Annotated in this window: 87 protein-coding genes and 2 tRNA genes (1 of these 89 cut by a window edge); 40 read left to right on the forward strand and 49 right to left on the reverse strand. The window is 45.7% G+C overall.

Translation table 11 applies throughout. The features are described from left to right. From FHW36_RS21045 to FHW36_RS21070, 6 genes are all read right to left on the reverse strand, one after another. A protein-coding gene (locus FHW36_RS21045; protein ID WP_145671553.1) for a LytR/AlgR family response regulator transcription factor crosses the window boundary here: on the reverse strand, positions 1 to 124 show its 5' portion. Its footprint begins 614 nt before the window's first position; the window shows 124 of its 738 coding nt (coding positions 1-124); its start codon is at positions 122 to 124; its stop codon lies off the left edge, out of view. Then, the gene (locus FHW36_RS21050) at positions 102 to 1166 is read right to left on the reverse strand and encodes a sensor histidine kinase (protein ID WP_222429138.1); all 1065 of its coding nucleotides are present in this window, start codon (positions 1164 to 1166) and stop codon (positions 102 to 104) included. Before FHW36_RS21050 ends, FHW36_RS21045 begins: the two co-directional genes overlap by 23 nt. 10 nt (positions 1167 to 1176) lie before the next feature. Then, the gene (locus tag FHW36_RS21055) at positions 1177 to 1530 is read right to left on the reverse strand and encodes a DUF4288 domain-containing protein (protein ID WP_079469030.1); all 354 of its coding nucleotides are present in this window, start codon (positions 1528 to 1530) and stop codon (positions 1177 to 1179) included. 65 nt (positions 1531 to 1595) lie between these two features. Then, complete coding sequence (locus FHW36_RS21060; protein WP_145671554.1) at positions 1596 to 2360, reverse strand: LiaF transmembrane domain-containing protein; 765 nt, start codon at positions 2358 to 2360, stop codon at positions 1596 to 1598. Between the two features lie 150 nt (positions 2361 to 2510). Further along, positions 2511 to 3179, reverse strand: coding sequence for an FAD-binding oxidoreductase (locus FHW36_RS21065; RefSeq protein ID WP_145671555.1), 669 nt, complete (start codon positions 3177 to 3179; stop codon positions 2511 to 2513). Between the two features lie 41 nt (positions 3180 to 3220). Then, on the reverse strand, positions 3221 to 3826 hold the full coding sequence (locus tag FHW36_RS21070) for an SGNH/GDSL hydrolase family protein (protein ID WP_246121205.1): 606 nt from the start codon (positions 3824 to 3826) through the stop codon (positions 3221 to 3223). A 191-nt stretch (positions 3827 to 4017) separates the two neighbouring features. Between FHW36_RS21070 and icd the strand changes: the two genes are divergently transcribed. Then, positions 4018 to 5289, forward strand: coding sequence for an NADP-dependent isocitrate dehydrogenase (gene icd / locus FHW36_RS21075; protein ID WP_145671557.1), 1272 nt, complete (start codon positions 4018 to 4020; stop codon positions 5287 to 5289). 239 nt (positions 5290 to 5528) lie between these two features. Next, complete coding sequence (locus FHW36_RS21080; RefSeq protein WP_145671558.1) at positions 5529 to 6758, forward strand: NADP-dependent isocitrate dehydrogenase; 1230 nt, start codon at positions 5529 to 5531, stop codon at positions 6756 to 6758. 79 nt (positions 6759 to 6837) lie between these two features. Here the strand turns inward: FHW36_RS21080 and FHW36_RS21085 are convergent, their stop codons facing one another. The 7 genes from FHW36_RS21085 to FHW36_RS21115 all read right to left on the reverse strand — a co-directional run bounded on the left by FHW36_RS21085 (position 6838) and on the right by FHW36_RS21115 (position 14158). Continuing rightward, positions 6838 to 8442 (reverse strand): L,D-transpeptidase family protein, encoded by a 1605-nt coding sequence (locus FHW36_RS21085; RefSeq protein ID WP_186452549.1) that lies wholly within the window; start codon positions 8440 to 8442, stop codon positions 6838 to 6840. A 384-nt stretch (positions 8443 to 8826) separates the two neighbouring features. Further along, positions 8827 to 9399: a helix-turn-helix domain-containing protein gene (locus FHW36_RS21090; protein ID WP_222429139.1), complete on the reverse strand. Its 573-nt coding sequence runs from the start codon at positions 9397 to 9399 to the stop codon at positions 8827 to 8829. Between the two features lie 3 nt (positions 9400 to 9402). After that, positions 9403 to 10266: a hypothetical protein gene (locus FHW36_RS21095; protein ID WP_145671560.1), complete on the reverse strand. Its 864-nt coding sequence runs from the start codon at positions 10264 to 10266 to the stop codon at positions 9403 to 9405. A gap of 13 nt (positions 10267 to 10279) precedes the next feature. Then, positions 10280 to 10828: a heavy-metal-associated domain-containing protein gene (locus tag FHW36_RS21100; protein WP_145671561.1), complete on the reverse strand. Its 549-nt coding sequence runs from the start codon at positions 10826 to 10828 to the stop codon at positions 10280 to 10282. Positions 10829 to 10910: 82 nt separating this feature from the next. Then, a complete protein-coding gene (locus FHW36_RS21105; RefSeq protein ID WP_145671562.1) occupies positions 10911 to 11303 on the reverse strand; it encodes an HYC_CC_PP family protein in 393 nt (130 codons plus the stop codon). Positions 11304 to 11331: 28 nt separating this feature from the next. Then, entirely contained in the window at positions 11332 to 13263 is a 1932-nt protein-coding gene (locus FHW36_RS21110; protein WP_186452550.1) for a putative porin, read from the reverse strand. A 73-nt stretch (positions 13264 to 13336) separates the two neighbouring features. Next, the gene (locus FHW36_RS21115) at positions 13337 to 14158 is read right to left on the reverse strand and encodes a purine-nucleoside phosphorylase (protein WP_145671564.1); all 822 of its coding nucleotides are present in this window, start codon (positions 14156 to 14158) and stop codon (positions 13337 to 13339) included. Positions 14159 to 14285: 127 nt separating this feature from the next. Here FHW36_RS21115 and sucC point away from each other — a divergent pair, with 127 nt between their 5' ends. Continuing rightward, the gene (gene sucC, locus FHW36_RS21120) at positions 14286 to 15497 is read left to right on the forward strand and encodes an ADP-forming succinate--CoA ligase subunit beta (protein WP_145671565.1); all 1212 of its coding nucleotides are present in this window, start codon (positions 14286 to 14288) and stop codon (positions 15495 to 15497) included. 81 nt (positions 15498 to 15578) lie between these two features. Here sucC and FHW36_RS21125 read toward each other — a convergent pair whose 3' ends face one another. Together FHW36_RS21125 and porW are read right to left on the reverse strand one after the other, a co-directional pair. Beyond that, on the reverse strand, positions 15579 to 17960 hold the full coding sequence (locus FHW36_RS21125) for a transglycosylase domain-containing protein (protein ID WP_145671566.1): 2382 nt from the start codon (positions 17958 to 17960) through the stop codon (positions 15579 to 15581). 170 nt (positions 17961 to 18130) lie between these two features. Next, the gene (gene porW / locus FHW36_RS21130; protein WP_186452551.1) at positions 18131 to 21022 is read right to left on the reverse strand and encodes a type IX secretion system periplasmic lipoprotein PorW/SprE; all 2892 of its coding nucleotides are present in this window, start codon (positions 21020 to 21022) and stop codon (positions 18131 to 18133) included. 462 nt (positions 21023 to 21484) lie between these two features. Between porW and FHW36_RS21135 the strand changes: the two genes are divergently transcribed. From FHW36_RS21135 to FHW36_RS21155, 5 genes are all read left to right on the forward strand, one after another. Then, positions 21485 to 21889 carry a hypothetical protein gene (locus tag FHW36_RS21135; protein ID WP_145671568.1) on the forward strand — a complete coding sequence of 135 codons (405 nt, stop codon included), beginning with the start codon at positions 21485 to 21487 and terminating at the stop codon, positions 21887 to 21889. 141 nt (positions 21890 to 22030) lie between these two features. Continuing rightward, positions 22031 to 22453 (forward strand): bactofilin family protein, encoded by a 423-nt coding sequence (locus FHW36_RS21140; RefSeq protein ID WP_211092314.1) that lies wholly within the window; start codon positions 22031 to 22033, stop codon positions 22451 to 22453. Then, positions 22422 to 22658: an AtpZ/AtpI family protein gene (locus tag FHW36_RS21145; protein WP_145671569.1), complete on the forward strand. Its 237-nt coding sequence runs from the start codon at positions 22422 to 22424 to the stop codon at positions 22656 to 22658. Before FHW36_RS21140 ends, FHW36_RS21145 begins: the two co-directional genes overlap by 32 nt. Positions 22659 to 22761: 103 nt before the next feature. Beyond that, positions 22762 to 23037 carry a hypothetical protein gene (locus tag FHW36_RS21150; RefSeq protein WP_145671570.1) on the forward strand — a complete coding sequence of 92 codons (276 nt, stop codon included), beginning with the start codon at positions 22762 to 22764 and terminating at the stop codon, positions 23035 to 23037. 5 nt (positions 23038 to 23042) lie between these two features. Beyond that, a complete protein-coding gene (locus FHW36_RS21155; RefSeq protein WP_145671571.1) occupies positions 23043 to 23669 on the forward strand; it encodes a SprT-like domain-containing protein in 627 nt (208 codons plus the stop codon). Here the strand turns inward: FHW36_RS21155 and FHW36_RS21160 are convergent. From FHW36_RS21160 to FHW36_RS21170, 3 genes are all read right to left on the reverse strand, one after another. Next, positions 23664 to 24599 carry a M20/M25/M40 family metallo-hydrolase gene (locus FHW36_RS21160; RefSeq protein WP_145671572.1) on the reverse strand — a complete coding sequence of 312 codons (936 nt, stop codon included), beginning with the start codon at positions 24597 to 24599 and terminating at the stop codon, positions 23664 to 23666. The genes FHW36_RS21155 and FHW36_RS21160 overlap by 6 nt on opposite strands. An 83-nt stretch (positions 24600 to 24682) precedes the next feature. Then, complete coding sequence (yidC, locus tag FHW36_RS21165) at positions 24683 to 26536, reverse strand: membrane protein insertase YidC (protein WP_145671573.1); 1854 nt, start codon at positions 26534 to 26536, stop codon at positions 24683 to 24685. Between the two features lie 306 nt (positions 26537 to 26842). After that, positions 26843 to 28486 carry a CTP synthase gene (locus tag FHW36_RS21170; RefSeq protein WP_145671574.1) on the reverse strand — a complete coding sequence of 548 codons (1644 nt, stop codon included), beginning with the start codon at positions 28484 to 28486 and terminating at the stop codon, positions 26843 to 26845. A 334-nt stretch (positions 28487 to 28820) separates the two neighbouring features. Between FHW36_RS21170 and FHW36_RS21175 the strand changes: the two genes are divergently transcribed. Further along, positions 28821 to 29339 carry an acyl-CoA thioesterase gene (locus FHW36_RS21175; RefSeq protein WP_145671575.1) on the forward strand — a complete coding sequence of 173 codons (519 nt, stop codon included), beginning with the start codon at positions 28821 to 28823 and terminating at the stop codon, positions 29337 to 29339. 98 nt (positions 29340 to 29437) lie between these two features. Here the strand turns inward: FHW36_RS21175 and FHW36_RS21180 are convergent, their stop codons facing one another. Next, complete coding sequence (locus FHW36_RS21180; protein ID WP_145671576.1) at positions 29438 to 30094, reverse strand: HD domain-containing protein; 657 nt, start codon at positions 30092 to 30094, stop codon at positions 29438 to 29440. A 72-nt stretch (positions 30095 to 30166) separates the two neighbouring features. Here FHW36_RS21180 and FHW36_RS21185 point away from each other — a divergent pair, with 72 nt between their 5' ends. Then, entirely contained in the window at positions 30167 to 30508 is a 342-nt protein-coding gene (locus tag FHW36_RS21185) for a DUF488 domain-containing protein (protein WP_145671577.1), read from the forward strand. A 3-nt stretch (positions 30509 to 30511) separates the two neighbouring features. On the opposite strand, the gene FHW36_RS21190 is transcribed toward FHW36_RS21185, so the two are convergent. Genes FHW36_RS21190 through FHW36_RS21200 form a run of 3 tightly spaced genes read right to left on the reverse strand, consistent with a single transcriptional unit; the run spans position 30512 to position 34020 of the window. Continuing rightward, the gene (locus FHW36_RS21190; protein WP_145671578.1) at positions 30512 to 31105 is read right to left on the reverse strand and encodes a precorrin-2 dehydrogenase/sirohydrochlorin ferrochelatase family protein; all 594 of its coding nucleotides are present in this window, start codon (positions 31103 to 31105) and stop codon (positions 30512 to 30514) included. Next, positions 31105 to 31881: a uroporphyrinogen-III C-methyltransferase gene (cobA, locus tag FHW36_RS21195; protein ID WP_145671579.1), complete on the reverse strand. Its 777-nt coding sequence runs from the start codon at positions 31879 to 31881 to the stop codon at positions 31105 to 31107. The genes FHW36_RS21190 and cobA overlap by 1 nt, the downstream gene beginning before the upstream one ends. Positions 31882 to 31908: 27 nt before the next feature. Continuing rightward, complete coding sequence (locus tag FHW36_RS21200; protein WP_145671580.1) at positions 31909 to 34020, reverse strand: nitrite/sulfite reductase; 2112 nt, start codon at positions 34018 to 34020, stop codon at positions 31909 to 31911. 538 nt (positions 34021 to 34558) lie between these two features. Here FHW36_RS21200 and hxpB point away from each other — a divergent pair. Further along, entirely contained in the window at positions 34559 to 35218 is a 660-nt protein-coding gene (gene hxpB, locus FHW36_RS21205) for a hexitol phosphatase HxpB (protein WP_145671581.1), read from the forward strand. A gap of 61 nt (positions 35219 to 35279) precedes the next feature. Further along, positions 35280 to 36044, forward strand: coding sequence for a cyclase family protein (locus FHW36_RS21210; protein WP_145671582.1), 765 nt, complete (start codon positions 35280 to 35282; stop codon positions 36042 to 36044). Positions 36045 to 36393: 349 nt separating this feature from the next. Here FHW36_RS21210 and rpsA read toward each other — a convergent pair whose 3' ends face one another. Then, on the reverse strand, positions 36394 to 38292 hold the full coding sequence (gene rpsA, locus FHW36_RS21215; protein WP_145671583.1) for a 30S ribosomal protein S1: 1899 nt from the start codon (positions 38290 to 38292) through the stop codon (positions 36394 to 36396). A gap of 355 nt (positions 38293 to 38647) precedes the next feature. Between rpsA and FHW36_RS21220 the strand changes: the two genes are divergently transcribed. Further along, a complete protein-coding gene (locus FHW36_RS21220; protein WP_145671584.1) occupies positions 38648 to 39526 on the forward strand; it encodes a rhomboid family intramembrane serine protease in 879 nt (292 codons plus the stop codon). 35 nt (positions 39527 to 39561) lie between these two features. Next, a complete protein-coding gene (locus FHW36_RS21225; RefSeq protein WP_145671585.1) occupies positions 39562 to 40791 on the forward strand; it encodes a 4-hydroxy-3-methylbut-2-enyl diphosphate reductase in 1230 nt (409 codons plus the stop codon). Positions 40792 to 41053: 262 nt separating this feature from the next. On the opposite strand, the gene FHW36_RS21230 is transcribed toward FHW36_RS21225, so the two are convergent. From FHW36_RS21230 to FHW36_RS21260, 7 genes are all read right to left on the reverse strand, one after another. Beyond that, the gene (locus tag FHW36_RS21230) at positions 41054 to 41824 is read right to left on the reverse strand and encodes a LytR/AlgR family response regulator transcription factor (protein ID WP_145671586.1); all 771 of its coding nucleotides are present in this window, start codon (positions 41822 to 41824) and stop codon (positions 41054 to 41056) included. A 57-nt stretch (positions 41825 to 41881) separates the two neighbouring features. Further along, positions 41882 to 43834, reverse strand: coding sequence for a tetratricopeptide repeat-containing sensor histidine kinase (locus FHW36_RS21235; RefSeq protein ID WP_145671587.1), 1953 nt, complete (start codon positions 43832 to 43834; stop codon positions 41882 to 41884). A gap of 641 nt (positions 43835 to 44475) precedes the next feature. Next, positions 44476 to 45162 carry a (d)CMP kinase gene (gene cmk / locus FHW36_RS21240; protein WP_145671588.1) on the reverse strand — a complete coding sequence of 229 codons (687 nt, stop codon included), beginning with the start codon at positions 45160 to 45162 and terminating at the stop codon, positions 44476 to 44478. Between the two features lie 139 nt (positions 45163 to 45301). Then, a complete protein-coding gene (locus FHW36_RS21245; protein WP_186452552.1) occupies positions 45302 to 46867 on the reverse strand; it encodes a T9SS type A sorting domain-containing protein in 1566 nt (521 codons plus the stop codon). Between the two features lie 9 nt (positions 46868 to 46876). Beyond that, positions 46877 to 48916, reverse strand: coding sequence for an autotransporter outer membrane beta-barrel domain-containing protein (locus tag FHW36_RS21250; RefSeq protein WP_145671591.1), 2040 nt, complete (start codon positions 48914 to 48916; stop codon positions 46877 to 46879). Positions 48917 to 48996: 80 nt separating this feature from the next. Then, positions 48997 to 50847 carry a hypothetical protein gene (locus FHW36_RS21255; RefSeq protein ID WP_145671594.1) on the reverse strand — a complete coding sequence of 617 codons (1851 nt, stop codon included), beginning with the start codon at positions 50845 to 50847 and terminating at the stop codon, positions 48997 to 48999. A gap of 482 nt (positions 50848 to 51329) precedes the next feature. Then, positions 51330 to 53864, reverse strand: coding sequence for an ATP-dependent Clp protease ATP-binding subunit (locus tag FHW36_RS21260; RefSeq protein ID WP_145671596.1), 2535 nt, complete (start codon positions 53862 to 53864; stop codon positions 51330 to 51332). 295 nt (positions 53865 to 54159) lie between these two features. On the opposite strand from FHW36_RS21260, the gene FHW36_RS21265 reads away from it, so the two are divergent. Both FHW36_RS21265 and FHW36_RS21270 read left to right on the forward strand, forming a co-directional pair. Further along, a complete protein-coding gene (locus FHW36_RS21265) occupies positions 54160 to 54534 on the forward strand; it encodes an anti-anti-sigma factor (protein WP_145671600.1) in 375 nt (124 codons plus the stop codon). A 72-nt stretch (positions 54535 to 54606) separates the two neighbouring features. After that, the gene (locus tag FHW36_RS21270) at positions 54607 to 55515 is read left to right on the forward strand and encodes a ribonuclease Z (protein WP_145671606.1); all 909 of its coding nucleotides are present in this window, start codon (positions 54607 to 54609) and stop codon (positions 55513 to 55515) included. An 85-nt stretch (positions 55516 to 55600) separates the two neighbouring features. Here the strand turns inward: FHW36_RS21270 and dapA are convergent, their stop codons facing one another. Both dapA and FHW36_RS21280 read right to left on the reverse strand, forming a co-directional pair. After that, complete coding sequence (gene dapA / locus FHW36_RS21275) at positions 55601 to 56479, reverse strand: 4-hydroxy-tetrahydrodipicolinate synthase (protein ID WP_145671608.1); 879 nt, start codon at positions 56477 to 56479, stop codon at positions 55601 to 55603. Positions 56480 to 56558: 79 nt separating this feature from the next. After that, the gene (locus FHW36_RS21280; RefSeq protein ID WP_186452553.1) at positions 56559 to 57512 is read right to left on the reverse strand and encodes an acetyl-CoA carboxylase carboxyltransferase subunit alpha; all 954 of its coding nucleotides are present in this window, start codon (positions 57510 to 57512) and stop codon (positions 56559 to 56561) included. A 172-nt stretch (positions 57513 to 57684) separates the two neighbouring features. On the opposite strand from FHW36_RS21280, the gene FHW36_RS21285 reads away from it, so the two are divergent. Next, positions 57685 to 57758: transfer RNA gene (locus FHW36_RS21285), tRNA-Asp, on the forward strand. A gap of 497 nt (positions 57759 to 58255) precedes the next feature. On the opposite strand, the gene FHW36_RS21290 is transcribed toward FHW36_RS21285, so the two are convergent. Together FHW36_RS21290 and FHW36_RS21295 are read right to left on the reverse strand one after the other, a co-directional pair. Beyond that, positions 58256 to 58783 carry a hypothetical protein gene (locus tag FHW36_RS21290; RefSeq protein ID WP_145671613.1) on the reverse strand — a complete coding sequence of 176 codons (528 nt, stop codon included), beginning with the start codon at positions 58781 to 58783 and terminating at the stop codon, positions 58256 to 58258. Between the two features lie 177 nt (positions 58784 to 58960). Beyond that, complete coding sequence (locus FHW36_RS21295) at positions 58961 to 60328, reverse strand: DUF4236 domain-containing protein (protein WP_145671614.1); 1368 nt, start codon at positions 60326 to 60328, stop codon at positions 58961 to 58963. Positions 60329 to 60582: 254 nt separating this feature from the next. Here FHW36_RS21295 and FHW36_RS21300 point away from each other — a divergent pair, with 254 nt between their 5' ends. From FHW36_RS21300 to FHW36_RS21320, 5 genes are all read left to right on the forward strand, one after another. Continuing rightward, positions 60583 to 60963, forward strand: coding sequence for a DoxX family membrane protein (locus tag FHW36_RS21300; RefSeq protein WP_145671616.1), 381 nt, complete (start codon positions 60583 to 60585; stop codon positions 60961 to 60963). Positions 60964 to 61020: 57 nt separating this feature from the next. Next, entirely contained in the window at positions 61021 to 61338 is a 318-nt protein-coding gene (locus FHW36_RS21305; RefSeq protein ID WP_145671618.1) for an ArsR/SmtB family transcription factor, read from the forward strand. Then, on the forward strand, positions 61338 to 61841 hold the full coding sequence (locus tag FHW36_RS21310) for an SRPBCC family protein (RefSeq protein WP_145671620.1): 504 nt from the start codon (positions 61338 to 61340) through the stop codon (positions 61839 to 61841). The genes FHW36_RS21305 and FHW36_RS21310 overlap by 1 nt, the downstream gene beginning before the upstream one ends. Positions 61842 to 61844: 3 nt before the next feature. Next, entirely contained in the window at positions 61845 to 62258 is a 414-nt protein-coding gene (locus FHW36_RS21315) for an SRPBCC family protein (protein ID WP_145671622.1), read from the forward strand. A 103-nt stretch (positions 62259 to 62361) separates the two neighbouring features. After that, positions 62362 to 62988: an alpha-ketoglutarate-dependent dioxygenase AlkB family protein gene (locus FHW36_RS21320; protein ID WP_145671624.1), complete on the forward strand. Its 627-nt coding sequence runs from the start codon at positions 62362 to 62364 to the stop codon at positions 62986 to 62988. Here the strand turns inward: FHW36_RS21320 and FHW36_RS21325 are convergent. The 6 genes from FHW36_RS21325 to FHW36_RS21350 all read right to left on the reverse strand — a co-directional run bounded on the left by FHW36_RS21325 (position 62978) and on the right by FHW36_RS21350 (position 67329). Beyond that, on the reverse strand, positions 62978 to 63385 hold the full coding sequence (locus FHW36_RS21325; protein ID WP_145671626.1) for a hypothetical protein: 408 nt from the start codon (positions 63383 to 63385) through the stop codon (positions 62978 to 62980). The two genes, FHW36_RS21320 and FHW36_RS21325, sit on opposite strands and share 11 nt — an antisense overlap. After that, positions 63369 to 64118 carry a class I SAM-dependent methyltransferase gene (locus FHW36_RS21330; RefSeq protein WP_145671628.1) on the reverse strand — a complete coding sequence of 250 codons (750 nt, stop codon included), beginning with the start codon at positions 64116 to 64118 and terminating at the stop codon, positions 63369 to 63371. Before FHW36_RS21330 ends, FHW36_RS21325 begins: the two co-directional genes overlap by 17 nt. Beyond that, positions 64106 to 64846 (reverse strand): DUF2071 domain-containing protein, encoded by a 741-nt coding sequence (locus FHW36_RS21335; protein ID WP_145671630.1) that lies wholly within the window; start codon positions 64844 to 64846, stop codon positions 64106 to 64108. Before FHW36_RS21335 ends, FHW36_RS21330 begins: the two co-directional genes overlap by 13 nt. Before the next feature lie 7 nt (positions 64847 to 64853). Beyond that, complete coding sequence (locus FHW36_RS21340; protein ID WP_145671631.1) at positions 64854 to 65228, reverse strand: DoxX-like family protein; 375 nt, start codon at positions 65226 to 65228, stop codon at positions 64854 to 64856. Positions 65229 to 65388: 160 nt separating this feature from the next. After that, positions 65389 to 66888: a glycoside hydrolase family 32 protein gene (locus tag FHW36_RS21345; RefSeq protein ID WP_145671633.1), complete on the reverse strand. Its 1500-nt coding sequence runs from the start codon at positions 66886 to 66888 to the stop codon at positions 65389 to 65391. A 36-nt stretch (positions 66889 to 66924) separates the two neighbouring features. Beyond that, complete coding sequence (locus FHW36_RS21350; protein WP_145671635.1) at positions 66925 to 67329, reverse strand: RagB/SusD family nutrient uptake outer membrane protein; 405 nt, start codon at positions 67327 to 67329, stop codon at positions 66925 to 66927. A gap of 90 nt (positions 67330 to 67419) precedes the next feature. Between FHW36_RS21350 and FHW36_RS21355 the strand changes: the two genes are divergently transcribed. Further along, positions 67420 to 67701, forward strand: coding sequence for a T9SS type A sorting domain-containing protein (locus FHW36_RS21355; RefSeq protein ID WP_145671639.1), 282 nt, complete (start codon positions 67420 to 67422; stop codon positions 67699 to 67701). 127 nt (positions 67702 to 67828) lie between these two features. On the opposite strand, the gene FHW36_RS21360 is transcribed toward FHW36_RS21355, so the two are convergent. Beyond that, positions 67829 to 69022 (reverse strand): ROK family protein, encoded by a 1194-nt coding sequence (locus tag FHW36_RS21360; RefSeq protein WP_145671647.1) that lies wholly within the window; start codon positions 69020 to 69022, stop codon positions 67829 to 67831. 237 nt (positions 69023 to 69259) lie between these two features. On the opposite strand from FHW36_RS21360, the gene FHW36_RS21365 reads away from it, so the two are divergent. Further along, positions 69260 to 69457 (forward strand): KTSC domain-containing protein, encoded by a 198-nt coding sequence (locus FHW36_RS21365; RefSeq protein ID WP_145671649.1) that lies wholly within the window; start codon positions 69260 to 69262, stop codon positions 69455 to 69457. A gap of 18 nt (positions 69458 to 69475) precedes the next feature. Here FHW36_RS21365 and FHW36_RS21370 read toward each other — a convergent pair whose 3' ends face one another. Both FHW36_RS21370 and FHW36_RS21375 read right to left on the reverse strand, forming a co-directional pair. Beyond that, positions 69476 to 72379, reverse strand: coding sequence for a triple tyrosine motif-containing protein (locus tag FHW36_RS21370; protein WP_145671651.1), 2904 nt, complete (start codon positions 72377 to 72379; stop codon positions 69476 to 69478). Between the two features lie 282 nt (positions 72380 to 72661). After that, the gene (locus FHW36_RS21375; RefSeq protein ID WP_145671653.1) at positions 72662 to 73504 is read right to left on the reverse strand and encodes a rhomboid family protein; all 843 of its coding nucleotides are present in this window, start codon (positions 73502 to 73504) and stop codon (positions 72662 to 72664) included. 255 nt (positions 73505 to 73759) lie between these two features. Here FHW36_RS21375 and FHW36_RS21380 point away from each other — a divergent pair, with 255 nt between their 5' ends. The 3 genes from FHW36_RS21380 to FHW36_RS21390 all read left to right on the forward strand — a co-directional run bounded on the left by FHW36_RS21380 (position 73760) and on the right by FHW36_RS21390 (position 77199). Continuing rightward, positions 73760 to 74671, forward strand: a complete 912-nt coding sequence (locus FHW36_RS21380; protein WP_186452554.1) for a hypothetical protein — start codon at positions 73760 to 73762, stop codon at positions 74669 to 74671. Beyond that, on the forward strand, positions 74631 to 77027 hold the full coding sequence (locus FHW36_RS21385; protein WP_145671665.1) for a hypothetical protein: 2397 nt from the start codon (positions 74631 to 74633) through the stop codon (positions 77025 to 77027). Before FHW36_RS21380 ends, FHW36_RS21385 begins: the two co-directional genes overlap by 41 nt. Positions 77028 to 77125: 98 nt before the next feature. Next, positions 77126 to 77199: transfer RNA gene (locus tag FHW36_RS21390), tRNA-Asp, on the forward strand. A 546-nt stretch (positions 77200 to 77745) separates the two neighbouring features. On the opposite strand, the gene FHW36_RS21395 is transcribed toward FHW36_RS21390, so the two are convergent. Both FHW36_RS21395 and FHW36_RS21400 read right to left on the reverse strand, forming a co-directional pair. Next, positions 77746 to 79185, reverse strand: coding sequence for an RICIN domain-containing protein (locus FHW36_RS21395; protein ID WP_145671670.1), 1440 nt, complete (start codon positions 79183 to 79185; stop codon positions 77746 to 77748). Continuing rightward, the gene (locus FHW36_RS21400) at positions 79172 to 79453 is read right to left on the reverse strand and encodes a hypothetical protein (RefSeq protein ID WP_145671672.1); all 282 of its coding nucleotides are present in this window, start codon (positions 79451 to 79453) and stop codon (positions 79172 to 79174) included. Before FHW36_RS21400 ends, FHW36_RS21395 begins: the two co-directional genes overlap by 14 nt. A 961-nt stretch (positions 79454 to 80414) precedes the next feature. Between FHW36_RS21400 and FHW36_RS21405 the strand changes: the two genes are divergently transcribed. Beyond that, positions 80415 to 80693 carry a hypothetical protein gene (locus tag FHW36_RS21405; RefSeq protein WP_145671674.1) on the forward strand — a complete coding sequence of 93 codons (279 nt, stop codon included), beginning with the start codon at positions 80415 to 80417 and terminating at the stop codon, positions 80691 to 80693. A gap of 31 nt (positions 80694 to 80724) precedes the next feature. Here the strand turns inward: FHW36_RS21405 and FHW36_RS21410 are convergent, their stop codons facing one another. Then, a complete protein-coding gene (locus FHW36_RS21410) occupies positions 80725 to 81921 on the reverse strand; it encodes an MFS transporter (RefSeq protein WP_145671676.1) in 1197 nt (398 codons plus the stop codon). 230 nt (positions 81922 to 82151) lie between these two features. Here FHW36_RS21410 and FHW36_RS21415 point away from each other — a divergent pair, with 230 nt between their 5' ends. The 5 genes from FHW36_RS21415 (at position 82152) to FHW36_RS21435 (ending at position 93799) form a co-directional block, all read left to right on the forward strand. Beyond that, positions 82152 to 83921: a DOMON domain-containing protein gene (locus tag FHW36_RS21415; protein ID WP_222429140.1), complete on the forward strand. Its 1770-nt coding sequence runs from the start codon at positions 82152 to 82154 to the stop codon at positions 83919 to 83921. 86 nt (positions 83922 to 84007) lie between these two features. Beyond that, complete coding sequence (locus FHW36_RS21420) at positions 84008 to 87178, forward strand: SusC/RagA family TonB-linked outer membrane protein (RefSeq protein WP_145671678.1); 3171 nt, start codon at positions 84008 to 84010, stop codon at positions 87176 to 87178. 18 nt (positions 87179 to 87196) lie between these two features. Further along, complete coding sequence (locus FHW36_RS21425; RefSeq protein WP_145671680.1) at positions 87197 to 89092, forward strand: RagB/SusD family nutrient uptake outer membrane protein; 1896 nt, start codon at positions 87197 to 87199, stop codon at positions 89090 to 89092. A gap of 35 nt (positions 89093 to 89127) precedes the next feature. Further along, complete coding sequence (locus FHW36_RS21430; protein ID WP_145671682.1) at positions 89128 to 92019, forward strand: SusC/RagA family TonB-linked outer membrane protein; 2892 nt, start codon at positions 89128 to 89130, stop codon at positions 92017 to 92019. Between the two features lie 19 nt (positions 92020 to 92038). Then, positions 92039 to 93799, forward strand: coding sequence for a RagB/SusD family nutrient uptake outer membrane protein (locus FHW36_RS21435; protein WP_145671684.1), 1761 nt, complete (start codon positions 92039 to 92041; stop codon positions 93797 to 93799). 102 nt (positions 93800 to 93901) lie between these two features. Here the strand turns inward: FHW36_RS21435 and FHW36_RS21440 are convergent, their stop codons facing one another. The 3 genes from FHW36_RS21440 to FHW36_RS21450 form a co-directional block, all read right to left on the reverse strand. Continuing rightward, positions 93902 to 95959 carry a hypothetical protein gene (locus tag FHW36_RS21440; protein WP_186452555.1) on the reverse strand — a complete coding sequence of 686 codons (2058 nt, stop codon included), beginning with the start codon at positions 95957 to 95959 and terminating at the stop codon, positions 93902 to 93904. A 200-nt stretch (positions 95960 to 96159) separates the two neighbouring features. Continuing rightward, positions 96160 to 97872 (reverse strand): glycoside hydrolase family protein, encoded by a 1713-nt coding sequence (locus FHW36_RS21445; protein ID WP_145671686.1) that lies wholly within the window; start codon positions 97870 to 97872, stop codon positions 96160 to 96162. A 184-nt stretch (positions 97873 to 98056) separates the two neighbouring features. Continuing rightward, positions 98057 to 98932: a DMT family transporter gene (locus FHW36_RS21450; protein ID WP_145671687.1), complete on the reverse strand. Its 876-nt coding sequence runs from the start codon at positions 98930 to 98932 to the stop codon at positions 98057 to 98059. 196 nt (positions 98933 to 99128) lie between these two features. Here FHW36_RS21450 and FHW36_RS21455 point away from each other — a divergent pair, with 196 nt between their 5' ends. The 7 genes from FHW36_RS21455 (at position 99129) to FHW36_RS21485 (ending at position 111608) form a co-directional block, all read left to right on the forward strand. Further along, positions 99129 to 101210: a tetratricopeptide repeat-containing sensor histidine kinase gene (locus FHW36_RS21455; RefSeq protein WP_186452556.1), complete on the forward strand. Its 2082-nt coding sequence runs from the start codon at positions 99129 to 99131 to the stop codon at positions 101208 to 101210. A 531-nt stretch (positions 101211 to 101741) separates the two neighbouring features. Continuing rightward, on the forward strand, positions 101742 to 104063 hold the full coding sequence (locus FHW36_RS21460) for a TonB-dependent receptor (RefSeq protein ID WP_145671691.1): 2322 nt from the start codon (positions 101742 to 101744) through the stop codon (positions 104061 to 104063). Between the two features lie 2 nt (positions 104064 to 104065). Next, complete coding sequence (locus FHW36_RS21465; RefSeq protein WP_145671692.1) at positions 104066 to 104935, forward strand: heme/hemin ABC transporter substrate-binding protein; 870 nt, start codon at positions 104066 to 104068, stop codon at positions 104933 to 104935. Beyond that, positions 104922 to 105953, forward strand: a complete 1032-nt coding sequence (locus FHW36_RS21470) for a FecCD family ABC transporter permease (protein WP_145671694.1) — start codon at positions 104922 to 104924, stop codon at positions 105951 to 105953. The genes FHW36_RS21465 and FHW36_RS21470 overlap by 14 nt, the downstream gene beginning before the upstream one ends. Continuing rightward, entirely contained in the window at positions 105953 to 106726 is a 774-nt protein-coding gene (locus tag FHW36_RS21475) for a heme ABC transporter ATP-binding protein (protein WP_145671696.1), read from the forward strand. Before FHW36_RS21470 ends, FHW36_RS21475 begins: the two co-directional genes overlap by 1 nt. 35 nt (positions 106727 to 106761) lie before the next feature. Further along, entirely contained in the window at positions 106762 to 107283 is a 522-nt protein-coding gene (locus FHW36_RS21480) for a hypothetical protein (RefSeq protein WP_145671698.1), read from the forward strand. Between the two features lie 50 nt (positions 107284 to 107333). Further along, positions 107334 to 111608 (forward strand): discoidin domain-containing protein, encoded by a 4275-nt coding sequence (locus FHW36_RS21485; RefSeq protein WP_145671700.1) that lies wholly within the window; start codon positions 107334 to 107336, stop codon positions 111606 to 111608. Positions 111609 to 111731: the final 123 nt, after the last annotated feature.

The following is a 111731-nucleotide window of genomic DNA, read 5'->3' on the forward strand; positions in this document are numbered from 1 at the left end:
CTTTCAACCCTTCAAATCCATCATTGCATTCCTGTACTACCTGTATTTGCGGAAAGTTCAACAGGTATTCCTTTACTACTTCACGGGCCAATGGTTCATCATCAATTATTACTGCTTTTATCATGGGTTTGTGGTACTTTAATGATTGTCGTAAAAATGTGTTCAACGGCGGTTGTTTCCAGCAGATCCTGTCGTGCAAACAACAGGTAAAGCCTTCGCCGTATGGAATTCAGGCCAAATCCGGTGCCTTTATTGGGCTGTTGTAATTCGTTATCAAATGGGTTTTGTATGGATATATACAGCATATTGTCGGCTATCCATGATCGTATGCTGATGGTAATTTCGCCGGTTGTATCATACAGTCCATACTTAATGGCGTTTTCCACTACTGGTTGCAACAACATGGGTGGCATCCGCATCTTCTCTGTATTTTCATCGGAAACAACCTCAGTGCTTAAGCGGTGCCCAAAACGAACCTTCTCAATATCGAGATACAATTGCAGATAGTTCAGCTCTTCCGCTAAAGTAATCCATTCCTCATCTTCCCGCTTGATGGAGCCCCGTAAAAAATCAGAAAGCTTCAGTACCATTTCCCGGGCTTCTTTCGGGCGAAGCATAATCAATGCATTGATAGAGTTGAGACTATTAAACAGGAAGTGTGGTTGCAATTGCTGGCGCAGCTTAAACAACTCCGCCTCCCTCACTATTTTTTCGTTGGCCTCTTTCCGTTGCAACATTTCCTGCGCGTCTTCTGCATCGTACCACATCTGGCTTCTCAACCCAATACCGGTAATGATCATCCAACCCACCAATCCATGAATGGGGATAGCGTTGTTAAGCCAGTGCAGGTAAACCGTATCTGCCACAAACACTGATTTAAGTATCCATCTGCTTAAACATACCCATAATACCGACAGTGAAAAACTTACCACATTTACATATCCAAACTTCATGCTCTGCACGGTTGGCCGGTAATAAGCCACGTTCTGGCTGATAATGATCCCGGCAGCTCCCAGTAATATCACGTGCACAGAGCTATCGGTAACTGCCTGCCATAGAGGAATATCAAACCAGAAGTAGAGTAATCCTCCATATAATAACAGCCATACGCCGAAAGACATGATAAACATCCACCATGCCTTGCCTTTCATGATTTGTTTTGCCAATAGCGCGGTTTTATACGTTAAGCTCAAAATATTGCTGGCCCTGCAGTTGTGCAGATTTCATCTGCAACCAGGCGATATAGGAATTAGGGTCCCCCGGCTCTTCAATACGGGAATACAATTCCATACCATCTGTTAACTGATCCAGTGTATACACTTCCGGTACATTAATGAATTTCCATTGTACCAGCTCCTGCTGTTGATTTTTAAATGCATATTGTTCCTGCATACCAATTTCACGGGCTTTGTCACATGCATCTTTCTTGGTAACAGCGCTGATTAATCTTAATTGTTCATCGAATTGCGGGGTATGATTCCCCTCACCGCAAATAATCTGATATACTACTTTCGCAACAAACCAATGCATAAGAAAAGATTTTAAAGTTGGAATGAGATAGAGTTTAATAATAGGAAGCCAGGGCCTGGTAATGATCAGGAGTAGCTCTTGATTTCAAGTCCCCCGAAAATGCAGGAGCCTTTCAGGATCAGCATTTTTTCAGGACCGTTATTGGTTAGCAATTCAGGATAGCGTTTATCGTCTACACCGCCCATTATACTGGTTACATCTACTTTCAATTTCCAGTTGGAAGGCACGATAATTTCACAGCCACCAAATATGGCGGTAACATCCAGTACAGCGGTTCCTTGTATATCGGCTTTCATGAAGTTGAGTACAGTGCCGCCAAAGATGGAAGTTACGTCTCCTCCTTTGAAGTTTTTAGACATCACCACTTTATCCACACTACCGAAAATAGCAGTAGCGTTCAAAACATCGTCACTATCAGCGCCGCTGGCGGATACTTCACCCAGGTTACTGGCAAAATCGGTAGCAAAATTTGCTTTTTTATCTTTCCATTGTTTAGTAGAATAGCTCCGTTTTGCGATGACCGACACCCCCACTGCAATCAGCACCACTGGCCAGATAAACTCTGCGCTGCTATAGGGCCAGTCAAAAATATCTCCTGCGAGGAAAATACCGCCTACCAATATCATGATAAACCATCCTATCCCTCTGAAATTATGGCTAACGCCAATAGCAATACCAACAACCATCAGGATAGTTTGCCAGGAAAACAACCAGTACGGCAAGTTCAGGTTCAAGCGTTGTAACAGCAGGCATACACCCACAATGATCAAAATAACGCCACCCATGCCGCGGCTTTTCCTTCTTGATGCTTCGATATCTTCGTTTTTCATTTGTTTAATGTTTATGATACAAATGTAGAACGGCCCTCCCGCTTTTAAAACAGCGTTTAGGCTAATAAAGCACCGCTACCGGTAAACGGCAGGAAATTACCGGTGAAAATGCCAGGTCTGACTTCCCCTGCTGGGGAGATACCGGTGAAACTAGATCTCCACTGTTACCAGCGCCTCATCACCGGCTAATTTTACCAGGATGGCCTTTAGTTGCTGTACCATGGGATCGGGGCCGCAGATGTAGAAATGCTGGTTGAAATCACTGACTTTCTCCCTCAGATAAGCTTCGTCGATGGTCCGGTGGTCGTATCCAGGTGCATTATCGGCGGTAAGGGTATTGATAAACCGGTTGCCCAGCATGTGTTCAAATTCATCTTTCAGGATAATGTCTTCCCGGGTTTTATTGGAGAAAATGAGCTGATTATGTCCCAGCTGTCCCTTGTGCTGTAAATCGCGTAAAATGGCGATGAAAGGCGTTACACCGGCGCCTCCGGCTATAAAAACGCCTTCTCCTTTGTAGTGAATGGTTCCCCATACATCGTGCAGAATCAGTTCATCGCCGGCTTTGAGCTGGCCCAGCTCGTGGGTAACGCTGTTGTGGTCATCATATATTTTAATGGTAAACTCCAGGTTTTCCCAGGAAGTGAGGCTGGTAAAAGTGAAAGGGCGTCTTTCTTCCTCCCATCCGGGCTTATTCACGGATACTTCCGTAGCCTGGCCAGGTACATAGTTATATCCATGGGGCTTTTCCACAGTAAACCTGCGGACGTTATGTGTTACAGGGGTAACAGCGAGAATTTTTACGATATGGCTTTCCATTGGTTTAGGTTTACTATGATGAATGTAGCGTACGTCCGTATTTACCGCAAAGCCTGTTCCAGCCGTGGTGCCAGGGCGAGGGCCCAGCGATGGTAATCTTTTCCTGATGGATGCAGGCCATCTGTGGCCACCAGGGAAAGGTCCTTTGATGCCTCCCGGGTGAACGGGGTAATATCTACGTATTGTACCTGCTGCTCCACGGCAATGGCTTTATTCACGGCGTTGTAAGCGTCTATCTCCTTTGCGATCTGCTCCCGGTCGCGATTGGCCGCAAAGGGCGTAACGCCCCAATCGGGAATAGACAGCACCACCACATGAGCCGGGCGATTACCTGCAAAGGCGATAGCCTGTTGTAGCAGGGCGGCAAACTCCTGCCGGTACTCTTCTACAGAACGGCCACGGTATTGATTATTCACCCCTATGAGCAATGTTACTATATCATAAGTATGCGTAATATGTGCTGCCGCAATACCGGCCAACAGTTCATCGGTAGTCCAGCCGGTAGTAGCAATAATTACAGGTTTGTCCACCTGGTATCCTTTTTCGCGAAGCAGGGCGGCGGCTTGTACAGGAAAACATTCCGGGTAGGCAACTTGTTCACCAATAGTATAACTATCGCCCAGGGCGAGATATGTGATGGGAGTCATGCGGGTGTCTGCGATTTTGTTGTTGCAAAAAAATGTGCAGCAAAATAACATTAATACTAACATAAGCAAAAAGTTATATACCGGTGGAAAATTTGCCCGATGACGATAGAAACTTGACCGGGCTTTAAGTGGAAAAGCGTTACCTTTGCACCCGATTACAACAATTACGTAACGCATAAAGAAACCGTTTTATGCCGGCAGAAAAAATATCGATGAACAATGGCCTGTTACAGGTCCCTGCAAATCCCATCATCCCATTTATAGAAGGCGACGGAATAGGTCCCGACATCTGGAAAGCCAGTGTTCGTGTATTCGACGCAGCTGTGGAAAAAGCCTATGGTGGTGATCGGAAAATTGAATGGAAAGAAGTACTGGCAGGTGAAAAAGCCTTCCAGCAAACAGGAGAATGGCTGCCAAAGGCAACATTAGACGCGCTGAAAGAATACCTCGTGTCTATTAAAGGTCCACTTTCTACTCCGGTAGGTGGTGGGATCCGTTCCCTGAACGTGGCTATGCGCCAGGAACTGGATCTGTACGCCTGTGTAAGGCCAGTACGTTGGTTCAACAAAGTACCCTCTCCGGTTAAACACCCGGAGAAAGTTGACATGGTGATCTTCCGTGAAAACACCGAAGACATCTATGCCGGCATAGAATACATGACAGGTACGCCTGAAGCAAAAAAACTGCTCGATTTCCTGCAAAATGAAATGGGCGTTAAAAAAATCAGGTTCCCGGAAACATCTTCTCTCGGTATCAAACCGGTATCTATTGAAGGTACAGACAGGCTGGTAAGGGCGGCTATTATCTATGCACTGGAACACAAACGTCCTTCTGTGACCCTCGTTCACAAGGGCAACATCATGAAATTCACCGAAGGCGGTTTCAAAAACTGGGGTTATGCACTGGCAGAAAGAGAATTCGGCGATAAAGTGTATACCTGGGAACATTGGGAAAAAACCAAGAAAGATCTCGGTGAGGAAGAAGCCAACAAAGAGCTGAAAGTGGCCATGGCAAAAGGTAAACTGTTGATTAAAGACGTTATTGCAGATAACTTCCTCCAGCAGATCCTGCTGGCGCCGCAAGACTACTCTGTGGTAGCTACCCTGAACCTGAATGGCGACTATATCTCTGATGCGCTGGCTGCAGCGGTAGGTGGTATCGGTATCGCTCCGGGCGCCAATATCAACTACAACACCGGCTACGCCGTATTTGAAGCTACACACGGTACTGCACCCCGCTTTGCCAACACCAACACCATGAACCCATCCTCCGTGATCCTGAGCGGTGTAATGATGCTGGAATACATGGGCTGGAAAGAAGCAGCAGAAACCATTGTACACGGCCTCAGCACCGCTATCATGCGCAAACGCGTAACCATCGACTTCTACAACCTGATGGACGATGCTACCCTGGTTAAAACCAGCGAGTTTGCCGATGAAGTTATCAAACAAATGCACCTGTAATAAGCATAACGCTTACAGCATATAGCAAAAAGCTATTGTAGCGAATGAGAAGGGCGAAATATGATACAATATTCGCTTTGACCATTCGCTACAATAGCTTTTTGCTTTACACCTTATGCTTTATGCTTTCTTAATTTTGTTTTTTTCCCAGCTATTTGTATTTTTCGTGATTATCCCGCAAGGGATCGCTTGAATAATTGTTGAGAATTGCTTTTAATCTAATTTTTAAAAAACCCGAAATGGCAGAAAAAATTAAAGTTGCTAATCCGGTGGTAGAACTGGACGGTGATGAAATGACACGCATCATCTGGAAATTCATCAAGGACAAACTGATACTTCCATACCTGGACGTTGAAATTAAATATTATGACCTGGGCATGGAGCATCGCGATGCTACCAACGACCAGGTAACCATTGATGCTGCCAACGCCATCAGAGAAGTAGGCGTAGGTATCAAATGTGCCACCATTACTCCGGATGAAGCCCGCGTAAAGGAATTCGGCCTGAAACAAATGTGGAAATCACCTAACGGAACTATCCGTAACATCCTGGATGGTACCGTATTCCGTGAGCCTATCGTTATGAAAAATGTACCACGCCTGGTGCCTAACTGGACAGCGCCGATCTGTATTGGTCGTCATGCTTTCGGTGACCAGTACCGTGCTACCGATTTCGTGACCAAAGGAAAAGGTAAACTCACCATCAAATTTGAAGGTGAAAACGGTGAAGTCATCGAACATGAAGTATATAACTTCAAAGGTGATGGCGTAGCACTGGCTATGTACAATACCGACGAATCTATCAAAGGCTTTGCACGTGCATGTTTCAACCAGGCGCTGATGAAAAAATGGCCTTTATACCTGAGTACTAAAAATACCATCCTGAAAAAATATGATGGCCGCTTCAAAGATATCTTCGAAGACATCTATCAACAGGAATTCAAAGCTCAATTCGATGCTGCCGGCTTAACTTATGAGCACCGCCTCATCGATGACATGGTAGCCAGCGCGCTGAAATGGCACGGTAACTTTGTATGGGCTTGTAAAAACTATGATGGCGACGTACAATCTGATACAGTAGCACAAGGTTTTGGTTCCCTCGGCCTGATGACATCTACCCTCATCACCCCTGATGGTAAAACCATGGAAGCGGAAGCAGCACACGGTACTGTAACCCGCCACTACCGCGATCACCAGGCTGGTAAACCAACTTCTACCAACCCTATCGCTTCCATCTTCGCATGGACACGCGGCCTGGAATTCCGTGGTAAACTGGACAACAACCAACCACTGATCAACTTCTGTCATGCACTGGAACAGGTTTGTATCGAAACTGTAGAAAGTGGTAAAATGACGAAAGACCTGGCTGTTTGTATCCATGGCAATAAAGTAGAACATGGTAAACACTACCTGTATACAGAAGAATTCCTGGATGCGCTGGACACTGCGCTGAAAGCGAAACTGGCTTAAGTGATACTTCACATTTCCAATAAAAAAGCAGCGAAAATTTCGCTGCTTTTTTTATTTAGACTTCATCGCTGAAACGCTATTATAACTTCATTTTCTTTCTCATGACTTTATCTTCTCCATAGATATCATCATAGAAAACCAACTCCCTATTCTGCCCTTCTGCAGTGAAATAGCGCAGGTAAATAGGAATATGTTTAGGCAAATCTACCTGCTTCTTTTCTTCCCTGGCCAACCATACGCGTACACTGTCTCCACTATGCCTGATGCTGTCGGCCCGTACCAGGAACTGCGCGAGGCTATCCCATTGCTGTACCCTTACGCAACCATGGCTCATGGCGCGCATAGAATTCTTGAATAACCCGCGGTTGTTGGTATCATGCAGGTATACGCTGTACTTATTACGGAAGTTAAACTTCATAATGCCCAGAGAGTTGTCGATACCATCCATTTGCCGCAATACATAAGGGAAATGTCCTTTGCTTAGCTTCGACCAATCGATAGAAGCCGGATCTACGGCATTGCCATCTTTATCTATTACCTCCAGGTTTTTAGACGCCAGGTAGTTGATATTTTTCTTGATAGCCGGCAACATCTCCTTAAACACAATGCTGTAAGGCACGCGCCAGTATGGATACATCATGAAATTGGTCATATAGGAGTTCAGCAACGGCGTACGGGTACGCGGCGCACCCACAATTACACGCGATTCCAGCTTCACTTCCCCGCTGTCTACTACCCGCAGCAAATAGCCGGGCACATTTACCATAATATATTGTGCAGGCAGGGTATCCGGCAACTTCCGCCACCGGTCCATGTTTACAGCTGCCTGCATCACCCAGTCATGCATAGAACGGTTCAGCGCAACAACTGTGCGCCTGCCGGGTACGCCATCGGGATAGATGTTAAACTCCTTCTGGAAAGCTTTTACACCGGTTTTTAACAATGAGGTGTCTGCCCCCCGGCCGGTAGTATCCAGGTGACCGCTTTGTACGAGGCGGTTAATTACCAGCTGTTTGAATGCCAGCGTATCGGTATAATTAAGCGGTAAGGTATCCCAGTGGTAATGTTCATACTTCGACTTGAATGACTGTATGCCTTCTTTCAATGCCAGGTAGCCGGCATGCGTAGGTTCCAGCGCATGAAGGGAGCTGGTAATACTGTTGTCGCTTAATGCCTGCTTTAACCTGGAGATCAGCTGCGCATCCGTAAAGGTGGAGTCTTTTCGAAGGGTAATACTATCCCTCGGCGCTACGCCAAACTTCAGGTCGGACGCCATTCGCATAAAAGCGTCCGTCATCAACACGTCTACCTTTGCCCACAACGCAGCATCCTTTTGGGCCGCTGCATCATTGTGCAATTGCGCCCAGGCAGCAATGAGCGCTGGCTCATGGTACTGGGCCGGCAAAAGTCCTGCATCCTCTGCCTGTTGAATCATCATCAACATAGAATCGGCAGCAGGGCTGGCCACTCCATTCTTCGACCATTGGCCTGAAGGTTTGTCTTGTCCGTAAAATTCCTGAATAGCAGCGGGGCGGAAAGCCTGTAAACTGTCTTCCAGCTCTCCATCATTGTCTTTCAGGGCTGACAACCGTTCTGTGATATTATCACTGATCACTTCGTCGAGTTGTCTGATGTTTGCTACAATCTGTTTTTGTTTTGGGGCAGTATGCTTTTTTTTATTCACACAAGAGGCTAACAACAAGCACACTCCAGATCCGCACAACAAACCAATAATTAAATTTTTGTTCTTCATCTGCAGTAAATCGCTATGGTAAAGGTAAGGGGTTTTACAAATACTGTGCTGAAAATTTTTGTACCTGCCGTGCATTTCCCAGGATGGGCCTGATAAAAAAGAACGGGAAACAAATGTAAAATATTCACATTCGTTTCCCGTTCGCTACTGGCTATACGATTACTCCGATTATTTACAGCAGTCCTTCTTCATAAACAAGGACTGTAAAATCCGAAGTAAACCGGTTAATACTTTTTTCATGTCAGATTTTTTTAAAAAGAGGCTGCGGTGTGCAGCAGCCTCTTTTACACTAAAACTAAAACAACTAACTTCTCACTATATCTTGTCTAACGGTATACGCCCCGGCGCTTTTAACTGCTTAAACTGGCTGGGCGTGAGACCTGTAACTTTCTTGAATTGGGCCGAAAGATGCGCTACACTGCTATATCCCAGCTTATAACTGATTTCACTTAAACTTAACTCATTATATACCAGCAGTTCTTTAACCCGTTCTATCTTCTGTTGAATAATATACTGCTCAATCGTAGTGCCCTCTGTTTCAGAAAAGAGATTGCTGAGATAATGATAATCCTTTTGCAACTTCCCTGCCAGTAAAGTAGAAAAATTTTCTCTCATTTCATCCAATTCAGAATGATGCACTGCCTGCACAATAATGCTCCTTATACCGGCTATCAATTGCTGCTTCCTGTCGTCGATCAGTACAAATCCTTCCTGTTGTAATAAACCCGATAGCTTTTCCTGCTGCGGCGCTGTTACCATTCCCTTCACCGTTACCTTTCCCAACTGAATATCCAGGATATCCAGCTGCTGTTCCGTGAATATATTCGTAACCACCTTGATACAACGTGGGCAAACCATATTTTTTATATACAGATCTGTTGTAGGCATCGACTACTTTTTGATATTAAAGATGTTGTGTTCCACCCGGATTAAAAAAGAGTTGAACGTATTTCTTGGCATGTCGCCGGCTACCTGCGCCCGGTACGACAAATCCAGCCGCGTGGTGCTGTTGAAAATAAACTGTACGGCAGGGGCAATATCCAGGTAAGAACCACGGCCTACCCCATCAGTATTCGTTTTTCCCAACAGCTCCAGGTACAGGTTTAGGTTGGTTTGCTGGAAGCTTTTATACTTCACCGGTAATACCAGGTACCCTGCCGAAAGACTGTAGTTGATGGCATTCCGGGAGAAATCGTCCGGGATGTTATCTTTCACATTATTCATATAACGGGAATATCCCAACGTGGTAGACAATGCCAGCTTATGCAGCAACTGGGTAGCAATAATCCCCCCGTTGACCCCCGAGGTAGCGCCTTCCAGGTCGAGTTCCTTGTTATTATAAGGCCGCATGGGGTGAGTACCGGCAGCCATCACCGGGTAGTAAGGGTTGTCGATCACAGCGCCCCGTACATAAGCCGCCATGCGGAAATGCGCATGCTGCTGGTCCAGCGACAGGAAGCGATACTTTGCATAAACGCTTCCTCCTTCCGCCCGAACCGACGATTGCATCATATTAGACGCATATCCCTGCAGGTGTAACATCAGCTTCTTGTTGACGCCCCACATGATCTCAGGCTCAAAACGCATCCCGTTTTCCCGGGAATGCTCCATATTAAAAAACTTATTGGTGAGTCGTATGCCAAGAGAGTGTGCGGGCATATTGCTCGCCGGCTCTGTATTTACGTATAATTCCTGGGCAGATAGGATGCCGTTGCCAGTCATGATCGCCACTGCTATCATCAAAAATTTCTTCATATGCCGGCAAGTATTAAATGGTAACGTGATATACCCGTTTAGAAGCAACCGTTGCATCTGTTCTGCAGCAATCGCCTGTCATCATTCCTGTCTTATAGCAAGGCATACTTGTTTCGGTACTGAATTTTTTGAATTGTTTGGCAGACACAAAGTCTTTATCGATCACCGTAATATCTTTATCGCCTGTTAATACCTGGTTTTTCACATCCATGAAATGCAGTGTATTACCTGCAAAAGCCACATGAGCATCGTTTTTAATGCTTACTCCTTCAAAATTTGCGGTCATCACCAGTTTACCCACAGAAAAGCCGGCATCTTCCACTTTTGCCTTGATGGCATCAATATTCACCGGTACATTAGATTTGAAAGTGAGTATGAACGTGGTATTATCCAGGTCGGTATCTATCTTATCCACAAAGGGCAGTGATTCCAGGGCTTCATAGGTTGCTTTTGAACACATGGCACAGGTAAGGCCGGTAGCATGTACACTGGCTTTTTTAAATTGGGCATTGGCGCCAAAAGTCAGGCCCAGTGCGAGCAGTATAATGGATATTGTTTTCATGATAAATGATCTGATTAAATAAATAAAATGAATAGAAACGTCATAACTGTACAGTTCCGCAGTAAGCGGAAAACAGTAGGTATCAGATCAGGAAAGTGCAGTTGCGGAGGAAAATAGGGTTGGTAACGAGATCCGGCGGATCATGCCGATCACCGCTGATCCAGGTGGCAGCAACAGATAATGCAGGAACCTGTAGTATTCTTACTGGTAACTGCATGTCTGTAGTAGTAATGCTCCATGTTTGTTGCACCACTTTGGCGGCCTGGTGCGACGCTGTTACCTTACAAAACTTGAATTCGTTCTTACAACAATCCATGCCTTTCGATGGCTTATGACATTGCTGGCAAAAATCTGCCGGCGTATCCAACCACTCCACCGATGCCAGTTTCCCCATACAATAGTGCACGTTTACCGCAAATCCGCTGGTAAGCGTTACATACAAGATGGCAAATAATATGGCAAAAAAGCGTTTCATATTGAATAACAAAGATAGCTGAAAAAGCCTAATTAATAAACCACCATCTTAAACCTACCCGGAAGGCGAAGTTATTATAGGGGTATAAGGGTGCTGCAAAGTTATTATTACCAATGAACGTATTCAGGTTTTCCGCTCTTATGTAAGCAGAAAATGATTTGATCCGGAAGTTGGCGAAAGCAGCAATATCCGGCAGATCGTTACTGATTTTCAACTTGTTCTGGTAAATAAACTGTCCGCTCAGCGGTGAATAATCATCCGCATAATAGCCGGTGTTATAACGCAGCTCAATGCCGGTTACCAGGTTCAGGTTAGTATATAGCCTCTTTTCAAAGGCAAAGCGGTGACGGGTCCAGATCGCAGGAACGTTCAATGGGCCATTGCCGTGCAGTTGCTGGAAGGCAATATCCGCATACCAGGCAAAAGGCTTGATGGCGAATTTCTTACTGAACGTTATCTGCAGCAGGTTAAACAGCGAATTATACTGGGCGCTGTGAGTAAAGTCCTTAAAATAGGTGTAGTTGGTAAACAGGAAATAGTTCACCGCCAGTGTATAGTTCAGCTTGTGATTGTCGGTAGCAAACTGCAGTTGGGTAATATTTTCCTTGGATAAGGAGGTGTTATACCAGGCATCCTTGTTACTGTTGAAGTACTTGTATACGTAAGATGGTTCCTTATTTACATTGTTGACCGACAGGCGTACATCTCCCAAAAGATCATTGATATGGCGTCTGAGCATCCCGGAAACAGCATAATCGCCACTATTCTGGCCTACCAGGTAAAACTCGCCTTTGGCAGAAAAGTCCCATTGCTGGTTACGGGTTTTATTACGGTACTCGCCATGCAAGGCCAGGTTGCTGAAGTTGATATTAGCATCCAGGAAGGTGCCCGAAATAGATTCAAACCTGGCTCCTACATTAATAAAATGTGCCAGGTTGCCCCGTACCGGGAACTGTATGAGCGACAAATCGTTGGAAATCATCTTCCATTGGTGCTTTGCCGTCACAGTGTCCTGGTTGCTCAGGGGATAAAAATTATAATGAGAGAAGTAAAAAGTAGAATCGGGAGAACTGTCTGTAAACTGGTAATTATCGTTTTGGTAATTAAAAGTATACTGGACGCGGAATACCGGGTCATACTTATATATATCCAGGGTATCGTTCACATGAATACTATCGCCCCGTCCCCAGTCGTATTGCTGCTGGATCAGGAAGCCTGTTTCCCGGTAACTGGATTTCACCGGCAGGCTACCACCGCCAAAGAACGCATATGCCTGGGATGTGTTGTTACCGAGATTTACCGGGATGGTTTTCCGTTGCCCATATCCTCCTGCATTCATAAACGTATCGCTCCTGATACCGCCATTTTCGCCCCCGTTAATTTTGTTGTAATAGAAGCTCATGTAGGTGTTAGCGCGCTTATTCTTGCTCTGATAGCGGGCAGTAAACCGGTAAATATCGTGATTGGTATTCTGCGTACGGTAATATCCTGGTGCATTGATTTTGCGGTAATCGAAGGCAAAATTAAAGCGTTCGGTGCGGTCCTGCGTATGCGATAGTCCTATAACCTGTTCCTGTTTGCTGCCTACCAGGTATTGCAACTCTGTGTAGGGCTTGGTGGTATGATAAAAGCGGGCATCTGCATGGGAATTGGAATATACATCATAGGAATGAAAACCCGCATCAAATCCGGGTTTCATCAGCGGAGAGTATATCATGTTATACGCGGCGCTACCGGTATTTCCCAGGGTGGTATAGGAAGATGGCACCCGCAGGTATTTTGTCTGAAAATCGTTCACAGAGGAGTCTATCCTGTAATCGGTAGGCTCACCGAGTACGCGGTAGGTAACTGTGATGGTATCCGGTTCGTGTGTATGCTTTGCCGTGTCCCGCTGCATTTTACTGTTGCCGCCTCCACCACCGCCCATGTTGCCGAAGCGGCCAGTGTTGTACTGTGCCATCAATTGATTCCCGCAAAAAAACAGCAGGGCTATGAAAATGAAAAGATGCCTCATCCGAAAGTAACAAAAGCTTTTATAGTTGCCGGATTAATTCATTAAAGATAAGCGTAAGCTTTGGTTCTGCCTCTTTGGCAGCAGCCAGTACTTCCTCGTGGGTGATCACGTTTTCCTCCTCCCGGATACCGATATCGGTGATCACGCTCATGGCAAATACTTTCAAACCGGCATGCGCTGCTACAATCACTTCCGGTACCGTGCTCATTCCTACGGCATCGCCGCCGATAATATGCATGTATTTATACTCTGCTCTGGTTTCGAAGGTAGGTCCCTGTACTCCTACATATACGCCACTATGTAAATATATATTGTTATCAGCCGCAATTTTATTGGCCGCCGTAATCAGCGCTTTGCTATAGGGTTCGCTCATATCCGGGAAGCGGGGTCCCAGCGTATCTTCATTCTTGCCCCTGAGCGGATGTTCCGGCTGCAGGTTAATATGATCCCGGATGATCATCAGATCGCCCACTTTAAAAGCAGGGTTCATGCCTCCGGCGGCATTGGATATAAATAAAGTATGGATTCCCAGGGCCTTCATCACTCTCACGGGGAAAGTGACTTCTTTCATGGAAAATCCTTCATAAAAGTGAAAACGCCCTGCCATGGCTACTACAGGCTTTCCCTGCATGTATCCCAGGATCAATTTACCCGAATGTCCCTCTACGGTCGATTCAGGAAAATGGGGTATATCGCTGTATTTGATTTCTATGCTGCGCGCTATTTCCTGGATCAGATTTCCCAACCCACTGCCCAGTATAATGCCTGCTACTGGCTCTTCTTCCCAGAATTTACTGATATATTCCTTCGCCGCGGTGATCTTTGCTGTTAGTTCACTCATCTGTTTATACATTAGTTAAAAGTCGGATTTAAAAATCAACCCGCGCAAAGTTATTTTTTAATTCACAAATGACTGCAGTTTTATATTTAAATCATAATGACCTATTTTAGCGGCAAATTTTATTCCGATGAACTTACACGAGTACCAGGCTAAAGAACTGTTGAAAAAATATAATGTACCGGTACAGGAAGGTATCCCGGTAGATACCCCTGAAGCGGCTGCGGAAGCATATAAGCAGCTGAAAGTGCAATTTGGTAATGAATTTGCCGTTGTTAAGGCTCAAATCCATGCTGGTGGACGTGGAAAGGGTAAGATCCGTGGTACAGAACAAAGAGGTGTGGCAGTAGGAAAAAATGCAGAAGATATCAAAACCATAGCTGGTAATATACTGGGCGGTACCCTGGTAACCATCCAGACCGGCGAAGCGGGTAAACTGGTGAATAAGGTACTGGTAGCACAGGACGTTTACTATCCCGGCGCCAACCCTGTAAAGGAATTCTACTTGTCAATCCTGCTGGATCGTGCTAAAAGCCAAAATGTTATCATGTATTCTACCGAAGGTGGTATGGACATCGAAGAAGTAGCACACAGCACCCCTGAAAAAATATTTAAAGAGTGGGTAAAACCAAATATGCCCCTGCAGCCTTTCCAGGCGCGCAACATCGCGTTCAACTTCGGTTTGACCGGCGAAGCGTTCAAAAACATGGTGAAATTTGTAACCAACCTCTATAACGCATATGTAGGACTGGATTGCAGCATGCTGGAAATCAACCCGCTGTTCAAAACCAGTGATGATAAGATCATTGCCGTAGATGCTAAAGTAAACCTGGATGACAACTCCCTAATGCGTCATCCTGACCTGGAAGCACTCCGCGATATCTCGGAAGAAGATCCTACCGAAGTAGAAGCCAGCAAGTTTAACCTGAACTTCGTAAAACTGGATGGTAACGTAGGTTGTATGGTAAACGGCGCCGGTTTGGCCATGGCTACCATGGATATGATTAAACTGAGCGGTGGTGAGCCGGCTAACTTCCTGGACGTGGGTGGTACTGCCAACGCACAAACTGTAGAAGCAGGCTTCCGTATCATCCTGAAAGATCCTAAGGTAAAAGCAATCCTGATCAATATCTTCGGTGGTATCGTTCGTTGCGACAGGGTAGCACAGGGTGTAATTGATGCCTACAAATCCATTGGTAACATCACTGTACCTATCATCGTGCGTCTGCAGGGTACCAACGCTGCTGAAGCAAAAGCACTGATCGAAGAAAGCGGCCTGAAAGTACAGTCTGCGATCCTCCTCAGCGAGGCAGCTGCCCTGGTAAACAAAGCAGTAGCTTAATATCAAGCTTACAAATCCTTTAAAATAAGAGAGGGCTGACTACTGGTGTAGTCAGCCCTCTCTCTTGGTATATTCTTTCGTTTAGTCGTTCTTTTTAGGAGCCGGTGCAGGCATGGTTGCCTTAGGCTTATCCTTTTGCTCTTCTTTAGGCTTGGCCGGTGCCGTGGTTTCCCCCTTTTCAGGTTTGTCAGCTCCTGGCGTAGCATAATCATTTGAATCGCCGGAGCCATAATCATCTGCAGAACCATTACCTACATTTTCTGCTTCCGCACCTGGTTTTACGTTGGAATCATAATTCATGTAGATATCATCTTCACTCATGTTTCTCGGTACCGGGAAATGATCGCTGGCACTCACTTTCAATGTAGGATCCGCATATACTTTTTGCATGAAATAAGCCCATATCGGGAGGCCGGTATTCGCCCCCTGCCCGATGGCAGTGGTGCTGAAATGGATAAAGTTATTTTCGCAACCTACCCAGGCGCCCGCCAGCAATTTAGGGGTGTATCCCATAAACCAGCCATCTGTATTATCATTGGTGGTACCAGTTTTACCGGCAATCTCGCCCTGGATATTATAACGGGAACGCATACGCGCACCAGTACCGCCAGGAGCTACCACCCCTTCCATCATTTTCACCATGGTGTAGGATTCTTTTTCACTGATCACCTCACGTTTCACTGGTGCAAATGTTTCCAGGATATTACCATTCCTGTCTTCAATACGGGTAATATAAATAGGTTTGGTATTGATACCCCTGGCCGGGAACATGGTGTACCCCTGCATCAGCTCGTACAACGATATTTCCACCGCCCCCAGCGCGATGGCCGGGTAAGCTGGAATATCACTGCTGAAGCCTACTTTATTCTTCGCGAAATCCGCAAATGACTTGGCGCCGATCTGTTTGATCAGATAGGCTGCCACCAGGTTCAATGACTTGGCCAGTGCGCCCGCCATGGTAATGGAGCCACCAGTGCTACCTTCAGAGTTATGCGGCGTCCATCCATTGATATTGATCGGTTCATTAGGTAATACCGTATTAGGTGAAAAACCATTCATGATCGCAAAGCAATACAGGAAGGGCTTGAAAGTAGATCCCACCTGGCGACGTGTCTTAGCCACGTGGTCGTTCTTGAAATAACGGAAATCAGGTCCGCCCACCCAGGCTTTTACCTCTCCGCTTTCAGGATCCATGGCCATAAAGCCCGCCTGTAAGATAGCACGCATATACTTGATGGAGTCCATCGGCGTCATGACCGTATCTGTTTCGTTCAAATCCGGCTCTGTAGAGCTCTTCCAGGCAAATACCTTCATACGGGTAGGCGTGTTGAAAACGCGGGCAATGGTGGAATCCTCCTCCTCGTCGTCTTTCATAGCCCGGTACCGGTCAGACTCTTTCATATACTGATCCAGGTATTTAGGCCATTTTTTCCAGATACTGCCGGTTTTAACATCGTTTTGTGCAGACAGGGATTTCTGCAGTACTGCCAGGTGTTTGGCTACCGCTTCCTCTGCGTACAGCTGCATTCTTGGGTTAATCGTCGTATATATTTTGAGACCATCGCGATAGAGGTTATATTCTGATCCGTCTGCCTTTTTATGCTGTTTACACCAGCCTTTCAGCTCATCGCGCAGTACTTCTCTGAAATAAGGTGCCAATCCTTTGTTGTGGTCTATCTTATTATAGTGCAGTACGATGGGTTTACTTTTAGCAGATGCTGCTTCCGCAGGGGTAATAAATCCGGCATCCTGCATATTGTCGATCACCGTATTACGGCGATTCAGCGCATTTTGAGGATTACGCCGTGGGTTATAGATGGTATTACCTTTCAGCATACCAACCAGGATGGCTGCTTCTTCAATAGATAAATGCCCTGCATCTTTGCTGAAGAAGGTCCGGGCGCCATTTTCGATACCATATACATTATCCCCGAAGGCTACGGTATTCAGGTAAAGCGTAAGGATTTCCTGTTTGGTGAAGTTACGCTCCAGTTTTACCGCCATAATCCACTCCTGTATCTTCTGGAAAGCTCGTCCAACAGGATTACCGGAACGTTGTTTGCCTAGGGCATCTGTTTGCAGGTTCAGTGCCAGCTGTTGGGTAATGGTACTGGAACCACGTTTTTTACCAATGAGTAGGTAAAAGGGAATGGCCAGGGTACCCTTGGGGTCAATACCGGAGTTATCGTAAAACCTGGTTTCTTCCGTTGCTATGAGCGCGTTGATCACATTTTTGGAGATCTCGTTGTAGTCACTGCTGGAACGATCTACCTGGTAATATTTACCAAGGATGGTTCCGTCATCGGCGATCACCTCAGCAGCCAGGGCTGCCCTTGGGTTTTCCAGCTCCTCCATGGAAGGCATACTGCCTATTACACGGAAGTTGATGAGTAAAACAAAGAGAACAAGTAATGCTAAGATACCAAAAGCCACCCGCCACAATATTTTCACCGATTTTTTCATGCGCTTATATAATTTGTTTTATGGCCAAATTGCCTCATTCTTCCGAATTCCTGGCAATTTATTACTATCCGTTGGCTATATATATAAATTTTTCAATAAAGTTCAACTGCAATAAACACGCCTGTTTAGGGCAGTTTGACCGACAAAGCTATTTAAAATTATAACATTACTTACTGCGTTACATAATTATCTGTAAAAAACTTACGATATCCCGTCAGGTCTTTGGTGCTGTTGAGCAGGATAAAATTATCCCGGGAAATCACAAAGAAGTTATACTCTGTGGGCCTGATCTTGGGAATAATGGTAGCAGCGGCTTCATCACGGATTTCATCGAAATAGGCCAGTGCCTTATCCTCGTTCGGGAACAACCGGAAGATCAGCATTACGTCATTGGGAGTAAGCACGAAGCTCCCTACCTCAATTTTATCAGCGGCGTGTTTGGTGGCATTGTACCGGGTAAACTGCGTTAATCCTTCATCCATCAACTCCTTTGACACCCGCTGGAAGGAAAGCACCACAAAAAATGGATTATCAGGCGTGATTTTATAAGGGGTAACCGGTTTAGGCGGCGCTACGGTGGCAATAGGTCCCGGAATAGGGGCAGTAATGCCGGCTTTGATAGCGGAAGAATCTACCGGCGTTTTGGCGGTGGCTACATTTATTTTATCAGCCAGCACCGGCTCTGGATTTTGCCAGGGATAGCGCATGGTAATGTTTTCATCGAGCAATTGCCCATTGGCATCTTTCTTCCGTACCTCCAGTTTGGCCAGGTAAGCGGTCAATTCAGCCCGGTGGTCCAATGCATCCATCAGCGCCTGGGCCTGGGTGCGGATAGGCTCATCTGCCGCATATTTGGTTAATACAGCCTGCACTGCCTTGCGCGAACGCTGCAGGGAATCGGTAGCAAAAGCGGTATCTGTTTTTACGACCAGCATGGCTTCCAGCAGATCGAATTTCGGTTTCAGGAAGCTAAAGCCATAAGAGCTGTCAGACTGCTGCTTCAACGCCATTGCAGTGTCATATTTACCACTCAGGAAGGCAGTATAGGCCGAATCATAGAGGGCGCTGATCTGTTTCTTCCTGGGTCCGTCGGCATCATTCAGGCCACCGGAACGGATAATATCGGCAAAGTTGGTGTTGCCGTATTGGTTAAGCACCAATGTTTTATATTGATTTGCCTGGGCAGCATGATTCAGTTTATTATGCCACACATACAATGAATACAATACCTCCGGCTTCCGTGGGTGATCCGGGAAAAGGATGAGTAATGAATCATAAGTTTCTATTGCCAGCGGGTAGTTCTCCAGTTTATCGTGGTATAGTTTGCCCAGGTCGAACCAGGCCTCTTTTACCGACTTTTGGGAAGCAGCCAGTTTTTCCGGGGTAAGCGGCAGATCGGCGCTTAGCAAATCTGTAGTTAAACTATCCGGAGAGATATTTTTGGCGGCTGTTTTATGATCTTCGGCTATTTCAATAGGTGCGTTACTATTGGCTGCGTTGACAACGCCGTTTTGGCTGCGGCGCCAGTTATCGCCCGGCTGGCGGTTTCCCCACCTGCGCTTAAATTCGGAATAACCGGCCGATTTGCTGGCTGCGTTGTAAAAATACCACTCGCCTTTCTCGTCTTTCGGAGAGTAAGCCCCGCCCACATTCATACCAAGTGATGCTGCATCCAGACCATGCGCCGCTTCCTCGGATGCTTTCTTCTTTTCTTCCGCTGCTTTGGTTTTGATGCCAGCTACCATTTTGGTCAGGAAGATGTTCCTGTCGGAGGGCGACATGGCGGCAATCTTCTGCAGACTATCTTCCCGGTGAATGATTTCCAGTTTGGCTACCACATCGCTGAGTACTTCTTTACGTGTTTTCACCGTAGCAGCATCTGCAAAGTCCTGGGTCATCACACCGGCGGTGCTGTCATAATACTTTTTTGCGTCCGGGTAATTGCGTTGTTGGTAATAGATATCCGCAATGCCTTTATAGTTGAGCGTGCGCTGCATCAGGTTGTCGCTGGGCATTTTGAGCCCCTGCTTCATATAACCGATGGCTGTTTCCGGGTCTTTGGGCGCTACCAGGGTTCCCATGGTATAGTAAATACCATCGCGGAATTTCTGGAACCGTTCTTTCCGGAGCATATGATGGAGGCCTGCAATACTTTTAGCGATATCGCCGGTGGTTTGGGCGTTGGTTTTAGCAATTTGTACCCTGGCCTGGAAATCCATCATAGGATCGGGTTTCATGCCGATTACGTTCCTGAATTGCTCCAGGGCTGAATCCGGACGATTCAGCTGTACATATAACTGCCCCAGGATAAAAGACATCCTGGCGCGGGAAACACGGTTGCGGCTCAGGTCAATGGCTTCCTGCAAAGGCGCAATCGTTTCGGGATATCTTTTCTGGATATAGTTGCTATAGGCGCGTACTTCTGCCAGTTCGCCATCGAGCCGGTGAGGGAAGTTAGGATCGGTATGCAGGATATTGAGCAGGGCCTGTACTTCGTCATATTCCTTTTGTTCCAGCAGGGTTCTGGCCCTCCACAAAAAGGCGTCGTTACGTGCTTTGGTATGTTTGAGCTTTCCGAAGAAGCCTTTTCTTTTTTCGTTGGTGGCAATGGAAATCTGGTCATTTTCCCGGGCGCCTACCACCGTTTTATATTCTGATTTGCTTTTGGGCGCAAAGGTAATATTGACGTACTGGAATGTTTTATTGGCGTTATCCAGGTCGCCTTCATAAAAATAGGCCCGTCCCATCAGCAGGAAGCAGTCATCTATCCATTTTCCGCGGGGATCGTGCAGTTGAACGGCCATGGTGGTTTTATCGATCACGGAGTCCAGCTCTCCTTTGTTAAAGCCCTGGCTTTGGAGGCTGTAGGGGTAAAACGGGAGCAGCAGGTTGTAATTATCCTGTCCATCGCGGTTAGCTGACTTTACTACGCGGTCCAGCTTCACTTTGGCGTGGAAGTAATAGTTAAACCGGGTAGCCATATTCTGGAAAAACCGTCTTTTCCAGGTCCATTTCTTTTTCTCCAGCATTACTTCTGAAGGGGGGCGCCGATCCTGTACCACATGATTTTCCCGGGGTTTAAAAAGGGGTTTGGCAGCAGGCTTTTGTTGCTGATTGCCGGGACTTGGAGTCTGATTCTGGTAGTTTGTTTGCGATGGTCTATTTTGGGGTCTGTTCTGTGCCCAGACCGCCGGCAAACCCAGGCAAAATGACAATACAATTATTCCCAGATAATTAAGAAGCAGTTTGATGCAATTCATGGATGCCAGGGTGTATAGGCTAAATATATATAACTTATAGTTTGAAAAAATATTTTAAAGATAGTATAAAATAGTTGATTGAACGAGCGTTGGGAAGAAGTGGTCCGTACTTTTTCCGCCGTGTATAATTTTTTAAGCCGCTGGTTCTCAAAGAAAAATGTTCATTTCAAGGCACAATCCACAAAACACTATTTTGAGTTTTACAATAATGATTAACTTTAGCCCGCCTTAAAAGGATCGATTTCTTTAAGTAGTAACACAAACATGGCCAAGAAGGGGAATAAAAACAACAGAAGAAACCTGGAAAAACTCAGTCATAAGTACCGTTTGGTAATTATGAATGACGATACCTATGAAGAAGTGACCTCGTTCAAACTCTCCCGGATGAGCGTGTACATTGCCTTCAGTACCCTTTTTGTGCTCCTGGTGGCTATTACAGTGGCTACTGTCGTGTTTACCCCTTTGCGCTATTATATTCCCGGCTATGGAGACCTGAAGCAGCGTAAGGAATTTATTCATTTAAAAATGCGTGCCGACTCACTGGAAACGGCTATTAATGCCCGTGACCAGTATCTGAACAATATCAAGCAGGTGATCAACGGTGAATTTACTGGAAAACTGGACACCACTATGCTGAAAGTCCCTACTGTAGATAACAGTACCTACTAATCACTATTGGGTTATTTTATTATTTAGTATGCAAGGATGAGCGTGCGGGAATGTGTGCATAAAGTGTCTAAACACATAAATATCAAAATATTTCATATTTTATTTATATTACATCACTAAACTTGAAAAACCTGACTCCCTATGTTTAATAGCAATCAAAAATCAAAAGGTGACAATAAGACCATGTTGCCTACCTCTACGGTTAACATTATCGGTAATGGTACTACTATCCAGGGTGATATAGTATGCGAAGGAGACATTAGAATTGACGGCCAGGTAAACGGCCTGGTATCTACTAAAGCTAAAATAGTGGTAGGTCCGGAAGGTGATATTACCGGCGACCTGGTATGTCAGAGCGCTGACATCCTGGGTAAAGTAACAGGCATTATCAAAGTAGAAGAGCTGCTGTTTTTAAAGGGCAATGCTTTAGTGAAAGGCGATGTGTATACTGCACATTTTGAAATGGAGCCTACTGCGAAGTTCAATGGCCGTTGCTATATGGACGATCAGCAGCCAGCAGATAATCTGAAACATGGAAAATCCGTCCTCCAGGAAGCAGAATAATAACGATGATAGCCGTAAAACGCTGTTACGCTATGCCGGCCTGGCCTTCCAAATGATGGCTACGCTGGGATTAGGGGTGTTTGTGGGATATAAAATTGACCAGCGTATAGGCTGGCGGTTCCCTGTATTCCTTATCATTTTTTCTTTAATTGCATTAGCCATACTTTTGTGGCAAATTATAAAAGACACCCGCAGGCATGAGTGATAGATTTTTTATTCGGTTATTCGCAGTTTTTGGAATTTTAAACGGACTTCTCATCATATTCAAACCCAGGTTGCTGGATATTGGTACACATGTAAACGTACTAATGGCTGGTAACCTAATTATGGCCATTATATCCCTGGTGTCTTACCTGATAAGTCGCCAGGGACTCGCTTCTTCCAATCACAACGCATTTATCCGCGCCGTTTATGGCGCCACCCTTGCCAAACTTTTCCTTTGTGTCATCGGCGTTGCAGTGTATGTACTGATGTATCGGCCCAACGTTAGCAAGCTGACCGTTTTCGCATTGTTATTCCTTTACCTGGTATATACTGTTTTTGAAACACTCAGCCTCTTCCGGCTAACCAGGCTTAAAAAATAATCCATTTGAAAAAAGAGGCGCCATTAAATGCTTTAGCGTCCTACTTACCCGAAGGTACTTTCGGACAGGTAATGGAGTTTCTCACTACCTATAAGGTACACCTCACCATTACCCGCGAACGGTCCAGCATCCTGGGCGATTACCGCCACCCGGATGGTCAGGGCAAAGGACATCGGATCAGCGTAAACGGTTCGCTGAACAAGTATTCCTTTCTCCTTACGTTACTGCATGAAATTGCCCACCTGACCACTTTTAATAAATATGCCAACCGCGTAGCCGCACATGGTAAAGAGTGGAAACAGGAATTCAGTTATATCTTACATGGATTTGTAGGCAAAAGCCTGCTGCCTCCAGATGTGGAAAAAGCCGTGCGCCAAAGCATGGCTAATCCGGCCGCCAGTTCCTGCGCAGATGAAAACCTGCTACGGGTACTCAAAAATTACGATCGCCAGAAAGAAAACCACTTTTTTGTAGAACAGGTACCGCTTGGTGGCCTCTTCAAAACGAAAGATGGACGCGTATTCCGCCGGGGAGCCCTGATCCGGAAAAGATATCGCTGCGAAGAAGTAGTCTCGCAGCGATGGTATCTTTTTAGCCCCGTATACGAGGTAGAATTAGTGGAAGCACTATGATTGCTTCTCCCCTACATAATGTAACTCAGGGAAAGTCATCGCACGATTAATCAATTGTATTTCCAACCGGATAATATTTGCCTCAGCGGCAGCCTGTAACTTAGGCGCATCATCGGTTGGCTTGTGGTAGTCGTCATGACCACCAGTATGAAAAAACATTACCGGCACTCCATTCACATAAAAGTTATGATGGTCTGAAGCCCCTTTTCCTGCTGCATCTGTAAAGAATTTAATACCAGGCTGCTGTGCTTCTTTAAAAACAGCCGGCCATTCGGCTGCGCTGCCGTAACCACCAATACCGATCCCCCTTTCCGGGTTGTAGTGTCCAATCATGTCCATATTCAGCATGAAATGTACTTTATCCAGGGGCATCAACGGATGCGCGGTATAATATTTAGATCCCTGTAAGCCCAGCTCCTCGCCGCCAAAAGCAATAAAGAGAAAATTAAAAGGCTCGGGCGTATGATTATTCACATAGTAATGGGCCAGCTCCAGCAAGCCCGCTACACCGGAGGCATTGTCGTCGGCCCCGTTATGGATCTGGCCAACAGGATATTTGCCATCAAATAAAGCAGCCGTACCCAGGTGATCGTAGTGAGCACCAATGATAATCGTACGGGCGGCGCCGTTATCCAGGAATCCAATCACATTCCTGCTGGGAATGTCCTTATGGGCATTTTTATTAAATGTAAAGTCCTGGAAATAGCTGTTGCCATTTATGGTTTTCAGTCCCAGCTTTTTAAACTGTTTTGCTACAAAGCGACTGGCTTTCAATCCGCCTTTTTCCGCAGTACCCCTGCCTTTGAGCTTATCAGATGCCAGGTAATTTACAATTCCCTGGATACGTTTGGCGTCAGGAATCGTGTCCTGTGCCAGGGCGCTGGTGTATAAACCTGCCGCGCATACTAATAGTAACCAACTCTTTTTCATATCTGGTCAAAAATAGAGAAGGCCTCCTGAAAAGGAAGCCTTCTGCTAAAAATTATGTTTGAATTGTTCAGATTGTATTAATCCTATTTCTTCTTCTGTTGCTGCATTTCCTGTTGGCGCTTCTGTACTTCTTCCAGTCGCTCCTGCCATTTGGATTTGCTCTTCGGTTTCTTCTTATTTTCCTGGATCTGGGCGTGGATCTTATCATGGTTGATGATAAATTTCTGAATCACCCATTGCAACAGGATACTGATCACGTTAGACAGGAAGTAATAGAAGGTCAACGCCGCCGCCAAACGGTTGAAGATACCCAACAGCATGATAGGCATGATATAAGGCATGTACTTCATTACCGGGTTGCTCTGATCAGTCATTCCACGGTTGTAGAAAGCCAGGATCAAGCTGGTGATGGTCATCAGGATGGTGAACAGGCTGACGTGGTTGCCGTAGAAAGGTATGTTGAACGGCAGGTTCAGGATGGAGTCGTAGGTCGACAAATCCTTTGCCCACAGGAAGCTTTCCTGGCGCAACTCGATGGAAGATGGGAAGAAGCTGTACATCGCTACCAGGATAGGCAGCTGCAGCAAAGCCGGTAAACAACCTCCCAGCGGGTTCACTCCGGCGCTCTTGAACAGTTTCATCTGTTCTACACCAAATCCTTGCTGATCATCGCCAAATTTAGCTTTCAGTTCATCAATTTCCGGCTTCAGGACCTTCATTTTAGCCTGGGATACATAGCTCTGGTAAGTAAACGGAGCAATGAGCAGGCGAATGAAGATGGTGAGCAGGATGATGATGATACCGTAGTTCTTGATAAATCCGCTGAGGAAGTTAAACACCGGGATAATGATACCGATGTTAACATACTTCACAAAAGCAAAAATACCAGTACCCAGTGGGATGATCTTCTGCAAACCGATATCGAAAGATTTCAGTGTTTTGTAGTGGTTAGGACCATAGTAAATTTCTACCGGGAAAGAGTAGTCGTTCGCGCGGTTGTACGGAATCTGGATGGTGGTGAATGTTTGTCCCACGATATTCGGGCTTTCCGGTACTTTGGTATTTACGTCCGCGTTATTGAAAAGTTCGTTTTTAGCGATCAGCGTGGTATTAAAGAACTGTTGTTTTAGGCTCACCCATTTCAGTTTATTCTCCAGTTTTTCGTGGCTGGTACGGTTCAGGGTGAAGTAATCGTGTTTATCATGCTCAAACATGTAGTGTACCTGGTTGTTCAGGCGTTCGTTCTGCATGTCGTGTTCCTGTTTGTCGTCCTGTGCATTCCACTGCAGGTTCAGGTAGTTCTGGTTGCCTGGCAGGATGTTCTGTAATCCTACTGCATGGATAGTGTAATCTACCACATAGCTGCCGGGTTTCAGGGAATAAATGAACTCGAGATAAGATGCCGGATTGCTGGTGTTAAGACGGTAAGCAATGGACTTAACGCCTCCTGCCAGTTCCTGTGGTTGTCCGGCAGTAAAGAAGAGGTCAGCACTGTTCAACACTTTGGTTAAACTGGCCGGCACTTCTACGGATAAACGGTTGAAAGAACCCTGTACCAGCATTAATGGGGCGCCATCATATGTTTTATAATCTTTCAGCTGTACAGTGGATGGTTGACCACCTTTGTTGCTAAAAGTGATTTTTACCACATCATTTTCCAGTACGGTGTTTTGAACATTGCCGGTAGCGGCAGCGGCAAATACGCCAAACTCTCCGCTTAATAATGCCTGGTGAGCCGAGTCCAGCGGACCACCTGCTGCGGCAGCAGCGAGACTTGCGGTATCTGTAACGGGTGTTTTAGGCTTGTTAAGCTCTGCGATGGAATCTTGCCTGGCTTTTTCCCTTGCGGCTCCTGCCTGTTGTTTCTGATTATAGAATATGTATCCTACCAATAAAACGCCCAACAGTAAAAACCCAATGACCGAATTTCTGTCCATGAAATGCAATTAAAATTTAGGCAGCAAAGGTAAGCATGATTTTATGAATTGACCATGCTTTTTAGGTGAAACCCCTGTTAAATGCGGCTAAAATAATAGATAAGTGATTAGAATGTGTATTATAATGATAATCAAATCATATTTACACATAGAAGCAATATCACTCTTAGCGGGTTGTTAATAATATAATATTTACGTTTAATATAAATCTGGGGGGCAACAAAAAACCGCCTGATGAGTCATCAGGCGGTTTTTCTGCTTTTATAACGTAATGATTTTTCTTCATTAGTTAGTGCACAACATTGGTTATGCTAACTTTTCTTCCATTTTTGCCTTACCATTTTTAGCTTCGGCATATTGCTTCGCAGCCTTGATAAAGGATACGAAAATAGGCGCCGGGTTTTCCACGGTGCTTTTCAATTCGGGGTGGAATTGAACGCCTACGAAGAAAGGATGTTCAGACAGCTCCACGATTTCTACCAGTCCGCTCTCCGGGTTTTTACCGGAAAGGCGGAGGCCAGCAGCTTCAAACTGCTGTACATAATCGTTGTTAAACTCGTAGCGGTGGCGGTGTCTTTCGCTGATGGAAGTGCTACCATATATTTCTTCTGCTTTGGTGCCAGGGGTAATTTCACACGCATAAGCGCCCAAACGCATGGTACCACCCTTAGCTGTTACTTTCTTCTGTTCTTCCATGAGGTTGATAACCGGATGAGCCGTATCAGGGTTCATTTCCACGGAATGCGCATCTTTCCATCCGAGCACGTTACGGGCATATTCCACTACGCTCATTTGCATACCCAGGCAGATACCGAAGAACGGCAGCTTATTTTCACGGGCATACTGGATAGCGGTAATTTTTCCTTCAATGCCACGATGACCGAAGCCAGGCGCTACCAGGAGCCCGTCGAGGTTCTTCAGTTTTTCGCATACATTTTCAGGTGTCAGGTGTTCAGAATGTATATTTTGTACCACTACCTTGCATTCGTTGAGCGAACCGGCATGTATGAATGATTCCAGGATAGATTTGTAAGCATCCTGCAATTCCACATACTTACCGATCAAACCGATGGTCACCTTGGATTTCGGATATTTCAGCTTATCCAGGAATTCGCGCCACTTGGCCAGCTCCGGCTCTTTTTCCACGGGTAATCCCAGTCTCTTCAGCACGGATACATCCAGTTTCTCGCGCATCATTTCCAGTGGTACTTCGTAAATAGTAGGTACGTCATTAGCTTCAATCACCGCATCCACCTGTACATTACAGAAGAGGGCGATTTTCTTTTTCAGATCGCGGTACAGCGGTTCTTCTGTACGGCAAACAATAATATCGGGATGCACACCGTATTCGCTCAGGAGGCGAACAGAGTGTTGTGTAGGCTTGGTTTTCAGCTCCTTAGCTGCACGCAGGTAAGGGATCAGGGTCAGGTGTACCACCAGACAGTCTTCTTCACCCAGCTCCCACTGTAACTGGCGAACCGCCTCAATATACGGGAGGGATTCAATATCCCCTACCGTTCCACCCAATTCGGTGATCACGATATCGAACTTGCCATCTTTACCCAACAGGAGGATACGACGTTTGATTTCATCGGTGATGTGAGGGATTACCTGCACGGTTTTACCCAGGTAGGCGCCTTCTCTTTCCTTGTTGATCACTGTTTGGTAAATGCGGCCTGTAGTAACATTATTGGCCTGAGACGTTGGCGTGTTCAGAAAACGCTCATAGTGTCCAAGATCCAGATCGGTTTCTGCTCCATCTTCCGTTACATAACATTCACCATGTTCATAAGGGTTTAATGTTCCCGGATCCACATTGATATATGGATCAAATTTCTGAATAGTCACTCTAAAGCCGCGCGCCTGCAATAGCTTTGCAAGCGAAGCTGCTATAATTCCTTTACCCAAAGAGGAAGTAACACCTCCCGTAACGAAGATATATTTTGCCATAAAAACTAAAATTCAGCTAAATGTACTTGACCTATAAACGGGGAAGTGCCGGACTGCGTTTGGTGTAATACCGATCAAGTAAACTACTTCCGAAGGTCATGCAAAGTTACACAAATTTGCTTCGCTCCCAAGTTTTTTACCTGCCGGTTTTATTTGTTTGTTAATTTTTCGGAGAATATCTTTAGCGCTCATTAGTGATCTGGCGGGCGTTTTGAACAATTTTCAAGCACTGGAAATTATTTATTAAAAACCTTTATCCAGCACCTTCTTCATTTAAATGCTTTCGCTACTATCAATATATATACTGTAAATTTGCGTCCGAAATACATAAAAGATGACATTAACGCCAAAGAGAGCTCAAGACTCGCTGATACAAATGACCGAACTGGTTTTACCGAATGATACCAATACATTCGGCAACCTGATGGGAGGTCGTTTGATGTACTGGATGGATATTGCCGCCGCACTGGCCTGCATGAAACACTGCAGCGCCCCTGTTGTAACAGCTTCCGTGGATAACATTTCTTTTGAAAATCCCATCAAGCTCGGCAACGTAGTACATATCGAATCTAAAGTGAGCCGTGCTTTCAACACCTCCATGGAAGTACATATGAAAGTATGGGGAGAAGATCCGGTTCAGCAATACCGTTACAAATCCAATGAAGCCTTCATGACGTTTGTGGCGCTGGATCCTAATGGTAATTCCCGCCCCGTGCCCGGCATTATTACTGACACAGAAGAAGAAAAAAGATTATATGAAGGCGCTTTGCGTCGTCGCCAACTACGCCTCATCCTGGGCGGAAAAATGAAACCGGAAGATGCTGATGAACTGAAAGCACTGTTCTCTCTATAAATTTTTCTCATTAGTTATTTAGATATTTATTTCCACTTCTGGGAATAAATATCTAAATAATTAATTTCTCTCTCTACTACTTACATTAAGATCATTAATTATATCTCTCCTTCCCATTCTTTGTAAAACCGATCCAGGAACTGCTCCATAAATGTATGCCGCTCTATTGCCAATTCCTTTCCGGTAGGGGTATTCATCCGGTCTTTCAGCAACAATAACTTTTCGTAGAAATGTGTAATGGTAGGCGCTGTACTGTTCTTATACTCCTCTTTCGTCATCTGCATATTAGGCTGTACCGCAGGATCATGCAGCAGCCGGTTTTTAAACCCGCCATAATTAAATGCCCGGGCAATACCAATGGCGCCCATCGCATCCAGTCGGTCGGCGTCCTGTACCACGCCTAGCTCAGGCGAATAAAACGATTTTTCCTGGTTTCCCCCTTTAAAGGAAATGTGCCGGATAATATTTTCCACATGTGTAATCACAACCTCCGGCACTACCTGCGTTTGCAGGAAGGCCACCGCTTTAGCGGGACCAATATTTTCATCGCCGTGATGGAACTTGGAATCTGCGATATCATGCAATAACGCGCCTAGTTCTACCACCAGCAGGTCGACCGTTTCCGTGGCTGCAATATGTTTCGCCTGCTGCCATACCCGGTAAATATGCCACCAGTCGTGGCCTCCTTCTGCGTCGGCTAATTCCTGTTTTACGTAACTGACTGTTGCTGCTATAATCGATGAATAATCTGTCATAGCTACAATAATATTAATTTTCAGGGAGTTTCCCTGCGGAACAAAATAATTCACCGGGTTGTTAGTTGAATTATGATACAGATCAAACGCGTATACGAAGATTATGCAGACTCCGACGGCTACCGCATCCTGGTGGACCGCTTATGGCCCAGGGGGCTTACAAAAGAGCGGGCCCATGTAGATGAATGGGTCAAAGAAATAGCGCCCAGCAACGAACTACGGGAATGGTTTCACCATGACCCAACAAGATTTGCTGAATTCAAAACAAAATATCTAAAGGAATTACAGGAGAAAAAAGATTTGCTGGCAGCTATCAAAAAGAAAGCACTACACCATCGGGTAACACTATTGTATGGGGCTAAAGACGAAACGCACAACCAGGCGCAGATACTGCTAACACTACTGAAAAAGTAACTATTACAACGGATCTCTTTCAGATTTTACCAATACATCGGTAAGACTGTTCAGTTTTTTTACTTTGGCGCTGAAGTCGCCCGTTAATTTGTCGCGGATCAACGATAACTTATTCAATACTTCATCGATGGTATCCGGAATAGCTTCCTGCAGCACCTGTTTCAGGCGTTTGGCAACGGTGGGCGATTTACCATTGGTAGAAATGGCAATTTTCAGGTTGCCTTTACGTACGATAGACCCGAGATAGAAATCGCACAGGTCGGGGGTATCGGCCACATTGATCAATACCTTGCTACACTTGGCAGTTTCCCACACATGATAATTCAGCTCCCGGTCGTTGGTAGCTGCAATTACCAGGTCTTTCCCCAGCAAATCTCCACAGGAAAACGATTTCTGTACCAGGGTAATATTAGGATATTGATGCGTAAGCGAGGTCAGCTCAGGCAAAAAATCCATTGACACGATGGTAACATTTGCCTGGGGGCAATTTTCCAACATGGCATTGGCTTTTTCTAATCCGATATTACCACCGCCTACAACGAGTACCTGCAAGCGGTGCAATTTGAAAAACACCGGGAATAAATGATTTTCTTCCATTATACGGCAATTTTAAGTTCGGCTGACACTTTGGTCTGCAGTGCCTGGAACGCTTCATGGAAGCGTACCACCTCTCCTATCACCAGGATAGCAGGGTTATGCAGATCGTGTGTAGCGGCTATTTCCACGAGGTCGGCCACATTTCCCAATCCCATTTTCTGGGTGGGCAACGTACCGTTCTGGATAATAGCAGCGGGCGTTTTGCCTCTTCCTGCGTCGCTGTAGATACCGGCAATTTCCGCCAGTTTACTCATTCCCATGAGAATGACAACGGTGGTATTAGCCTTGATGGCATGTTCCAGGTCGCGGGACAAGTTACCATTCCGGGTATTACCGGTAATCACCCAAAAGCCTTCACTCACGTGGCGGCTGGTTACCGGGATTTTATTAACGCCAGGCACTGCAATGGCGCTGGAAATACCGGGAATCACTTCGGCGGTAACACCAAATTGCTGAGCGAAAGCTATTTCTTCCTGGCCACGGCCAAACACAAATGAATCTCCTCCTTTCAACCGCACTACACTGCCATAAGTTAAGGCATATTTTACAATCATCCTGTTTATTTCATCCTGCGAATAAACATGCATACCTGCGCGCTTACCCACAAAACGGCGGAGGCAATTGGCCGGCGCATAGTCCAGCAATTCGTTGCTGGACAATGCGTCATAAAGGATGACCCGGGCATTTTGAATGGCCTTTAATCCCTTAACAGTAATCAGCTCCGGATCGCCTGGGCCAGCACCTATCAATGTGAGTTTGGGTTGTATATCTTGCATGATAATAATGTTGAGATGAGTGAATAATTAAGCCTGCACCAGTTCGTTTACCCGTTGACGGTATACCTGCGCTGCGGTATAAAAAGACTGCGCCTGCTCGTAATAAGACTTCGCAAAGCTCTCCGTAGGCTCGTTCCCATTAATCTGTAACACCACCGTTTTAAAGTCAGGTTCGAAGCCGAATTTACCAGTAGCTACAAAGTGTTTGTCGAAATCATTAATGATACCTATCTGCGTGTTACCGCTGATCGCTTCGCTCAGCAATAGCGCTTTGGCGCCCTGAACAAAGGAAGAGTAAGCGTGGTAAATACCATCGGCATAAGCGCCTCCTGCCAGTGACGCACTGCTCAGTTCCAGCTTTTCTTCTGCTTCGAGCAACAGGGTGGCCACCAGGTCGATAATAACGCCTGCGCACTCTCCTACTCCAATGGCAGTAGCATAGTCCTGTGCCTGTCCCCAGTCGATGAAATCGGCCGCAGTGAGGGTACTCAGGTCTGCCAATGGTTTCAGCAGCTCGTAGAAATATTTTTCTGTTTTACGATCGTAGTATTGGTTAAACAGTTCATGCTCCTCTCCGTTAATTTCAAAATCGTGCAACAGGCTGCGCAGCACGTCGGGCCCACGGCGGCTAGGCACTTTAATCACTTTATCTGCTACACGTCCATCGCCATTACCTACAATACCACCACCCAGCAATACTTGGAGAGCTGGCAATACTTTACCGCCGCTCTTCATGGAAGAGCCATGGAAGCCAATACTGGCGATACCGTGCTGACCGCAGGAGTTCATACAGCCACTGATTTTGATCTTAATATCCTTATTATAGATCAGGTCAGGGAATTCTTCTGTGATCACATCTTCCAATACTTTAGCTATTCCTGTGCTGCTGGAAATACCAAGGTTACAGGTGTCGGTACCCGGGCAAGCCGTGATGTCGGCAACACTGTCGAAACCGGCATTGGCAAAGCCTGCAGTTTCCAGTACGCTGAATACATAGGGCAGATTTTCCGGCAATATGTATTTCAACAGGAGTCCCTGGTTGGCAGTTACCCGCACATCGTCTGCAATCACGGGTCGCAGTGCTTCAATCAGCTGGCGGCTGATGGCAGAACCGATGTTACCGAGGGTTATTTTAACGTAGGCGCCGTAGTAACCTTTTTGTTTCTGTTCAAAAACGTTGGTCGCTTTCCAGGCTTCGTACTTTTTAGTATCCTTGATGGAATATGCGGGAACAGGCCCTACCGGAGCGGGTTGGGTAGCTACCCAGGCATCAGCGTCGATAGGTACACTTTTCAGTTTTACTGCTTTATATTCTTCTTTCACCAAACGTTCAAATTCTTCCATACCAATTTTCTGGATGAGGAATTTCATGCGGGCTTTGTTCCGGCTGGTTCTTTCACCATAACGGTCAAATACGCGCAGTACGTTTTCGATATAAGGAATAAGCTGATCTGTTTCCAGGAATTCATACACTGGTTTAGCCAGGAAGGGTTGTGCACCCAAACCTCCGCCTACCAATACTTTGAAGCCACGTACTTCTTTACCGTCGATGATTTTCACCTTAGGAATCATACCGAAATCGTGCATGAAAGACCAGGCGGTATCTTTATCTGAAGAGGAAAAAGAGATTTTTATTTTACGGCCCATTTCCTGGCTCACCGGGTTACGCAGAAAATAACGGAATACCGCGTCTGCATAAGGCGTTACATCAAATGGCTCATCCGGATCGATACCGGCACGGTCGGAAGCGGTTACGTTACGCACCGTGTTACCACAGGCTTCGCGAATGGTGATTCCATCTTGCTCCAGTTTGGTCCACAGTTCTGGCGTTCTGTCGAGGCTAACATAGTGGATTTGTACATCCTGGCGGGTGGTCAGGTGGAGGTTGCTGGTAGCATATTCATCAGATACTTCAGTAATACGGTTCCATTGTTGCAAAGTCATTTTACCATAGGGCAGTTTGATACGTATCATTTGTACACCTGGCTGGCGTTGCCCATATATCCCTCTTGCCAGACGAAGGCTGCGGAATTTTTCGTCCGTGATATTGCCTTCGCGGAACTGGCGAATCTTTTTCTCCAGGTTTATAATGTCCTGTTCAACAATTGGATTTTCGAGTTCTGTTCTGAAGCTTTGCATAAAAAGTATTTTCAGGTGGTGGTAAAAAGCTATTTTCTGAGCGGGGTATGGTTGTTTTTCTTTAACATCAAAAAGCCCCCGGGATACTTTCGGAGGCTCGTATAATGATTTACAGTAAGCTGATCACTGGAATTTTCTATTACACGCGCCTCGCAGGTGTTGTATTACAACAGCTACATCCATTATTTCTGCGATATGACACCCCATTACCCATATTTCCTATAATTTTAGTAGAGTAATACAAAGATAGAAATGCAGCCCATCTTTCCAAAACTTTTTTGGGAATTGAATAAGCCCCCAAAAAGGGGTGGAATTAGCGATGGACCGGGTCCTGGATGAAAAAAGCAGCGAAAACACAGTACAGTAGACCGATCTGGCCTTCGGCGGAGGTACAAACCTGCAGGGAGGCAATAACCAAAATTTATCCGGTATAACTTTTTGTTATGAGGGAAGAAGATAACAGGGGGCATTTCGCTCCTTTCCACTGTGATCTGGCCGCATATCTTCTTATCTTTGCCGCGCATAAAAAGGGAATTTCATGATAGATACGGTAATATTTGATATGGATGGTCTGTTGATCGACTCTGAACCGCTGTGGGGCATTGCGATGCGGGAAGTATTTGCCACTGTGGGTGTTAAACTGTCGCCCGAACTCACGCACCTTACCACCGGTTTACGCACCAAAGAAGTAGTAAGTTACTGGCATAACTTTTATAAATGGGATGGCAAATCTCCCGAACAGGTTGTCAATGAAATCATTGACAGCGTGATTGCCAAAATCATCGCCAGCGGGCAACCGATGGAAGGATTGCACTATATTCTCGGGTATTTTAAGGAGAAAGGGTTCAAAATGGGACTGGCCTCCTCCTCCCCGCTGCGCCTGATCAATGCGGTGTTAGATCATTTACAGATAAAAGACCGCTTCCAGGCCGTATATTCTGCCGAGTTTGAAGATTACGGTAAACCCCATCCGGCAGTGTACCTGGCCTGTGCCAAAGCCCTGGGTAGCGAACCGCTGGATTGCCTGGCATTTGAAGATTCGGTGACCGGTATGATTGCTGCCAAGGCCGCCCGTATGACCACCGTAGTGGTACCGGAAACCCATAACAGAAAAGATCCGCGGTATGCCTTAGCCAATATGCAATTGGATTCCCTGCTGGAATTTAATGACGCCAAACTGTCGCTGCTTACGAAATAGTTTTTGGAAGATGATATTTTGTTGATCATCTTTACGGCACAATTGACGCCAAAAAACCAATATGAAAATCGTAGATCTGTCCAAAACCATCTCCTACAACAAACAGGATCCCTGGTTTATGCGTATCAAAATCAAACACAAAACGCATCGACAAAGTAAAGGGCTGATCCGCTTTTTCCTGGGACTCCCTGCAAAGCTCTTCCCCAAAGGGTTTGAAGGCTGGGCCGACGATAAAATTATCGGCATGGGCGTACACGCCGCCACCCACATCGATGCCCCCTGGCACTATGCTCCCACTGTAAATGGTGCACCGGCCAAAACCATCGATGAAATTCCGCTGGAATGGTGCTATGGCAACGGGGTGGTATTGAATATGACCCACAAAGCAGATTTTGAGCAAATAACGGTGGCGGATATACGTGCCGATCTTGAAAAAAGCGGCGCCGTAATTACTCCCGGCACTATTGTACTTATTCATACCGGTCGCGACAAATACGTGGGCACCAAAGAATACGCCATGCGGGGTACCGGCATGAGCGCCGAAGCCACCCACTGGCTGATAGACCAGGGCGTGAAAGTAATGGGAATAGATCAGTGGGGATTCGACCTGCCTTTAAAATATATGGCGCAGCAAGCCAAACAACTTCAACGGGATGATTATTTCTGGCAGGCCCACCTGGTAGGGCAACAAAAGGAATACTGCCATATGGAGCAGCTGGTCAACCTGGGCGCATTGCCGGCATTTGGATTTAAAGTGAGTGTGTTTCCACTGAAGATAAAAGGGGCCAGTGCGGCGCCGGCGAGAGTTGTGGCGATATTTGAGTAGCAAGCTATTCGAATTTTATTCGCTTAACTAATTCCTTGAAGTACACTGGGGACCAAATATCCAATAAAGCACTATCTGGGATAAAACGTATTACATCCTCCCTGATGCGGTCGAAAGAGACCGCGTCTATTTTATCATTTAATAGCTGTAGTAACTGGTTTTCGTCAACCGTTTTGTGTTTCCAATCGTCACTATCCTGAGCGCGTAAAAGAAAGTGATGTAGGTGGAGTGGAACACCTTTCGGAAATATTCCGACAAAATATTATTTTTTTGACAATTACATTTATTCAAAAAAAATCCCGCCCCGAATTACTCGGAGCGGGATTCATTATTTAATGAAACTTAAACCTTATTGTGCGCTTTTTTCTTCGCCACCTTCAGATTGTTTCAGTTTTTCTCTCAGTTCAGCTAAAGCACCCAGATCACCTAAAGTAGCTTTTTCAACTTTACCCTGGATGTTTTTCACAGCCTTACGGGTTTTGTCAGCTTCGTCTCTCTTCTCTTTCACGATAGCTTGTTTTTCTTCCGCCTGAGCTTTTTCCCAAACGCGGGTGTGAGAAACCAGGATACGTTTTTCGCTACGATCGAATTCGATGATCATGAATTCTTTCACGTCTTCAACGTTGATTGGTTTTTCGTCTTCTGTTCTCAGGTGACGTGCAGGAGCATAAGCTTCCAGGCCGTATTGCAGTTGAACAGTAGCACCTTTATCATCTTTCTTCACAACAGTACCTTCGTGTACGGAGTTGATCGGGAAGATAGTTTCGAAAGTGTTCCAAGGATCTTCTTCGATCTGTTTGTGACCGAGGCTCAGTTTGCGGTTTTCCTTGTCAATACCCAGGATAACTACATCTATTTCGCTACCTACTTTAGTGTACTCAGATGGGTGGTTGAAGCGCTTGATCCAGCTCAGGTCAGAGATGTGGATCATGCCACCGATACCAGTTTCCAGTTCAACGAATACGCCATAAGGAGTGATGTTTTTCACGATACCTTTATGACGGCTGTCAACAGGGAATTTAGTTTCGATAGTAGACCATGGATCTTCTGTCAGTTGTTTGATAGACAGAGACATTTTACGCTCTTCTTTGCTCAGGGTAACTACCACTGCTTCGTATTCTTCACCTAATTTGAAGAATTCCTTAGCGTTGATTGGAGTAGAAGCCCATGAGATTTCAGATACGTGTACCAGACCTTCCACGCCTGGCATGATTTCCAGGAATGCACCGTAATCTTCGATGTTTACAACTTTACCTTTTACTTTAGCACCTTCAGTGATGGTAGCTGGTAAAGTATCCCACGGATGCGGAGTCAGTTGTTTGTAGCCCAGGCTTATGCGACGTTTTTCGTCATCGAAGTCAAGCACAACAACGTTGATTTTCTGATCCATCTGCAGTACTTCGCTCGGATGGGAGATACGGCCCCAGCTGATATCGGTGATATACAGCAAACCGTCCAGACCACCCAGGTCGATGAACGCACCGAAGTCGGTGATATTTTTGATAGTACCTTCCAGCACCTGGCCTTTCTCCAGTTTGCTGATGATATCCACTCTTTGTTGTTCGATATCGCTTTCGATCAGCGCTTTGTGGGAAACAACGGCGTTGCGGATGGTTTCGTTTACTTTCACCACCTTGAACTCCATAGTTTTGCCTACAAACTGGTCGTAATCGGTAACTGGTTTCACATCGATCTGAGAACCTGGCAGGAATGTTTCCATGCCGTATACGTCTACGATCAAGCCGCCTTTGGTTTTGCTGGTAACAGTACCAGTAACCACTTCGCCTGTTTTGTAAACTTCCACGATTTTTTCCCAAGCACGTTTTTGACGAGCCTGTTTACGGCTCAGGTGCAGGTTACCATCGCGGTCTTCTTTTTCTACTACCAGCACTTCCACTTCATCACCGATCTTCAGACCTGGTAAATCACGGAATTCGTTCAGAGAAATCAAACCATCAGATTTGAAACCGATGTTGATTACTACGTCTGTGTTGGTTAAACCTACTACAGTACCAGTCAGCAGGCTGTTTTCTTCAAACACCTTGAAAGTACCATCGTAAGTAGCATCGTACTTAGCTTTTTCTTCTTTGCTGTAAGAAGAAACATTACGTTTGTCAACGCTCCAGTCGAAATCGTCGTGTGCAGTTTCAACTTTCGCTACAGGCGCCTTTGGTGTCGCTGTTTCTACTGCTGGTGCAGCAGCCTGTTGTTCAGCGTTTTGTTCGTTAGGAATGATGTTTTCGCTCATAAAAAATTGAAATTTTAGCCCGGAATACCCGGACTCCCTGTTTTATGGGACGGCAAAAATACGAAAAATTACCCGTTTACCGACATATTTATTGAAGAAATAGCCGATTGGCAGTAGAACAGACCGCAGTTTTCAGATATTTTTTAATTGTATTATTAAAAAATATACTACAACAATATTTCACCTTGTGTTTTTCCTGTAATTTTTTCTAAAAAAAGCAACCAGACCGCCAATTAATTGTTGATAAACATAGGGAGAAAGCTGCTGTCAACCTGCGGTTACACGACTTATTTTTCTATCATCCAAAATGTTAATTTGTATATCGAAATCCCGGATTTTATTTTAATTTGTGTATATGAACGGGACCTCTTTTCAATCGGATATTCGTTATTGGCTCAGGCAAGGTAACACAGTGAACCATTTGCTTTTCTGGAATATTATCGTTTTCCTGGGCATCAATATTGTGCACCTCATCGCTTTTCTGACCAAACAACCCGGTCCTTTTATCTGGACGTATGATCAACTGGCCATTCACGCTCCGTTGAGCGCTTTCATATTAAAGCCATGGGGGCTTATCACTTACATGTTTACCCATGAACAGATATTTCATGTGCTGTTTAACATGATTAACCTCTACTGGTTTGGCAACTTATTCCGTGATTTCCTGGGCAACAAACGGGTGCTCCCCTTATACCTGCTGGGCGGGATTGCCGGTGGTTTGTTGTATCTGCTGAGCGCCAGCCTGTTTCCCGGTTATATGGGCTATACCATGATAGGCGCCTCTGCTGCGATCATGTGCATACTGGTGGCTGCCGCCACCCTGATGCCCAACTACGAAATAGGCCTCATGTTCCTGGGAAGTATACGGTTAAAGTGGCTGGCGCTGGCATTGGTATTACTGGGATTGATTTCTATTCCCAATGGCAACATTGGCGGTCTTATCTCCCATATGGGCGGCGCCCTGCTGGGTTTCTTCTATATCCGTACCCTGCAGGCAGGTACCGACCTCTGTAGACCTTTAATCTGGCTGTTTGACGTCAACACCCGTCGGGAACAAAGGCAGGCGGCCAGGAAGTTTAAGCCCAAAAAATCGCCGCTGAAAGTAGTCCGGAAAACAGATGATAGCAGCCAGTCCCGGCTGGATCAGCTGCTGGATAAAATAAACGAAAAAGGTTATAACAGCCTGAGTGCTGAAGAAAAAGCCTGGTTAGACAAAGTGAGCAAAGAAAACTGATTAACTTTGTCGTTCAATTTTCCGTCATTTAACACATGAAAACATTTAACGTTCCGGTAATATATCGCAGTCCGCTGATCAGCGCCATTAAAAACCAGCGCAAACAGCAGGACCGCATGAAAAAGGACTTTACCCCTACTGAGCTGAATTTTGGTCCCATCAGGATTCTGCTGGCCCGTCATTTCGGTTTTTGCTATGGTGTAGAAAATGCCATTGAAATCGCCTTCAAAACGGTAGATGAAAACCCCGGCAAACGCATTTTCCTGCTGAGTGAAATGATTCATAATCCGCATGTCAACAGCGACTTGCTGGACCGGGGCGTACAATTCATTATGGATACAGCCGGCAAACAGCTGGTGCCCTGGGAAAGCTTACAGGCAGATGATATTGTTATTATTCCCGCTTTCGGTACTACCCTGGAAACGGAGAAACAACTCGCCTCCCTGGGCATAGAACCACTGAAATACAACACCACCTGCCCTTTCGTAGAAAGGGTGTGGAATAAGGCAGAACAAATCGGTCAGAAAAACTACACCGTCATTGTACATGGTAAGCCCAAACATGAAGAAACCCGGGCTACTTTTTCCCATAGCCAGGCGGGTACTCCGACTGTAGTAGTGAAAGATATTAGGGAAGCCGCGCTACTGGCCGACTTCATCAGCGGGAAAAGAAATCCCGAAGAATTTTACACCCTGTTTGAAGGCCAGTATTCTACCGGATTTGATGTTACGAAAGACCTGCAGCGGGTGGGGGTGGTGAACCAAACCACCATGCTGGCCACAGAAACCCAGGCGATTGCAGACCACATCAAACAAGTCATGATCAGTACCTTTCAGCTAACAGATGCTAACGTAGGCGAAAGATTTGCAGATACCCGGGATACCCTCTGCTATGCTACCAATGATAACCAGACTGCCGTTACCGGTATGTTGCAGGAAACTGCCGATCTGGCCATTGTAGTAGGTGGTTATAATAGTTCCAATACTTCCCACCTCGTGGAATTGTGTGAAGAAAAACTGCCTACCTATTTCATCTCTTCTCCCGAACATATATTATCGGCAGATGCGATTCAGCACTGGGATTTTCACCATAAACAAACGATCGATAGTGATCAGTTCCTTCCCAAAAAAGACCAGGTAACTATCCTGCTGACCAGTGGCGCTTCCTGTCCGGACGCGCTCGTAGAAGGGGTGATTCGGCGGTTGCTGTCTTTCTTCCAACTGGAACAGAAGGCAGATGAACTGGCAACAGCCAGTCAATTATAAACACATCTAACTAATTGTATATCAACATTTAAAAACAAAAAAGACACCAGAACGGTGTCTTTTTTCTTTGGGGCTAATCACGCTAGTAATGCAGAGTATAAAATCTTTATATGGTGTTAATATTGAAATCGTAATTCAAAAGTAGTTTATCTGCCATACGCCCGCAATAGCCATTTATTATATGGTAGTTAATTTCCTGTAACTGGCATGAAAACGAATAAAATCGGAGACCTTCCCTGCTAAATCCCTTGTAAATCATCACTTAGAATTGCATGGCCTTCTTTAAAAAGTCTGCTTTACGCCGGCGGGATACCTCTACCTGGGCACCATCGCTCATCAGCGCAAAACCGCCTTCTCCCTGGATATAGGACTGCATTTGCTGCATATTGATGAGATGAGAATTATGCACCCGGAAGAAATCCACGTCAGACAATAGCTCCTCAAATTCTTTCAGGGGACGGGATACCATCAGGTTTTTCTTATCGGTAAAGAAAATGCGCGTATAGTTGCCGGTAGATTCACAACGCACAATGTTCTGTACCGGCATAAACACCAGGCCATTGATAGTAGGTAAGGCTATTTTCTTATGGGTTTGTTGCAACGTTTTCATGTTCTGTAAAAACACATCCATGGGTGATACTCCACCCGTTTCCTTCATCCCGCGATTGTTTTTCTTCTCCTTACATTTTTCCAGGGCGTCCTGTAGTTCCTTAACACTAAAGGGTTTTAGCAGGTAGTCCAATGCATTGAATTTAATAGCTTTCAACGCATACTGCTCGTATGCGGTAGTGAATATTACATCAAAATGAACTTTTTCAAATAGTTTCAGCAATTCGAACCCGTTCTGATAGGGCATTTCCACGTCAAGAAATACGAGATCCGGCTGCAACTCATCTATCAGCCTTTTGGCTTCTGCCACACTTTTGGCCCAGCCCACCACATTCACACCGGGACATTTTTTTTGAAGCATTGTTTGCAATGCATCTATGCAATGTTGCTCATCATCTACGATGATAGCTTTTAGTTCGCTCATATAAGTAGCTTTTAGCTATTTAGCGTTTTATAGTTATGGTTGTTAGCTGTTGGTATCCTAAAATATAAATTCTGCCGGCAATACGATGGTTACACGGGTGCCGGTTGCCTTGCCTGACTCATCTTCCAGATCGGTTACGGTTACTGTTGCCTCTTTATTATTGATTTTTCGTATCAGGTCTATCCTTCCTTCTGTTACTTTCATGCCCACCGAATTGTGTAGACGCCCTTTTCGGTCTTTTATTTCCATTGCTTTCTTTCGTCCAATACCGTTGTCGGTGATGGTACATACCAGGCTACGCTTTTGCAAGATAATACTGATATCCAGTAATCCCTTTTCTTCCGGCAATTTATGTACAAGGCCGTGCCAGATAGCATTTTCCACATAAGGCTGCAAAATCATGGGCGGGATCAGTACTTCGTCGTCATTTATTTCTGTATCTATCTGAAATCTATATTCAAAAATACCATTACACCGCAAAGACTCCAGGTCAAGGTAAAGTCTTAACGATTCCAGTTCCTTATTGAGGGTTACAAAAGTATGTTGCGTATTATCCAGGATCAGGCGCATGAGCCGGGAAAACTTAGTGAGGTAGTCAGATGCTTCTTCCTGGTTATTACTCCATATATACCGGTGGATAGAGCTAAGGGAGTTGAAGATAAAGTGTGGGTTCATCTGGGAACGCAGGGAGCGCAGTTCCAGCTGTAATGTTTGTTTATTGGCCTTCAGGTTACGGTGACGAATATAGAAAAACCCGCCAACGATGGCCATCAGGAGAAAAGCTGCCAGGAAGAAAGAAATCGCCACATTCCGTTTAGTACGGAGTGCTCCCAGCATTTTATCATGTTCCAGGGCACGGATCTGGTTATCCTTCCGGTCTACTTCATAGATGGTTTGCATCTGGGTCATGGCCATGGCCGACCTTTCATCGAGGATACTGTCTTTATACAACAGGGATTTATCTACCGCCTCCAATGATTTTTCAAAATCGCCGCTTTCCTTGTAATCTTCTGCCAGGGCCTTGTAGGCATCCATCAGCATGGATTTGAAACCCCAGAAAGTACTTACATCAATGGATTGCTGGATATATTTCCGGGCGTCTTCATGTTTTGCCTGGGCACCCAATAACTTACCGATGCTGAGGTAGCTCTCTGCCACATGCACTTTATCGTCTACCTGGTCATTTACTTCGAGCGCTTTTTCCAGGTAATACATGGCGGCTGCATAATCTTTTTTCTCTTTATAGGCCGCTCCCAGCGCATTGTAGCAAATGGCGATCCCAATAGGCCGGTCCATTTTCAGGTTCATATTCAGGGAGCGTTTATAATATTGGATGGCCAGGTCCAGCTTTCCCTGTCCCTGGTAGGCATAGCCCAGGTTTCCCAGGTTGATGGCCACTCCCAGGTCGTTGTGGCTTTTTTCTTCCAGCTCCAGTGCGTGATTAAAGTGTTGAATGGCATCCCCATATTTCTCCATGGTGAGCTGGATATTGCCGATGCTGTTGGTAGCCACGCAAATATTTCGGATATCATTGATCTGCTCTGCCAATACCAGGGCTCTCATATGATAATCAAAACCTTTCCGGAGTTTGTCGAGCCGGCGACAATCCACTCCGGCGTTGTTAAGAGAAAAAGCGATCAGGGAGGTGTCTTTCGCTTCTTCCGCAGCTTTCAGGGCTTTCTCATGGTAGTCTTCCGCAACAATATAGAGTGACTTATTTCTTTTGCTGGTACCGATTTCGTTATAGGCACGGGATATTCCCTGGAAAAACCTGAGTTGCTGGGATAGGGTAAGCGCCTCTTGCCAGAAGGGGTTGTCCAGTTTATGATTATCAAAGTAACGGGCATTTTCCCCGCCCTTTTTAATCAGCAGCGACACTTTTGCCGTGTCTGCGCGGAGCTGGCGAACAGAATCCAGCAACCGGTATGTACGCAGAGAGTCCTGGGCTCCCGCTCCCAAACAGGCTCCCAAGAGGAGCCAGCACAAAAAACATACATCTTTAATAGACATTGGCTGGTCTGTGTGACTACACAATTTAAAAAAGAATTACGAATAACCGGCGGTGATTTCAGGACATACGGGGTGATCACCTGGTACGTGCCGTTAGTAAGTTCGGATGACTATCCTGGCTGAATAAAAAAGCGAAAGGGCGAAAGAATTCGCCCCTTCTTCCTATTAACCGAATACACCTACTGAAAATATGGAACGGCCATGGCAAGCCACGCCATCCCACATTAACTTTAATGTTTGTATGCAGCACCTACGCTGCCACAAACCGGATTTTTATAATATACGCTATCAGCTAGTCGGTTAATAGCAAAGGCTCCTTGTGGATATAGCTAGGATAAGACTTTCCCCGGGTACGATATATAATAACGCGTCTTACGCACTATTTCAATTTGTCTTATTCAGTTCACAACAACACGCGTCAATAGCACGACTGATTCCATTCAAAAATTACCTAAGCAGCATTTCTCAGGGAGGATAAGGTTGGTTATGCACATAGCATCTTAAAAAGACACTTGCCGGGCATGCAAATAAAAACTATTGGAAATTCGGGAGGATGTGGAAAAAAATTATTGGGATGCTGGCGATACTGCGCCATACAACAAATGTATAAAAGAGTTTTAATAAAAGAAAATAATATTTTGTCAGGAGTGCGCCATGATAGCATCTTCTACCCACTGCATCACTAAATCGAGTTGATCTTCGAGGTTTAAGTGGCTGTTATCCAAGATGATAGCATCTTCTGCCTTACGAAGCGGGCTAATTTCACGGTTGGCATCGATATAGTCCCTGAGTTCGAGGTTTTGTTTTACTTCTTCCAGGGTAATATGTTTATTTTTCTCGTATAACTCTTTAAACCTGCGCTGAACACGGATTTCGATCTCAGCTGTCATGAAAATTTTGAGTTCGCCGTGCGGGAATACTACAGTACCAATATCGCGGCCATCCATCACAATACCTTTGCGGGCGCCCATTTTCTTTTGCTGGGCTACTGCAAAATCGCGTACTTCCTTTACAGCTGCTACTTCGCTCACTTTTTCGGCCACCACCATTTCCCGGATCAGGTGTTCTACATTTTCATTGTTCAGGTACATTTCGCCTAAACCGGTAAGCGAATTGATCACAAAATCCAGGTGGATATCTTTAAGGGCTGCCGCCACCGCTTCGTGGGAAAGCCAGTCGATACGGTTTTGAATAAAATAAAGGGTCACTGCACGATACATAGCGCCGCTATCAATATAGGTATAGCCCAGTTTTTTAGCCAACTGCTTAGCTAATGTACTTTTGCCACATGATGAGTAGCCATCTATCGTGATGATTATTTTTTTCAAAACTATCTATTTAAATAAGAACCTGTTAATAGGGAAGAACGCTACAAAATTGAGGGAAATCTCTGAGAATAGCAAACCAATAACATTTGGGTACCCCATTTTGACATAGCTGCCAGTATGAGATACCCAGATAGAATGGTTACCGGGCTACAATTACTTTACAGGTGTAGGCTAACTTCATGGTGTCTTTATTATAAATGACCAGGAAGTAGACGCCGGAAGGCAGATCCCTGATATCGATATCCATATCGGACTTCACTTCATACTGACGCATTACCTGGCTCCATACATCGTGCATCTGCAGCAGCATAGCTCCCCGGATGCCACGAAGCTGCACCTTAAACGTACCATTGTTCGGATTCGGGAATACATTGATTTGTACGAACGGCGGCACCGCGCGTACTTCAGAATACACTACCTTACCATTCAGGCCTATTGCCTTTATGCGATAATAGGTCCAATCGTCGTAGTCGTTAGGATCATGCCAGGTATAGCTGAGCGGCACGCTGCTATTTCCATTGACTGCCTTCGTGAGCACCACGCCGATTTTTTGGAAAGCTTCTTCTCTTTCATAACGGCGTTCCACCTCAAAGGCCATATTGCGTACTTCCCGGAGGGTGGTCCAGTCCAGCTGCACCATTACCGGCGCAATCCTGAAGGCCTCAAAGTTGAGGAAGGTAACTGGCTTCACACTACCTATCAGGGCCGTTTTAGCAAAAAATTCGCTGGACCCCAGCGCGTCAAAATGCCGCAGGTGCATCGTAGCAGGGGCCAACATAGGACTGGTAGTTAATGTACCTGCCAAAGGTTTATTGGAAATAACCGGTAACTGATCCCATACGCCAGCAACAAAGCGGGTAATAAAGCTACTGTCGCGGGAAGAGGCGTATGCAGGCAATTCGCTCGCATCCATATGTTGCAGGATAACATCCACTTCTCCCCCACTATTATCTTCCCGGCGTATGTTCCAGGTTTTGTTTACAAAACTGTCTCTATACGCTGCACCGCCCGCCGCTACTGTAAATACGCTATCATATACCCGCGCGCCTATCATATCTTTGGCGCCGGTGATCAACACCGCTGCGGGAGCATAGCTGTATTCATCGGTGCCTATCGGAAACACCACTTTACCCGCGGCATTGTTGATGGCGGCACGATAGAGTAAGCCGCCCGCAATACCGCTGCCAGTAACTACATACTGTTTGTCGCTGTAACCTGTAATAGTACCAGGCGATTTATCGCCGACCTGCAAATTCCATCCATTGAGATAAATATGCCCGCTGGCGAAATGGAGATTATTCCTGATTTTCAGGTCACTCAGGTCATCCAGCAACAAGCCGGATATATTGTTCAGTTGCAGGTTAGGAAAGCTGGGCCCGGCTTTGGTAATAAAGCTATAGCCGCCGAAAATCTTTTGCTGTGTTATATTGGAGAAGACAAAAGTACCGCCGGTGCCTGAACTACCATCGGCGCTTTCATCAGGCAACGTAGCCCCGTTGCCGTTAGTCCATAGTTTGCTGAGGAAATAAAAAAAACTGTTAGGATTGGAGCCAAGACTGCCGTTGTTGGTCATATCGGAGAAGATGCCCACGTTGGTATTACCGGAGAGCCACACGGTGGCGCCGGTAGGAATGTATACGCCTTGTTGGGCGGAACTGTTTCCCACCAACAATAAAAGAGCCGATATGATAAATAGCTTCTTCAACAACATTTTTTATTGGATAACAGTAATATCGAAGCGTTTACCTGTTCCGGTCAAAGAGTATGCGCTGCCAGTTGTATTAACAAAAATCGCTGTCACGGTATCATCGGCACTCACTCGTGACGAGATTAACCGAAGATTAAATGGAAAATCAAATCTTGGATTTATAATAACATTCCCACCCAATGTTCCGTCTATGCCTGTGACCGTAAATGTTACTGCAGTAGTTACTGAAGTACTATTAGGGATACTCGTAGTTACAGCATTAACATTTACCGCTCTATATACACCATTTAATACCGTTCCGCCGGTTCCTATCTTAGCCGTACCTGCCACGTCCAACAAGGCAGCCGGCGTATTTGTCCCCACTCCTACATTTCCGCCGTTCTGCAAAAACAAGCGGTAGTCCTTTACATTGGTTTCCACAAAATTTAATCCGCCCCCCAGTATATTCCAGTGCCATTTGGGCGTGCCTGATGCATCTTCAAATGCCAATACATCATTACCATTTGCACGTATAATCAATGGGTGACCATTAAATTTTGTAGCACCATTCATGAGGGTTAAGGTATAGGCAGAAAAATCTGATCCACCGCTTTCTGCAGCGGTTTGACCTCTTGATCCTCTGAAAAGTTCTTTGTTATTATATTTCACCACCATATCAACAGCGTTCGTTGTTCCCAGGAACTGCGTGCTGGTAGCGGCATTACCTCCCGTTAACCAATTAGTGGTTGCAGGGTTGTCTGTTAAAATAACATCACCGAAACTATTGATAGAAAGCACTTTAGAAGTTGCTGACGTCGGGGTGGCTGTTGCCAGGTTTGTTAACCGAAGGCCAGAAGTACTGGTGGAAAAAGGTGCTGTTGTTGACGGAGGTCCCGCGATTTCTACTTTATTCACGGGAGTGTTAGTACCTATTCCCAATAATGATTTAGTACCGTCCCAAAATAACTGTGCATTATTTTCCGAGATCACATCGCCTGTTCCTACATAAGGAATGGACCCAGGTGTCAATCCTTTTACAGTCAATGTACCGCCGATGACGCCATTTCCCGATATATTAAAATTGGAAGCAGTCTGTGTAGTAGTAGTATTTTGAATATAGGCGGTGGAGTTAGTAGGTAAATCTGCAGCAACCAGCGCACGGAAAGTAGGTACTGCCGCCGGAGCCATAGCAGGACCGGCAAAAACAAGATTTGCATTTTGTGTATTCAGTGTAGCCGTTAAGGTTCCAGCCGAGGTAACTGAAGGTATGGTAACATTAAATATAGATGGCAAGGATAATCCGACCGAGGTTACACCTCCGGCAGGAGCTGCTTTGGGAGTCCAGTTACCACCAGTAAAGGTAAGGAGGTCGCCCTCATTGGGCGCAGTAGTTAATATGCTTTTCCCCTGAATTTGATTAGCGTTCCAGATTGCATTGGTATTATCTGCGTTAATCGTCCAGGTTCTGTCGGCCGATAAGTCAGAACCTACAGGGGAGGCAGCAACACTGCTAATTCCAGTGCCCGCCTGTAACATCAATTTTCTTGAAGGGTCTACAAAGGGGGAGTTAATATTAATCCATTTACTGGTAGCACCCTGGTATTGCAATATTTGTTTGTCGGCGGGTGAGGTAATGGTCACATCTCCCATCTGGCTAAGGTTATAATCGCCATTAGCCGGAACTACAACGCCTTTACGGCTATTGAAGCTGAGTACGCCGTCATTGCTGATCGTATTTCCCGTAATGCTGATACCGGTGCCGGCCGTCAGGATGGAAAAGTCTATTTTTTCCCAACCGGTTGTTTTCTTAAGATATAGTGCTTTGTCATCTGTTATATATACCAGCATACCCTCGGAGGCGCCATATAAGGCTCCGCCGGAAAGGATTTGTGTTTTTATAACACGGGGAAGTAAAAATCCTTGTTTGTCACTGTTAAGCTCCAGCAACGCATTTTTATCCAGCAGGGTGGGATTAGTACCCAGTTTTAACTGTTGTGCCAGCAAACGCTGATTGCCCAAACAAAACAGCATTACAGCACATACTTTTACAAGCCCTTGCAGCTTCATACATCATCATTTAAATAAGCACGAAAAAGGGGGAAGAAACGGCTACGGTTATACGTAGCCGTTTCAAATACAGTTCAACCTTATTTCTTAATAATATACCAGGTATCGGTACCGTTTGATTGCACGGTGATAAAAGTCCAGTCGTTGTAGATGTCGATGGAGTTGCCATCTTCAATAAACTGTCCGGCCTGGGCTTTCACGGTTACCGTATTAGTAAGATTGTTAGTAGCATCAAATGCGGCTTTCTTGATGGTATAGATGCGGCCTTTGGAGCCTGCAGCGGTAGGCAGGTTAACAGTAACAGCGCTACCACTTTTTACGACTACGGTATAATCGGTGGCATCAACAGTATATGGACCGGATGCGATTTCCTTAATGGCCATAGATACGGAGCCCGCTACCTGCAAGGTAGAATTGGCGAGAGCGGTAGTATCACCAATTTTTACATATTTCTGCACAGATACATTGTCAGCATATCTCTTATCGCCCGCGAAAGACTGGGATACATTACTTACCAAACCGCCTGCAACAGATGGATCGGCTTGTGGGATGCTCACCGTTACTTTATTGGTGGTGGCGTCTTTTACCACTTTCAGATCCGTACCGGTGTGATCTGACGCAAAGGTCACGTCGGTGAATGCTGATTCCGGCAGGTCCCTGGTGATGATTTCCTTGCTGGCATTGAGCAATAATACTTTATGGTCGGATGTAGTTCCTGCGGCAGTGCTACCGAGTGTAACGGTATTATCGAGCGCTGATTTACCAGTTACATGTAAGTCGCCGGTGATGCCGGTGTTACCGGTTACATCTGCACCACCAGTGGTGATGGTTAATTTGTTGTCGAGTGTGGAAGTACCGGTTACATGGAGGTTTCCACCTGCTTCGGTATTACCGGTGATGGTAGTAAGACCGGTAATATTGGTGGCGCCGGTAATATTTGTTACGCCGGTGATGTTGGCGCCACCAGCTGTTACATCGAGTCCGTTTTTACCGGTAATTTTTCCGGCGAATGTTTTAGCACCGCCAAAAGTTTGTGCGCCAATGTTCACACCACCAGGCGTGAATTCTGTGGCTGCATTTAATGCGATAGTGGGATTGTTGGCGAGAGTTCCATCTGTACCTATTGTTAAGCCTTTCGCATCTGCGGCATCGATAAAGTTGGCTACCTGCAGAGCTTTCTTGGCAGCAGTATTAAATGTGTTCCAATCGTCTCTGGTAAGCAACCCTACTGCTGGCCCGGTTGTTCCACCTGTTTGGGTAGCGATGCTGAGCTGGTGTGTAGTCGTGGTGCCGGTTGTAGTGGTAGTAAATTTATAATCGCCAGCAGCATTATCGGTGTTGATCTTCTGATCCAGCTCTGCTTTGCCGTTGATCATGAAATTGGAGAAGGCTGCAGCGGTGAGGGTACGTTTGTATATTTTACCGGTTGGGTCCACGATCACCGCGTCCATCAGGGTGTTGGCGCCGGCAGTGATACCACTGAGTGTGAGATCATTTTTCACGATTACATTACCGTCGTCGATACGGAGTCCTTCTTTATTGTTACCTCTCAGAACGAAGGGTACGTTGTTGGTGCTTCCGACGAACTGTGTGGTAGCATCTGTAATAAAGTTACCTAGCAAATCCCAGGAGGAGGCTTTGGTGGCCATCCTTTCCCACTTGTAATTGTGCCTTACATAAAATCCTTCCACCCCGGTTGCTGTCCAGTAGATGATCATACCGTCGGGTGGATTCAGGGCTGTCATCAGCGTGGTGTCGGCCACACGTGGTAACAGTAAACCCTGTTTGTCTGATTCCAGTTCAAGGATTGCTGATTTCTGGATAGAGGTAGGATTTTTACCTACTTTCAACTGTGCATGTACCTGGGTAGCGATAAGACTTACACCACCTATTAGCATAACGCGAGCTGCGATGCGTAAAGATTTTTGCATAGATATAAGGATAAATAATTAATACTCAATTTCTTCGGCAGATATAATGCCGAAGGGTTAATTACAAGGAATCTAAGGTGTTATTCGGAGGTTATAGGAAAACCCATTCGGTTCGGTTTGTCTGTTCTAAATAATACTTAAAAAAGCATAATTTATTTATCTTTCATAAGCACCTACTTATATAGGTTATATAGAATACATACTGCAAATGTGACATATTAAATGTTTTTAAAAAATGACATGATCATACCATTTTAGTTTGAAATATTTGCCATAGCGTGTGCAAAAACTACCCAATGAGTGTTATGACATTGATTTAAATTGGGAGAAAGGGGCATCGAAGAGGCTGTTATGAGGGGAGAATACTAGTAAAAACTATTAATATGTAAAGGTGTTAACATAAAGATGTTATAAAACAAAACGCCCATCCAAGGTTGTAATACCTTGTGATGGGCGTTGTTTATTGATTTATTTAGCGTGGTTTACGCTTCTGATTTTTCAGATTTACTCTTGGAAGAGTTGTTTTGCAGCGTAAAGATCAGCTTTTGATTTTCTTTGTCCAGGTCGGCTACTAATATATCGCCATCATGAATATTCATGTTGAGGATTTCCTCTGCCAGGGGATCTTCCAGGTATTTCTGGATAGCCCTGTGCAATGGTCTGGCGCCGAATTGCTGGTCGTAGCCTTTATCAGCCAGGAAGCCTTTGGCTTCGTCTGTCAGTTCGAGGCTGAAGCCGAGGTTGTTCAGGCGTTTCAACACGCTCTTCATCGTAATATCGATGATAGTATAGATATGTTCTTTCGCCAGGGAGTTGAAGATGATGACATCGTCAATTCTGTTCAGGAACTCAGGGGAGAAGGTACGTTTCAGTGCTTTTTCAATCACTGATTTAGTATTTTCTTCTTCGCCACCGGATCTTGCGTTGGTAGTGAACCCTACCCCAGCACCGAAATCTTTCAGCTGACGGGCTCCGATATTGGAGGTCATGATGATGAGGGTATTTTTGAAGTCCACCTTACGACCGAGACCGTCGGTGAGAATACCATCATCCAGTACCTGCAACAGGAGGTTATAAATATCCGGGTGTGCCTTTTCGATTTCATCGAGGAGGATCACGGAGTAAGGTTTACGGCGTACCTTTTCAGTCAGCTGACCACCTTCTTCGTAACCAACATATCCCGGAGGCGCACCAATGAGGCGGCTTACAGAGAATTTTTCCATGTATTCGCTCATATCGATGCGGATGAGGGCCTCATCGGAGTCGAACATGTAGCGGGCCAGGGATTTGGCGAGCTCTGTTTTACCCACCCCGGTAGGTCCGAGGAATATGAAGGTACCGATTGGTTTTTTAGGATCTTTCAGCCCTACGCGGTTACGCTGGATGGCTTTGGTAACTTTGCTGATGGCATCGTCTTGTCCCACCACGGCTCCTTTCAGGTCTTCGCCCATGCGGCGTAGCTTTTCAGTTTCTGCCTGTACCATCCTTTTAACAGGGATACCGGTCATCATGCTGACTACTTCTGCGATGGCTTCTTCATCGATGGGGTAGCGTTTGTGCTTTACTTCTTCTTCCCACATGGCTTTCGCGCGTTCCAGGTCTTCGCCCAGTTTCTTTTCGGTATCGCGGAGCGCAGCGGCTTCTTCGAAGCGTTGGCTTTTCACCACTTTATTCTTTTCCTGCTTAATATCTTCAATCTGTTTTTCCAGGTCGAGGATATTCTGCGGCACGTTGATGTTTTTCAGGTGTACACGGGCACCTACTTCATCGAGTACGTCGATTGCCTTGTCGGGCAGGAGACGGTCGGTCATGTAGCGGTCGCTCAGTTTCACACAGGCATCAATGGCTGCGTCTGTATAGCTAACATTATGGTATTCTTCATAACGCGGCTTGATATTGTTCAGGATCATAATGGTTTCTTCCACGGAGGGTGGTTCCACCATTACTTTCTGGAAACGACGGTCGAGTGCGCCATCTTTTTCGATGTACATACGGTACTCGTCGAGGGTAGAAGCGCCAATGCATTGGAGTTCTCCCCTGGCCAGGGCTGGTTTAAAGATATTGGAGGCATCGAGTGAGCCAGAAGCGCCGCCTGCGCCAACGATGGTATGGATTTCATCGATGAAGAGGATAACGTCCCTGTTTTTCTCGAGTTCATTCATGATGGCCTTCATTCTTTCTTCAAACTGGCCGCGGTATTTAGTACCGGCCACCAGGGCTGCGAGGTCGAGGCTTACCACGCGTTTGTCGAACAATACGCGGGAAACTTTACGCTGCACGATACGGAGCGCAAGACCTTCCACAATGGCGGTTTTACCCACACCGGGTTCACCAATAAGAATCGGATTGTTCTTTTTGCGGCGGGAAAGTATCTGGGAAACCCTTTCAATTTCCTGCTCGCGGCCAACAATCGGATCTAAGCTGCCACTTTCGGCCAGCTTGGTAATATCTCTACCAAAGTTATCCAGTACGGGCGTTTTGGATTTGGTATTTGTCTGTTTGGCTTTGGATGCGTAACTCTTTCTTTCGTCCTCAAACTCTTCTTCGCCCGGATCGTCAAATTCTGACTTAGGGTCCGCAGATTTTACAAAGCCCAGTTCGTTTTTAAAAGTATCGTAGTCCACGTCAAATTGTTGTAAGATTTGTGTACAAACGTTTTCCTTATTCTTGAGTATAGAAAGCATGAGGTGTTCTGTTTCTACCGTAGCACTTTTGAGTGCTTTGGCTTCCAATACAGTAACACGTATCACTTTTTCTGCCTGTCTGGTAAGCGGGAGGCTATTAATGTTAGCAATATTCTTTCCGGTCTTATCTTTTACAGCCAGCTCTACTTCTTTGCGTAACTCGTACAGATCTACGTTCAAAGCCTGCAGAATCTTTACGGCCGTGCCCTCGCCTTCTCGAATAATACCTAACAGCAGGTGTTCAGTACCTATGAAGTCATTTCCCAGTCGTAAAGCTTCCTCTCTGCTGAACGAAATGATCTCCTTAACTTGCGGTGAAAAATTCTGGTCCATTGTGAGATTATTAAATTATAAAAACCCTTACGGGGGCTTGTCTATACAATAATAACGAATAATTCTGATTTAAGATTATCACGTTCTGTGTTGTAATGAAGTTATTCCTTTTTTCAACTTAAACAACTTACACTTTAATAGTATAAGAATTATTTTTGCGTTGATGCGGGTACGTTCGTTTAAAAATATCTACGAAGAAACGGAGGTTTATGTTTCGATCTCTTGCGGTTATATTTTATAGGCGGGTTCCCTCTGTTCAACATTCCATTACCAAGTATAAAACAACGTCCAACGCATGAAATTCAAAATTGATACCAAAGAAAAAATAGTCGTTTTTTGTCCGGAAATATCCGTCCTGGATGCTAATTTGGCAGAAGACTTCATTCACACGGCGACTTCCCTGCCGGAGTTGGCGGAACGTAATCTCATACTGGATCTGGCATTGGTGGAGAAAACAGATGAGAAAGGGGTAGAAGCCATTTTAACAGTCTACCGGTGTATGTATGACAATCATTTTTCCTGCGCCATTACCGGAGTTAACAACATTTTAACAGCCAGCCTGAAGGCGGCGGGTGATGATATGCTTAATCTTGCGCCTACCATGGCAGAAGCGATTGACCTTATCATGATGGAGGAGCTGGAACGGGAATTACTGGACGGTATGGAATAAAGCAGGGCCAGGGCGCTATCAGGCAAATTTTGGCCGGGCGCCGGCTAACCACAGAAAGATAAAGCTATTTAAATGTTTGCAGTCACAATATTAGGTAACAATTCCGCGATCCCCACCCTGACGCGGCACCCCACCGCTCAGATAGTTACCTGCAACGACCAGTTGCTGCTGGTCGACTGCGGAGAAGGCACCCAGATACAGATGGCCAAATACGGCATCCGGCGCAGTAAGCTGAGGTATATATTCATCAGCCACCTGCACGGCGATCATTATTTCGGGTTAATTGGTTTGTTGAATACCCTGAGCCTGATGGGTCGAACAGAGCCGCTCAGTGTATATGCGCCGCCAGAATTGGAGCAGATAATCCAGCTACAGCTGGATTGTTCCGCTACGGTACTGAAGTTCGAGTTGTCTTTTGTACCGCTGCAGCCAGGCTATAGTGGTCTTATTCTCGAGGACCGGGAGTTACAGGTGCGTTGTTTCCCTACCCAGCACCGGATTTCCTGCTTTGGCTTTTCCTTTGAGTGGCGGAAGCGCAAGCGGAAACTATTGCCAGACCAGGCCAGGGCCTACGAGATCCCGGCAGCCTATTATTCCAAGCTCCAGGATGGTGCAGATTACCAGCGAAAAGACGGGAGTATCGTTAAAAACGATTGGGTGACACTTCCCCCACCCGCCGGCAAACGCTATGTGTACTGTGCCGACACTATTTACGATACTGGGTTATTACCCTGGTTACAGGGCGCCGATATGATTTACCATGAAACCACTTACCTGCATGATTTGCAGGAGAGGGCGGCAGAACGTTACCACAGCACCTCCGTGCAGGCGGCCAGCCTTGCGGCGGCGGCCGGGGCCGGGAAGCTGCTGATCGGGCATTTCTCTTCCAAATACGCAGAATTACAGCCTTTCCTGGACGAATCCAGGCCTGTTTTTGCGCACACGGAGATTGCGGAGGAAGGAGTGACGTATCTTATATAGCCGTAAAGCATAAAGCAAAAAAGCTATTGTGGGGATGACCTACAATAGCTTTTTTGCTTTATGCTTTACGCTTTTCGCCTTCTGCTTACTTATATTGCTCCAGGTACGCTGCAATTTTTGCGTACAACGGATCAGAAACGGGTAATATGGGGAGGCGGAAATTATTTCCGACGATGCCGTCGTGGTGCAGGAATGCCTTGATACCCGCCGGGTTGTTTTCGGAGAACATCAGGTCAAATCCTTCCAGCATTTTGTTGTTGAGGGAGCGGGCTGCCGGGAAATCGTTTACCAGTGCGGCATGCACCATACTGGAAAAATCGGTGGCAAAGTAGTTGGCAGCCACGGAAATAACGCCGTCCATACCGCAGGCCAGCTGTGCGAGGGCCAGGGCATCGTCACCGCTGATCACGAGGAAATCTTTCGGTTTATCGCGGATAATCTGCATACACTGCATCATATCGCCGGAGGCTTCCTTCATGGCCACGATGTTTTCCACTTCATGCGCGAGGCGCAGGGTGGTTTCGGCGGTCATATTGCGGCCGGTACGACCAGGCACATTATACAAGATAATGGGCTTAGGGGAGGCCGCTGCAATTGTTTTATAGTGCTGGTATATCCCTTCCTGGGTAGGTTTGCTATAGTAGGGCGCTACGCTGAGGACGGCCGCAGCTTCGTCCAGCGGGCATTTCTCCAGTCTTTTTACCACATCCCGTGTATTATAGTCGCCGATACCAACCACTACAGGCACCCGCTTCGACACCTTTTCGAAAGTGAATTTTATCAAATCCAGCTTTTCATCTGCAGAAAGTGTAGGTGTTTCACCAGTTGTACCAAGGGTTACAACGTAGTTAACGCCGCCATCGATCACGTAGTTGATCAATTTTTCCAAAGCATTCCAATCTATGCTTTCATCTGCTTTAAAGGGTGTTACCAATGCCACCCCGGTGCCTTTTAGTTGTTCCATATTGCGTTTACGGGAAAATAAAAATTTCGAATTCCGAAGGCCGAAATTCGAAATTTTTATTGTGATCTCTAAATATTTTTTATTTCTCTTCGTAAAAACCCATGCGGGAGAACTTGTCGATACGTTGTTCTATGCGGGTATCGGGATCGATTTGCTTTAGTTCTGCCAATGTTTCCTTAATTCTTTTTTTCAGGATAGTGGCCATTTCATCGGGATTTACGTGAGCACCACCGAGGGGTTCCCGTACAATACCGTCTACCAGTCCGAACTGGCTCATGTAATCGGAGGTAAGTTTGAGTTCTTCGGCGGCTTTTTCTTTAAAGTTCCAGCTACGCCAGAGGATTGTGGAGCAGTTTTCCGGAGAAATAACGGTGTACCAGCTGTTTTCCAGCATAAATACCCTGTCGCCGATACCGATGCCCAAAGCGCCACCAGAGGCGCCTTCGCCGATAATAATGCAGATAACGGGCACGCGGAGTTTTACCATTTCAAAGAGATTGCGGGCGATGGCTTCGGCCTGACCTCTTTCTTCGGCTTCCAGGCCGGGATAAGCGCCGGGCGTATCGATCAACGTTACGATGGGCTTATTGAATCTTTCAGCCAGTTTCATCAGGCGGAGGGCTTTGCGATATCCTTCCGGGTTGGCCATCCCGAAGTTTCGGAGCTGGCGCATTTTGGTGTTGATACCTTTCTGTTGGCCGATAAACATCACTGTTTCGCCATCGAGGTCGGCGAAACCGCCTACCATTGCCTTATCATCTTTTACATTCCGGTCGCCATGCAGTTCCGTAAAGTTGGTGCACATTTTTTCGATATACGCCATAGTATAGGGCCTATCTGGGTGACGGCTCAGCTGTACGCGCTGCCAGGCGGTGAGATGGTCATAGATATGTTCACGGGTAGCCGCAATTTTTTGTTCATATTCATTTACGGTAGCCGATACATCTACGCCAGATTTTGCACCATTCTCCTTCAGCTTATCCAACTGCTCATATAAGTCAGCGATAGGTTTCTCGAAATCCAGGAATTGCATAATTTGATTAAATTGGTTAAAGATCGGGTGTAAAGATAATGCTGAAAATATTTTTTAAAAAAGATTTGCTTAATTGGTGACTTTGTTATTATCTTTGCAATCCCAAAACGGAGGAATACAACGAATTGGGATACAGAAAGATAGGGATATTTTATCCTTTTATTTCAGTAACGGATCGGTAGTTCAGTTGGTTAGAATGCCGCCCTGTCACGGCGGAGGTCGCGGGTTCGAGTCCCGTCCGGTCCGCAAAATCTCGAAGAAACCCGCGCTAGTCGCGGGTTTTCTGTTTTTAGTCGATTAGTTGGTCGATTTCGGGGATCAAGTGGATCAAGTAGAAAACTTGGGGATAGCGTAAAAAATAGTTTTTTTGCAGCAGATTAGCCAACGAAGCACGTGGATCAGAACTTTCGCAAACTAGTAGAGATGCTGTTACCAGCAGGGGTTTTAGAGTATTTTGACTTAATTGATTCAAGTCAGAATAAAGAGGGTATTGATATATACCTGGAAGAAAAGAATACCGTTCCGGTAGAATTAGCCTAAACTGCCAAATGTGTAGCCTGAATCCCTATAGAAGATGTAACTAAAGTGGAGGCAAAGCTATTGGAATCTCCGTCGCGATTAACTTGGATTCCATAGCTTATTTGTGGGCCATTGAAAAACCAGGCATAATTAACCCCGCATTTGGCTGCATTATTTCATTTTGCAACCAAATAATTTTGAGAGAGATCGTCCCCAAACAAGCGCTACTTTGTACCCGTAACCGGCTTTTGACCTATAACCGGACACCAGTAAACTTCGTTTGTCATGTTCAGTGTAATTTCAGGATGGGTTCCGGAAGCTGCAGCCAATACCTCATTATCACTGAACAGTTGACGTGGGGTGAATCCCGCATTAAATACGATCTGCACCTCTCTCCAAACAGGATTGAAACCATCGCCGGGTATAGCATCTATCACGCTGATAAAAGGCTGGTTGTTGGGCAACCCGGGATCGGATTGATAAATGAAATTCAGGCTCTTGTTGTGTGCAATCTGGCTTGCCTCAGCCTGGGCTGAAAACTCCACAAATATGATCTTGAAAAGGGAGGAATCATAATATGCTGGTATAGTGTTGCTAATTCCGGATGTTTTGTTTTGAACAGCCATTTCTGTTGAATTAGTCGTGGCAAGCTTTGAATCACTCATTAATTTGGCCTGGGTATCAATTTCTGTTTTACTGCAAGAAAGAAATAGCAGTATAGCGGTGGGAATAATTGTAGTCACCTTTTTCATTGTCTATATTTTTAAAACTGTGGAAAAAAAACACGATAAAAGGCTCGACAAATTAAAGCCGCAATTTTCATTCCAGACTCCAGTTAACACTAGTGTTTTGGAGGGTATCCGGATTCTTTTTCTTCACACCGTTTCGCAGGTGGCATGTGCGTGAGTGTTCCGTCGTGCCTAACCCTTTTATTGGTAACAACCTTCCACCCTGGATTGTAATACACCTATCTTGCCAATAAAATCCATAAAATCATCCATAGCAGATAGTTTCGAGGTAGCAATAATCTCAAAAATCCCTGTGCCTGATGTAAACGTATATTCTGAATAGGCGCATACCGGAAGCCTGCGATTATGATTGAAACGTTTGTCTGGTCCACCAGCTTTATTTACATATTGCCAGGTATAGCTGACCACCTGGGCATCCTGGGGTAGCATTTCTGATTCAATAAAATTGGAGACAAGACCAGTTATATGTAAATTTTTATAAAATACAGCAGCAAAGGTACTTCCACGTTTTATCAACAAACGTTCAGGTAAGAAATACAATTCCATTTTATGGAGTGAGATACATGGAATAGCCACATTGGCAACAAAATAGGGAACCGGCATTTTGTTCTCTGATAAACCTGCTATCCTCACCCTTCTTATCAGCTTGCCTGCTCCTCCATTTCGCTTATAATCCGCTGTACCCTGAGCATTCAGATATTGCCAAATTCTTGAAGACCGGGAAAAGGTAACAAAATGAGTCTTGAATTGCTGGTACACCTGCCGGTATTTATCATCCATATCATAGTGTAACTCAATACTGAGTCTTTGCATATCCAGTTTTTTCAACCAACGGATAAATGGAATTAAACAAAGCATATACAATGCAATTTCGTATCCCAGATACTCGTTTACCAGGTACGTTTCTCCTTCCCTCACTTCTTCAGAAAACAGCTGGTTAATTTCCACCAGTTCGCGGTTTACATAGCCGGAAGAATCCGACAGTCTTACTTTCAACCATTGTTGGTTCGAGCTGTCCTGCAATGCAAATTTCTGACCATAATCTGCTGTTTGTAAAACCGGGGATTTTCGATTAGGCTCTTTGCGAATATTAGCACCATTAAATGTTCTTATTATCACAATAGTACTGTCTACCGCCGGTTGCACTATTCTATCCCGTTTGCCAAAAGAAAAAAAAAGTACTATTAAAGGGATAATTAATAGCGGCAATTTCGCTACTCTCGCATATGAAATTTTTGCACACTTCTGATTTAGCTCAGTAATAAATGCCAGGGAATCTGTATCAGTCAGTTCTTCTACTGCTGCAGAAGTTATATTATTAGCCGTATCAACTGGTTGTACCTCATAGACAGGACGAGGTAAGGGGGAAGCGGGACCGGATATCTTCTGCCGATAGCTGATACCATGTGTACTTAAATTGACGTATGTTCCCCCCGGCCCTACATTAATGCGTGCACCTTTCACTCCCATTGAGTAACTAATACCTTTTTTTGAAAAGTTTATTCTGAATGGTCCGGCACTAAAAGATTTACGGTATGACCAACCCATAACTAACTGTTACTTGTTACGGATCAAAATTAGAGGATGAAAAATGCCGGATCTTACGGGAAACCGTATGCCAGGTCTTTCTATGCAAAATTTCGACAGCTATTTGCTATACTAAACATAGAAAAATTGATTTTTAATACTTTATCTCGTTAAAGTAATCTGTCGGCGAAAATTTCTTCCAAATAAATTTGCGAAACTGATCAGTTGCACATATATTTGCAACCAATTGGTTTCACTACTATAATTACATCATTATGAAAAACAAGATCCTTTTTGTGCTATGCCTGCTGACAGGCCTGATGTTCATGAATGCAGGGTTAGATAAATTCTTTCACTACATGCCCATTCCTAAAGACATGCCAGAGAAAATGGTAAAAGCCGGGATGGCATTTATGGAAATAGGCTGGCTCATGCCATTGGTAGGCGCTGCAGAAGTACTTGGTGGCCTGCTGTTAATGATCCCCAGAACCCGGGCGCTGGGCGCTATTGTTATTCTACCGGTTTTAATAGGTATTTTGCTGGCCAATATCAGTATGGCACCATCAGGATTGCCTATTGTATTGGTGCTCATCGCCGTCATTGCCTGGGTAATGATCGACAACAGGGAAAAGTACCTGCCTATGATCAGGCAATAAACCAGTGGCAGGATGGCAGGCACTCCTCGTGATCTACTAAAAACGAAATGACACTGTATGAGAAGAGATATTTTCCAGGCCATTGCCGATCCGACGAGAAGAGCGATTATCGCTTTAATTGCCATACAGGCCATGACCCCCAATGCCATTGCTGAGCATTTCGACACTACCCGGCAAGCTATTTCCAAGCACCTGAAGATCCTCACCGAATGTGAACTGGTGAAACAGGAACACCAGGGCCGGGAAATATTTTATCAACTTGAAATTGATAAAATGAAAGAAATAGATAAATGGCTGGAACAATTCAGGAAAATCTGGGAAAGCCGCTTTGACCAACTCGATCAACTTTTAGCTACTATAAAAAAGAAAAAATAATGAAACCTAATTTGCAATTCGACTTTATCGCAGATAAAAAGAATAATACGCTGACCATCCGGCGTGAGTTCCTGGCCGACAGACCATTGGTATGGGACTGCTACACCAAAAGTGAATTACTGGACCGCTGGTTTGCCCCTGCTCCACTAACCACCAAAACAAAATCGATGGACTTCCGCGAAGGAGGTCACTGGCACTATGCCATGGTAGAACCCAACGGCACTGAGTACTGGGGCTATACCGCCTACCAGAAGATCAAAGCCATTGACTTCTACACCGCCCTGGATGCTTTTAGTAATGAAGCAGCCGAAATCAACGAAGCCCTCCCCCGCGCAGAATGGTTAGTTACTTTTACCGATAAAGGAGAAAATGCCCTGGTAGAAACTATCGTTACCTATAAATCGCTGGCAGACCTGGAACAGGTTATTCAAATGGGCATGGAACAAGGAATGACCGCTACCCTGAACAAACTTGATGAATTATTACTCACTTTAAAGTCATAAAAAATGAGCAACAAAGTTACTGTAACCGCCACCGTACATGCGGACCGCAAAAAAGTATGGGACTATTACAATCGCCCCGAACACATTACAAAGTGGAACTTTGCTGATCCTTCCTGGCAGTGCCCCTCCGCCTCCAACGATCTGCGCGTAGGCGGAAAATATGCCGCCCGGATGGAAGCCAAAGACGGAAGTTTTGGCTTCGACTTTGAAGCCGTATATGATGAAGTAGTTGACGGCGAAAAATTTACTTATACCATGCCCAATGGCCGGCAGGCAAGCGTATCCTTCAAAAAGAACGGTGACCAAACCGAAGTAGATGTAACATTTGACCCTGAAACAGAGCACCCGATTGAAATGCAGAAAAATGGCTGGCAGGCGATCCTGAATAACTTTAAAAGTTATACGGAAGCGAACTAACGATAACGAATAAATGCATATTGAGAGGGAGATGCGATGGCATCTCCCTTTTTATTTTCGCCAGGTACTTCGCGCATCTCTCACGATTTCCCTACCTTTAACCATGAGCCAATTAAATTTATTTGAAAATGCCGCTAATCACCCCGCATCGCCGGGACTACACACCATTCGCGATGGCGCCTATTATTTCCAGCCTGACTTTTTCACTAAAGACGAAAGTGATGTGTTCTTTACTTCACTGAAAGAACACATCCAGTGGAAGCAGGAGTCGATGCAGCGCTATGGCAAACAGGTGAATTTTCCGCGGCTGAGCGCTTGGTATGGAGAAAAAGGAACCACGTATACCTTTTCCGGCGTTACGCACCATCCCCATCCATGGACAGCCGATTTAACTGATATTAACAAACGTATCAGCCCACTGGCAGGAGTTGTATTCAACAGTGTGTTATTGAATTTATACCGCGATGGAAATGATTCCATTGCCTGGCATACCGATGCAGAGCCGGAGCTGGGGCCGCATCCCGTAATTGCGTCCGTGAATTTTGGCGCTACCAGGAAGTTTCAATTGCGGCATGTTCAAACAAAAGAAAAAATAGAGATCCCTTTAACCCATGGCAGTTTACTCATTATGCAGGGTGCATTGCAATATCATTGGCAGCACCAGGTGCCCAAGACCAGTAAACCGGTAAAAGAGCGGATTAACCTTACGTTCCGGGTGATTAAATATTGATATCAGCCATAAAAATCATAAAGAAGACTATACTAAAATAGCTCCAGAGACAGGAAAAGATAATATGCACAGTGGTTTCAAAACGCTTGCCTTTCCATAACGAAGGAGAGTAAACAAAAAACTGGAAGAACAAACGACAAATCCAGAAAATGAACAAACCCAACGACAACAAGTGCCCCAGGCGGGTATGCAAAATATCTTCTGCCGCGTAAATACATCCTATTCCCATCAACAATACCATTAAGGCAATAAAGAAAGTATGCACATACATGATTTGCCTGCTTAGGAGCGTCAACGGCGCAAATTCTTTTCTCCAGTTAAAATACTTTGGAAAAAAAGCGTGTAACAGTGCCAGCAGCACGAGTATGTAGCCGGTTGCTTTAAGATGCCATTCCATTTTTCTCTAATAAAAAGGCCGATAAAAAAGGGGTTATTTTTATTTCACTGGCCATGTCCAGATTGGCAGCGAGAAAAGTACGCTGCCAGGTTGACCTGGAAAAAAAATGAAAGAACCCCAGGTTATACACCATGAAATTGCGGATATCCCTGAGATGCTCTACCACGACAATCCTTCCCTGGTCTTGTAAACTGCGGCGCAGCTCCCGAAAAAAAATAATCCTTTCAGCTTCATCACGGATCTCATGGGCTGCCATAAAAACCAGGATCATATCGGCCGATGCTGTCATCACGGGTATGTTAGCCGTAGTAATGGTTTGGGTGCCCGGGTAAGCTGCGTATACCCTACGTGCCCGTTCAATGGAGACTTCAGTATGTTTAACCGGGTCATAAAAATCGAATACTGTTAGTTTACTTCCCGGGTACTTTTGTGATAACAGATAGCTGGTTTCATCAAATCCTGCATGCACATTCAGCAGTTGTTTACCCGGCGATGTAATCAGGTCATCTAGCCAGTGAAGGCTATACAATGCTGATCTGTCGTAGATATACCAGGAAGCAGTAAGCGACAACAACACGCTACCAACAAGTAGCCAGCCTGCTGCCCGCAGTAACGGGTATTCACTGAAATAACCCAACAATACCAGCAACAACGCCGCTATGGCGTAAAAGTGCCAATTGAAACGGATGATATTTACGACACCCTGAAATGGTTTCCTGTCTATCTTTTCCATACATCTGTTTTTCCTTTCTTCCAATAGTATGGTACTTGCCGGATGAGAAAAGCATTGGCCAGCCGTGCCTCCCGGAACACAGGCTGACGCAGAAAACCAACTTCCGCATGATTAATTTTCACCGGCTGTGGCGTCCAATGTTCTCTTACCCCTTCAATGATCAACACCTTATCAGACCCGGGTTCACAGGTAAATGTAAATGGCAGCGGGCCTGCAAATCGCCGGGCCTCTTTCCAGCTGTCGAACGGCGAAGTGGCTGGCAGCGCTGTATCGGGTTGCGCAATATCCACAGATATTTGTATGCCTGATTGTGCTGATGTTACCTCCAGCAAATTGTCGGTAGTTACCACTTTCATATCGGTAGTGGTGTAATGATAATGGGTAAACAAATTTCCCAGGTACTGCATTTTTTTCTTATTCGTTTCCGTCTTCAGGATAAATAATCCTCTTAGTCTTTTCCCCTCGCTGGTAGTATACCTTACAAAAATCCGGTAGCCGGCTAAAATGAAATCATTGCCCATAAAAGCCGGAAATCCTTTGGGCCGTAGCCCCTTTGTTTTTACCAGTGCCAATGCCACAAAGGCCCATTTATCCTGGAACCGCTCCAATTTAAGCGGGGTGGGAACAAGCGGCTGCAGCACTTCGGCAGGAAGCGCATAGGTGAGCACCAACGAATTTTCAAAAAATGCCTGTACCGCAAAAGGATGATTCTTTAGTAGGGACCACATAACCAGTTTATTTTTCTACAGACAGCCAATGGCCATGTATATACAATAAGATAATAAATATTGCTGCAAAGACAATGTTCAGCGGGCCAAAAAGCAAGAGCTCTCTCGCAATAAAAAATTCAAGTATATTCATGACACCTACCAACACCATTTGCGACAAGGTACACCATCGTGACTTGATGCCCGATAATACCCACACTGCCATCAATACTTCCAAGAAACCAATCATATGAGTAAGCGGCGAGGCGTATGTTGGGCCCAGAATCCGTGCTACTATTTGCCCGTGGCGGGGTACCCCATTCAACAATTTACAAAACAGCCCGTTTACAATCCAAACAATGGCGATGCCTATATTTCCGAACTTATAAATTTGCTCCTTCATCCTTTTGTACCTTTATAGAAACAGCAGGGGGTTAACCCACACCAAGATAGGATGATTTCGGGGAATTAAAGCCATGGTGTATATACCCGGCAGCGAATTGTCATAAAACCACGGGGCGCTCCCCGCATCAGCAACGCCCCGTGTTGACCCTCTTCCCGTTCTATTTATCCATATTCCATACTTTCAGGGTATTCAACTTTACCCCACCATTTTCTGCAAATACTGCACATCCCGTAGCATCTTTGGCGGGAAATATCAACGTAGTCATCACTTTTTCGCCATCATTTACAAATACTTCCAGCGAAGATTTATCGAGTAATACCTGCAGGCGAATCTTTCCATTGACCGGCTGCACTGACATATGCCGGGTATCTTTGCCATCGTTGATATACAGCTCCTGGCGTTGCACGTTGTAGCCCACTACTACCCCACTGCCTTTGCTATGCTGCGCTACTTTTACACCAAAATCGCTGGCCGTGCCCAGGGTAAATGTGGCATCTATCCAGTTAGCATTGGTATTGAACTGCCGGCTATTGCTGATAGGCAGCGCTTGGCTATTCAACGACACATTGTGCTGTTGCCTTTTTTTAACAGCAGGCAATTTCTCCAGGTAACTATTCAGCACTGCTGCAGGTTGCTGAAATAAACGTGTACCCGCAGGCGTAGTTTTCAGTTGCAGGTCACGGGGAATGGACATTTGTCCGCGCCAGGGCCAGGTAGCCGTTTCGAAAGGCATCAGCCAACCGATCATCATCTGGCGGTTAGCCGGCAGATGATTGTACGGAATAGCGGCGTAAAATGTTTTGCCATAGTCTACAAAGAGCTGCGTTTCGGGAGTATGATCGTTGGTAAAAGTTTTACCATCGAAGTCGCCGGTAAAATATTGCATACCCGTAGCCGCATCCTGGTTGCCGGACGAAACCATCAGCAACCACTTCTTTTTAGCCGGGTTAGCATCTACGTATAGGGGTGTGAGTGAGGGGCATTCCCAGATCTTGCGGGCATCGCCCTGTGGTCCGAATTCACTCAGCAGTTGCCAATCCTTCAGGTTCACCGAACCGTAAAACTGCACTTTGTGTTCAGCAGGTACGGCCACCGTCATCAGCCATTTATGCTGGTCTTCCAGCCAGATCACGCTGGGGTCCCGGAAATCTTTCTTGTGGATATCTACCACCGGGTTGTTGGCGTAGTTTGTATAGGTAAGGCCTCCATCGTTGCTGTAAGCAATAAACTGCGACTCCTTTTGCTGCTTAGGCTGATCCGCAGTGTAAATGGCCACTATGGGCGCCGTACCATTCTTGCCAAAGCCGCTGCTGTTGTGCTGATCCAATACCGCCGATCCGGAAAATATCCAGGTAGTCGTATCCTTCGTTTCAATTTCCGGAATGGCTACCGGTAAGTGCTTCCAGTTCACCAGGTCGGTGCTGGTGGCGTGTCCCCAACTCATATGTCCCCATTTATTTTCGAATGGGTTATGCTGGTAATATAAGTGATAAACGCCATCCAGGTTAATTAATCCATTAGGATCGTTGGTCCAGTTTTTCGCGGGTGTAAAATGATATACAGGACGCCATTGTGGCGTGGGTACCGTACTTTCCTGTGCCTGGAGCAGCCCGGGCAACAGTGCCGCCAACAGTAGTGAAAATAGTTTTCTTTTCATAACAAGATGAATATATGAATGAAATCGGTTTACTTATTACCAGCCGGTATTTTGTTTATACAGGCCTTTGCTATAATTGATCTGATTTAAGGGTACCGGCAGGTATTCATCTCTCCCTTTCTTAAAAGCCGCATCATTTAAATGCGCGCTGCGTGTTTTTTCAACAGCAAAATAAGCATTGAGATAATCGGCTGCAATACCCCAGCGTACGAGGTCAAAAAACCGGCTGCCCTCCATGGCAAATTCCAGCCGGCGTTCCCAGCGCAGGGCCTTGCGGGCAAAGTCTTGCGTCCTGGTACAATTTACGCCCGGCTGATAAACGCCTATTTTATAATTAGAGGTAAAGCTGCCATTGGACTGTTTTAACTGGGCAGTGCTGTTCCCGGCTCTTTCCCGGATGCGGTTTATCAGCGGCAGGGCTTCCGTCGGGCGTCTGTGCATAGTTATTTACCTTATTGCGCTGTGCAAATGCTATGAAAATATTATACCAGGCCGCAGGCAACAAGAAAGTTTGAGCAAAGTCCAGCTACGATGGTAGTGGCCGACAATAAATTAAATACGCATCCTACGCTGGATTTCACCACTTCTGTATATCTAAATCCTTCCGGTAACGTGTTTAATGTAAGGTTGACTTCTGCTTCCAAAGCCCCGGCACTGCTTACGATTGTTAATAATGCCGGCAACACTGTTTATTCTACCCGGATAAATGCTGGCGCCTTTTATCAACTTGGCCAACATCTGAAACCTGGTATTTATTATATCAATATCCAACAAGGCACGCAAAGCAAGACCATGAAAGTGGTAAAACAATAATGTGCTTTACGTAAAGAGAGCGCCTTTTAAATGTGCGTTATCTTTAGCTGATCTCTTCTCAATAAACAGGCAGCTGCTTCAGGTTTTGAAGCAGCTGCTTGTTTATTGATACAATAAGTAAACGTGATTATACTTTATACAGTTGGGGGGAATCGAAATGTTCCATCACCAGGGCGGCGGCGCCGAGCCGTTCTGCTGCATATCCGAGTGGCGATACCATTAGTTCTATACTTTCAGCTATTTTAGGTATGCAATTTTCATTTAGTGCATGTTGTACGGGGGCCAACCATAGCTTTCCGGCCAGGGTTCCTCTTCCACTCAATATGATCCGGTTCGGATTCAATACGTGTATCAGTATGGCGATCCCTCTTCCGATGTGGTAACCTGCCTGCGACAATAATTCCACGGCATATTTATCTCCTTTGTTGGCGGCGGCCATTATTTTGCGGAAGGCTTCATCGCGGCTTTCCATCGACAGGCCTTTCATCACTGTGGGTCGGCCTTCCTGTATGCCTGCTACTGCTTTTTCTGCGATAACAGAAAGGGAGGTTTCTGTTTCCAGGCATCCCATTTTACCGCAACTGCAAATCTTGTTGTTGGTGAACAATGGTATGTGACTGAATTCACCGGCAAATCCGTTTTCACCGCGGAAAAGGCGGCCATCGAGCACCATGCCGAGACCGATTCCCCAGCCAATGTTGATGACCAGCGCGTTTTGTTTGCCGCGCGCTGCACCGAGTTTCCATTCGGCCAACGCCACCAGGCTGGAATCGTTGTCGATAATCACCGGTAAACCGGTCTGCGCCTGGAGGTATTTATTGATGCTGGAAAAATCGGTATTAAAAAATGAATAGTTAATGCCTTTCTTCACATCTACAAATCCAGGCATTCCGATACCAATACCTGCAAATTGTTCCCGGGGGATTGAGGATCGGTCGATGAATGCTTTCAGTTCCTCGCCAAGGATGTTGATGGCCTTCGGATGCGCTGACAGGTCGAGTTGTACCAGGTGTTCTTCTCCGATCATGTTATTGTGCATATCCATGATGCTGATGCTGGTCACAAACTGGTCCATCGCTACCGCGAGGATATACATGAAATCCGGTTTTATGGAATACATCTGCGGGCGGCGGCCACCAGTAGACATGGCATAGCCGGATTCGAGCACTAGCCCGCTTTCCACCAGTTCATACAATGCCCTGGTAGTATGCGGCAGACTTTTGCCGGTGAGTACGCTCAAATCGGCACAAGAGAGCTCTCTCTTGAAGTACAGCTGCTTTAATAACGTCTTTTTGTAAACTTCCTGGCGATCAGGCACCATCTAGATTTATTGTTTGCTTTGGCTTAAATCTACATCAAATAATAACAAGTGAAACAGCACGATCAAATGACTGTACATTCAAGATAACCAAACTTTCTTAAATTCTACGATACTTTTATGAAAATTTTAATTAGTCTGATATAATTATCATGTAAATGGATAAACATTTAAAATAACTGTTAATTTTGTATTATAAAAAAGAGAGGCTTAAGGTATGGTAATTGTGGCCTCACAGGTATGCCTTCTACCGTTGTAGCCCATATGGATTATCATGCTACAGAGCATATCCTGCGGATCGTATTTGTATCCGGGATGATATACGATTACAGAGAAGTACCGGAAACCGTATACCAGGCCATGAAATCAGCCACTTCCAAAGGCACTTTTCTCAATAAATATATAAAGGGTCATTACATGTTTACCAAAGTCAAATGACGCGGTAGGTGTTCACGATCAATCAGCTTTTGCTTCGGCAAATTCATTCAGGAAATCCGATATTGATAATGCCGTGGGTAAGTTGAGTTTCTTTCTTAAGCGGTAACGCTTAATTTCCACGCCACGCACTGAAATAGCCATCAGCTGGGCAATTTCTTTGCTGGATAGCTTCAGTTGCAGGTAAGCGCATACTTTAAGATCTGTAGGCGTCAATGCCGGGAATGCGGCTTTCAGCTTCTTCAGGAAGTTGTTGTTAATAGCATCGAAATGAGCAGCGAACTGTTCCCAGTTATCATTATTTTTCTCCACATCATTTAATAATCCCAGTGCATTTTTTATCTCCGGGTTATTGCCATTTTTCTTATACACTGCTGCCAGGATATCTTTTACTTTTACCAGCGCATCGCCTCTTTCTACCAGGTGCATGGAAGCATCTGCCAGGGCATTGTTTTTAAAGTGTATTTCGCTGGCCAGTTTCTCGTTTTGCAGTTTAATGATTTCCTTTTCATTCTTTTCCAGCTCCAGCTGGTATATGTATTTCAGGCGTTGCTGCTCTTCATCGAAACGTTGCTGCTGTCTGCGCAGGCTTCTCTCCTGCCAGCGATTCACCAGGTAAAGGAGTCCCAGGAACAATGCTACGTATAACAGGTAGGCCCAGGTTGTTTTGTACCACGCGGGCCTTACCACAAAGCTATAGTTCACCACGTCCGATTCATGCCCGAGATTATCGTGTGCTTTTATTTTGAAAACATATTTACCGTCCGGCAAATTGGTATAGTCCTTTTCTGATTTCGCCGACCAGGCCGACCACTGGTGATCATATCCTTCCAGCTGGTAGCTGTATTCGATGTTGTTTTGCAGTCCATAGGCGGGGGAACTATATTCAAAATGAAAGGAATTATAATTTTTTGGCAGAGAAAAAATTTCCTGTTCATCCTGGTAATAGCCCGTTGCATTGCGTTGGTGGAAGTAGCCGCCAAAAAGAATACTGTCGGACTTTCCAATGGTTTTCACCTGGCCTAGCAATACCTTTACCACCTGCTTATTCGTGGTATATTTCTCATAGTTCAGGTGGATCATTCCTTTTTCGGAACTGATGAAAATATTCTCTTTATTAAAGGGATAAATATTTTCGAAGCCCAGCAGGATTTTGCCTGTCAGCTCCGGTATCCAGGTAATGGCAAAGGATTTATTCCCGGAGGGCTGGTGAAAGTTGACCACCCCGATGGTTTTACCGCTGCAAAACCAGATGTTGCCTTCCGCATCTTCACTCAGATAGCGTATTTCCATATTACCGAATATGGGCGTGAGGAATGCGGAGGGGATAAACCGGCCGGTAGCGGCATCAAACTCATATATCCCTTTGCTGGTAGCAAATACTACCCGGTTTTTGATTTTAAACACATAGTTGCCCAGGGCAGAAGGCAGGCCGGCGCTATCCGTAAGAAGCCGGGAGCTGATAGCTTTACCATCTGTCGACAACTGTAATTTATACACGCCGCGGTAAGGGTGTGAAGCCCAGATGGTGTTATTATTATCTATTTCCAGGAAGCGCAGCGATTCTGAAATGCCTTCCAGTTGTTCTGCGTCGGTGAATTTGTTTTGGTTAAAGGCCAGCATCCGGATGCCGGTGTACGTGCCAACGAGGATATTGTGGGCTGGAAACACCGATGAAACAGGTTTAAACAACCAGGCGCCTGTGTTGTCAGACAAGGTAACACTGCTATGATCCCGGAGCAGGGCAGCGCCGCCATGTTGTGCCATCAGTATCTGATTATTCACTTCATCGAGGCGCCATACCTCTGATTTGCTGTTTTTAACATGGGTAAAATCTCCTTTGGAGAAACTAAGATCGCCGGAAGTGGTAGCCAGTGGCACATACCAGGCTCCATCGGTGGTACCGATATACAGTTCATTATTAAATATGCGGGCACTATGTCCGGATACCTCATTGTTTTTATTGGGGGCAATGTATTTAATGGCTGCATTATAGGCGATAAAGCTGATCCCGTTATTAAGACCCGTCCACAGGTTTTGGTTTTTATCGAGAAATATGCTGATGACGTCATTATTCTGCAATCCTTCTACACGGGAAATCTTTTGTATAATCTGCCCATTCAGATCAAAAATTATACAGCCATCAGCCGAGGTGCCAGCTACCAATCCCGTGGTATTAATCCGGGCGGCTGTATTAATATTGCTGCCGGCAATAAAGGGTTGATGCTTCACGATAACATCGCGATATAAAAAATACAGGCCATCCCTTTGGGTACTGATCAACAGGCTGTCGTTCCCTATATCCACCATTCCTGATATCAGCAGGTTATTCATTTTGGGGCCGGTATTTACAGGTAGCCATTCCTGCTGTTTAAACGCCATGAGCCCATTACGCTTATCCTGCGCATATAACTTATCGCCTACCCGTTTGAGGTACATCCATTCATTGGGATATACCCTGATGGTATTGTTGCGGTATTCGAAGATGCGGTCCGATGCCTGGAAGAAGATAGATTCTTTATAGATCTCCACCTTCCAGATATCGGCAAACTTATTATAAGCGGCCGGTACCAGGTTTCTGAGAGAGGTGTAAACAAGATTACCGTTGGCGCCGGGCGTAAAATAGCCGATTTCGCCCTGCCCGCCGGCATAAATGCGGTCGGTACTATCTATGGCCAGCGCACGAACGATCGTTTTGTTGGGCAATGCGTACACTTTCCAGTGACTGCCATCATAGGTGAGCATCCCCTCGTTGTTGGCGAAATACATCATGCCCCTGCTATCCTGTTTAATGTCCCAGGTTTGAGTACCTGCGTGATAATCGTTTTTGCTGTAATTAATCATCTGGGGCAATCCAATCGTGTTTTGCCCGGCTACCGGCAAACAGGCGATGACCCACAAAAAAAACAACCACACTGGTTTCATAAACAGGAGTTAGATGTTGTGATGTAGTAATGATGTAGTCTAAATTTATTAATAATCAATCAGGTATGCAAATATGATGAAATATAGATGTAGTCAGAAAGTTGGCTGGACATTACTGACTGCGTAATTTTAGCGTCATCCGGCTTTCACCATTGCTTTCATAGAAACAGATGATGTGGGTTTCAGATACAACGGGTCTCCGGCATTTGCCTGACTGGGAGATGCTGCCTGTACCGATGCGGGTATTGGCAGTATTTTCTCAGGTAAAGGCCGGAGGCCTCTTTATTTTATCTGTTGTGAATATCTTTCAAGTTTCTCTCTTTCAGCTTTAGACAGGCTGTTGATCCCCTTTTGATGGATCTTCTCTAAAATAGCATCGAGTTCCTTCTGTCGGTTGGCCCTCTCAAAAACATACCTGTCGTCGATATCTCCCACCACGTGATGTTGTTTGTAGAAGAAATTATCCACCAGGAGTATATGGGGCTTAGAGATAATGACATACATAAAAAAAATGCAGGGCACTATAATGGTGATACAGGTAGCCAGGTTGGCCAGCATAGCCTGTGGCGCTATGATTGCGGCCAGGCCCATACCTACCAAAGCGCCGCCGAGATGGGCATCATGCCCTATATTATCCCGGCGGGAGGTAATACCGTAGATCGCGTAACCCGTATACAAAATACCATAGAGCCAGCCAGGTATAGCCAGGAGGCCAAAGAAGCTTACTTCCATACCCGGGAACAGCGCAATGCAAGCGAAGATAACCCCACATATTGCCCCGGAGGCCCCAACGGAACTATAATCGCCCGTATGCCGGTGTATCAACAGCGATAGTAAGTCGCCCCCGACCAGGCTTCCGAAATAGATCAGCAAAAAGGCGCCTGCTCCCAGGTCGGCCTCCAGCAGCCAGCTAAAGGCCAGCAATGACAACATGTTAAAGATCAGGTGTTGCCAGTTGACATGGAGAAAGCCGGAAGTCACCACCCGGTAATACTCCTTAAACAACAATATCCTTTCTACCCTGAAAGCGTATTTATCGAAGAAAGCGCGGTTTTTAAATCCTTTTATGGAGAAAATGACGTTGGCGATGGTAATGACCAGGCTTATCATTCCGGTGTTATTCATGGATCAGGGAATTTTTTATGGGTCTGATGTCGGGTATATAAGTGACATGTAAAATACTTAAAATACATCAAAATTTGCGCTAGATAACAAGGAGGTTATGTCGAAAAAACCATCTAGCTTTAAGGTACACTTCTTTACTCCATGTATCCCAAGCGATATTGCCTGTATCTCTTACTGTTACTGCTTTTTTCCTGCAAGCCGAGAAAGCCGCACCAGAACAGTCATTCCTTTTATTATTGGAAGCCAACGTTTGAAATGTCTTCCGAAGAGGTAGAACAATTGAAGAGCTGGCAAACTGGCCGCATTTATCTTCATTATTTTGATGTTGACTGGAGCGAGTCGCTTCATATGGCAGTACCTCGGGGGGCGCTGAATGGCGATGATCCCGGAAATGACTTTTATGGGATTGACATTACTCCCGTGGTGTTTATCACCAACCGTACTTTTGAGATGCAGCCGGAAGCGGATGGCCCTTTGCTGGCCGGGAAAATGGCACGGAAGATCAAGGCGATGAATACTCGAAGTGCCTCCTTCTTTCCCAAAGAAATACAGATCGACTGTGACTGGACAGCGAGCACCCGGAAAAAATATTTCCAGTTCCTGGAAGCGTTCAAAAAGCAGTTTCCCGGTACCCGTGTGTCTGCCACGATTCGCTTATACCCCTACCGTTACCCCGAAAAAATGGGTATACCTCCGGTAGATAAGGGGATGCTGATGTGCTACAATCTCGGTAAGGTTAGTACCGATGGTACGTGTAACTCCATCTTCGACTTGAAAACATTAAGCGCCTATCTCAATGGGAAAAAATATCCTTTACCATTAGACCTGGCTTTCCCTGCTTTTGGCTGGTATGCCTGGTTCCGCGATGGCCAGTTTAAAAGCATTGTACACCAGGAGGAGCAATTTGTGGCTGATACTACTTTGCTGACTACAACATCGCCGCATCGCTACCGCTTTCAGCGGGATACGGTGATTGACAACACTTATTTCCGGGAAGGCGATCAATTACGCATGGAATATCCCGACACTACTGAATTGAAGACCGCTATTGCGTTGATGACCCGGCGTATCCCGGATTATCAATTCATTGCTTTCTATCATTGGCATCTCCCTACAATTAACAAATATGAAAAAGTTATCCAGGAAACTTTTGATCGCTACCGGTAGCCTGTTGCTGATCTGCCTCTCTGCTACACGCACCAATAGCTGCGGCCCGGAGTATATGCCGGATGAGTGCAGGGTGATGCTGTTCCGAAGCTACCTGGCCAACATGGATAACCTGCAGCCCTATTACTACACCCAGGCGTTTACTTCGGCTTACGACACCGATCCTCTGAAGGTGGATAATCACCGTAACTGTGAAGAATGGCGACAGTTTACCGGCAAACAGGTGAGTGAAAAAGATGTTTATGAAGTGCAGTATGCCATGACTGCAGACAACTTTCTGTATGCTATTAAACATTCTTCATTGGTAGAAAATCCTTTTATAAAATGGCTGCTACTGCCACAAAATAAAAAGGCGCTGGACTATTTTTCGTTTGCTAAGACAATTGAGTTCACACAGTCGGATGCTACTGATCCCTGGCAGGAACATAGCGACTCCTACAATACGGCATTTTATGATTCGCTGGCCAGTACTGCTATCCGGCAATGCGAACAGCTATCCTCCTCCTTCCTGCAGGAGCGTTATGCCTTCCAGGCCATTAAGCTGAGCTTTTATGCGTTGCTTGCTGCCACCCGGCCAGCAACATCGGTCAGTATGTCGAAAGTAGTGTTATGGTATGAAAAATACCTGCTTCATAAAAAAACGATTGTGGCCGATTGGGGATTGACCTATTATGCGCAGGCGCTGCACTCACCCCGTGACGCACAACTGGCTATGCTGCAAGCCTTTGACCACAGCGAGGAAAAAAAGCCGTTCGCCCTCCGGTACCTGACAAGAAAGGAACTGTTGCAGTTGAAACCAACCATATCGGAAACGGCTACACGCAACCTGGTGAATGTGGTATTGAGTATCAAAAATCCCGGCAGGGCGCTACCGGAAATCCAGGAGATCAGTAAAACGGAGCCCCGTAATAAATACCTGCCACTGCTGATTTGCCGGGAAGTGAACAAGCTGGAGGATTGGCTACTGACACCACGGCTGCTGCAATTTCCGTCCGGGCCACCAGGCAAATATGCCAGGATAAACCGGGAAAAAGACCAACAGTATATGCGGGCAGTAAGAACGCATTTCATTTCTATGCAATCTGCCCCCGGTCCATATAAAGACCTGCTTACCCTGGCGATTGTGTATTTATACCAGTTAGATCGTCAATACCACGAAGCAGCGGCCCTGCTGCGTACCATGCATACCACGCACCCACGCTATATCCGGCAACAGGCCATTGCTCAGGTCATCAACCAGATATATACTTCTGACGTTACAAAGGCAGCGGTACAGGATACGCTCTTTCAGCAGCTCAGCAGGGTTATCAGGTGTGGAGAAGAGACTTACAATTTCCAAACGGTAGGATATGAAAGTACGCCTGCCCCCAGCATTTCCCAGCTATACCAGGCGCTGGGCTGGCAGATGAAAGCAAAAGGAGAAATGGTAAAGGCGGGGTTATTGTTCCTGAAAGCACATCTGTTAATCAACGATTACTATGGGATTTGGAGTAGTTTTTATGATGAGAATGACGCTGATCCGGATCCATACCGGCAAATTGCTTTTTTTGATAAATATGCGACTCCCGGAACAATGGATTCCTTGCTGGCTTTCAAACATAATACCCATAAAACCCGCTTCGAGCAATTGATTACGCCGAAAGCATGGGCCGATGATAACTATTACCTGGACCTGAAAGGCACCATACAATTGCGGCAGAAAAAATACCGCGATGCGCTGGCCACTTTCAACAGGGTAGATGAATGCTTCTGGGAAGACAACTATGCTTACCCGGATTATGTTGGCCATCGCTATATCGGTAAAGCACGCCCCCTGCTGCATATTGACAATACTCCCTACCCTGATTATCCCTATTGCAGCAAAAAGCTGGTGCTCCGGGACATGATAGCGTTGATGGATACCCTGGCAGCGGCACGGCGTGATGAAGATAAAACACGGCTATCCTTATTACTGGGCAACGCATTTTATAATATTTCCCGGCCGGGGCAAGCCTGGATGATGTTTAGCTATGGTAAATGGTATTCTGAGCGGCCTTCCATAAGTCACTTTCGTTGGGCTGGGTTCAGGTTTTCGCCCAATGATATGACCTATTATTACAGCTACTATGAATGCACAGATGCTATTCGCCTGTACCATCAGGCCCTGGCGCTGGCAGGCAGCAATAAAGAGATGGCTGCCCAGGCTACCATCATGCTGGCTGCCTGCGACGAGGCCGTACAGTTGTTTAAAACGGATAACAACCACTATTATTCTCCCTACCGGAAGCTGTTGAAAACCCGTTACGGGCAAACCGAATCCTTTGCGGCAGCAGTGAGTCACTGTCCGGACATCGCTGCATGGAACAAGAAATTTTAATTTTTTTGCAAATTTATTTGGTTGATTAAAAATAATGTTGCTACATTTGCAATCCCAATCGGGGGATATAGATCGGCTGAAAGGCTTATCTGTAGCGAGGATCGGTAGTTCAGTTGGTTAGAATGCCGCCCTGTCACGGCGGAGGTCGCGGGTTCGAGTCCCGTCCGGTCCGCAAGGATCTTTACAAACCCGCGCTAGTCGCGGGTTTTCTATTTTAAGTCGAGCATTTAGTCGAGTTCCGATTAATTTTCGTTCAATCTTATCGTACTTTATTAAGGCTAACTGTCATTTGCTAAAGTACGATTATAATTATAGATTCTTCCTTTCTCCCCCCTCCTAGCAGGATAATACAACCACAAAAGATTTGGGAACAGTGTATTCATTTCCGTATATTTATAGTACCCCCAAGATTTTTGTTAACTGTAAAAGGATATGAAATGAGAAGTTTGAATTTGAAGCGGATACAATCATTTGCCACGTTTGATTTACCCGTTAATTACAATTACATCTACACTAAATTTCGTAAAACACATGAAAACTACGGATCCTCTTATGCTGTTTGGCCTACAGCTGCCACTCGTCATAAACTGATTAGCGGCTATTGGGAGAATGCCTTGCGACATTACCTCTTGTTACCAGACCTTAATCCGAAAGCCTTGATTAAAAAAAGAAAACCTGCGACTAGCGCAGGTTTTCTGTGGTCCTGTTCAGACATGTCCTAAAGTCTTTTCAATGTCCACTCTTCATTGGTTTGTCGTTGTGGTGTCCATAAAATAACAGGTGCTCCATCCCAACCGGCATTTCCCTCTATACTCAAGATCAAATTATCATTCATTATCTTGATATTAAGGAAACCATCACCTCCTGGCTCTATTGTCCATTTCTGATATTCGCGATCAACCCAAGGACTTTGAACAATGTTGGCTCCTGACTTTATCGCCCCTACTCCTCCAGCAACAGTTAAGGCTAATCCTGAATTCACTGCGGAAATTTTAAAAGTTTTCCCGTCCCCTTGTCTTGTAAATAACCAACCTTGCGTTGATCCACGATCCGAAGTGGACTGTTGAACTATTGCATCATTCGCCATTGAACCCAACACTTTATTTGTACTTCTCACCCTTAACTCATAAACGCCATCTAAAAAATCTCCATTGCTTGCTACAGAATAGGCCGGCCAGGCAAGAAACGCAGCTTGTATATAACTGGGCTGCCGCCATTCCCCACCTATAGCAGCAGGTATTACCCCATAAAAGGTTCTTGGATCACTTACCCAAGGGAAATTTGTTTCGTGTTGAATCAGATAAACTGGTTTGGGAAACCTTATGTGTTCGTTTAACAATCCGGTTCTTCTATAACTTTCGGCATCATAGGCATAGAAGGCTATTTCTTTAAACTCCCAGATACTTTCATCCTGCGCTCTTATTGTTGTATAAATAATTTTCTGAGGATTATTTTTTTCTGTAAACTTATACACAGGTACAGTTCCCATTACTAGAGAAGTATAAGCATAAAATTCTTTGCGTATTACCTTTGTATTTCCGACAGGATTTGGATTACTACTTAAATCAAAATACCCGTCTCCATTGTCGGAAGTAATGGTATAAGTTAAATAGATACCCGTCGGAGGAAGTGTTGACGGCTCCCGACCTATGCGCTCTTGATATACTTCTTCTTTGAGAGACCCCTTAGGAGCAATACTTGATCTGATCTTCTGTTCTATACCTCCAGGAGGATTAACAGGAATGCTACTATCATATATTTCGATTGGTTGACTCAGGACAGTAGATGAGGTAGTTTTAAGGCGTATATAAATAGACCCTTTGGTTTTATTGGCTGGAAGGATCGAATTCATTTGTACATCAATCGTACCGGAATTAGCTCCCCCTGCACTCGTATTGATAGATTTTGGTCCAGCCAATACGAGTGTCTCAGATTGATCATGAGCCACATAAATTATTTCGCATGAGATATTTTCGCTCCCTATAAATGAAATTTGAAAATATGCATCAAATTGAGTTTGGTTCCCTGGATTTATACGAAGAGCACCTTTATTATTCGGCGCTACACTATAGTCTTTTAAGGAAAAAAAAGCCTTTGTTTCTAATGTTGCCAGAACAAAAAGAAAAGTGAATCCGAATAATAGTTTATTTATTTTCATTTTCTAATTGTTTTGAATTTATAAAATCAGATAACGCCGTTTCAAATTTTATCGTATTGACGTTATAAATAGAAAAATACCCATGCTTTTCATCATATTTTACATCACTAACACTCAAACTATTTTTTTGGGCGACAAATTCCTTGAGCGTATTAATAGAAATATCTGGGATTTCTTTTCCTGATTGTCCGATTACTATCTTCTCTTTCTTGCAGGCTTGCATGCCAACGGCAATAAGAAGTAATCCACTTAATAAAATGTTTCTCATTATTATATATTTAGTTAACAAATAATATATATGTGTGTATAAAATAAGTGCCAGTAATAAAAGTTGTTTAGGCTTTTATAAGTAGTACTGTTAACAAACAAACTTTACTAGTATAACATAAATTATAAAGAAGGTTTTGAGATTTGATATATCACGAAAGTAAATGTGGTGCTTTCATAAAATAGTAATTTACCCGTTATCTATAAGTACTGAATATTGGCATCCGACAAAAAATCAATTTTTGTTTAACGACTGTGAATATAAACCATATTGCGAATACAATAACATGCATTTGATTATTTTTTCTACTCGATTATTTTTCATAAAGTTTGAGCCATCTGGCTAATCAGCCTGTCCATAAGGCTCTTGATGTTGTACCAATGTAGACTAAACCTTTTCTTTACTGAAAAAGGAACGTACTTTTTTCCACAGACAAATTATCCAGTGTATAGTGGCTGTAACCAAGATCTTCCAACCAGGCGAGCTGTTTCTGTAAATCTTATCTACAATAGTAATATAGAGTCCCCTATTTGCATTGTACTCAATTTCTCTGATGCACATAAGAGATGAAAACCGTTGTGTTCGTGACCTATCTCATGATAGCCAGTATTGGATGCAATGGCCAGGAGAAAACAAAAAAAATAATTATAGCAAAGGTGATACAACCGTAAAAAATCAACCTCAAGTATCCTGGAAGGCCAATAAATAAATTGACAGTAATGGTAACGTTATCAGGTACGATTCAACTTATGTATGGTCTTATACCAACAAAGGCACACGCGAACAAGTGAAAGTGGATAGCGTGCTTGAACTTATTCAGAAGCAAGTGCGGTTACTTCGGTATAATTGGGAAAAGAGCCTCTACGGCGGTGCGCTGTTTAAAATTCTTACAAGCCCAGCGGGAGGCAGTATTGGAAGATAGATAAATACTGCCTTTCCGACTGGCACAATCTGCAATGTTATGGAGCATTACTATGTTATTGAAGCCGATATGAAAATACTGAATGGCTGGTCAAATTTCTGTACATTTAAAATTGGTGAAGACAAAGAACTGGCCGCTGAAATATGGAAACAAATGGCTTGCGACAAACTGGGCCTGCTGCGGTTAAGTCTTATTGAAGTAGGCGATGCAATGGAGGTAATTGGCACCAGGATGTGTACTTTGATCACATTTGAAAAGAACAGCAGGCTTATTGCCAAGGAAATATTTAAAGCCAATAACTTTAGCGGAACTGCCTGAAGATATACCCTTCGGTGTGGCTTTGATATTCTTAACGGAGTGCTTTGTCTGTATTAAAGTTCTTCGGTGCAGGAACGGTGATTAAAATATAAATCACTACCATGAATGCAATCGCTGCTGTAGTCAACAGTGCACTACCTGCGCCAAACTTAAACCATAATAAACCGGTAAGGGAACTTGCCAGCATAGTGCAAACACTTTGAAATGCCGTATAAGTACCGATGGCAGTAGCAGTATCCTTCTTACTGGTTATATTACTGATCCAGGCTTTGGAGATACCTTCTGTTGCTGCAGCGTATAGGCCATACAGGAAGAACAACAACCCATACCAATACCAGCCCCCCGCAGCAGCTATACCGGCATATACGATAGCGAATAACAATAACCCCGCAACAAATATCTTCTTCAAGCCTATCTGGTCAGCCAGCACACCAAGTGGAAATGATGCAATGGCATATATCATATTGTAAAAAATATATACACCTATTGTTGCGGTATCGCTTAATCCTTCTTGTTTCATTTTTAACAATAGGAACACATCAGAACTATTACACAAGGTAAATACCAGCAATCCTGCCACCAGCCGACGATAAATAACCGGGCTAGTGTTCCAGTACCGTAGGAAAGAAAAAAAGCTGGTCCGCGTGCTATTTCCTGTTTTTGGTTGTTCTTTGTCTTTCAGCAAAAGAGTGCAGGCAATGGCCAGCACTCCCGGAAAAAATGCCAGTAGAAACAGTATACGATAGTTAGCCGGATAAAAATATAGGTACAATAAGGCCAATGCCGGTCCAATTACGGCTCCCAGCGTGTCCATAGAACGGTGAAAACCGAAAACGCGGCCTTTAGTTGCCGGGGTTGCTTCGTCTGACAACATCGCATCTCTTGCCCCCGTGCGGATGCCCTTACCTGCCCGGTCAACGGTACGCGCAAGAAATATCCATAATGGATACACGGTTAAGGCCATCATAGGTTTCGACAAGGCGCTTAAAGTATAGCCCAATCGAACAAACGGCGCACGCCTGCCAACATGATCAGACAACTTCCCGAAGTATCCTTTACTCAACCCGGCGGTGGCCTCTGCCACTCCTTCTAAAATGCCGATCAGCCATATCGAAAATCCAATACTTTTTAAATAAATAGGCATAACGGGATAAAGCATTTCACTGGCAATGTCCGTCAGTAAACTGATAATGGAGAGTATCCAGATGGTACGTGTCAGGTATTTCATTTGCCCAGGTAGTGTTGTTGTTCAGATCGTCTGTTAAAGATATGTGATATTATCTCAAATGAAGGCAATTCTCCCTGTAGCTGCCACGCGGGATAACGCAGGATAGTTCAGGATAGAGCAGGATAGAGCAGGTTGCCGGAATTGAATTTATCTCTTAATATTGACTACGCTACGGTGGGACAGTGAGTAATTATGTAGCGGTTAATATCAGCCAAATCAATTCCACTCTCATGAAAAATGTTCTGCTAAAGTTTTTCAGCAGCGCCCTGCTGCTGACACCCCCCGCATCTATTGTCTCTGCACAGCAGCTATTGACTAACTATACCGCCACATTGCCTGCTACAGACGCACTTGGCAGGAAACTTCCTACCTATGAAGAAGTGGGTGATGAAAAAAAAGACAGGTTCGTGGGTATGTTTTACTGGACCTGGCACCAGGATCAGCGTAAAAACTTAACCCCTCACAATACTACGGCTTTTTTACAGCAACACCCGGAGGCGCGGTATGATTTTCACCACCCTGCCTGGCCAGAAAACATCATGAACTTCTGGAATGAACCACTCTTTGGCTACTATACCAGCCTGGATAAATGGGTGATATGGAAACATGCAGAAATGCTGGCAGATGCAGGTGTGGATATGATCATGTTTGATTGTACCAATGGCGACATTGTATGGAAGTCGGCTTACATGAAGTTATGTGAAGTATTTACAGAAGCCAGGAAAAATGGCATCCGCACACCGCAAATCGCATTTATGATGGGATTCGGCGCCAGCAACGATAGCAAAAGCGCGATTAACCAGGTATACAACGACCTGTATAAGCCAGGCTTGTACAAAGATCTCTGGTTTCAATGGAAGGGAAAGCCGCTCATGATGGCCTATCCGGATAATATCAGTGAAGAAATAAAAAACTTCTTCACCTTCCGGCCCGGGCAGCCGGTGTACAATAAAGGTCCCCAACGCAACGATCAATGGGGATGGCTGGAGATATACCCACAGCACGGATTTGCAAGGAATGCGGATGGCAGTTTTGAGCAGATGACAGTAGGAGTTTCTCAAAACTGGACAAAGGCCAACGGCTTAAATCCTATGAACGCCCAAGGCGCTTTTGGTAGAAGCTACACAAATAAAAATGGTCATGATACCCGGCCCGATGCTCACCAGTACGGGCTCAACTTCCAGGAACAATGGGACTATGTGTTGACACAAAATGTAAAACTAGCCTTCGTAACAGGATGGAATGAATGGATTGCCGGTCGCTATGAAACATGGTGCGGCCAGCCCAATGCTTTCCCCGATGAATTTGATACGGAGAACAGCCGGGACATTGAACCCATGAAAGGCGGCCATAATGATAACTATTATTACCAGCTGGTAGCCAATATCCGCCGCTTCAAAGGCATGCCTGCCCCGAAAAAAATATCCGGGGAGAAAATCATACACATTGATGGAAAATTCAATGACTGGACCGATGTACTCCCGGAATACAAAGCACATCGCGGTAGCACCCTTCATCGCGATACAGATGGCTATCCAGGTACACACTATACCAACACTTCCGGTCGTAACGATATTGTGGCCGCCAAAGTGGCCCGCGATAAAAAATATGTATACTTCTTTGTAGAAACAGCAGATAAACTCACCTCTCCCGGGGATCCCGCCTGGATGCGATTATTTATTGATACCGACCGCCGCAAACAATCCGGCTGGGAAGGATACGACTATGTGATCAATCGCAAATCTCCCGGCACTAAAGCTACTTTAGAAAGATCCCTACACGGATGGAACTGGGAAACCGTTGCTGCGGTGGATTATCGTTATACCGGCAACCAGCTGGAAATGCGCATCCCCAGGGAATTATTACAAACAGGAAATAATCCGCTGGATTTCGAATTCAAATGGTCGGATAATATGCAACAGGAAGGAGATATCATAGACTTCCTCATAAACGGAGATGTGGCGCCCGCCGGCCGCTTTAATTACTTCTTTAAAGAATAGCAATAGATCCATCGATAACACGCTCACCGATTCAAGCTTTACCAAACCAAAATCACGTTAGAAGAAAAGTCTAAAAAGACCACGATATGAAAAACAATGCTAATCGTCACAGGGCAACCTTATACTTGCTCCTGCTGGGAATTTGCTGCTCATTTGCGGCCTTTGCCCAGGAAAAAATTAAAATCTCAGGCACTGTTGCCGACTCCACCGGAGCCAGTCCACTCCCCGGTGTTACCATTAAAGTACAGGGATCTGATAAGGGTACTCAAACAAACGGGGATGGCCGGTTCATTATAGATGCAGCACCCGACGCCATCCTGATCTTTAGTTACATGGGCTATAACCGGAAAATAATTGCTGTAAACGGCAGCACAAACATGTATGTAAGGCTGGCTTCTTCCAACGAAAAATTAAATGAAGTGGTGGTGGTCGGCTACGGGCAACAGAAAAAGATTTCTGTAACCGGCGCAGTATCTTCTGTACAAACAAAAGACATCAGACAGAGTTCATCTGCCAGCCTGGCAAATGCGTTGTCGGGGCGTTTGCCAGGTCTGACTGCTATCCAGTCGGGTGGTGGACAACCAGGACGCGATGATGCCACTATGTACCTGAGAGGCGCCGCTACTACCAATGGCACCAATCCGCTTATACTGATAGACGGAGTGCCCCGTGATAATATCCGCACGATAGACCCTAATGAAGTGGCGTCGGTTACGGTGTTAAAAGATGCTTCCGCTACCGCCGTATTTGGCGTACGCGGCGCCAATGGCGTTATACTCATTACTACCAGGAGAGGACAACCCGGTAAAGCAGAATTGAACATTAGTGTAGATCAGAGTTACTCGTCGTTTACCAGGGAACCTGAACGGTTGCATTCCGTCGAATATATGACGCTACGAAATGAAGCAGCAAAAAATGATGGCATTACTACCCCGCCTTTCCCACAGGAAATAATAGATAAATACGCCCACCCACTTGCAGGGCTGGACCCTAAAGACCCGGATTACGCCAATAAAGCCAGGATCCGGAACTATATTTACCCGGATCACGACTACTACCGCGAATACATCTCCAGGTATTCCCCGCAAACACGCGTCAACGCAAGTCTTAACGGAGGTACTGACAAAGTAGCTTATTTTGCCAATGCCACCTATCTTCACCAGGGTGGAAACCTCAAAACAGAACCTAAATCACAGTTAGGATATGACCCTTCCTCGAAACTGGATCGCTATAGTTTCCGGTCTAACCTCGATTATAAAATAACGCCTACCCTCAAAGCATTTCTAAATACCGGCACCTATATAGAACAGGTAAATATGCCCTCCGCAGGCTTATATCCCGGCAGTTCCACCGACTGGATGATAACGGATCTTATTTACCAGGCACAAACCATCCTCCCGATTACCCCGGGTCCTACAACAATAGATGGATTTGGTGTGCCTGCCGGAAAGATCGTAGATCCTGGTTACCTGGACCGTTCTGCCTTTGAAATTATGAACCGATTTGGCTACAGGAACGAGGTAAGATCCAATCTAAACAGCACACTGGGACTGGAATGGGATCTCAGCAAAACGTTCACTAAAGGTCTTAGCCTGAAAGGAATGATTTCCTATGATTCCAAAGCAACAACTGCCGTACAGGGTTTTAAAACAGAACAGCTTTACCTGGCGCAGGTCAACTACCAAACAGATGAGCTAAACTATGCATTAAAACGCTCCGGTGAAAACCGGCTTTCCCTGACCAAAGGAGCCGACTCGCGGTATAATATTAACATCCAGGGAGGGATCAACTATAACAGGACTTTCGGCAGCAAACATGATGTGGGTGGTATGGTATTGGCACAGCGCGACTACTGGGAATCCCCGTCCGGAGAGATTCCGTTTAATGTAGTAGGCGTAGCCGCAAGGGCTACCTATGGATATGATAACAGGTACCTGGCGGAAATCAACATGGGGTATAATGGCTCGGAGCAATTTGCTCCGGGTAAACGTTACGGTTTCTTCCCTGCGGTATCAGCAGGATGGACAATCAGTAATGAAAAATTCCTGAAAGGAAATCAGTTTCTGACCAACCTGAAATTAAGGGCTTCCTATGGTAAAGTGGGTAATGATAAAATGGGGGGCGACCGTTTCCTCTACCTGAGTGACATTACCATGGGTAGCGGCCCTTTGGGAAGTTTGGGAATGGGACAAGGGGTTAACCAGGGATTATTGGGTAATACAAATATCACCTGGGAGCTGGCCAGAAAGCAAAACTATGGCATAGACCTCGAATTACTGGGCAGCCTGGGAATTACCTTCGATTACTTCATTGAAAACCGCTCAGATATCCTGATAAGCCGCGGCACGATCCCACAGTTACAGGGTGTGCCGCTCGATAAAATCCCGAGAATCAATATGGGCGAGGTAGATAACAAAGGATTTGAAATTGAGTTAACCTATAACAAAAGTATTACCAGGAACCTTCATCTCAATTTCAGGGGCAACTTTGGTTATAATCACAACACCGTGAAGTTTATCGATGAAGCCATTAATAGCGAAGCCTATGCATACAGGTACCGGCAAACCGGCTTTTCATTGGGACAAAGCTGGGGATATAAAATTGATTACAGTAACGGGAACGGCTATTTTAATTCCCAGGAAGAACTTGACAAATACCTCTCGCATACCGTCTATGGTTTTGGTAGCCCGCGGGTAGGCGATTTCAAATATATTGACCTGAATGGAGACGGCGTAGTGGACGACAAAGATTTAGCCCCCATCAAATATACCAGCATCCCGGGTATCGTTTACGGCGCCATGCTGGCGCTGGGTTACAAAGGTATTGACCTCACTGTTTTCTTCCAGGGTGTGGGCAGGTATTCCTCGAATTATGCTAACCAGGGGGTATATGAATATATTATCCAGGGTACCTACTTTGATTACCACAAAACAGCCTGGACAGCAGAGCGCTATGCGAAGGGAGAAAAAATTACATATCCGGCGCTGAGTACAAGAAGTAATACTAATCATACGGCGAATGATTTTTTTATTATGGACAGATCCTTCTTCCGCCTCAAAAATATAGAACTAGCCTATACACTTCCCCCGGGGTTGCTGAAGAGAGCCAGTATAAAAGCTGTACGGCTATACGTGAGCGCACAAAACCTGCTTACATGGGATAAGCTGAAGATGGGGCATCTTGATCCTGAAACAACTAATAGCATTGGCTATCCGGTAACACGTATGATGAATTTCGGATTCAATGCCACCTTCTAATACTACAATAAAGCAATTATGAAAACGATATACACATATTTACTGCTACTATTGCTATTGGCCATGGGCGCGTGTAAGAGGGCCCTGGATATGGCGCCGGATGGCAAGATCTCAATGAACGACATTTTTGCAGATAATACCAGGGTAGGCGCATTTTTAAACAGCTGTTATGATAATATGCCGGCAAAAGGCACCAGGTATTTTTTCTGGAGCCGGGGTCCCGTGGTGTGGAGCGATGAGGCATGGGATACCGATGCAGAAGCAGAACCCTGGATCATGGCGGGACGCATGTATAACGGCGACGCTTCCGCTGGCAATCACCCTGTTGTTAATATCAGTGCAGACGCCGGCAACGGTGATTACTGGGCACGATACTGGAACGCTATCCGTAACTGCTCGGTATTTATAAGCCGCATTGACAGCGCCAATGTTACCAATCCGGCCGATCGTAACCGGTGGAGAGCTGAGGCGCACTTACTCAGGGCCTATTACTATGCAGAATTGGTACGGTGGTATGGTGCTGCGGTACCCATAGAGCGCGAGCCCCGTAACTTTACAGATGATTTCTCCAAAATTACCAGGGCAAGCTATTACGATGTCGTGAAATTCATTATAGAAGACTGTGATGCGGCCCTCGCAACAGCAGAACTACCCTGGAGGATCACCACCGGCGGAGAAGCTGGCCGGGTCAACAAAGCCATGGCCGAAGCCATAAAATCCCGGATGATCCTGTTTGCAGCCAGCCCCTTGTATAATGCAGGAAAAGATTACTGGCAGGAAGCCTATACCATCAACAAAACAGCACTCACTAATCTCCGGGCAAATGGATACCAGTTATACAACAAGGTAAACCTGCCGCAGATTTATCTTGCTGATGAAGCCTACCTTGGCCCCAACAAGAATGTACATACCGCCCTGTATAATGAGTATTTCACACAAACAATGGCATATACTTCCAACCCGACCGATAAGGAAACTATTTACCAGAGCAGGGACGGGCAGGGAAACATATGGGATATCGATGGTATTGGGGCACAGGATGGTTATAAGTCAGGCACCTGCCCTACACAGGAACTGGTGGACGCTTATGAAACAAGTAATGGACTGTCTGTGCTCGACACAGATAATCCCTATGCAGATGAGAAACATACGCAACCCAATTACAATACTGCCAACACACTTTATAACCCTGACAAGCCTTATGAAAACCGCGACCCGCGCTTTTATGCTTCCATCTATTACAATGGTTCCAAAAGAAAAGCCTGGTGGACATTCAACGAAACGCCGGCATCCTTTGAAAATTACCCTGGCAGCATAGGTAACAGGGTTCGGGTGATTGCTACCTATGTGGGCGAGCCACAAACCGGCATTCATTCATCCGTTAGAAAAGCTACCCGCACCGGCTATTTCGAAAGAAAATTCCAGCACCCCAATGCGGGTAATGATAACCCCGTAGGTGGCGCCAACTGGAAACTTTTCCGCCTGGGAGAAGTGATCCTCAATTTTGCGGAAGCTGCCGCAGAAGCAGGTAAGCTGGAAGAGGCAACGGCTGCTGTTAATGAAATCAGGGCACGTGCCGGCATGCCTGATCTGCCCGCAGGCTTATCCCAGGCTGCGCTGATCAAACGGGTACATAGTGAGCGTAGAGTAGAACTGGCCATGGAAGAGAACCGTTACTTTGATGTACGTCGCTGGTGTACACCAACAGGAGATCTTTCTAAAACAGACAAGTGGGTCACTGCTATGGAAATTACCCGCAATCCCGATGGTATTTTTAAATACAAACGGCGGCCGGTACGTGAAACGGAGCGCAGGAATTACACCAATAAATTTCTCTTTCTCCCAATTCCGCTACAGGAGGCTAACCGTCTGCAGGCCATTACCGGAAATAACTGGCAAAACCCAGGTTGGTAGTAAACACTTTCGTAAATGCTTGTAATACCAAAAACATGAGAGCTAAATTAACTATCCATATCATACTCATCTTTGCGGCTGTTTCGATTGCTTCGCAGGATGCAACGCTTCAGGCGCAGCAGCGGGTTGCTACCCCCGCAAAAGACACCACATTGCAACGGGATGCACTCCACCGGGATGAAGTAGTGCAACTGGGTTACAGCACGCAATTGCGTGGGGAAGTAACCGGGGCGGTATCAACTGTAAGTGGCGAAATACTGGAAAGATCGCCGGTAGCCAATCTTACTCAAACGCTGGCAGGCAGCCTGGCAGGGTTAACTACCATGGAAACATTCTCCGAACTATCCAGGTCTAACACCAACCTCTTTGTAAGAGGCATTTCCTCCGCCCGGCAAAATGGTCCGCTGGTAATCATTGATGGCATTATCTGCTCGTACAACAGCAACCAGACATTGGAATATATTTCCGCCAGTGAAATTGAATCCATCTCCATACTGAAAGACGCCTCCACACAGGCGCTGTATGGCATACAAGGCGCCAATGGCATTATAGTGGTTACCACAAAAAGAGGGCAGAAAGGCAACCTGAAAGTAAACGTCCGCATGGACCAGTCTTTCCAGCAGGTAACTACCAAACCTACCTTCTACAATTCCGCCGACTATGCCACCATGCGGAACCAGGCCGCATTTAATGATGGGTTAGGCGATTATTACTTATTTTCTGAAAAACAAATAGCCGGCTACCGCAGCGGAACAGATAAACAACTATACCCTAATAATAACTGGTACGAACAATACATGAAAGACGTTGCCTTTATGCAGCGCGTGGCGGTAAACTTATCAGCGGGCAATGACAGGGTACAGTTCTTCTCCAATATCAATGTAATGCACCAGGGTGGACAGTTTAAAACGGATCAGACCAAATATAATTCCAACGCCAACAATGTATGGGTAAACTATCGGACTAACCTGGACATGACCCTCAATAAGTACATCAAAGGATTTTTACGTTTAAGCGGTAACATCAAAAGAGAACGTACTCCCGGTTCCGGTAATGCGACTATATATGGCAGTCTTTTCCAGATGCCACCCACTACCTATGGTCCGCTTACACCAGATGGGAATGTGGTCACCACGGAGAGGGTTAATGCACCTACTTACGGCATGCTTAACCGTTCCGGTTATTACCGGCATACCGTTACCAATATATCTTCACAGGTGGGACTGGATGTGGATCTGAGCTTCCTCTCCAAAGGATTGAGCTTAACAGGCACCTTCGCTTACCAGACCAACGCAGTTGGCAGCCTGGCTACCACGCAAAACTATGAGCGTTGGATCAGGACAGATAATCCTGATACACTGGCATTCGTAAAAAAAGGAAGTGACAATAATACCCCTCTTGCGTATAGTAAGGGAAGCTCCTATTACTATCATCTCACCTATAATGCTATGCTGAATTACAAACGGGAATTTAACAAACATCGCATCAGCGGATTGGGATATATGTTTTATCAGAATCTTACAAAAGCCGATGTAAGTTCTCCTGCATTATTGCCCTACAATAGGGTAAGCTCGGGTGTGGAAGCAGCCTATTCATACGACAACAGGTACTTCATAAAACTGGACGCAGGCTATTCCGGTTCTGAACAATACGCCAGGAGCAGCCGGTATGTAGTTACTCCCGCTATATCAGCAGGATGGGAACTCTCCAACGAAAATTTTATGAAAGGACTCTCCTGGCTGAGCCAATTGAAACTGCGCGCCTCCTGGGGTAAAACCGGTAACGATCAAAGTGGCCTCACCCGTTTTGCCTACCTGGATAATGTAACGATGAGTGGTGGCGGCCCCATCGGATATCTCCAGTATCTCATTAAGGAAAACCAGGTGGGAAATCCATCAATACAGGCAGAAATCTCTACCAAACAAAATGCCGGCATCGACGTGGGATTATTCCGCGCGCTGACCATCACCGTAGATGTATTCAAAGAAAAGATGGAGAATATGGTGGTAGGCGCTTCTTCCAAAATACCACTCTACCAGGGTATCCCGTTGGATAACTATCCCCAGACAAATTCCGGCATCTTTGAAAATAAAGGCTATGAAATAACGGCGAACTATACTAAAAACATCAACCGCCATCTAACTATATCCCTGGGCGCCATGCTGAGCTATCAGAAAAACACCATTATCAGCTGGAATGAAGCCGTAAGAACAGCGGACTATACCTACAGGAAAAGAGAGGAAGGATATTCTTTCGGACAGGAATTCGGATACCTCGTAGATTATAGTAATGGGAACGGTTTCTTTAATTCAAAAGATGAAATAGAGAAAAGCCACTTAGTCTATGGCATGGGTACTCCCCGCGTAGGCGATCTTAAATACCGTGATTTGAATGGCGACAACATCATCGATGACCGTGATAAGGCCCCCATTGGCAGCGGCATGTTACCACGCACCACCTATGCTATCAGCGGTGGCATACGCTACAAAGCGTTTGACTTGAACTTCCTGTTCCAGGGAGTAGGTGAATTCTCTTCTATCTATGGCGGACAAGGAGTATACGAAACAGACTACGATGGCGTATTTGGTGCATTGCACGCCAATGCCTGGACCCAGGAAAGATATGATAAGCACCAGGTGATCAGCTATCCCGCATTATCATTACAAAAAACGGTAAACCATGAAGCCAATGATTTCTTCAGTTATAACAGGTCTTACATCCGGCTTAAAAATATTGAGCTATCCTATGTATTGCCTGCATCTGTTGCCCGGCGTATCAGCGCGGATAAGATCAGGATACTGCTGAGTGGCCAGAACCTGTTTACCTGGCATCATATGAAGTCTGGCGACTTTGGTCCGGAAGGCGACGGATACACTGCATTCCCTGTTTACAAGGTATATAACATAGGTGTGAGCGTAGGTTTTTAATTAACATAACATTATTGGTATGAAAAAATATATCATCATATTATCAGCTGTTGCAGGCCTTTTTTCCTGCCAGAAGCAATTGGATCTGCCGAGCGACGGCCGTATCACCATGAGCGAGGTGTTTAATGATTACGATCGTGTAAGGGGATACCTGAATTCCTGTTATGGCTATTGTCCCGCACCTTATATGGATCGCGCTTCCTATTCCGATGAAGCGCAGGATGCCGACGATATTACCCCCAATTCCAAATACAGTAACTGGTATTCTGGCAGCGTTACCGCCCAGACTTACGCCGGTATTTCGGAAGATGGGAGTCCGTGGGGAAGCTTATATGAAGGTATCCGCAAATGCAATTATTTCCTGGCAAATATAGGCGCTTCGAAGACGATTGCCTCTGCCGAGGAAAAGGCATCCTGGGTAGCACAGGCACATGTACTGCGCGCACTCTACTACCTGCAACTAATAAAAAGATATGGCGGCGTACCGTTGTTTGACAAGCCGCTACCAGTGAATTATGATTTTTCCAAGGATACAAAGGCCAGCTTCAGCACAGTAGTCACCTTCATCCTGAAAGATTGCGACACCGCCCTGATGGTACCGGCAACGAGGAATGGATTTCCCTGGGGCATCTACGACAACCAATATGGGATTATGTCGCGCGCCGTGGCCTATGCTATCAGATCAGAAGCTGTTACGTATGCAGCTAGTCCTTTATGGGCCGACGGCACCTATACGTGGGACAATGCCAAAACTATCACTGCAGAAGCCCTGTCGGAATGCCTCGCAAATGACTACCAGCTATTTAACGAAACGCCCGATGGCAGCATCGCACAAAATGGATATGCGTTGTATCATTTCATTACTTCCAATGATCAGCGTGCCAGGGATAAGGAAACCATTTTGCAGGTGGGCGTGCCCATGCTAGTTTGGAAATATGCCGGTATGCCCAGCACAGGAGGTATGGAAAAAGCAGGCCCCTGCCCTACCCAGGAGCTGGTAGACCGGTATGAAATGGCCAATGGGGAACCGCCTTTCCTGGGCTATTCAGATGCCGACAGGTTACAGCCTATTATCAACCCGGCAGCCGGTTATGATCCTCAAAAGCCATACAGCGGCAGGGACCCACGTTTCTATGCCTCTGTTTACTACAATGGAGCATTGCGTTACCTGGATCTGCCCACCGGGAAAAAAGTAGAAACATTTGTAAACGGTACAGAAGGTATTTCTGTTAACAACCGTAAGTATACCCGTACCGGCTACTATCTCCGGAAATTCAACAATTTCAAATCAGATCAGAATAATAATGCGGATGGCGCTATCCGCTTATTCAGGCTGGCAGAGTTGTACCTGAACTTTGCAGAAGCAGCTTATCAATCAGTTGGTCCCGATGTAACTGTAACCGACGGCAATTTTTCCATGAGCGCAAGAGATGCTGTGAGCGCAGTACGCAGCAGGGCGGGTATGCCGGCATTTCCAGCAGGCTTGTCTAAAGATGCTTTCGAGACAAAATACCGTAATGAAAGGAGTGTGGAACTGGCCTTTGAAGAACATCGCTTCTTTGATGTGCGCCGCTGGAAAATCCTGGACAAGACGGATAAATTTGTAACCGGTATGCGCATCACCAAAAGCGGAACAGACCTGATTTACACCCGCTTTAAGTTTACCGGGCGAGGATCTTCCACCGACAGGTTTTTAATGTATCCTATTGACCAGTCGGAAGTAAACAAAGTGTTTCAGCTTACTGGTAAAAACTGGCAGAATCCCGGATGGCTGGATTAGCAGGTAATAGCCGAAAAGACCGTACGAACAAGAGAAACGGCCAAATGAAATGCCCGGCGATATTATTATTGCCGGGCTTTTTTCCGTTATATACAAGCGTTGCTATCTGTTCCATATACAACGGTAATTAAACCTTCTGTTAGGAGCAGTATCGCCATCGGTACATAGTGATATCGGGTCCTTCAGGTCTACTGCATTATCGCTCCATTTGAAATCAAATGTAAACTTGTCCCCGGTAAGGCCAAGCAGTTTCCGTGGAACGGCCAACTCCAGTTTATTCCCTGCATAGCGGTAAGGCAAACCGGATACCTCCACCCACTGATGGTTTTTATCGTAATGCATCAATGTGGTGGTATTTTCATTCTTTACCTGTTTATTGATAAGATAATCGTAGCCATGCCAACCGGTTTCAGGGTTGTTATCAGCGTCTATCAACAACAACATCCAGTTATTATCTGTATGGGAAGATAGCTTGCCCGCGGTTTCTGCATAGAAGGCAATAGTTCCATGATCTACCATTACCTTACTGGTGACGATGTCATTGCGTCCTGATTCGTTTTTGTAATGGGTGCCTCCATATCCGTTGTTATCCCGGTGAACAACATCCCCTTTTGCATCCCGGTATTCTACCTTTATATTTTTCCATTCCTTAAAGTCTCCATCAATTTTCACCGTGGATAATCCTTTCAATTCAGGTATGGGCCGTACGCCTTTGTAGCGACGGATATTCTGTACCATCTGCATATAATAGTTATCAGTATAACCATCCTTCATGGGCTGAATAGAACGATTAAATTCAGCATTATACTGATCTACAAAAAAGTATGGGTTATTCCGGCGCATAAAAGCCGTTGTTTTACCGCCTTCCGGCTGGTATTTCCCGGCAGTCCATTCATTCCAGTCGTTAATATAGAGGAATGGGGGATCTGTTTTGAGGGCTTCATCCCATCTTTCCTGAAAATAAATACCATAGCCTTCGGGATTAGTCACTGTCTTTTTTAACCAGGGAACATAGGTGGATTCGGGAAGATCATATTGATTCAGGGGTGGTTCGCCTTTGGCTCTTGACCAGGACTTGCCTATCAGGCTGGCGGGGTGCTGGGCTGGCGTAACGGCAGCTTCCTCTTTTTTCCCTTTATGCCTGGACACGAGGCTGTCTGTACCCATGGCCTTTACCTTTTCATTACCAAGGTCATAGCCAAAACTCCAGTTATCTTCTGTACCTATAAAACGTTTGCCCGCCCACTCATAATATCCCCACCACATGCTGCGCAGTGTGAAGAAATTCTTCACTTCCCTGGTATAATCTTTATAAATAGGTTCCGTATAGTCAGGATCGCCATAATGTGGATGGTTTACATTTGTTTTAGCAGTAGAATCATAATGAGGATTAGGCTGTTTGGCGCCCCGCCCGTTGGCATCATATTCCGGGTTGCCATTGTTTAATAATAAAGGTTTACCATCCCAGTAAAACCATAGGTCATTAAAGCGGTTGTTTTTATATATCCTGTCGTAAAGATCCTGTACCACTGTGATCACATCGCCGTTAAATGCCCAAAAGCAAAACTTTGGTACTTTATTCCCTGCTGCTTTCATTTTCTGCATTGTATTAAAAAGTACCTCCCACTCCTCCCAATATCTCACGGCATTGGTTACATCCATTACCAGTACATCCACACCTGCATCTGCCAGCATCGACATATCTTTCCAGATGACGTATTCATCTTTACTGAGGAAATAACCCATCTCCGGCTCTCCCCAGTGATAAGACCCATACGTCCAAAGTGGATGTTGCGCGTTTGTACGGGCAGCGGGGGCTTGTGTGAGTACTTTGGTAACATCTGCAGTATAGGGACTTTTTACATTGGCGTTACCATCACTATGCCAGGTGATATAAAATATCCCCACTACACGTTGCTGCCCTTTTTTTACAGGCCCTGCTTCCTGAATGCCAGGCATTGTTCGTCCCAGTGCGTCGGAAGCTACCCAGGTATCGGTATAAAGGTCACGGTAATAGTGTTCACCGCCAGTGGTATCCGGTAAGGCCAGTAGTGCGCCTTCCCTGTGCGCGGCATAATCCGTATTTATCCTTGCGGCGCTCATTGTAAAGATTAAAAAAGAACCGATAAAAATATTCGGGAAGATGGTTTTACTGTTCATAGTACGAAGAAATTGGTTTAATAAAATATAGCGTTCCTTTCATTATGGCAACCTGCACTGTCCTGATGCCATCAGGCGGTTCAGCTGCCATCAAAAAAGGCATAGCCAATAGGGCAGCTCTGGAAGAACTACCCTATTGGCTATGATAACCACCAGAAGAAGATTGTATTTTTTCGCTAAGATGAACCTCAGTCCGTACACTATGGGCGATATTCCCATATATCTCCCGAACGCATGGTTACTTGTGGACTGGTATATAACAGGGTAGATCCATCTGTATCGTATACATAAAAATGCCCTGTTTCGATATTAGTATTCATATATAACCTAATCCTGTCTGGGCCATAGGCTCTTTCTATATCTCCCCATTGCGCCCCGGTGCCGTCACTGATAAAAAGCACTTTCTTCTGTAGCCATTTTGCGTGGATAGCGTTATGATCAAGTGTAGATACCGGCCCTGCGCCATACAATACACCATACAGCCGGTTGTCTTTCATTACAAACCCTGCAGCAGTGATGTATTGGTCTGCCGAACCAAGGTTCGTAGTGAGTTGCTGGCTAGCGGCAAAATTCACAGGACTTGTACCAATACTGTATCTTAGCTGGTTGCTGTTAATATGCATCGCCATCAGGTAATAACTGTTGCTGTTGTAGGTAAATTTCTTAACATCCTGGGCTATCAAAGCCTCACTCAACACATCCCCGGTATAGGAGAAATTCACCATATCCGTACTGGTAGCATGATGAACGGCAAAAGCATGCCCGGTACTGGCATAATTAAAGTCGTTAAAGTAAAGATGGTAGGTCCCGCTTTCATTGTACATCACATTGGAGCCGTTTACATCCGCATTATTCCAGTTGGCATATCCACTCATATTAAGCAGGTAAGCGGCATTTCCTGAAGAGGGCGTCCAGTTTACGCCATTGGTGGAAGTAGCATAACCAGGCTTATTAATGGCCGGGGAGCCACCATAAGTAGTATAAAACATCCGCCAGATACCATCTGATGTTTTGATCACCGTTTCATTATTCATATGTATCATTACCCCCTTATCGATCACCAATGTATGCGGGTTAAACGTAAGAAAGTTGTCATTGGTAACCGTAACGGATATCCGGTCGTGATAATCCGTAGTGCCATCCCAGCCGCCAAAATAAACATTCCATGCGCCGCCATTAGCCTGGATGCTGGGGGCGTATATATTGCTGTTACCGCCGGGTTGCGCTGCTATGAGGGGACTCCTTTCATCATAATTCCAGTTGGTCATTTTATTGGGATTAAAAGCACCTGAGCCAACATTCCTGATCTCATTTTGCTGATAGACATTATTATTACCCATGAACTTAAAATGATCGAACTTTGTATCGAATCCGGCGCTAACCTCCGCCAGCTGGAATACGTAATTGTTTACATCGTCTTTCCCCAGCGTTGTGGCAACGATCTGAATACCATTGGTATAAACGGTGAACGGCAGGGGTAATATTACCCATCCCTGCCGGGGCGCAGGAAAAGCGGTATCGGTAGCTGCAAGCACCCAGCTACTTCCGTTAGACGTATAGATGTTGAAATTTACAGGAAACCCTAGAGCACCGGCACCACTGTAGCGGGGAAGGACCTTTATATAGTTGACACTATCAAAGCCGCTAAACCAATAAGCTGCCCATTCAGTTACACTTGCACTGGTGTGGGTATTGGAACTCCATATAGTTGCATCATTACTGTCTTTCAGCGCAGCTGCCGGCCATAGAGCAGATGATGCCGCCACACTCGTTACAGGAATATCTGTACTTTGAAATACAACGGCTTGCTGTGTTGCCATTACTTTTGCGACTGCTATCTTTTGCAAAGTCGTTTTCCCACACCCGAAAAATGCAACGGCAGCGGCCATAAAAAGAACTGCATAAAGTTTCATAAGACGGAATTTAATAACGTGAAATATTGATCGCCGGAATATTATATCAGTATATTGATAACAATGAGAAAAATCTGAGGTCTTCTAATAGCCTTATCTGTGTGCTACCCTAAGTTAGAAAGAAATGATTTTACAACTATCCTGTACTGTCATGTATGCGGAGATTACCTGCCCGACAGGGTAATTAGCTCCGAATTATTTTTTTACGCTGCCCGATATACAACCCGGCAATCACCATCAGGGTACCGGCTATGGTATATAAGGTAATAGGTTCCTCCAGCAACCACCAGGCATAAAAGAAACCAAAAAGCGGGCAAAGAAAAAGCCATAGAGACGCTTTTACGGTATCTATCTTCAATAAATAAAACCAGCAGATCAAACCGGTGACAGATACCGCCAGGCTTAACCATAGCACCGAATAAATAAACCGGGCATCCACATGTACGGATGAAAAATCGCTGAACAGCAGGGTAAATGGCAGCAGGAAAAGACCGCCCAAGGTTACTTGCCAGCCATTGATCAAAAGATTAGGCAACGTCCATTGTACCCTGGCGTAGTACACACTGGCAAAGGAAACTGCCACCATACTGGTCATCAATACTGCCACCCCGGGTAAACTGGTACCACCGCCGTTGAGCAAAGGATAGGTGGCCAGCCCGATACCTGCCATCCCGATTACAATACTCCATATTTCCCCTTTTGCAGGCCTGCGACCCATCAGCCAAGAGGAAAGCAATACAATCAAGAGCGGATTAGTCGAAGTGGCAAGGCTTCCAATGCCCGCAGCAATGTATTTCATCGCATAAACATATAGCCCCAGGTAAACCGTAGTATTTAAAAACCCGAAAATAGCCAGCTGCCGCCATTCGGTGCCATTAGGCATACGATACCGTTTATCCCTGCTTACCAGGTAACAGAAACCCAGTAAGACAAAGCCTGCAATAAAAAAACGGACATTGCCAAGCACCAACGGAGGAGCCGAGTGGATTCCTATTTTTGTTGCTACAGACGCTGATGCCCATAGCATCGCGAATAATAAGCCGATAATAATATTTTTCACGCAGCAAAGATAAACGAGAATATTTCGAAAACTATACCTGCGGGGAATTTCCAGGCATTGAAAAATGTATCCTCAAGGCTCCCCAACCTCCGCAAAGTTTCCGTATAAATTATGAACTTAGGAACGCTAACATTTGTTATATTTATATATCAACCCAATTTTGATACTTATTTTACTCCAAATGTTCGTACCAGGCATGAGCACCATATCCGCCAAACCTACCAGATACCAGTTTGTATGCCTGGCCGTGATTTTTTTTCTTTTGATGGTTGCCTGTAAACAACAAAAGACTAATTCCGACCATCCCGGGATTGTTAATCCCATTTCAGGGATTGTAGATAGTATGCTCGTCGCCGGGCAAATGGACGACGTTCCTCATTTCCTGGACTCTGCATATGCAAAGCTTAAGAATCCTGGTCCTTATGACCTCTGGATAAAATACAACCACCTGGCCGACCTGTATATCTTTTATACCAAAAATATTCCCCTGGCAAAGGCAAACCTGGACAGCATGTTTTTTGTACTGAGAGGCAAGGAAAAGATGTATTCCATGGAATATGCCAGCACCTTATACTCAGAGGGAGACCTGAGTATGGCGGCCAAACAATATGCGCAAGCATATAAGAGCTATTTCAGTGGCAGGCAGTTTGTACAAAAATACCTGGATACCTGCAACTACGGCCGGTTCAGCAACAAACTAGGGTTCGCAGAATATTTCCAGGAAAAGTACCAGGAGGCCATTGTTCATTTCAAGCAAGCCTTTTCGGAGTTCCAGCACTGTAAATCCGGCGCACCACGTGATTTCGACAATCGCTTTCTCCATCCCCAGTCAGCCCTGAACTCCATTGCCCTCTGTTTTGAAAGAGCCAACATGCCAGATAGCGCCATTTTCTATTACACAAAAGCGGAACAATTTATCCAGGAAGCGCTTATTCAATTCCCCGATAAAAAGTTATTTGCGGAAACCGCACTGGGAGTGGTATACGGCAACCTGGGAGGTACATATGCCAAGACGGGAAATTTCGAGATGGCCGAACAATACCTTAAAGAAAGTATCCGGCTCAATGACCGTGCCGGTGCCGCTATGGAAGATGCCCAAACGGCTAAAATCAAATTGATCCGGCTCTACCTCGACAACCGCCGCCTGCCCGCAGCATCGGCACTGCTCGACCAGGTAGAACAAGATCTCCGTCTTCAACGAGGGAAAAGCGTTTCAAACGATAATGTGAGATTGAGATGGCGTGAACTGAAATGGCGATACAACGACGCCATCGGGGACCTGGCCGGCGCCTATCACTATAGTCAACGCTATTACCAGCTCCGGGACTCGCTGAATAATGTAAAGGCCGGGTTAAAAGAAGCCGACCTGGAAACCGGTATCAGGGATGCAGGACAACAATACCAGATAGCCCTCCTCCATAAAAACAATCAGCTCAAAACCGCATATCTTTTAGCAGCCGTTATATTCTCTATACTAACAATCCTAATCCTCTTCTTACTCTGGAAAAATCTCCAACGCTCCCGCAGGAATGTAGCAGAACTGATTACCCTCAACCAACAGGTAGAAGAAAAAAACCATCAGACCGTGGAAACACTCAAAGCCCTGGAAAAGAGTTATGAAGAAAATACCCGGATCATGAAAGTAGTGGCCCATGACCTCAGAAACCCCATAGGCGCTATCACCGGCCTTTGTGCCATTATGCTGGCTGATAAACATCATCAGGAAAAAGACCGGAACATGCTGAAAATGATTGAGTCATCCGGACACAGCTCCCTGACCCTCATCAATGATCTGCTATATTACAGCATGCAATATGAGTTACAAAAAGAGCCCGTAGAACTCGGTGAACTGTTGCGCTATGCCGTTGATATGGTGCGGCTCAAAGCCATGGAAAAACAACAACGTATTGACCTGCAAACCACACGGCTGACACTCAATATCAACCGGGAAAAAATATGGCGGGTATTCAGCAACCTGCTGTCGAATGCTATCAAATTCAGTCCGCACAATAGCAACATTGGCATCGACACCAAAATCGAACCGGATCATGTTACGGTATCTGTACAGGATCAGGGTATTGGCATACCAGCCACTATAGGCAACAAGATCTTTGATCTGTTTACAGAAGCCAAAAGAACCGGCACCGGCGGGGAGCGGCCGTTCGGAATGGGACTGGCCATCTCAAAACAAATCGCCGAAGCCCATGGCGGTGCTATCTGGTTTGAAAGCACTCCCGGTGAAGGAGCAACGTTTTATGTGAAACTTCCTCTTAAGTGATAACAATGAGAATACCTACCCCAACAGTCGATTACATTTATATGATAATCGCTTTTCGAAACCGCGCATTATTGTCATAAAAAATAAACAAAGGAAAAAAGAGGATATTCAGATAACTTTTTTTATTAACTTTATCTAGATACGAAATACGAACGACCAATTTCTGAAGCGAGTTTAAATAATCAACGTAAAAATCCTGTTTAAAATACCTGAGTACCACGGGAAAAGTAACCCTATAACAGGCAAGATACATCAGCACAACGAGAAGAGAAACTTGAGCACTAATGTAATGGTAACGTGCCAGCGCACAAAAGATATTTCTGTAAACCAAAAGACTCCGTGAACCTGACTTTACTGTGAACAAGTGAACTGATACAAGTTGCCTTTATCAACTTTTAATTTTGTTATCCATGTAATTAAACCAAATCACATATAAACAATGAAAAAATTTACTCCCCGGCTATAACGTGACTATGCCTAACGGCATTGTACACACGTTACATTTCTTTCAAAACCCAAATTAACACCCTGATGAAAATCCTGGTCTATTCCTTACTGGCAACAGTATGGTCACTCCATAGCTATGCCCAACAGCCAACACACGGTAGCGTATATGATCTGTACACCCAAACGCCGATTAAAGGCGCCAGCCTGTATTCTAATGGCAAACTATTGTCTTCCACAGACATAAGTGGCCGTTTCACCGTAGACTGTTCCAACTGCACAGTAACAATAACTGCCATGGGATATGAATCCCAAACAATTGCCGTTAAAAACAGCAGTACACAACTGATGATCGGGCTTACCGCCGCATCCTACAACCTGAATGAAGTAAAGGTTTATGCCGGCAAGTCGGACAATAACCTGCAACAGCCTAAATCGGTAGCCATACTCACCCGTCAGGACCTGCACCGCAACGACGGCCTCTTTCTTGAAAATTCGTTGAACCTGGTACCTGGTGTACACATGGAAAAAAGAACCATGTCCGGTGGACAGCGCATTACTATCCGTGGATATGGTAACGGCACCAATTTTAATGGCACCGGCTATAAGGCTTACCTGAACGGCATCCCAGTTACCGATGCAGAAGGTACCACCATCCTCGATGATATTGATTTCTCCATACTGGGGAAAGCGGAAGTCATTAAAGGACCCGCTTCCAGCCTGTATGGCAGCGGTATCGGTGGCGTATTAAAAATGTATACCCTGAAACCAGCTACCTACGGCACCCGTATCTCGCAGGAAGCGCTGACCGGGAGCTATGGCCTCTTCAGAACCAACACCCGGGTAGAATATGCCGACGAAAAATCGTCCGTTATGCTCAACTATGGCCATCAGAACTACGACAGCTACCGCATTCAAAGCGGCTCCAAAAAAGATTTTGTTTCCTTTATCGGCGATTTTCACAGTAATGATAAACAAACATTCTCTGTGTATGCGGCCTATAACAATTCCAACGACCAGCTGGCCGGGCAACTGGACAGCATACAGTTTGCACAGCGAAAAGATACCGGGGAGGTACCTTACCTGAAAAATAAAGGCTATGTAGCCTTCGAATCTTATCGCGCCGGGCTCTCTCATCACTACCAGTTTTCCACACAGGTAAACAACCTGACCAGCGCCTGGTTTACGGGATATAAACAATCGCAGGCCTTCGCTGTAGGACTGTCCAGTAACCTGGCCCAGAATATAGGCGCCCGCACTGCTTTCGGGCTCAATTTCACCGGCAAAACTATTACCCTGAGTGGCACCATAGGCGCTGAACTTCAGAAAACAAGCTCCTTCAAAAAAAGCTACGGGCTGTCTAATAATATCACCGGCGCACTCACTGGGGACATCGAATTGTCGGCCATGCAATACAACGTTTTCACACAATGGGAATTAAAACTGCCGCAGGGATTTATGGTCACCGCCGGCATAAGCAATAACTACATTGAATACGGCATCACCGACCGCCTCACCAACAGCGCCAATCCAACACATAAGGACCAGTCGGGCCATAAAACATTTACCCCGGTGCTTACGCCGCAGTTCAGTGTACTGAAATCGCTGAATGAAAAGGTGTCGGTATATGCCGGCATCAGCAAAGGCTACTCACCGCCTACATCCGGACAGGTAGTTATTCCGCAAATCAGCCAGGTAAATACAGGCCTGCGGCCCGAAAAATCCATACAATATGAAGCCGGCGCCAAAGGCACCCTGTTGCAAAAAAAGCTATCGCTCCAGGTAGCAGTATTTGATATGGAGATAACAGATAAGCTGACCTCACAGGCAGTAACAGACAATAGCGGTACCGTTCTGTATACCATGACCACCAATGCCGGCGGGCAGCAAAACCGTGGTATAGAGGCGGAAGCAGCCTACACGATACAGCCCCTACAGCAGAAGGTATTCTCTCTCATACGGCCATTTGTAAGTTATACCTATTCCAGCTTCACCTATAAACAGTTCCGGAGCGATAATAACAACAACACCAAAACCATTGATTACAGTGGCAACAAGGCCTCCGGTGTACCTCCTCACCTTCTGAATGCAGGGGTAGACTTCATCTCCAAATCAGGCGTTTACCTGAACACTACCTGGCAGTTTGTAGACAAGATGCCGATTACTTACGACAACCAGCATTATGCAGACGCCTATACGTTATTGCAGGCCAAACTGGGTTACCGTCATGCTATCGGTCAGCATTTTCAGCTGGATGTATTTGCTGGTGGGAATAACCTCACAGGCAGCCGGTATTACACCATGGTATTTTTGAATGCCAACTTCAGCGGCACGGCGCCCAATATTTATTTACCCGGTCCATATAAAGCCAACTGGTATGGCGGTTTTAATCTCAACTATAAATTCTAGTCATGAAAAAAACGATACTTCTTCCATGGGTGATGATACTGCTCACTTCCTGCGGAAGATTTGGTCATCAGACCCAACAGCATAAAGACAGTACCCGTATTGTTTGTTTATCAAAACAATACAACGAAGTGATTTATGCCCTGGGAGCAGAAAAGAACCTGGTAGCAGTAGATCTCTCCAGCACCTATCCTCCGGCTATCAAAGCATTACCTACCGTAGGTTATCACCGCGCCTTAAGTGCAGAAGGACTACTGGCACAAAATCCAACGCTGGTGATACACGACAATAATATAGGGCCGGAAAATGTGATGCGCCAACTGGAACAAATGAAAGTCCCTATGAAAACTTTTATGGACAGCGTATTCACCATCGCGCAAACCAAAGCCATGATACAGCAGCTGGGCGCTTATTTCCACAAAGAAACACAGGCCGATAGCCTCTGTAAAAAACTGGATGCAGAAATGAATCAGGCATTAACAAACGCACACCAATATACCGATACTCCTAAAGTAGTCATCATTCACTTCGGACGTGCCATGAATATCTACCTGGCACTTACCCAAAAAAGTACAGCCGCTAAGCTGATAGGATGGGCTGGTGGGCGTATTCCTATCCAGGGCGACAAGGGCATGCAGCAGGTATCAGCAGAGCTCATTGCGCAGGCAGATCCTGATGTAATCCTGCTCACCGACTTCGGTTATGACCGGCTGGGTACTTTTGAAAAAATAAAAGAGCTGCCCGGTGTTTCGGGCACCAAAGCAGCGTTGCATCATCGCATCTACAGGATAGAAGAACACGACATGGTATACCTCGGGCCACGTACAGGCGCCAATGTGTTGGGGTTTCAAAAACTAATACATGCAGGTAAATAAACAATATCACGGCGTGTACCCGATCCTGATAGCATTATTGATAATAACAGTATTGTTATCTGCCTGTTATGGCGCCGTTAATATCAGTACTGGTGAAATAGTGGATGCTATCAGTAAAACCATCTCCAGGCACGGCGATCTCTCCTTACATGAACGCATTTTTATGGAGATACGTTTACCGAGGGTGCTTTTCTGTTTGTTGGCCGGATCGGCGTTGTCTGTAGGCGGGGTATTGCTACAGGCGCTTTTCAGAAATCCCATTGTGGAACCGGGGCTGATAGGCACTTCCAGTGGCGCTGCTTTTGGGGCAGCGCTCTATTTCGTATTGGGAGCATCGCTGCATTTTAATGCCGGAGAATGGACCCTGCCTATTGCGGCAGCGGTTGGCGCTATGGTAGCCACTTTCCTGGTACTGGGTTTATCAGAAAAAAAACAGACCGGGAAAGCAGCCATTGGAACCCTGTTGCTGATGGGAATTGCGGTGAATGCACTATTCCTCAGCGGCACTGGTTTTCTTTCATATTTGGCCCGCGATCCACAAGCCCGCTCCATTACTTTCTGGAACCTGGGCACGCTCTCCGGCGCCAACTGGCATGCAGTAACCATTACTGCTATAGTACTGGCGATCTGCTTTTGGCGCTCACTTTCCTATGCCAAACAATTGAACCTGCTGATACTCGGTGAAGATGAAGCTATGCTGGCAGGTGTGGCTGTTCAACGGCTCAAAAGAGAGATACTGGTCATCAACGTTATCATGGTGGCCGTGGTCACTTCCTTCTCCGGCGTGATCAGCTTTGTAGGATTGGTAGTTCCTCACTTGATGCGGATCTGGAAAGGGGCCGACAATCGCTACCTGTTTATTGGTAGCGCATTGGCTGGCGCCATCCTGTTGAGCCTGGCCGATATTGCTGCGAGAGTATTGTTACGGCCGGCCGAACTGCCTATTGGTATTGTTACTTCTGTTACCGGTGTACCTGTTTTCATCTATCTCTTAAGGAGAAAAAAATATTATTACTGATGTTGGTAGTATCTGATCTGAGCTATCTGGCAGGCAAGCGCCCCTTGTTGCAATCTGTAAATATGCAACTGGATGCCGGCAAATTGCACCTGGTAATAGGTCCCAATGGCGCGGGAAAATCCACGCTATTAAAAGCGATAGGCGGACAAATCCAGCCTTCTTCAGGTACCATTCTATATGCTGATAAAAACATTTCCACATTTGGATGTAAGGAGCTGGCCCGTATACGCGCATCACTTTCTCAGCACCAGGAATTGTCGTTTCCATTAAAGGTATGGGAAGTAGTGATCATGGGAAGATATCCCCATGTACGGGAAAATCCAGGTCACAAGGATATGCAGTACTGCCGGGAAGCCATGCAGCTCTTCGACCTGGAAGCATTGGCCAACCGGGATTATATGAGCCTTTCCGGGGGAGAAAAACAACGGGTACACTTTGCCCGTATCCTCTCGCAGATATGGGAGCCCATTCCCGATACCTGCCGCTACCTGTTCCTCGACGAACCACTCACTTTCCTGGATGTACATTACCAGTTTCAGCTAATGGAACTGCTGAAGCGGTTATTGCAACAACCCCACCTGCTGATCGTTGGCGTGGTACATGACTTAAATATCGCTGCCCGGTTTGCCGACAACCTGCTGCTGTTGCACCAGGGGAAATTAATAGCGCAGGGCCCCCGGGAAGAAGTACTTACACCTGGAAACATACGAAATGTTTACCAGTTAGAGCCGGTGATCTATGAAAAAGACGACCGGTATTTCCTGGCCTTTTGAAAATTGTATTTATCCACCCACAACAACCAATATAAATGAAAACAAAATCCGTAAAAAGGCCGCTGTGGCGCTATGTTTTACTGGTGGCGCTTTTGCTTTCCGGCATAGCATCACCTGCGCAGCAACATGCCCGCCAAAGTACCAAAGCTCCTGACTGGATCAAGATGATGGATGATCCGAATGTCAATTTTTTTGTCATTGAAAAATCCTTTAATGACTACTGGAAAGGAAAAGAATTACCAGTGGAAGAAGATGAGATACTGGATGTAAAGAATAACTCTGAAAGAAAGCGCGGCTTCCTTGGCTTATTTAAACGAAAAGAATCTCAAGAAAGGAAAGAAGGACAGCAATATGCATTTGAATATAAAAAATATCAGTGGTGGCGAAGGCAGGTACTTCCCTATGTACAACCTGATGGTACTATTCTTAGCAAGGACCAGCAGATACGTATTTGGCAGCAGCAAAAAGACCTGAAGAGCAACATTAATGCGAAGCAGGCCAAAGACAAGATGGAAAAAGAGAAAAAAGATACAGGCAATTCTCAGCAGCGCTACTAAGCATAGCCAATGCACAAAAATAATTTTCCCATCAACCAGAAATAACTAAAATGTATATACGTAAATATCTCTTACTACTTTTATCCGCCTGCCTGCTGTTATCATCGGCAGCATTTGCCCAAAATTATGGCAGCTGGCGGAATATAGGGCCGGTGCTCTTTCCCATTAACTCTTCCGGTCAGATCAATGGTATCGGCCGCGTTACACAGATGAAGTTTCACCCCACTACTTCCGGTACGCTTTATGCCACCAGCGTATGGGGATTGTGGAAAAGTACCGACACCGCCAATACCTGGCAACTACAGGGTACCGATGACCTGCCGAAAGCCTCCTGCGCGTCCGTGTGTATCGACAATACCAACGACCAGATCATTTACCTGGGCACCGGAGATCCCAACTATTATGGCACCTCCCTGGGCGTTTACAAAACAACAGATGGCGGGCAGTCGTGGTTACCGGCCAACAGCAGCATTGGTACCCGTATGGCTGTGGAACTGCTGATGTCGCCCACAGACCACAATGTACTGGTGGCCGCTACCAATGATGGTATCTGGAAAACCACGGATGGCGGCATTTCCTGGACGCAGCAACTGGTGGGTGGCCAGTTCACCGACATGGTATTCAAAGCTGTTACTAATACCACCACCCTGTTTGCCGTTACCATGGACGGTAGTTTTTATACGTCCAATAATATGGGAGATACCTGGACGGCCACTACCCTCACGCTGCCGGCAAATGGCGCCAAGGGCACCCGGCTGGGCGTTACCCGTGCCGATTCCAACCGCGTATATGTGGGCATGGTAGGCTCCAATAACGGCTCTGCAGGAGGCGTTATCTACCAATCTACCAACGGGGGCGCCTCCTTCACACAGGTAAAAGGCGACGTTTCGCCCAACCTCAATGGCTACTCCAGTACCACTACCGGTCAGGGTAACTACAACTGGTCCATGTGCGGCGATCCCACCAATGCCAATACCGTATATGTAGTGGGGCACCTTGTATGGAAAAGTACTGACGGCGGCAGTACCTGGACACAAATGGAGTCTAGTTGGGCTTATGTGATCCATACGGATATGCATGGCATAAAAGTAGATCCCTATAATAATACCCGCCTGTTTAACTACAACGATGGCGGCGTATGGCTTTCCACCGATGGCGGCACCACCTGGACACCTAAAAGCGACGGGCTTTCCTCCACGGAAGTATATCATGCCTCCAATAGCCCTATCAGGAGAGATATGATCAGCATCGGTACCCAGGACAATGGCGAGCTGTATTATAAATATTCTACCAATCCCTGGTTTACCAACAGGGGTGGCGACTGGGGCGCACGTTCCAACTTCGACTACAATAATAATAGCCAGGTATACTATTACAACGGCAAAAGAAGGTCCGTTACCGGCAGTGATGCCTCCTACAACCTGCCCTTTACCGGTACCAACAATATGCAACTTGAATTTACGCCGCAAAATGTAAACATCGCCTTTGCCGCAGATACCGGTTTATGGCGAAGTTCCAATATCATTGCCCCCTCTCCAACATGGAAAAAGATAGCCAATGCGACAGAGAAAATTAATGCGTTACAGGTCAGTAATGTCAATGCCAATGTGGTATTCTATGTAACTACCAATCAGAAAGTATACAGCTCCCACAACGCTACTGCCGCCATGCCTACTTTTACCAGTGTAGCCGCACCGGCAGCCACCAACGTATCCGCCAGCGTCACCACCATTTCCAGCGATACCAATGTGGTATATCTGGCCTGTGGCAGCCGTGTATACCGCTCCGGCGATAAAGGCAATACTTACACGGATATCAGCGGCACGCTCCCATCGGTAAATGTGATCCGCCTGCTGGAAGATCGCTATGCCACCAACGAAACCGTATACCTGGCTACTGCACGTGGCGTGTATTATCGCAATAAAACCATGAGCGACTGGGGACTATATTCCATAGGGCTTCCCACGATAGCAGATATTACAGACCTCTTCGTTTACAATAACGGTAACGCCGACAGTAGCGAATTAAGGGTGAGCTTTTATGGAAGGGGCGTTTTTGGCACCAAACTAAATAATGCCATTACACCATTGATCTCCTTCGCTACTACATCCATTGGTACTACTGCTGCCGGCACCAGCATATCCGGGTGTAAACCGTATACGGATTACCCCGTGAACCTAACCATCAGCCCCGCACCCACCGGCAATGCCAACGTACAACTGGTAGTAGGCTCCACCTCCTCAGCCAAAAGGGGAATTGATTTTGACATAACCACCAACGGCAACTTCACCACGCCCAGCGATACCGTAATTTTTGCTTCCGGGCAAACAGCGCCGCGAACGGTGACGATAAGGGTGTATGGCAGTAAAACAGATCCTTCCAGTAAATATGCCCTGCTTACCTTCAGCGTTAATGGCACCACCAATGCGATGGCCAATCCATCTGCACAAACAGCCCGTGTGGATATCACTTATCCGGATGCGTCACCGGTGGGAGATACGGCGCTCGTAAATCTGACCTACGGTAACGGTACCACCGGCGGAAGCGCTTCCAGTCCGTTCAACGGTACTCAATCAGATAAGAAAGCACAAACCATTTATCCTGCCAGTGAACTAAGGGCAGCAGGCATACAGAAAGGATATATCAATGCTATCTCCTATCATGTCAGCTCCCGGACCGTCACCACTACCAGCACGTTCCAGAACTTCAACGTAGCGGTGGGACTCACACCACAGACATCTTTCACCAATACCGTATTCGACAGCAGTCCGCTGACCAGTGTGTACTCCGGCACCATCAGCGTATCAGACACCGGCTGGGTGCAGGTACCTTTCTCACAACCATTCTATTGGGATGGTTATTCGAACCTGCTCATCCAATCCTGCTACAATAATACCGATGGCAACGACCAGGGCGATAACCTCGTAGCTTCCATATCTGTTAGCGGGGCTAATCCTACCGCCTTCCAACGTCAGACCAGTGGCGCCGGCTGTAGTTTTAACGCACCCGGTTACGGATCTACCAGGCCCAACCTGATCATTAATACCAAACCCAGTGTTACGCCGGTGGCCAGCGTGTTAAACCGCAGCACCACCCAATACCTCGGGCCTAATGCTACCGTGTACTTCTCAGACACCAGCGGAGCAATCATCGCCAAAATACAGAACCTGAGCAGCTTCGATTATGGATGTACCACCGTGAAGATAGACAGGGCCGGCAGCAGCGCCGCTCCTTTCTGGGATAGCACGGCCGCACATTACCTGGCTTCTAAAACGGTGAAAATAACGCCCGCTAACAACAATGCCTCCGGCAGAGTGAGCGTAACGCTTTATTACAACCAAACAGAAAAACAAGGCTGGGCAGCAGCTACCGCACAATCATGGGATACCATAAAGATCGTGAAAGTGCCCAGTAACATCAGCAATGTAACGCCTGCCAATCCTTACCCGGATGGCGCCGGCGCCTTCGAAATAAGCCGTGATTCCAGCGGTAAAAAAGGCGCTACCATCTATTATGTTTCCGCCACCTTTAATACCGGCCTCGGTGGCTTTGGCGTAGGTATTCCGGGTACACCTCCTGCAACATCCGCCTGTAATACACCGATACCACGTACACAGTTGAGAATATCGACGTTCGACAGCCAGGAAACCGTTGGAGAAAATGCACCTGCTACCAATGCCATTGACGGCGATATCAATACCTTCTGGCATACACAATGGTATAACAGTACAGCGCCCATGCCGCACTATATATCCATCTACCTGGGCGGCTCCTACAACCTGGGCAAGCTTACCTACGTACCGCGTCAGGCAGCGGTAAACGGCCGTATTAACGCCTACAAGGTGGAAGTAAGTGCAGATAGCATTAACTGGACACAGGTAGCCACCGGCAACTTTGTGAACAGCACGGCGGCACAGGATGTGGTTTTCAGCCCTACGGTAAAAGCGAAATACGTGAAGCTCACTGCTACTTCGGAAGTAAATGGTAATCCCTGGACTTCAGTAGGAGAGCTCTCCTTTACCGGTTGTCCGGATACGAGTCCTATGCTGAGTAAGCAAAGTACCTCGTCTGTCGGCAATATTAAAGTATATCCTACTTTAGTACACAGAGGGGAAACCGTCAATATCCGGAACAGTAGCTCAGGCGCTATCATGATACAACTGTACGATGTGAATGGTAAAATGCTGAAGCGGGAATTGTTTAACAATAGCGGCACTATTCAAACCGGCGATCTGCCAGCAGGCATATACATCTATAGTATTTACAGTAATAAAACGAGTACGCACAAACAGATCATGAGTGGAAAGATCATTGTAGCGGAATAGTATTTCGCCTTTTATAATGATGAGGAGTAGAGGCTGTATCATAAATAAATGGTACAGCCCTTTTTTTATTTTTGGTATTTATCGGGCGTTTATCCACGTTTCAGGTGGAGAAATATATTGATT

This window comes from Chitinophaga polysaccharea (assembly GCF_007829335.1).
Lineage (GTDB): Bacteria > Bacteroidota > Bacteroidia > Chitinophagales > Chitinophagaceae > Chitinophaga > Chitinophaga polysaccharea_B.

Bases quoted from the DNA above. Each gene is read 5' to 3' on its own strand.
- FHW36_RS21310 (WP_145671620.1), top strand. From the start codon at position 61,338: ATGAAACCTAATTTGCAATTCGACTTTATCGCAGATAAAAAGAATAAT.
- FHW36_RS21265 (WP_145671600.1), top strand. From the start codon at position 54,160: ATGAAATTCAAAATTGATACCAAAGAAAAAATAGTCGTTTTTTGTCCG.
- cobA (WP_145671579.1), bottom strand. From the start codon at position 31,881: ATGCAAGATATACAACCCAAACTCACATTGATAGGTGCTGGCCCAGGC.
- FHW36_RS21335 (WP_145671630.1), bottom strand. From the start codon at position 64,846: ATGTGGTCCCTACTAAAGAATCATCCTTTTGCGGTACAGGCATTTTTT.
- FHW36_RS21175 (WP_145671575.1), top strand. From the start codon at position 28,821: ATGACATTAACGCCAAAGAGAGCTCAAGACTCGCTGATACAAATGACC.
- FHW36_RS21315 (WP_145671622.1), top strand. From the start codon at position 61,845: ATGAGCAACAAAGTTACTGTAACCGCCACCGTACATGCGGACCGCAAA.
- FHW36_RS21210 (WP_145671582.1), top strand. From the start codon at position 35,280: ATGAAAATCGTAGATCTGTCCAAAACCATCTCCTACAACAAACAGGAT.
- FHW36_RS21115 (WP_145671564.1), bottom strand. From the start codon at position 14,158: ATGAGTGAACTAACAGCAAAGATCACCGCGGCGAAGGAATATATCAGT.
- FHW36_RS21320 (WP_145671624.1), top strand. From the start codon at position 62,362: ATGAGCCAATTAAATTTATTTGAAAATGCCGCTAATCACCCCGCATCG.
- FHW36_RS21410 (WP_145671676.1), bottom strand. From the start codon at position 81,921: ATGAAATACCTGACACGTACCATCTGGATACTCTCCATTATCAGTTTA.
- FHW36_RS21185 (WP_145671577.1), top strand. From the start codon at position 30,167: ATGATACAGATCAAACGCGTATACGAAGATTATGCAGACTCCGACGGC.
- hxpB (WP_145671581.1), top strand. From the start codon at position 34,559: ATGATAGATACGGTAATATTTGATATGGATGGTCTGTTGATCGACTCT.
- FHW36_RS21190 (WP_145671578.1), bottom strand. From the start codon at position 31,105: ATGGAAGAAAATCATTTATTCCCGGTGTTTTTCAAATTGCACCGCTTG.
- FHW36_RS21380 (WP_186452554.1), top strand. From the start codon at position 73,760: ATGTCTTCCGAAGAGGTAGAACAATTGAAGAGCTGGCAAACTGGCCGC.
- FHW36_RS21440 (WP_186452555.1), bottom strand. From the start codon at position 95,959: ATGAACAGTAAAACCATCTTCCCGAATATTTTTATCGGTTCTTTTTTA.
- FHW36_RS21385 (WP_145671665.1), top strand. From the start codon at position 74,631: ATGAAAAAGTTATCCAGGAAACTTTTGATCGCTACCGGTAGCCTGTTG.
- sucC (WP_145671565.1), top strand. From the start codon at position 14,286: ATGAACTTACACGAGTACCAGGCTAAAGAACTGTTGAAAAAATATAAT.
- FHW36_RS21255 (WP_145671594.1), bottom strand. From the start codon at position 50,847: ATGCAAAAATCTTTACGCATCGCAGCTCGCGTTATGCTAATAGGTGGT.
- FHW36_RS21220 (WP_145671584.1), top strand. From the start codon at position 38,648: ATGAACGGGACCTCTTTTCAATCGGATATTCGTTATTGGCTCAGGCAA.
- FHW36_RS21375 (WP_145671653.1), bottom strand. From the start codon at position 73,504: ATGAATAACACCGGAATGATAAGCCTGGTCATTACCATCGCCAACGTC.
- FHW36_RS21180 (WP_145671576.1), bottom strand. From the start codon at position 30,094: ATGACAGATTATTCATCGATTATAGCAGCAACAGTCAGTTACGTAAAA.
- FHW36_RS21475 (WP_145671696.1), top strand. From the start codon at position 105,953: ATGTTGGTAGTATCTGATCTGAGCTATCTGGCAGGCAAGCGCCCCTTG.
- FHW36_RS21140 (WP_211092314.1), top strand. From the start codon at position 22,031: ATGTTTAATAGCAATCAAAAATCAAAAGGTGACAATAAGACCATGTTG.
- FHW36_RS21360 (WP_145671647.1), bottom strand. From the start codon at position 69,022: ATGGTGCCTGATCGCCAGGAAGTTTACAAAAAGACGTTATTAAAGCAG.
- yidC (WP_145671573.1), bottom strand. From the start codon at position 26,536: ATGGACAGAAATTCGGTCATTGGGTTTTTACTGTTGGGCGTTTTATTG.
- FHW36_RS21055 (WP_079469030.1), bottom strand. From the start codon at position 1,530: ATGCATTGGTTTGTTGCGAAAGTAGTATATCAGATTATTTGCGGTGAG.
- FHW36_RS21280 (WP_186452553.1), bottom strand. From the start codon at position 57,512: ATGCAATTCCTGGATTTCGAGAAACCTATCGCTGACTTATATGAGCAG.
- FHW36_RS21330 (WP_145671628.1), bottom strand. From the start codon at position 64,118: ATGGAAAAGATAGACAGGAAACCATTTCAGGGTGTCGTAAATATCATC.
- FHW36_RS21125 (WP_145671566.1), bottom strand. From the start codon at position 17,960: ATGAAAAAATCGGTGAAAATATTGTGGCGGGTGGCTTTTGGTATCTTA.
- FHW36_RS21135 (WP_145671568.1), top strand. From the start codon at position 21,485: ATGGCCAAGAAGGGGAATAAAAACAACAGAAGAAACCTGGAAAAACTC.
- icd (WP_145671557.1), top strand. From the start codon at position 4,018: ATGCCGGCAGAAAAAATATCGATGAACAATGGCCTGTTACAGGTCCCT.
- FHW36_RS21065 (WP_145671555.1), bottom strand. From the start codon at position 3,179: ATGGAAAGCCATATCGTAAAAATTCTCGCTGTTACCCCTGTAACACAT.
- FHW36_RS21340 (WP_145671631.1), bottom strand. From the start codon at position 65,228: ATGAAGGAGCAAATTTATAAGTTCGGAAATATAGGCATCGCCATTGTT.
- FHW36_RS21400 (WP_145671672.1), bottom strand. From the start codon at position 79,453: ATGAGAAACATTTTATTAAGTGGATTACTTCTTATTGCCGTTGGCATG.
- FHW36_RS21415 (WP_222429140.1), top strand. From the start codon at position 82,152: ATGAAAAATGTTCTGCTAAAGTTTTTCAGCAGCGCCCTGCTGCTGACA.
- FHW36_RS21365 (WP_145671649.1), top strand. From the start codon at position 69,260: ATGCCTTCTACCGTTGTAGCCCATATGGATTATCATGCTACAGAGCAT.
- FHW36_RS21110 (WP_186452550.1), bottom strand. From the start codon at position 13,263: ATGGCACAGTACAACACTGGCCGCTTCGGCAACATGGGCGGTGGTGGA.
- FHW36_RS21200 (WP_145671580.1), bottom strand. From the start codon at position 34,020: ATGCAAAGCTTCAGAACAGAACTCGAAAATCCAATTGTTGAACAGGAC.
- dapA (WP_145671608.1), bottom strand. From the start codon at position 56,479: ATGGAACAACTAAAAGGCACCGGGGTGGCATTGGTAACACCCTTTAAA.
- FHW36_RS21150 (WP_145671570.1), top strand. From the start codon at position 22,762: ATGGCTGGTAACCTAATTATGGCCATTATATCCCTGGTGTCTTACCTG.
- FHW36_RS21105 (WP_145671562.1), bottom strand. From the start codon at position 11,303: ATGAAACGCTTTTTTGCCATATTATTTGCCATCTTGTATGTAACGCTT.
- FHW36_RS21430 (WP_145671682.1), top strand. From the start codon at position 89,128: ATGAGAGCTAAATTAACTATCCATATCATACTCATCTTTGCGGCTGTT.
- FHW36_RS21270 (WP_145671606.1), top strand. From the start codon at position 54,607: ATGTTTGCAGTCACAATATTAGGTAACAATTCCGCGATCCCCACCCTG.
- FHW36_RS21300 (WP_145671616.1), top strand. From the start codon at position 60,583: ATGAAAAACAAGATCCTTTTTGTGCTATGCCTGCTGACAGGCCTGATG.
- FHW36_RS21250 (WP_145671591.1), bottom strand. From the start codon at position 48,916: ATGAAGCTGCAAGGGCTTGTAAAAGTATGTGCTGTAATGCTGTTTTGT.
- FHW36_RS21295 (WP_145671614.1), bottom strand. From the start codon at position 60,328: ATGGGTTGGTCATACCGTAAATCTTTTAGTGCCGGACCATTCAGAATA.
- FHW36_RS21090 (WP_222429139.1), bottom strand. From the start codon at position 9,399: ATGCCTACAACAGATCTGTATATAAAAAATATGGTTTGCCCACGTTGT.
- FHW36_RS21455 (WP_186452556.1), top strand. From the start codon at position 99,129: ATGAGCACCATATCCGCCAAACCTACCAGATACCAGTTTGTATGCCTG.
- FHW36_RS21480 (WP_145671698.1), top strand. From the start codon at position 106,762: ATGAAAACAAAATCCGTAAAAAGGCCGCTGTGGCGCTATGTTTTACTG.
- FHW36_RS21260 (WP_145671596.1), bottom strand. From the start codon at position 53,864: ATGGACCAGAATTTTTCACCGCAAGTTAAGGAGATCATTTCGTTCAGC.
- FHW36_RS21095 (WP_145671560.1), bottom strand. From the start codon at position 10,266: ATGAAGAAATTTTTGATGATAGCAGTGGCGATCATGACTGGCAACGGC.
- FHW36_RS21160 (WP_145671572.1), bottom strand. From the start codon at position 24,599: ATGAAAAAGAGTTGGTTACTATTAGTATGCGCGGCAGGTTTATACACC.
- FHW36_RS21425 (WP_145671680.1), top strand. From the start codon at position 87,197: ATGAAAACGATATACACATATTTACTGCTACTATTGCTATTGGCCATG.
- FHW36_RS21225 (WP_145671585.1), top strand. From the start codon at position 39,562: ATGAAAACATTTAACGTTCCGGTAATATATCGCAGTCCGCTGATCAGC.
- FHW36_RS21420 (WP_145671678.1), top strand. From the start codon at position 84,008: ATGAAAAACAATGCTAATCGTCACAGGGCAACCTTATACTTGCTCCTG.
- FHW36_RS21290 (WP_145671613.1), bottom strand. From the start codon at position 58,783: ATGAAAAAGGTGACTACAATTATTCCCACCGCTATACTGCTATTTCTT.
- FHW36_RS21355 (WP_145671639.1), top strand. From the start codon at position 67,420: ATGGTAGTGGCCGACAATAAATTAAATACGCATCCTACGCTGGATTTC.
- FHW36_RS21305 (WP_145671618.1), top strand. From the start codon at position 61,021: ATGAGAAGAGATATTTTCCAGGCCATTGCCGATCCGACGAGAAGAGCG.
- FHW36_RS21470 (WP_145671694.1), top strand. From the start codon at position 104,922: ATGCAGGTAAATAAACAATATCACGGCGTGTACCCGATCCTGATAGCA.
- FHW36_RS21465 (WP_145671692.1), top strand. From the start codon at position 104,066: ATGAAAAAAACGATACTTCTTCCATGGGTGATGATACTGCTCACTTCC.
- FHW36_RS21350 (WP_145671635.1), bottom strand. From the start codon at position 67,329: ATGCACAGACGCCCGACGGAAGCCCTGCCGCTGATAAACCGCATCCGG.
- FHW36_RS21370 (WP_145671651.1), bottom strand. From the start codon at position 72,379: ATGAAACCAGTGTGGTTGTTTTTTTTGTGGGTCATCGCCTGTTTGCCG.
- FHW36_RS21325 (WP_145671626.1), bottom strand. From the start codon at position 63,385: ATGGAATGGCATCTTAAAGCAACCGGCTACATACTCGTGCTGCTGGCA.
- FHW36_RS21405 (WP_145671674.1), top strand. From the start codon at position 80,415: ATGGAGCATTACTATGTTATTGAAGCCGATATGAAAATACTGAATGGC.
- FHW36_RS21100 (WP_145671561.1), bottom strand. From the start codon at position 10,828: ATGAAAACAATATCCATTATACTGCTCGCACTGGGCCTGACTTTTGGC.
- FHW36_RS21435 (WP_145671684.1), top strand. From the start codon at position 92,039: ATGAAAAAATATATCATCATATTATCAGCTGTTGCAGGCCTTTTTTCC.
- FHW36_RS21460 (WP_145671691.1), top strand. From the start codon at position 101,742: ATGAAAATCCTGGTCTATTCCTTACTGGCAACAGTATGGTCACTCCAT.
- FHW36_RS21230 (WP_145671586.1), bottom strand. From the start codon at position 41,824: ATGAGCGAACTAAAAGCTATCATCGTAGATGATGAGCAACATTGCATA.
- FHW36_RS21060 (WP_145671554.1), bottom strand. From the start codon at position 2,360: ATGAAAAACGAAGATATCGAAGCATCAAGAAGGAAAAGCCGCGGCATG.
- FHW36_RS21485 (WP_145671700.1), top strand. From the start codon at position 107,334: ATGTATATACGTAAATATCTCTTACTACTTTTATCCGCCTGCCTGCTG.
- FHW36_RS21170 (WP_145671574.1), bottom strand. From the start codon at position 28,486: ATGGCAAAATATATCTTCGTTACGGGAGGTGTTACTTCCTCTTTGGGT.
- FHW36_RS21445 (WP_145671686.1), bottom strand. From the start codon at position 97,872: ATGAAACTTTATGCAGTTCTTTTTATGGCCGCTGCCGTTGCATTTTTC.
- FHW36_RS21395 (WP_145671670.1), bottom strand. From the start codon at position 79,185: ATGAAAATAAATAAACTATTATTCGGATTCACTTTTCTTTTTGTTCTG.
- FHW36_RS21070 (WP_246121205.1), bottom strand. From the start codon at position 3,826: ATGACTCCCATCACATATCTCGCCCTGGGCGATAGTTATACTATTGGT.
- FHW36_RS21345 (WP_145671633.1), bottom strand. From the start codon at position 66,888: ATGAAAAGAAAACTATTTTCACTACTGTTGGCGGCACTGTTGCCCGGG.
- FHW36_RS21145 (WP_145671569.1), top strand. From the start codon at position 22,422: ATGGAAAATCCGTCCTCCAGGAAGCAGAATAATAACGATGATAGCCGT.
- FHW36_RS21080 (WP_145671558.1), top strand. From the start codon at position 5,529: ATGGCAGAAAAAATTAAAGTTGCTAATCCGGTGGTAGAACTGGACGGT.
- FHW36_RS21235 (WP_145671587.1), bottom strand. From the start codon at position 43,834: ATGTCTATTAAAGATGTATGTTTTTTGTGCTGGCTCCTCTTGGGAGCC.
- rpsA (WP_145671583.1), bottom strand. From the start codon at position 38,292: ATGAGCGAAAACATCATTCCTAACGAACAAAACGCTGAACAACAGGCT.